The 109,940-nt window shown below is 63.5% G+C and carries 115 protein-coding genes, 1 tRNA gene, 1 other RNA gene and 1 riboswitch (2 of these 118 cut by a window edge); of the genes, 46 read left to right on the forward strand and 71 right to left on the reverse strand.

Translation table 11 applies throughout. From position 1 onward, the window contains the following. Positions 1-938, forward strand: the 3' portion of a protein-coding gene (gene serS / locus BIO17B3_RS00280) for a serine--tRNA ligase (RefSeq protein ID WP_156052533.1). 355 nt of this gene lie to the left of the window's left edge; the window shows 938 of its 1,293 coding nt (coding positions 356-1,293); its start codon lies off the left edge, out of view; the stop codon is at positions 936-938. Positions 939-1,016: 78 nt separating this feature from the next. Further along, positions 1,017-1,106 (forward strand) — tRNA-Ser (locus BIO17B3_RS00285). Between the two features lie 166 nt (positions 1,107-1,272). Here the strand turns inward: BIO17B3_RS00285 and BIO17B3_RS00290 are convergent. Then, on the reverse strand, positions 1,273-1,542 hold the full coding sequence (locus BIO17B3_RS00290) for a hypothetical protein (protein WP_156052534.1): 270 nt from the start codon (positions 1,540-1,542) through the stop codon (positions 1,273-1,275). 306 nt (positions 1,543-1,848) lie between these two features. Here BIO17B3_RS00290 and BIO17B3_RS19315 point away from each other — a divergent pair, with 306 nt between their 5' ends. Continuing rightward, complete coding sequence (locus BIO17B3_RS19315; RefSeq protein ID WP_255421392.1) at positions 1,849-1,977, forward strand: hypothetical protein; 129 nt, start codon at positions 1,849-1,851, stop codon at positions 1,975-1,977. A 7-nt stretch (positions 1,978-1,984) separates the two neighbouring features. Here the strand turns inward: BIO17B3_RS19315 and BIO17B3_RS00295 are convergent, their stop codons facing one another. From BIO17B3_RS00295 to BIO17B3_RS00320, 6 genes are read right to left on the reverse strand one after another with little or no spacing between them, the layout of a single operon-like run. Continuing rightward, positions 1,985-2,254 carry a hypothetical protein gene (locus tag BIO17B3_RS00295; RefSeq protein WP_156052535.1) on the reverse strand — a complete coding sequence of 90 codons (270 nt, stop codon included), beginning with the start codon at positions 2,252-2,254 and terminating at the stop codon, positions 1,985-1,987. Positions 2,255-2,257: 3 nt separating this feature from the next. Then, complete coding sequence (locus tag BIO17B3_RS00300) at positions 2,258-2,455, reverse strand: hypothetical protein (protein WP_156052536.1); 198 nt, start codon at positions 2,453-2,455, stop codon at positions 2,258-2,260. Next, positions 2,452-2,949: a hypothetical protein gene (locus tag BIO17B3_RS00305; protein ID WP_156052537.1), complete on the reverse strand. Its 498-nt coding sequence runs from the start codon at positions 2,947-2,949 to the stop codon at positions 2,452-2,454. The genes BIO17B3_RS00300 and BIO17B3_RS00305 overlap by 4 nt, the downstream gene beginning before the upstream one ends. Then, positions 2,942-3,676 (reverse strand): hypothetical protein, encoded by a 735-nt coding sequence (locus BIO17B3_RS00310; protein ID WP_232054371.1) that lies wholly within the window; start codon positions 3,674-3,676, stop codon positions 2,942-2,944. Before BIO17B3_RS00310 ends, BIO17B3_RS00305 begins: the two co-directional genes overlap by 8 nt. Continuing rightward, the gene (locus BIO17B3_RS00315) at positions 3,591-5,453 is read right to left on the reverse strand and encodes a DUF927 domain-containing protein (RefSeq protein ID WP_156052539.1); all 1,863 of its coding nucleotides are present in this window, start codon (positions 5,451-5,453) and stop codon (positions 3,591-3,593) included. The genes BIO17B3_RS00310 and BIO17B3_RS00315 overlap by 86 nt, the downstream gene beginning before the upstream one ends. Next, positions 5,446-6,348 (reverse strand): toprim domain-containing protein, encoded by a 903-nt coding sequence (locus BIO17B3_RS00320; protein WP_156052540.1) that lies wholly within the window; start codon positions 6,346-6,348, stop codon positions 5,446-5,448. The genes BIO17B3_RS00315 and BIO17B3_RS00320 overlap by 8 nt, the downstream gene beginning before the upstream one ends. A gap of 190 nt (positions 6,349-6,538) precedes the next feature. Here BIO17B3_RS00320 and BIO17B3_RS00325 point away from each other — a divergent pair, with 190 nt between their 5' ends. Further along, positions 6,539-8,242 carry an IS1634-like element ISThsp8 family transposase gene (locus BIO17B3_RS00325; RefSeq protein ID WP_156052541.1) on the forward strand — a complete coding sequence of 568 codons (1,704 nt, stop codon included), beginning with the start codon at positions 6,539-6,541 and terminating at the stop codon, positions 8,240-8,242. An 88-nt stretch (positions 8,243-8,330) separates the two neighbouring features. On the opposite strand, the gene BIO17B3_RS19320 is transcribed toward BIO17B3_RS00325, so the two are convergent. From BIO17B3_RS19320 to nth, 18 genes are all read right to left on the reverse strand, one after another. Continuing rightward, positions 8,331-8,465: a hypothetical protein gene (locus BIO17B3_RS19320; protein WP_255421393.1), complete on the reverse strand. Its 135-nt coding sequence runs from the start codon at positions 8,463-8,465 to the stop codon at positions 8,331-8,333. 3 nt (positions 8,466-8,468) lie between these two features. Beyond that, a complete protein-coding gene (locus tag BIO17B3_RS00330) occupies positions 8,469-8,690 on the reverse strand; it encodes an AlpA family transcriptional regulator (protein WP_156055400.1) in 222 nt (73 codons plus the stop codon). Between the two features lie 412 nt (positions 8,691-9,102). After that, positions 9,103-10,380, reverse strand: a complete 1,278-nt coding sequence (locus tag BIO17B3_RS00335; RefSeq protein WP_156052543.1) for an integrase arm-type DNA-binding domain-containing protein — start codon at positions 10,378-10,380, stop codon at positions 9,103-9,105. Between the two features lie 172 nt (positions 10,381-10,552). After that, positions 10,553-10,912: a transfer-messenger RNA gene (gene ssrA / locus BIO17B3_RS00340) on the reverse strand. A 46-nt stretch (positions 10,913-10,958) separates the two neighbouring features. Continuing rightward, on the reverse strand, positions 10,959-11,627 hold the full coding sequence (locus tag BIO17B3_RS00345) for an HAD family hydrolase (protein WP_156052544.1): 669 nt from the start codon (positions 11,625-11,627) through the stop codon (positions 10,959-10,961). After that, positions 11,627-12,337 carry a bifunctional 2-polyprenyl-6-hydroxyphenol methylase/3-demethylubiquinol 3-O-methyltransferase UbiG gene (gene ubiG, locus BIO17B3_RS00350; RefSeq protein WP_156052545.1) on the reverse strand — a complete coding sequence of 237 codons (711 nt, stop codon included), beginning with the start codon at positions 12,335-12,337 and terminating at the stop codon, positions 11,627-11,629. Before ubiG ends, BIO17B3_RS00345 begins: the two co-directional genes overlap by 1 nt. Positions 12,338-12,359: 22 nt before the next feature. Further along, positions 12,360-13,118: a YdcF family protein gene (locus BIO17B3_RS00355; RefSeq protein ID WP_156052546.1), complete on the reverse strand. Its 759-nt coding sequence runs from the start codon at positions 13,116-13,118 to the stop codon at positions 12,360-12,362. A 5-nt stretch (positions 13,119-13,123) separates the two neighbouring features. After that, positions 13,124-14,287: a glycosyltransferase gene (locus BIO17B3_RS00360; RefSeq protein WP_156052547.1), complete on the reverse strand. Its 1,164-nt coding sequence runs from the start codon at positions 14,285-14,287 to the stop codon at positions 13,124-13,126. Then, positions 14,284-15,132, reverse strand: coding sequence for a polysaccharide deacetylase family protein (locus BIO17B3_RS00365; protein WP_156052548.1), 849 nt, complete (start codon positions 15,130-15,132; stop codon positions 14,284-14,286). Before BIO17B3_RS00365 ends, BIO17B3_RS00360 begins: the two co-directional genes overlap by 4 nt. A 3-nt stretch (positions 15,133-15,135) precedes the next feature. Beyond that, positions 15,136-16,302, reverse strand: a complete 1,167-nt coding sequence (locus tag BIO17B3_RS00370) for a glycosyltransferase (RefSeq protein WP_156052549.1) — start codon at positions 16,300-16,302, stop codon at positions 15,136-15,138. Beyond that, a complete protein-coding gene (locus tag BIO17B3_RS00375) occupies positions 16,295-17,824 on the reverse strand; it encodes an O-antigen ligase (RefSeq protein ID WP_156052550.1) in 1,530 nt (509 codons plus the stop codon). The genes BIO17B3_RS00370 and BIO17B3_RS00375 overlap by 8 nt, the downstream gene beginning before the upstream one ends. Continuing rightward, positions 17,821-18,627 (reverse strand): polysaccharide deacetylase family protein, encoded by an 807-nt coding sequence (locus BIO17B3_RS00380; protein ID WP_156052551.1) that lies wholly within the window; start codon positions 18,625-18,627, stop codon positions 17,821-17,823. Before BIO17B3_RS00380 ends, BIO17B3_RS00375 begins: the two co-directional genes overlap by 4 nt. Further along, positions 18,624-19,754 carry a glycosyltransferase family 2 protein gene (locus BIO17B3_RS00385; RefSeq protein WP_156052552.1) on the reverse strand — a complete coding sequence of 377 codons (1,131 nt, stop codon included), beginning with the start codon at positions 19,752-19,754 and terminating at the stop codon, positions 18,624-18,626. Before BIO17B3_RS00385 ends, BIO17B3_RS00380 begins: the two co-directional genes overlap by 4 nt. Then, positions 19,751-20,677, reverse strand: a complete 927-nt coding sequence (locus BIO17B3_RS00390; protein ID WP_156052553.1) for an alpha/beta fold hydrolase — start codon at positions 20,675-20,677, stop codon at positions 19,751-19,753. Before BIO17B3_RS00390 ends, BIO17B3_RS00385 begins: the two co-directional genes overlap by 4 nt. After that, the gene (locus tag BIO17B3_RS00395; protein WP_232054132.1) at positions 20,670-21,488 is read right to left on the reverse strand and encodes a serine aminopeptidase domain-containing protein; all 819 of its coding nucleotides are present in this window, start codon (positions 21,486-21,488) and stop codon (positions 20,670-20,672) included. The genes BIO17B3_RS00390 and BIO17B3_RS00395 overlap by 8 nt, the downstream gene beginning before the upstream one ends. A 5-nt stretch (positions 21,489-21,493) precedes the next feature. Continuing rightward, positions 21,494-22,375, reverse strand: coding sequence for a 4'-phosphopantetheinyl transferase superfamily protein (locus BIO17B3_RS00400; protein WP_156052555.1), 882 nt, complete (start codon positions 22,373-22,375; stop codon positions 21,494-21,496). A 154-nt stretch (positions 22,376-22,529) separates the two neighbouring features. Further along, complete coding sequence (locus tag BIO17B3_RS00405) at positions 22,530-23,420, reverse strand: cobalamin-binding protein (protein WP_156052556.1); 891 nt, start codon at positions 23,418-23,420, stop codon at positions 22,530-22,532. After that, positions 23,417-24,058 (reverse strand): endonuclease III, encoded by a 642-nt coding sequence (nth, locus tag BIO17B3_RS00410; protein WP_156052557.1) that lies wholly within the window; start codon positions 24,056-24,058, stop codon positions 23,417-23,419. The genes BIO17B3_RS00405 and nth overlap by 4 nt, the downstream gene beginning before the upstream one ends. 133 nt (positions 24,059-24,191) lie before the next feature. Here nth and smc point away from each other — a divergent pair, with 133 nt between their 5' ends. The 6 genes from smc (at position 24,192) to BIO17B3_RS00440 (ending at position 32,889) form a co-directional block, all read left to right on the forward strand. Further along, on the forward strand, positions 24,192-27,725 hold the full coding sequence (smc, locus tag BIO17B3_RS00415; RefSeq protein ID WP_156052558.1) for a chromosome segregation protein SMC: 3,534 nt from the start codon (positions 24,192-24,194) through the stop codon (positions 27,723-27,725). 49 nt (positions 27,726-27,774) lie between these two features. Further along, positions 27,775-28,830, forward strand: a complete 1,056-nt coding sequence (locus tag BIO17B3_RS00420; RefSeq protein WP_156052559.1) for a cell division protein ZipA C-terminal FtsZ-binding domain-containing protein — start codon at positions 27,775-27,777, stop codon at positions 28,828-28,830. A 33-nt stretch (positions 28,831-28,863) separates the two neighbouring features. Next, complete coding sequence (ligA, locus tag BIO17B3_RS00425) at positions 28,864-31,344, forward strand: NAD-dependent DNA ligase LigA (RefSeq protein ID WP_156052560.1); 2,481 nt, start codon at positions 28,864-28,866, stop codon at positions 31,342-31,344. 117 nt (positions 31,345-31,461) lie between these two features. Further along, a complete protein-coding gene (locus BIO17B3_RS00430) occupies positions 31,462-31,668 on the forward strand; it encodes a type II toxin-antitoxin system HicB family antitoxin (RefSeq protein ID WP_156052561.1) in 207 nt (68 codons plus the stop codon). Beyond that, positions 31,661-31,876 (forward strand): type II toxin-antitoxin system HicA family toxin, encoded by a 216-nt coding sequence (locus BIO17B3_RS00435; protein ID WP_156052562.1) that lies wholly within the window; start codon positions 31,661-31,663, stop codon positions 31,874-31,876. The genes BIO17B3_RS00430 and BIO17B3_RS00435 overlap by 8 nt, the downstream gene beginning before the upstream one ends. Positions 31,877-31,902: 26 nt before the next feature. Beyond that, a complete protein-coding gene (locus BIO17B3_RS00440; RefSeq protein WP_232054133.1) occupies positions 31,903-32,889 on the forward strand; it encodes an ROK family protein in 987 nt (328 codons plus the stop codon). Here the strand turns inward: BIO17B3_RS00440 and msrB are convergent. Next, entirely contained in the window at positions 32,841-33,287 is a 447-nt protein-coding gene (gene msrB / locus BIO17B3_RS00445) for a peptide-methionine (R)-S-oxide reductase MsrB (RefSeq protein WP_156052564.1), read from the reverse strand. The two genes, BIO17B3_RS00440 and msrB, sit on opposite strands and share 49 nt — an antisense overlap. Before the next feature lie 12 nt (positions 33,288-33,299). Next, entirely contained in the window at positions 33,300-34,841 is a 1,542-nt protein-coding gene (locus BIO17B3_RS00450; protein ID WP_156052565.1) for a YdiU family protein, read from the reverse strand. 81 nt (positions 34,842-34,922) lie between these two features. On the opposite strand from BIO17B3_RS00450, the gene BIO17B3_RS00455 reads away from it, so the two are divergent. The 6 genes from BIO17B3_RS00455 (at position 34,923) to BIO17B3_RS00480 (ending at position 38,558) form a co-directional block, all read left to right on the forward strand. Next, complete coding sequence (locus tag BIO17B3_RS00455) at positions 34,923-35,435, forward strand: methylated-DNA--[protein]-cysteine S-methyltransferase (protein ID WP_156052566.1); 513 nt, start codon at positions 34,923-34,925, stop codon at positions 35,433-35,435. After that, complete coding sequence (gene xerD / locus BIO17B3_RS00460; RefSeq protein ID WP_156052567.1) at positions 35,428-36,381, forward strand: site-specific tyrosine recombinase XerD; 954 nt, start codon at positions 35,428-35,430, stop codon at positions 36,379-36,381. Before BIO17B3_RS00455 ends, xerD begins: the two co-directional genes overlap by 8 nt. 17 nt (positions 36,382-36,398) lie before the next feature. Next, the gene (locus BIO17B3_RS00465) at positions 36,399-36,995 is read left to right on the forward strand and encodes a MarC family protein (protein ID WP_156052568.1); all 597 of its coding nucleotides are present in this window, start codon (positions 36,399-36,401) and stop codon (positions 36,993-36,995) included. An 81-nt stretch (positions 36,996-37,076) separates the two neighbouring features. Then, complete coding sequence (locus BIO17B3_RS00470) at positions 37,077-37,577, forward strand: Crp/Fnr family transcriptional regulator (protein WP_013105874.1); 501 nt, start codon at positions 37,077-37,079, stop codon at positions 37,575-37,577. A 37-nt stretch (positions 37,578-37,614) separates the two neighbouring features. After that, complete coding sequence (locus BIO17B3_RS00475; RefSeq protein WP_156052569.1) at positions 37,615-38,016, forward strand: DUF488 domain-containing protein; 402 nt, start codon at positions 37,615-37,617, stop codon at positions 38,014-38,016. Beyond that, entirely contained in the window at positions 38,013-38,558 is a 546-nt protein-coding gene (locus tag BIO17B3_RS00480) for a DUF924 family protein (protein WP_156052570.1), read from the forward strand. The genes BIO17B3_RS00475 and BIO17B3_RS00480 overlap by 4 nt, the downstream gene beginning before the upstream one ends. A gap of 10 nt (positions 38,559-38,568) precedes the next feature. Here BIO17B3_RS00480 and BIO17B3_RS00485 read toward each other — a convergent pair whose 3' ends face one another. The 4 genes from BIO17B3_RS00485 to BIO17B3_RS00500 form a co-directional block, all read right to left on the reverse strand. Further along, on the reverse strand, positions 38,569-39,081 hold the full coding sequence (locus BIO17B3_RS00485) for a DUF2237 family protein (protein ID WP_232054134.1): 513 nt from the start codon (positions 39,079-39,081) through the stop codon (positions 38,569-38,571). A gap of 149 nt (positions 39,082-39,230) precedes the next feature. Beyond that, the gene (locus tag BIO17B3_RS00490; protein WP_156052571.1) at positions 39,231-40,055 is read right to left on the reverse strand and encodes a ferritin-like domain-containing protein; all 825 of its coding nucleotides are present in this window, start codon (positions 40,053-40,055) and stop codon (positions 39,231-39,233) included. Then, a complete protein-coding gene (locus BIO17B3_RS00495) occupies positions 40,052-40,957 on the reverse strand; it encodes an SPFH domain-containing protein (RefSeq protein WP_013123129.1) in 906 nt (301 codons plus the stop codon). Before BIO17B3_RS00495 ends, BIO17B3_RS00490 begins: the two co-directional genes overlap by 4 nt. Before the next feature lie 39 nt (positions 40,958-40,996). After that, the gene (locus BIO17B3_RS00500) at positions 40,997-41,473 is read right to left on the reverse strand and encodes an NfeD family protein (RefSeq protein WP_013123128.1); all 477 of its coding nucleotides are present in this window, start codon (positions 41,471-41,473) and stop codon (positions 40,997-40,999) included. Positions 41,474-41,566: 93 nt separating this feature from the next. On the opposite strand from BIO17B3_RS00500, the gene BIO17B3_RS00505 reads away from it, so the two are divergent. Next, entirely contained in the window at positions 41,567-43,831 is a 2,265-nt protein-coding gene (locus BIO17B3_RS00505; RefSeq protein ID WP_156052572.1) for an arginine/lysine/ornithine decarboxylase, read from the forward strand. Between the two features lie 132 nt (positions 43,832-43,963). On the opposite strand, the gene BIO17B3_RS00510 is transcribed toward BIO17B3_RS00505, so the two are convergent. The 6 genes from BIO17B3_RS00510 to mltG form a co-directional block, all read right to left on the reverse strand. Then, a complete protein-coding gene (locus BIO17B3_RS00510; protein WP_231836477.1) occupies positions 43,964-44,599 on the reverse strand; it encodes an ankyrin repeat domain-containing protein in 636 nt (211 codons plus the stop codon). Positions 44,600-44,672: 73 nt separating this feature from the next. Beyond that, on the reverse strand, positions 44,673-45,455 hold the full coding sequence (locus BIO17B3_RS00515; RefSeq protein ID WP_172979068.1) for a TatD family hydrolase: 783 nt from the start codon (positions 45,453-45,455) through the stop codon (positions 44,673-44,675). A gap of 23 nt (positions 45,456-45,478) precedes the next feature. Beyond that, entirely contained in the window at positions 45,479-45,853 is a 375-nt protein-coding gene (locus tag BIO17B3_RS00520; protein WP_013105864.1) for a PilZ domain-containing protein, read from the reverse strand. 3 nt (positions 45,854-45,856) lie between these two features. Next, positions 45,857-46,939 (reverse strand): DNA polymerase III subunit delta', encoded by a 1,083-nt coding sequence (locus tag BIO17B3_RS00525; RefSeq protein ID WP_156052574.1) that lies wholly within the window; start codon positions 46,937-46,939, stop codon positions 45,857-45,859. Next, positions 46,936-47,583 carry a dTMP kinase gene (tmk, locus tag BIO17B3_RS00530; RefSeq protein ID WP_156052575.1) on the reverse strand — a complete coding sequence of 216 codons (648 nt, stop codon included), beginning with the start codon at positions 47,581-47,583 and terminating at the stop codon, positions 46,936-46,938. Before tmk ends, BIO17B3_RS00525 begins: the two co-directional genes overlap by 4 nt. After that, a complete protein-coding gene (gene mltG / locus BIO17B3_RS00535) occupies positions 47,580-48,578 on the reverse strand; it encodes an endolytic transglycosylase MltG (protein WP_156052576.1) in 999 nt (332 codons plus the stop codon). Before mltG ends, tmk begins: the two co-directional genes overlap by 4 nt. Positions 48,579-48,696: 118 nt before the next feature. Between mltG and BIO17B3_RS00540 the strand changes: the two genes are divergently transcribed. After that, positions 48,697-49,641 (forward strand): folate-binding protein YgfZ, encoded by a 945-nt coding sequence (locus BIO17B3_RS00540; RefSeq protein ID WP_156052577.1) that lies wholly within the window; start codon positions 48,697-48,699, stop codon positions 49,639-49,641. On the opposite strand, the gene BIO17B3_RS00545 is transcribed toward BIO17B3_RS00540, so the two are convergent. The 5 genes from BIO17B3_RS00545 to BIO17B3_RS00565 form a co-directional block, all read right to left on the reverse strand. Then, on the reverse strand, positions 49,617-50,612 hold the full coding sequence (locus BIO17B3_RS00545; RefSeq protein WP_156052578.1) for an alpha/beta hydrolase: 996 nt from the start codon (positions 50,610-50,612) through the stop codon (positions 49,617-49,619). The genes BIO17B3_RS00540 and BIO17B3_RS00545 overlap by 25 nt on opposite strands. Continuing rightward, on the reverse strand, positions 50,600-51,466 hold the full coding sequence (locus BIO17B3_RS00550; RefSeq protein ID WP_156052579.1) for a CoA transferase: 867 nt from the start codon (positions 51,464-51,466) through the stop codon (positions 50,600-50,602). The genes BIO17B3_RS00545 and BIO17B3_RS00550 overlap by 13 nt, the downstream gene beginning before the upstream one ends. 11 nt (positions 51,467-51,477) lie before the next feature. Then, entirely contained in the window at positions 51,478-51,906 is a 429-nt protein-coding gene (locus BIO17B3_RS00555; protein ID WP_156052580.1) for an RNA-binding S4 domain-containing protein, read from the reverse strand. Continuing rightward, the gene (locus BIO17B3_RS00560; protein WP_156052581.1) at positions 51,903-52,901 is read right to left on the reverse strand and encodes an LLM class flavin-dependent oxidoreductase; all 999 of its coding nucleotides are present in this window, start codon (positions 52,899-52,901) and stop codon (positions 51,903-51,905) included. The genes BIO17B3_RS00555 and BIO17B3_RS00560 overlap by 4 nt, the downstream gene beginning before the upstream one ends. 114 nt (positions 52,902-53,015) lie before the next feature. Next, complete coding sequence (locus BIO17B3_RS00565; RefSeq protein WP_156052582.1) at positions 53,016-53,483, reverse strand: winged helix-turn-helix transcriptional regulator; 468 nt, start codon at positions 53,481-53,483, stop codon at positions 53,016-53,018. 119 nt (positions 53,484-53,602) lie between these two features. Here BIO17B3_RS00565 and BIO17B3_RS00570 point away from each other — a divergent pair, with 119 nt between their 5' ends. Beyond that, complete coding sequence (locus BIO17B3_RS00570; protein ID WP_370512630.1) at positions 53,603-54,904, forward strand: D-amino acid dehydrogenase; 1,302 nt, start codon at positions 53,603-53,605, stop codon at positions 54,902-54,904. Positions 54,905-54,925: 21 nt separating this feature from the next. Here the strand turns inward: BIO17B3_RS00570 and ftsH are convergent, their stop codons facing one another. Further along, complete coding sequence (gene ftsH, locus BIO17B3_RS00575) at positions 54,926-56,815, reverse strand: ATP-dependent zinc metalloprotease FtsH (RefSeq protein WP_156052584.1); 1,890 nt, start codon at positions 56,813-56,815, stop codon at positions 54,926-54,928. Positions 56,816-57,222: 407 nt separating this feature from the next. Between ftsH and BIO17B3_RS00580 the strand changes: the two genes are divergently transcribed. After that, entirely contained in the window at positions 57,223-58,464 is a 1,242-nt protein-coding gene (locus tag BIO17B3_RS00580; RefSeq protein ID WP_156052585.1) for a molybdopterin-dependent oxidoreductase, read from the forward strand. Between the two features lie 14 nt (positions 58,465-58,478). Beyond that, positions 58,479-58,823: a cytochrome c gene (locus BIO17B3_RS00585; protein ID WP_156052586.1), complete on the forward strand. Its 345-nt coding sequence runs from the start codon at positions 58,479-58,481 to the stop codon at positions 58,821-58,823. Between the two features lie 56 nt (positions 58,824-58,879). On the opposite strand, the gene BIO17B3_RS00590 is transcribed toward BIO17B3_RS00585, so the two are convergent. The 9 genes from BIO17B3_RS00590 to BIO17B3_RS00630 form a co-directional block, all read right to left on the reverse strand. Continuing rightward, a complete protein-coding gene (locus tag BIO17B3_RS00590) occupies positions 58,880-59,245 on the reverse strand; it encodes a c-type cytochrome (RefSeq protein ID WP_156052587.1) in 366 nt (121 codons plus the stop codon). 11 nt (positions 59,246-59,256) lie between these two features. Next, on the reverse strand, positions 59,257-59,604 hold the full coding sequence (locus BIO17B3_RS00595; RefSeq protein ID WP_013105848.1) for a cytochrome c: 348 nt from the start codon (positions 59,602-59,604) through the stop codon (positions 59,257-59,259). Positions 59,605-59,794: 190 nt separating this feature from the next. Continuing rightward, complete coding sequence (locus BIO17B3_RS00600) at positions 59,795-60,421, reverse strand: hypothetical protein (RefSeq protein ID WP_232054135.1); 627 nt, start codon at positions 60,419-60,421, stop codon at positions 59,795-59,797. Positions 60,422-60,430: 9 nt separating this feature from the next. Further along, positions 60,431-61,162 carry a cytochrome c oxidase assembly protein gene (locus tag BIO17B3_RS00605; RefSeq protein ID WP_156052588.1) on the reverse strand — a complete coding sequence of 244 codons (732 nt, stop codon included), beginning with the start codon at positions 61,160-61,162 and terminating at the stop codon, positions 60,431-60,433. Beyond that, positions 61,159-61,824 (reverse strand): SCO family protein, encoded by a 666-nt coding sequence (locus BIO17B3_RS00610; protein WP_232054136.1) that lies wholly within the window; start codon positions 61,822-61,824, stop codon positions 61,159-61,161. The genes BIO17B3_RS00605 and BIO17B3_RS00610 overlap by 4 nt, the downstream gene beginning before the upstream one ends. 4 nt (positions 61,825-61,828) lie before the next feature. Continuing rightward, positions 61,829-63,532 (reverse strand): cbb3-type cytochrome c oxidase subunit I, encoded by a 1,704-nt coding sequence (locus BIO17B3_RS00615; protein WP_013123107.1) that lies wholly within the window; start codon positions 63,530-63,532, stop codon positions 61,829-61,831. Continuing rightward, positions 63,529-64,065: a cytochrome c oxidase subunit II gene (locus BIO17B3_RS00620; protein WP_156052589.1), complete on the reverse strand. Its 537-nt coding sequence runs from the start codon at positions 64,063-64,065 to the stop codon at positions 63,529-63,531. The genes BIO17B3_RS00615 and BIO17B3_RS00620 overlap by 4 nt, the downstream gene beginning before the upstream one ends. Before the next feature lie 8 nt (positions 64,066-64,073). Next, positions 64,074-64,268 carry a hypothetical protein gene (locus BIO17B3_RS00625; protein WP_013123105.1) on the reverse strand — a complete coding sequence of 65 codons (195 nt, stop codon included), beginning with the start codon at positions 64,266-64,268 and terminating at the stop codon, positions 64,074-64,076. A gap of 164 nt (positions 64,269-64,432) precedes the next feature. Further along, positions 64,433-64,891, reverse strand: coding sequence for a group III truncated hemoglobin (locus BIO17B3_RS00630; protein ID WP_232054137.1), 459 nt, complete (start codon positions 64,889-64,891; stop codon positions 64,433-64,435). 97 nt (positions 64,892-64,988) lie between these two features. On the opposite strand from BIO17B3_RS00630, the gene BIO17B3_RS00635 reads away from it, so the two are divergent. Beyond that, positions 64,989-65,453 carry an Rrf2 family transcriptional regulator gene (locus tag BIO17B3_RS00635; protein ID WP_156052591.1) on the forward strand — a complete coding sequence of 155 codons (465 nt, stop codon included), beginning with the start codon at positions 64,989-64,991 and terminating at the stop codon, positions 65,451-65,453. A 6-nt stretch (positions 65,454-65,459) separates the two neighbouring features. After that, entirely contained in the window at positions 65,460-65,912 is a 453-nt protein-coding gene (locus tag BIO17B3_RS00640) for a DUF2214 family protein (protein WP_156052592.1), read from the forward strand. A gap of 17 nt (positions 65,913-65,929) precedes the next feature. Here the strand turns inward: BIO17B3_RS00640 and BIO17B3_RS00645 are convergent, their stop codons facing one another. The 3 genes from BIO17B3_RS00645 to purL all read right to left on the reverse strand — a co-directional run bounded on the left by BIO17B3_RS00645 (position 65,930) and on the right by purL (position 71,197). Then, entirely contained in the window at positions 65,930-66,211 is a 282-nt protein-coding gene (locus BIO17B3_RS00645) for a hypothetical protein (RefSeq protein WP_156052593.1), read from the reverse strand. 3 nt (positions 66,212-66,214) lie between these two features. Next, a complete protein-coding gene (locus tag BIO17B3_RS00650) occupies positions 66,215-66,934 on the reverse strand; it encodes a DUF1624 domain-containing protein (RefSeq protein ID WP_232054138.1) in 720 nt (239 codons plus the stop codon). 255 nt (positions 66,935-67,189) lie between these two features. Then, positions 67,190-71,197 (reverse strand): phosphoribosylformylglycinamidine synthase, encoded by a 4,008-nt coding sequence (gene purL / locus BIO17B3_RS00655; protein ID WP_156052594.1) that lies wholly within the window; start codon positions 71,195-71,197, stop codon positions 67,190-67,192. On the opposite strand from purL, the gene map reads away from it, so the two are divergent. The 8 genes from map (at position 71,140) to mdoH (ending at position 81,202) form a co-directional block, all read left to right on the forward strand. Further along, complete coding sequence (gene map / locus BIO17B3_RS00660; RefSeq protein ID WP_255421394.1) at positions 71,140-72,135, forward strand: type I methionyl aminopeptidase; 996 nt, start codon at positions 71,140-71,142, stop codon at positions 72,133-72,135. The two genes, purL and map, sit on opposite strands and share 58 nt — an antisense overlap. A 46-nt stretch (positions 72,136-72,181) precedes the next feature. Continuing rightward, a complete protein-coding gene (locus tag BIO17B3_RS00665) occupies positions 72,182-74,794 on the forward strand; it encodes a [protein-PII] uridylyltransferase (protein ID WP_156052596.1) in 2,613 nt (870 codons plus the stop codon). A 19-nt stretch (positions 74,795-74,813) separates the two neighbouring features. After that, positions 74,814-75,128 carry a nucleotide pyrophosphohydrolase gene (locus BIO17B3_RS00670; protein ID WP_013105833.1) on the forward strand — a complete coding sequence of 105 codons (315 nt, stop codon included), beginning with the start codon at positions 74,814-74,816 and terminating at the stop codon, positions 75,126-75,128. A 16-nt stretch (positions 75,129-75,144) separates the two neighbouring features. Then, positions 75,145-75,507, forward strand: coding sequence for a hypothetical protein (locus tag BIO17B3_RS00675; RefSeq protein ID WP_197737892.1), 363 nt, complete (start codon positions 75,145-75,147; stop codon positions 75,505-75,507). Between the two features lie 94 nt (positions 75,508-75,601). Beyond that, entirely contained in the window at positions 75,602-76,630 is a 1,029-nt protein-coding gene (locus BIO17B3_RS00680; protein WP_232054139.1) for a type I secretion system protein TolC, read from the forward strand. Next, the gene (locus BIO17B3_RS00685) at positions 76,623-77,858 is read left to right on the forward strand and encodes an efflux RND transporter periplasmic adaptor subunit (RefSeq protein ID WP_156052597.1); all 1,236 of its coding nucleotides are present in this window, start codon (positions 76,623-76,625) and stop codon (positions 77,856-77,858) included. Before BIO17B3_RS00680 ends, BIO17B3_RS00685 begins: the two co-directional genes overlap by 8 nt. After that, positions 77,855-79,384: a glucan biosynthesis protein D gene (locus BIO17B3_RS00690; RefSeq protein ID WP_156052598.1), complete on the forward strand. Its 1,530-nt coding sequence runs from the start codon at positions 77,855-77,857 to the stop codon at positions 79,382-79,384. Before BIO17B3_RS00685 ends, BIO17B3_RS00690 begins: the two co-directional genes overlap by 4 nt. A gap of 21 nt (positions 79,385-79,405) precedes the next feature. Continuing rightward, entirely contained in the window at positions 79,406-81,202 is a 1,797-nt protein-coding gene (gene mdoH / locus BIO17B3_RS00695) for a glucans biosynthesis glucosyltransferase MdoH (protein WP_156052599.1), read from the forward strand. Between the two features lie 47 nt (positions 81,203-81,249). Here the strand turns inward: mdoH and BIO17B3_RS00700 are convergent, their stop codons facing one another. The 3 genes from BIO17B3_RS00700 to BIO17B3_RS00710 form a co-directional block, all read right to left on the reverse strand. Further along, entirely contained in the window at positions 81,250-82,863 is a 1,614-nt protein-coding gene (locus tag BIO17B3_RS00700; RefSeq protein WP_156052600.1) for a glucan biosynthesis protein, read from the reverse strand. 66 nt (positions 82,864-82,929) lie between these two features. Further along, positions 82,930-83,250 (reverse strand): hypothetical protein, encoded by a 321-nt coding sequence (locus BIO17B3_RS00705; protein ID WP_156052601.1) that lies wholly within the window; start codon positions 83,248-83,250, stop codon positions 82,930-82,932. Between the two features lie 73 nt (positions 83,251-83,323). Continuing rightward, a complete protein-coding gene (locus BIO17B3_RS00710) occupies positions 83,324-84,340 on the reverse strand; it encodes a trans-aconitate 2-methyltransferase (RefSeq protein WP_156052602.1) in 1,017 nt (338 codons plus the stop codon). Positions 84,341-84,517: 177 nt separating this feature from the next. Between BIO17B3_RS00710 and BIO17B3_RS00715 the strand changes: the two genes are divergently transcribed. The 7 genes from BIO17B3_RS00715 (at position 84,518) to BIO17B3_RS00745 (ending at position 89,280) form a co-directional block, all read left to right on the forward strand. Further along, positions 84,518-84,712, forward strand: a complete 195-nt coding sequence (locus BIO17B3_RS00715; protein ID WP_013105826.1) for a DUF2892 domain-containing protein — start codon at positions 84,518-84,520, stop codon at positions 84,710-84,712. A gap of 45 nt (positions 84,713-84,757) precedes the next feature. Further along, a complete protein-coding gene (locus BIO17B3_RS00720; protein ID WP_156052603.1) occupies positions 84,758-84,934 on the forward strand; it encodes a hypothetical protein in 177 nt (58 codons plus the stop codon). Further along, a complete protein-coding gene (locus BIO17B3_RS00725; RefSeq protein ID WP_156052604.1) occupies positions 84,931-85,890 on the forward strand; it encodes an LOG family protein in 960 nt (319 codons plus the stop codon). The genes BIO17B3_RS00720 and BIO17B3_RS00725 overlap by 4 nt, the downstream gene beginning before the upstream one ends. A gap of 2 nt (positions 85,891-85,892) precedes the next feature. After that, positions 85,893-87,275 carry an MBL fold metallo-hydrolase RNA specificity domain-containing protein gene (locus tag BIO17B3_RS00730; protein WP_156052605.1) on the forward strand — a complete coding sequence of 461 codons (1,383 nt, stop codon included), beginning with the start codon at positions 85,893-85,895 and terminating at the stop codon, positions 87,273-87,275. A gap of 325 nt (positions 87,276-87,600) precedes the next feature. After that, positions 87,601-88,143, forward strand: a complete 543-nt coding sequence (locus BIO17B3_RS00735; protein ID WP_013123089.1) for a septation protein A — start codon at positions 87,601-87,603, stop codon at positions 88,141-88,143. Further along, positions 88,143-88,439, forward strand: coding sequence for a BolA family transcriptional regulator (locus BIO17B3_RS00740; protein ID WP_156052606.1), 297 nt, complete (start codon positions 88,143-88,145; stop codon positions 88,437-88,439). Before BIO17B3_RS00735 ends, BIO17B3_RS00740 begins: the two co-directional genes overlap by 1 nt. A 52-nt stretch (positions 88,440-88,491) precedes the next feature. Continuing rightward, positions 88,492-89,280, forward strand: coding sequence for a peptidylprolyl isomerase (locus BIO17B3_RS00745; protein WP_013105822.1), 789 nt, complete (start codon positions 88,492-88,494; stop codon positions 89,278-89,280). Between the two features lie 69 nt (positions 89,281-89,349). Here BIO17B3_RS00745 and BIO17B3_RS00750 read toward each other — a convergent pair whose 3' ends face one another. The 4 genes from BIO17B3_RS00750 to BIO17B3_RS00765 are packed head-to-tail and all read right to left on the reverse strand — an operon-like array spanning position 89,350 to position 94,312. Continuing rightward, the gene (locus tag BIO17B3_RS00750; protein WP_156052607.1) at positions 89,350-90,600 is read right to left on the reverse strand and encodes an NAD-binding protein; all 1,251 of its coding nucleotides are present in this window, start codon (positions 90,598-90,600) and stop codon (positions 89,350-89,352) included. Positions 90,601-90,644: 44 nt separating this feature from the next. Beyond that, positions 90,645-91,406: an ABC transporter ATP-binding protein gene (locus tag BIO17B3_RS00755; protein WP_156052608.1), complete on the reverse strand. Its 762-nt coding sequence runs from the start codon at positions 91,404-91,406 to the stop codon at positions 90,645-90,647. After that, positions 91,403-92,371, reverse strand: coding sequence for an iron ABC transporter permease (locus tag BIO17B3_RS00760; protein WP_232054140.1), 969 nt, complete (start codon positions 92,369-92,371; stop codon positions 91,403-91,405). The genes BIO17B3_RS00755 and BIO17B3_RS00760 overlap by 4 nt, the downstream gene beginning before the upstream one ends. A 6-nt stretch (positions 92,372-92,377) precedes the next feature. Continuing rightward, complete coding sequence (locus BIO17B3_RS00765) at positions 92,378-94,312, reverse strand: TonB-dependent receptor domain-containing protein (RefSeq protein ID WP_156052609.1); 1,935 nt, start codon at positions 94,310-94,312, stop codon at positions 92,378-92,380. A 151-nt stretch (positions 94,313-94,463) separates the two neighbouring features. After that, positions 94,464-94,697, reverse strand: a riboswitch (cobalamin riboswitch). A 55-nt stretch (positions 94,698-94,752) separates the two neighbouring features. On the opposite strand from BIO17B3_RS00765, the gene BIO17B3_RS00770 reads away from it, so the two are divergent. The 3 genes from BIO17B3_RS00770 (at position 94,753) to BIO17B3_RS00780 (ending at position 95,995) form a co-directional block, all read left to right on the forward strand. After that, positions 94,753-94,995 (forward strand): hypothetical protein, encoded by a 243-nt coding sequence (locus tag BIO17B3_RS00770; RefSeq protein WP_013105817.1) that lies wholly within the window; start codon positions 94,753-94,755, stop codon positions 94,993-94,995. Then, a complete protein-coding gene (locus BIO17B3_RS00775; protein ID WP_156052610.1) occupies positions 94,992-95,324 on the forward strand; it encodes a cell division protein ZapA in 333 nt (110 codons plus the stop codon). The genes BIO17B3_RS00770 and BIO17B3_RS00775 overlap by 4 nt, the downstream gene beginning before the upstream one ends. A 224-nt stretch (positions 95,325-95,548) precedes the next feature. Then, positions 95,549-95,995, forward strand: coding sequence for a putative toxin-antitoxin system toxin component, PIN family (locus BIO17B3_RS00780; RefSeq protein ID WP_156052611.1), 447 nt, complete (start codon positions 95,549-95,551; stop codon positions 95,993-95,995). An 8-nt stretch (positions 95,996-96,003) separates the two neighbouring features. Here BIO17B3_RS00780 and lgt read toward each other — a convergent pair whose 3' ends face one another. Next, entirely contained in the window at positions 96,004-96,831 is an 828-nt protein-coding gene (gene lgt / locus BIO17B3_RS00785; RefSeq protein WP_156052612.1) for a prolipoprotein diacylglyceryl transferase, read from the reverse strand. A 160-nt stretch (positions 96,832-96,991) separates the two neighbouring features. On the opposite strand from lgt, the gene ilvD reads away from it, so the two are divergent. Continuing rightward, positions 96,992-98,677, forward strand: coding sequence for a dihydroxy-acid dehydratase (gene ilvD, locus BIO17B3_RS00790; protein WP_156052613.1), 1,686 nt, complete (start codon positions 96,992-96,994; stop codon positions 98,675-98,677). 21 nt (positions 98,678-98,698) lie between these two features. Here the strand turns inward: ilvD and BIO17B3_RS00795 are convergent, their stop codons facing one another. From BIO17B3_RS00795 to BIO17B3_RS00805, 3 genes are read right to left on the reverse strand one after another with little or no spacing between them, the layout of a single operon-like run. After that, positions 98,699-99,508: a metal ABC transporter permease gene (locus tag BIO17B3_RS00795; protein WP_156052614.1), complete on the reverse strand. Its 810-nt coding sequence runs from the start codon at positions 99,506-99,508 to the stop codon at positions 98,699-98,701. Continuing rightward, positions 99,505-100,350: a metal ABC transporter ATP-binding protein gene (locus BIO17B3_RS00800; protein WP_156052615.1), complete on the reverse strand. Its 846-nt coding sequence runs from the start codon at positions 100,348-100,350 to the stop codon at positions 99,505-99,507. Before BIO17B3_RS00800 ends, BIO17B3_RS00795 begins: the two co-directional genes overlap by 4 nt. A gap of 23 nt (positions 100,351-100,373) precedes the next feature. Then, positions 100,374-101,261, reverse strand: a complete 888-nt coding sequence (locus tag BIO17B3_RS00805; protein ID WP_156052616.1) for a metal ABC transporter solute-binding protein, Zn/Mn family — start codon at positions 101,259-101,261, stop codon at positions 100,374-100,376. Positions 101,262-101,385: 124 nt separating this feature from the next. Here BIO17B3_RS00805 and xth point away from each other — a divergent pair, with 124 nt between their 5' ends. After that, the gene (gene xth / locus BIO17B3_RS00810; protein ID WP_156052617.1) at positions 101,386-102,147 is read left to right on the forward strand and encodes an exodeoxyribonuclease III; all 762 of its coding nucleotides are present in this window, start codon (positions 101,386-101,388) and stop codon (positions 102,145-102,147) included. A 6-nt stretch (positions 102,148-102,153) separates the two neighbouring features. Here the strand turns inward: xth and ntrC are convergent, their stop codons facing one another. The 5 genes from ntrC to BIO17B3_RS00835 all read right to left on the reverse strand — a co-directional run bounded on the left by ntrC (position 102,154) and on the right by BIO17B3_RS00835 (position 107,877). Next, positions 102,154-103,629 carry a nitrogen regulation protein NR(I) gene (ntrC, locus tag BIO17B3_RS00815; RefSeq protein ID WP_156052618.1) on the reverse strand — a complete coding sequence of 492 codons (1,476 nt, stop codon included), beginning with the start codon at positions 103,627-103,629 and terminating at the stop codon, positions 102,154-102,156. A gap of 31 nt (positions 103,630-103,660) precedes the next feature. Next, positions 103,661-104,746 carry a nitrogen regulation protein NR(II) gene (gene glnL, locus BIO17B3_RS00820; RefSeq protein ID WP_156052619.1) on the reverse strand — a complete coding sequence of 362 codons (1,086 nt, stop codon included), beginning with the start codon at positions 104,744-104,746 and terminating at the stop codon, positions 103,661-103,663. Further along, complete coding sequence (locus BIO17B3_RS00825; RefSeq protein WP_232054141.1) at positions 104,743-105,321, reverse strand: hypothetical protein; 579 nt, start codon at positions 105,319-105,321, stop codon at positions 104,743-104,745. The genes glnL and BIO17B3_RS00825 overlap by 4 nt, the downstream gene beginning before the upstream one ends. A 133-nt stretch (positions 105,322-105,454) precedes the next feature. After that, complete coding sequence (gene glnA, locus BIO17B3_RS00830) at positions 105,455-106,870, reverse strand: type I glutamate--ammonia ligase (protein WP_013123072.1); 1,416 nt, start codon at positions 106,868-106,870, stop codon at positions 105,455-105,457. A gap of 236 nt (positions 106,871-107,106) precedes the next feature. Beyond that, positions 107,107-107,877 (reverse strand): molybdopterin-binding protein, encoded by a 771-nt coding sequence (locus tag BIO17B3_RS00835; protein ID WP_013123071.1) that lies wholly within the window; start codon positions 107,875-107,877, stop codon positions 107,107-107,109. 164 nt (positions 107,878-108,041) lie between these two features. Between BIO17B3_RS00835 and BIO17B3_RS00840 the strand changes: the two genes are divergently transcribed. The 3 genes in view from BIO17B3_RS00840 to nadE are tightly spaced (at most 55 nt apart) and all read left to right on the forward strand, a layout consistent with a single transcriptional unit that may run on beyond the window. Continuing rightward, positions 108,042-109,589 (forward strand): class I adenylate-forming enzyme family protein, encoded by a 1,548-nt coding sequence (locus BIO17B3_RS00840; RefSeq protein ID WP_156052621.1) that lies wholly within the window; start codon positions 108,042-108,044, stop codon positions 109,587-109,589. Positions 109,590-109,644: 55 nt separating this feature from the next. Continuing rightward, on the forward strand, positions 109,645-109,896 hold the full coding sequence (locus BIO17B3_RS00845; RefSeq protein WP_013123069.1) for an acyl carrier protein: 252 nt from the start codon (positions 109,645-109,647) through the stop codon (positions 109,894-109,896). A gap of 3 nt (positions 109,897-109,899) precedes the next feature. Then, on the forward strand, positions 109,900-109,940 hold the start of the coding sequence (gene nadE, locus BIO17B3_RS00850; protein ID WP_156052622.1) for an NAD(+) synthase. The gene runs 958 nt beyond the window's last position; the window shows 41 of its 999 coding nt (coding positions 1-41); its start codon is at positions 109,900-109,902; its stop codon lies off the right edge, out of view.

Here is a 109,940-nt window from a genome sequence, read left to right on the forward strand (position 1 = left end):
ATGAGACGCAGAACGTCGAACTGCGCCGATGGGGCACCCCGCGCACGTTTGAATTCCCGGTGCGCGACCACGTCGATGTCGGGGCAGATCTCGGGCTGGACTTCGAGGCCGCAGCGCGCATCTCCGGTTCGCGTTTTGCCGTGCTGCGCGGGCCGATCGCCCGCCTGCACCGGGCCCTTGCCCAGTTCATGCTCGACGTTCACACCACCGAACATGGCTACACCGAAGCCTATGTGCCTTACATCGTCTCGGCGCAAGCGCTGCGCGGCACGGGGCAGCTCCCTAAATTCGAGGAAGACCTCTTCCCCGTGAAGCACGGAGAGGGCGAGAGCCACTACCTCATTCCCACAGCCGAAGTGCCGCTGACCAATCTGGTGCGCGATCAGATCGTCGATGCCGCCCAACTGCCGCTGCGCTTTGTGGCGCACACGCCGTGCTTTCGCTCCGAGGCCGGGTCAGGCGGGCGAGATGTGCGCGGCCTCATCCGCCAACACCAGTTCGACAAAGTCGAGCTCGTCTGGGTGACGCGGGCAGAAGAGTCGGCCACCGCGCTGGAACAACTCACCGCCCACGCCGAGAGCATCCTGCAACGCCTGCAATTGCCCTATCGCACCATCGTCCTGTGTACCGGCGACATGGGTTTTGGCAGCGCGCGCACCCACGATATCGAGGTCTGGCTCCCGGCGCAAAACACCTACCGCGAAATCTCATCCTGCTCCAATATGGAAGCGTTCCAGGCCCGCCGCATGCAGGCGCGCTATCGCGCCGAGAGCGGCAAGACGGAACTCGCGCACACCCTTAACGGCTCCGGCCTGGCAGTTGGTCGCACGCTCGTGGCGATCCTCGAAAACTACCAACGCGCTGACGGGGGTATCGACATTCCGCAGGCGCTCCAGCCCTACATGGGAGGACTGACCCAGATCGAGCCGCGTGCCTGATATACTTATCAGCTTTTCGCGACCACGACAGCTCGCAAGTTTGAAGCGACCTGTGAAGCGAATAGCAACGAACACCCCGGAAAGGTGGCAGAGTGGTCGAATGTACCTGACTCGAAATCAGGCGTAGGCGCAAGCCTACCGAGGGTTCGAATCCCTCCCTTTCCGCCAATGCCATGAACTAAGCCCATGATTCAATGGGCTTTTTTCTTTTCTGATGTGGCTCGGTCTTACCGTAGGTCTTACCCGCTGACATGGATAGGCGAGTTATCCACAGAACAGCGGCGGCACTGATGCGAATGCGTCGTATCCGCAATGGATCGCCCCTGAGTTTTCACTAGTACGCCTCTCGGTGTCGGTTGCGCCAGACCCTGCGCATCATCCGGCGTCGTATCCGCGTCGCCAGTCGCCTGAGCGCAGCAATACGCGGTGCCTGTAGTCGCATCGCGGCCAGCAGCCCGGCGTCATAGATGCCATGAATGCGGGCGTTCATAGACGACACGGCCTTACCCTCTGGCGTCTTTGGCCCGGTGGACTGCTCCCACGGTCGCCATGTGCGGATCAGCTCGGCTTGCTTGGCGCGGCTCTCTGGCGTCCATCTGGGCATTGAATACTTCCTTCCAACTTTTCAGGTGCCATGTGCAGACGCGCTCTCCAATTCCGCACCGGTGCAGAGTAGGGGAGACTGCTCTCACCCTCTGGTGGCTCAAAATTAAGTCGCCAGATTTCAGGCCACTGCGTACCGCTGGCGTGCAGGCCGTGGGCGTGTCGCCTGCGTCCATCCGTTCGGCCATAACAAAAGTTAACAGCCGGGTCTGCCCAAAACCGGAGTTTTCCGTAGTAACTGGCGGCTCCAGACGCTGCAAACGGGATTCAAGGTTGCGCATGGCTGGTCACGAAAAGTCACGTTGACGTGGAACACGATGCACGGCTGCTCATCCTCCACCCATTCCCCGTCGTCATTGCGGTCAACACCGAAGATGTGTATCTCGGCGGGTGCATCATGCGCGGTCTGGGCTTTGATCTGCTCCAGACGCTCTAGGCGAGATTCAAGACTTCTGCTCATGGGTCATCTCCAGGGCTTCGATGCGTCTTTCGATCACGGCCAGCTCAAACACTTTGACCATCTGGCCGAGCACGTAGGCCAGCTTCGTCCCCTCGCCACTTTCCAGTCGTCCAGATCGCATGTCGTTGTAAACCTTGCCCATCTCTAGGCGCAGATCATCGACGGTGTGCAGTCGGACTTTTTGCCGGGGGATAGGGTCGAGCACCTCGCTTGTGACAGCGCGGAGTGCAGGCGTTTTGCGTTTCGCGGTCATCGCTCAGTTTCTCCCCAGGAATTGCAGTTCCCGCGCAGCTTGAATTTCCGAAGCCCGTAACTCAGCATCGCGTGCAGCTATCTGCGCTTCGGTCAAAATCGGCGCGGCGTACTTGGACGCAACACTGCGCACCCGCTCCATGTGGCGGGTTTGAATGGCTTTGGCGAGTTCGGCGGGGGTGGGCTTGATGTCGGTGGTCATGGTGCAGTCCTTTCGGTGTGGTGAATAGATGAATGGCCTTGCAGCGCCAGCAAAAGAGATTCAGCGCGGCCATCGTCTTTGATGCGGGTCAGGTGCGGTGTCGAGCCAGGCAATACGCGCTTGCATGTGGCGATGCTCACGCCCTTGTCGGCTCCCGGTGGTATCCCTGCGCGGCGTTTCCACACGGCAGGCTGCACCACATCGTGAGCAATCTCCAATGCCGCCAGAACGCCCAGGATCGCGCCGTAGGTGTGCCCAAAGGCGAAAGCGCCTACAGCACCTTCACCGGGTCGAGACCCGACACGCTCCACCAGAACGAAACGCGGTCGATGCTGGCGCAATATCCCGGCCAGAGCAGCGGCGTCGATCTGCCTGCGTCCGGTGGTCGTCGGCAGGGTCGGCATGTCGAGCACGTCGATGAATTGCCGCTCGGTGTCGATGAACCCTATTGCTCCACCAAGGCCGGGGTCGATGCCGCAGAGCGTTTTATTCATGGCGATGGTCTCCGCAGTCCGTGGCGTCAAAGCGCCGTGGGTAGGTGCGCGTCTGTGCCGTCTGCCATCCCACGGTGTGCCTGAGCGCGCAGACAGGCTTGCCCGTGGTGCGCAGGTGTCGGCAGTCCCAGCAGCTTTGCCGGGCCTTGCCGATAGCGGTTTGCGCAGCCTGTGCTGCGGCTGGCGCTGCATCATCGGCAGGTTCGGGGCCGGTGAACCGCGCGGGCCAGGCATTCCGGTAGCTGCGCGGCTTCGGGATCGGGTCAACTGTTGCGAGTGTGGTCAGCAGTCCGTCCGGGCGTTGAACGATCCACAGGGCGGATTTCTCGGCGTCGATCAGCGCCAGCCCTTGCCAGTCGATGCCGTGGTATCCGCCGTGCCGTGCGAGAAGGTCAGCAAGCGCCGCATCAATCCCGCCGTCGAAGTGCTGGATAGCAGCGCGCTCGGATTGCGCTTCGTCCAGATCGCGGGCGTCGTTTGCAGGTTCGCTGCGGGTATTAACAAAAACAGGGGTTTCAGGGGTTGCAAGGGTGCAGGCCAATAACGGCGCGGGTTCCGGCTGCAACCCCATGTTTTTTTCAGGGGTTTCAGGGGTTGCAGATCGCGCCTTGATCCGCTGGGCAATCGCTTGAAGTGACATGTCAGCAGCCCTCCAACTTGGAGCCGTCAACGGGGTAGAGACGCACAGCCCGCCCGTTGACGCGGTGGAACCGGGTGCGCTTGCCATCCGCGCCAGCAGCCGGAATGACGCCTTGCGCCTCCAGACTATCGAGCGCAGCCTTGAAGTCAAAACCCCTGAGCGCCTCGCGCATCCCCTCTGCGGTGAACAGGTAGCTTCTGCCGTCGCCTTCGTCTTTCCACCATCCCGCCCGATCGCGGACAGGTAAATTGTGGGTCGCTGCGATGTCGTTAAAACGGGCGTCGCCATGACGGGAGACGAACGCGGCGAGCTGCTCCACAATCTGCCTGCGCTCTCCGTTGCCGCTTCCGCGTGCCAATCTCCACAGCGTGAATGCTTCGGCTGCGGCCTGCGTCGCTGCGCCTTCACCCCAGGCCGTCAGCCCGTATTCCGTCGCCAGTTCGCCCGCCATCGCAATCATGGCGAACCGCGCCGCAGCGCGCTTGTCTTGACCCTCTCCGCCATCGGGCGAAAATTCCGGCAGGCTTTTGAACACGTCGAGCGCCGCGCCGAAGTCTTGTGGATCGCGTGTCAGTCGCTCCAGGAACTCCCGCCCTGCATGGCCGTAGTGCTGCGATGCCGCCGTTTTGATCGCATCAGAAAAAGCGCGGCCATCGGACAGACCATGCAGATCATCCCAGGCCCCATGCTGGCGCTGAACAGGCACGTCAAGCAATCGCACAGCCTGCCCGGATTTCGCGCGCTGGCCTGCCTCCATCATGGACGTAGCTAGGGTGCGCTCACCCGTCGAGAGCACGATGGTTCGCCATCTGGTGACGGTGCGCGCCGTTCCCGTGCGGCTGGCCCGTTGTTTGCCGGTGCCGTTGCCCAGCATGTAGGCAATCATGCCCACGTCGCGTGGATCAGCCTCGCTGATTTCGTCGAGCACCAGAAGGTTGTCGTTGAACAGCGCCGCAGCACCCTCCAAGCCGTTTGCCGTGGCCTTCCAGGTGCGCTTGTAACGCTCTGGCCCCCAGACCGAACGCGCCGCCTCTGCCGCCGTGGTCTTGCCCGTTGATGAATCTCCGACAAGGTGAACGCCCCCGCCCTCTGCGCTGCACTTCGCCAGCAGCGGCCCGGTGAACGCCACGGACAAGGCGAGCATCAACATGGGATTGTTCCGCGCAGGTGCCGCCACAGTGTTGATCCACGCCTTGAGTGTGCCGCCGGTTGCGTACTCCGCCGTGCCGCCTTCACCCGACTGGAAAATCACGCTTGCCGCACCGGGGCCGATGGACGCATCCGGCAGGACGAACACCTTACCGGCCCAGCCGACTTCCAGCGCACAAGTGACGCGCTGCTTTGGCGCGGGTTGCTGGAGATACTCGCCAAAGGACTGACGATTACGGGGCGAGATTTCCACGCCCATGCCCAGCAATTCACCGCGCAGATCGTCGCCACTGCCGCGCAGCATGGCCTGCGGCATGGCCCAAGTGCGCCAGTGCCCCAGCGTGGTCTTGATCCGCAGCAAGCGGCCAAAGTTACCGCCGTGGGTGTCTGCGGTCACAGCGTCGATGTGAACGGGGCTGCTCACCCATGTATCCAACATCTGCGGCGGGTTGTCGCCCTTCTGTTTAATGCCGAAGTGCCAGACGCCGGGGCGGAATTTGCGGCCATCGGCTTCTTGCCAGTCGTCGAACACGCGCCAGCAGGGGCGCTGCTCCAGCGCTGGAAACCCGGTGTTTGCAACCTCTGCAACCCCATGATTTTCTGCCGGGGTTGCGCTGGAACCCGCGCCACTGCTCGCTTGCACCCCAGAAACCTCTGCAACCTCGGTTTCGGTTGCAACCTCTGCAACATCTTCGATTTCGAGCAAGTCAGACATGGCCGCCCTCCAGATACAGGGCAAGATCGTTGAAGTCGGTGGCCTCAATCGGAATGCCAGGCGGCCAGACAGGGCGAGCCAGCTTGCCGCCTACAGCGCCAGCGGCAGCGCGTGCCTTCGTCAAGCCGGGGTTGCCGGGCGTCAGGCGGTCGTCGTCGGCAACGACCACGATCTGAGCGCCGGGATACTTGGCGCGAATTGCCAGAGCGACAGGCTCCAAATTTCCCGCGTCCACAGCGGCCAGAACTGCCGCGCCGGGAAACTGTGTCGATGCGGTCATGGCCGTGGCGAAGCCCTCAGCAATAACGATCACGCTAGAAGGCAGCGCACCGTCCACACGAATGAAGTGCGCCTTCTTCGCACCTCCAGACAACATGCGCTTCGTGCCGTCCTCACTGACATATTGCAAGCTGCGGGTGTTGCCGTCAGCGTCCTGAATGCGCAGCACCAGCAGGTCGCCAGCCTGTCGAGCATTGCCGGGTGGAATGCGCTTTTGCTTCAGGTAAGGGTGTTCCGGTTTGGCCGGTGTCGCCTTTGCCCAGAGCACTGCTGCGCGCTCGGCTGCGGTTTGCTGCTCGGCCTCCCGCTGCCGCTGGGCTTCGTCCTTGGCTTGCCGGATCAGCCGGAAATGCTCATCCCTTTCTTGGCGCGTCATGCTGGTGGTGGCGTTGCTGCTCCATGTGCAGGACACGCCGGACTTCCAGCTTCCGGCAACTCCGAACCGTTCGCGAAGGACGAACCATCCATTGAGTGAGCGGGGCTTGTCTGTGGCGACTTGGTAACGGCGCAGGGTGCCATCGGCCACGATGTCGCCAGGGTCAGCAGGTGCGATGCCGTGGGCGTGCATGGCGTCGAGTAGGCCGATAACCGGATTTACAGCCGGGGCCATCGCCATCAGCGCGGCTCGACTTTTGGCAGGGGTAACCGGAGTTCGACAGTTTGAGTCAAAAATTGGCTGAAAACGCCGACCCGGCCTTGACGGAACAAAGGGTTAGCCTCGTTTTTGGAAAAGTACGTGTGGTGGCACGTTTTTCCACATTGTGAGGCTGTTGCCATTTGAAGATGGGTTGGTGTATTGTGGCGGCATGTTCATCAAGATCACCACCTCCGGCGGTCGCCGCTACGTCCAGCTCGTGGAGTCCTACCGGGATGAGAGCGGGCGGGTGAAGAAACGCACGGTGGCCACCCTGGGGCGCGCCGACCAAGCTGGCAGCCAGCTTGAGAGCGTGATCCGCGGCCTGCAGCGACTTCGCGGCGACATGCCGCCGGAGGCCGGCGCGGTGGCGACCGTGGCCGACGTGCGGTTCGAGTCCAGCCGCGCCCTGGGCGACGTATGGGCGCTGACCGAGCTGTGGGACGAATTGGGATTTGGCGAGCTGCGCCGGGTTTTTGGTCGCACGCGCAGCCGCATCGACGTCGAGGCGCTGGTGCGCCTGATGGTGCTCAACCGCCTGTGCGACCCGACGTCCAAGCTCGGCGTGCTGCGCTGGTTGCAGACGGTGGCGCTGCCGCGCTTTGCGCCCAAGGAGGTGACGCATCAGCACCTGCTGCGGGCGATGGATGCGCTGGTCGAACACCAGGACTGCGTCCAGGCGGCGTTGGCCGGGCTGCTGCGCCCGCTGATCGACCAGGATCTGTCGGTGGTGTTCTACGACATGACCACCATCGGCGTGGAGGGCCAGACCGAGTTGGCCGGCGACCTGCGCCAGTTCGGCCTGTCCAAGGACGGGGGGATGCGTCGCCAGTTCATGCTCGGCGTGGTGCAGACGGCCGAGGGACTGCCGCTGACGCATCGGGTCTGGGAAGGGAACACGGCCGAGGCACCGACGCTCAGCACCGTGGTTCAAGAGGTTCTGGCGCTGTACCCGGTCAAGCGCGTGGTGCTGGTGGCCGATCGCGGTCTGCTCAGCCTGGACAATCTGGAGTGGCTGCGCGGGCAACGCGTGGGCGGCACCGAGCAGCCCGTGGAGTTCATCCTGGCCGTGCCGGGGCGGCGCTACGCCGAGTTCGCCGAGATCCTGGAGCCGATTCACGCGCTGCGCTGCGCGGCGGCCACCCGCGAGGTCCTCGGCGAGACCCGCTGGCAGGACCTGCGCCTGGTCTGGGCCCACGATCCGCGCCGCGCCCTGGAACAAACCGCAGCGCGCCGCCAGCATATCGGAGAACTCACGCAGGAAGCCCAGCAGCGTGCTGGCAAGCTTGATGCGCAAGAAGGCGGCACCGCCTTCAGAGGCCGGCGCCTGAGCGACTCCGGTGCTAAGGCCTGGCTGTATCGCGCGGTCTCCGAGGCGCATCTGGGCTCGATCATCAAGGTCGACCTGCAATCGGATCTGTTCACCTACGTCATCGACGACAAGGCGCTGGCGCGTGCAGAACTGGGCGACGGCAAGCTGTTGTTGGTGACCAATGTGCCAGAGTTGTCGGCGCTTGAGGTTCTGCGACGCTACAAGAGCCTGGCCGACATCGAGCGCGGCTTCAAGATTCTCAAATCCGAGATCGAGATCGCCCCGGTGTTCCACCGCTTGCCCGACCGCATCCGTGCCCATGCGCTGATCTGCTTCATCGCTCTGGTGCTGTACCGCGTCATGCGCATGCGCCTCAAGGACGCCGGCTCCAAGCTGTCGCCCGAACGTGCACTCGAGCAACTGCGACGCATCCAATACCACCAGGCCCACCTCGGCGGCGAGCGCCGCGACGGCACGTCCTCGCTCAGCGACGCCGACCACGCCATCCTCCAAGGACTCAAGCTTCCGAAACCCGCCATCGACGACCAACTCGCACTCCTGTAGGGGCACGTTTCAACGCTCACCCTAACGATATCGCGTACTTACGACCGTAACTGTCGAACTCCGGGGGTAACGACATTGCGGCGGGGGATCATGGCCTCACCCCACAGAGCAACACCACGTCGGCCACGATTAACGCAGCAAGAGCCAAGGGCAGCAGCGCAGGGATGTAGCGTGCGCAGGCGTGCGCAACCCTCGCCAGGCGGCGATTCAATTGCGTTCTCATGGATCACCCCTCGGCGGTGAGCTTTTCGATTGCGGCGAAAACTTCGGCTGCGGGCCAGAAGGAACTACGCCCGATCTTCTTAGGGGCTGGAAATTTTCCGGCTTGGATCAGCGCGTAGAACGTGGTGTTCTTGATCGGCAGCAGGGGCTGCTGTCCTGCGCCGCCGATAATCTGGCTCTTGCGCAGGAGGGCGCGGGGGTCTGTGTGTGCGGTTTGGTGTTGCATCGAAAGCCCTTCAAAAAGGTTGAAAACTTCCGAAGCCCCCACAAAAAAATTCCCGCCCAAGTCGTTTGGTGTAAAGTTCTGGGGCGGCGATTTAGTTTGCTGCTTCTCAAGGCAAGGACAGGGCTTCGGTTCTGGGCAAAGGCTTCGCAGTTCGTACCTGCGGGGCCTTTGTTTTTTGCGCTGTGATTTCCCACAGCACGGCACATACTAGCGCGTCTTTTGCGTTGTGGATAAGACAGAACACGCTGGCGTTCGTTGATGCACTGCGCACAATATAGCGAGCCAGCCGGATCGTCGGTCGGCTGGCGTAGATGATGCCGTAGCCGTCATGCAGCCAGCTTGATTACGTTGCTCTTGCCGGTGGCGAAGTCCGCCCATGCTCGCATCAACTCCCGGCGTCGGTCGAAACGGGTCAGGCGCGCAGCGGAATGATTTCCGCGCCGGTCTTGAGTTTGTCGAGGTAGTCGGCCCACTGCTGCATCAACTGCTGGCGCTGTTCCATGAATTGCGTGCGGTTGTAGGCGCGGCCTAGGGCGTCAGGCACGGCGTGCGCTAATTGCGCCTCAATCACTTCTGGCGCAATGCCCAGGCGTTCAGCGGCCAAGGTGCGCGCGGTGGCGCGGAAGCCGTGCGCGGTCATTTCGTCGTTCGCATATCCCATGCGGCGCAGGGCAGAACGCACAGTGTTCTCTGACATAGGGCGAAGACTGGAGGTCAGCGCCGGGAAGACGTATCGTGAGGTGTCCGTGTATCTGCGAAGCTCGCGCAGCAGCGCCAGCGACTGAGTCGCCAGGGGCACGATATGCGGCGGCCCGTTCACCTTGTCCTCTTTGTTGCGCTTCATGGCCTCTGCCGGGATGGTGAGGGTTGCCGTGTCCTCGTCGATCCAGCCCCATTCCATATGCCGAAGCTCACCAGGGCGCAGCAGCAGCAGGGCGGATAGCTTGAGCGCTATACGGGTGACAGGCTGGCCTGCATAGCCTTCCATGTCGCGCAGCAGCTTGCCCAGCGCCAGCGGTTCAATGATGGCGGCCAAGTGCCGTGTCTGCACGGGCTTGAGGGCGTCGCGTAGATCAGCAGCCGGGTTGCGCTCGCACAGCCCGTTCGCTACGCCATAGCGGAAGACTTGCCCGGCTGCATCTTTCAGCCGGTGGGCGGTTTCAATCGCTCCACGGTCTTCAACATGGCGAATGACGCTCAGCAGTTCAGGGGCTGTGATTTCATTCAGCGGTCGAGCACCGATCCAGGGGAAAGCGTCTTTCTCAAATCGGATCAGGGTACGTTCAGCATGGCCTGCGCTCACCTTGTCGGCATGAATGCGCTCGATCCACTCACGCGCCACAGCCTCAAAAGTGCCGGGCAGGGGCTTGCCCTCGCTCACCAGTTTGGTGCGCTCATTTTCGGCTTTGTTCTGCGACTTGCGGGCTTGCTTGACTTCTGTCGGGTCAATGGGCGGATCAGCGGCAAGCATTGCACGCGCATCTGCATGGCGCTTGCGGGCTTCGGATAGTGTCACATCGGGATACGCGCCAAGCGCCAGCGTCTTGCGCTTGCCCGCAAAGCGGTAGTCATACCGCCAAAGTTTGCCGCCGGATACCGTCACCAGCAGGTACAGCCCTTTTTCGTCGGGCAGCTTGCGCGGCTTGTCGGTCGGCTTGGCTTGGCGAACGGCGGTATCTGTCAGCGGCATGGCGGTATTTCCTCGGTCGATACCGTCAAAAAGACGGGATACCGTCCAAGATACCGGCAGGAAATACCGGCTGTCAACGAACTCCAGCGCACTGCTACAGACGAAAAAAAGCCCTAGATCGTTGATTTATCTAGGGCTTCTGAACTTCTACGAACTGTAGAAAACGTGTTAATGGTGGAGCCGGGGGGAATTGAACCCCCGTCCGCAAATACTCCACAGCAGGATCTACGTGCTTAGTAACGCCTTTTGGTTTTAACCCCTATGACGCGGGTGTACGCGCTTCATTTGGGGCGATCCACTGAGTTTAGGGCTGAATCGCGTGGCGAAATTCAACTCGAGCCGATGTGTATGACCTCGCAGGTGTTGCCACCCCGGCCCATCGGCCAACCGTTGCGAGGCTCACCGGTGTTAAGCGGCGAGGGCGTACGAAGAATCGTTCGCAGTTACTTTGTTTCCAGTGGTTTATCGAGCGTACTGGGGCTCGGCATGCACCTGTCTGTTTTGCTATCCACGTCGAAACCGGGTCGGCCCCATGGAATACTGATTGTACGGCGAGACCTTGTTTTGTTTCGCCGCTGTCAGGACATGAGGTCGAGCGTGAGCAATTCAAGGGGGTGATGGATGACCGCATCTGCGTCCCAACTTTCTGGTGCGCTGGGGCCACAGTAGCCGTAGGCTGCGGCAATGGCGCGCATTCCAGCGGCTTGGGCGGATTGCATGTCTCGAAGGTCATCGCCGACGTAGATGCAGCTTGCAGGGTCGATGCGAAGCGCTTGGGCGGCGTACAGCAGGGGATCGGGTGCGGGTTTGGGGCGTGCGGCGGTATCGCCGCTGACCACGCATCCGGGAGGGTGCGGCCAGGGGAGTTGGGTGACTAGAGGCTGGGTATAGGTGCTGAGTTTGTTGGTGACAATGCCCCAGGGCAGGGCGAGTTGATGCAGGCGTTCGAGCAATGGGACGACGCCGTCGAACAGGGTAGTGCGCACACGGATCGCCTCGAGGTAATAAGCGAGGAAGGTTTCTTTCAATGCGTCGTACCGAGCCTCTTCGGGCGTGACCTGCATGCCTACGGCGAGCAAGCCGCGCGCGCCATGGGAGGCCATGGGGCGCAGGCGTTCGAGCGGCAATTCCGTCAGGTGATGGTCTCTGCGCACTCGGTTGAGCGCAGCGGCCAGGTCGGGGGCGGTATCCGCCAGCGTGCCGTCGAGGTCGAATAGGCAGGCGCGGACAGGGCGGGCGTGCGACATCAGAGCGGGCGGCGCAAGGCCATGAGATAGTTGACGCTAGGATCGTGAGTGATGCGGAAGCGCTGGGTGAGAGGCTGAAATTCGAGCCCGGCAATGTCGGCGGTTTCAAGACCGCAGCGTCGGCCCATGGCGGAAATTTCGGAAGGCTGAAGAAACTTGGCGTAGTCGTGCGTGCCTTTGGGGAGGAGCCGCAGCAGGTATTCGGCCCCGAGAATGGCGAACAGATAAGCCTTGGCGTTGCGATTGAGAGTCGAGACAAAAACCCATCCGCCGGGGCGCACCAAGGCGGCGCTGGCTTGAATGATGGACGCCGAATCGGGGACGTGCTCGAGCATTTCCATGCAGGTGACGACGTCGAATTGTCCGGCGGCCTCGGTGGCAAGGCGCTCGGCACTGACGAGGCGGTAATCGATATCGAGCTGGGCATCGAGCGCGTGTAGGCGCGCGACTTGCAGCGAGGCATCGGCGAGGTCGATGCCGGTCACCATGGCGCCTGCCGCTGCCATCGACTCCGAGAGAATACCGCCCCCGCAGCCGATGTCCACAACGCTTTTTCCACCCAGGCCGACATGGTCTTGAATCCACCGTAGGCGGTGCGGGTTGAGCAGGTGCAAGGGGCGAAACTCGCCGTGTTCATCCCACCAGCGATGGGCGAGTGCACTGAATTTGTCGATTTCTTCAGCTTCGACGTTGTGGTCTGTCGGGGTCATGGGCGGCACCTGAATCGGCGCGTCATTGAAACTTGATCAGCCTGTAATAAAGCATGCCGAGAAGTTCGTGTACGACGCGTGTGGTCTTGTCCAGCGCGCTGATCTGCGGGGTCAGCATGTCCAGCGCCTGAATCGGAATGGCTTCGTAGTCTACCGGCCAGGCGCAGATTGAAATCTGCTCATGGGCAAAAGCCATCATCGCGCGGGGCATGTGGTCTGCGGAGGTGACCAGGTAGCGGCGGCCGACCGGAAACTGGAGGATGCGCTCGCGCATATTGACGGCCGTCTGAAAGGTCGTTCGAGATGTTGTGTCCAGGATCATTCGGCTGGCTGGGAAGCCGAGTTGCACAGCCAGCGCACCCATCAAGTTGGCCTCGCGTACCGTTCTGCCCCATCCGCCGGAGATGAGCAGCGAGCTGTCGGGGGTGTGCTGCGCCAGTTGCACGGCAGCGAGCAGACGTTTCAAACTCGCGGTTTTCAAGGCCGAGAAGTCTTGCGCGTGCATGGGGTTGCCATCTATGCCGCCCGCGAGCACGACGAATAGCGTCCCCGGTGGGGGCGGGGAGCAGATTTTCTCCTGCGTCGCCTTTCGTTCCAGTGCGCCTAGAGCAAGATTGGCAAAGAGGGGCATGCTGGCCAAGAGGAACAGCACGGTAATGGCATAGGTCAGAAATCGGGTGAAAAACCGGTGCGAGCGCCAGGTGACAAACAGGGAAAGAAAGACCAGGCCGCAAGCGGTCAGCCCGACGGGAGACAGCAGGAGTTCGAGGGTGAGCTTCAACGGCGTCAGGACAGGGCCACAGATGCCGTGGAGGGGGAGGTCAGTCCAGACCAGTCAAGGTAAACCTTTTCGTCGCCGTCCACCCAGACATGGCGTGAAAAAAGACGTTCCGCGCGTTGGCGCCCGGCGCAGCCCATGGCGGCCACCGTGTCACGCTCGCTGAGGGTGAGCATTTTTGCAGCCAGATCGTCGACGTCTGCCGCAGTGAACAGCAAGCCGGTGACGCCGTCTTCGACCACTTCGCCGCAGCCGCCGATGCGCGGCGCAATCACGCAGCGGCCGGCCGCCATGGCTTCACGCGCCGACAGCGGGAATGACTCGCGCGTTGAGGACAGCACAAAGACGTCGAGCAGGGCGAGGTGGGAGGGAATGTCGCGCTGCATGCCGGCGAAAATCACGGTGTTCTGCAAGCCGAGGCGGGCGACCTGCGCCTTGGTTTGACCGAGTAGCGGCCCGTCGCCCACGATCAGCAGGCGGGTTTCAGGTTTGCTCTGCACGACTTTGGCGAAGGCATCAACCAGATAGTTGTGGCCCTTTTCTTCGGACAGGCGGGCCACGATGCCGAAAATCAGATGCTTGCCCGGTTCCAGCCCGTACTGGCGGGCGAAATCGGCGGTACGTGAGGCCGTGGAAAATCGATCGAGATCGATGCCGCTGTGGATGACGGTGGACTGCTCGGGGGGCAGGCCGTTGGCGAGCAGTCGGTTGCGCTCGTAGTTCGACTCGAAAATGATGAAATCTGCACTTTGCCGCAGGATGCGACCTGCCCACTTGAAATTCTTGGGATTGTGAATGTTGTGGATGGTGGTCACGATGGGCACGCGGCGAGACGTGCTCGCGACCCGGTAGCCGTAGGGCATGAGCCGCAGTGCGGCGTAGGCCACCATGGAAGACCGCACCGATTGCGGCGCGACGAGTTCGATGCCCTCGCGCTTGACGACCTCTCGCAGCTGTTTGAGGGCTCGAACGAACTGCGAGGCTGCGCTGAAATGAAAGTCGATATCGACATGAATGGCGCCCTTGCCGATCAGCTCTTTGAGCAGCACGCCGTCTGTGGTGGCCACATACACGATATGGCCCTTGGCGGTGAGGTCTTCCGTCAGGGTCAGCACGTCGGACTGCACGCCGCCGATGCCGAAGGGCTCAGTCATCAAGTACAGGATTTTCATAGCGTTGTGGCCTCGAACGAGGCGCTGGGTTTGAGGTGTTTCTGAGCGAATCGGCGGGTGCGATGCGCATGCAGCAGGCGATGAATCGGATCGAATGCGCCGGCGATTTTCAGGCGGAATTGCGACACATCATCGCGGTCGGTGATTTCGGTGCGTTTGAGCTGGAACAAATCGGCATCACGCCGATTGACCCCCGGCGCCACGCTGACGGCAGCGGCATAACCGGCTTGTCGCACCAGTTGAAGTTCGCGCGGGCTCAAATCGCCCGAGGGGTAACAGAAATACTGAACGGGTTGCTGCAGATGGGCGGCGATTTCGCTTCGGCTGGTAGCGATTTCCTGCTGCGCCAGCGCATCGCTGATGGTTGGCAGGTAGGGGTGGGTGCGGGTGTGCGAACCGATGGTGATACCGGGAGACCGGGCGAGGGCAATCACTTCGTCCCAGTTGAGGTGCAGGCGCTCGGTCGGCTGACTGCCGTAGCGGGGGTGACTGAGCGCCTGATCGCAGAACTGGGTGGTCACAAAAATAGTCGCCGGAATGCGATAGCGCTGCAGGATGGGCAAGGCCTCGGTCAGGTTGTCGAGATAGCCGTCGTCGAAGGTCACGGCGAACAGCGGTTTGCGCAAGGGCCCGGCCTGAATCGCCCGCAACCCGTCTTCGAGGCTGACCACGTTGTGCGCGGACAACTCTTGCATCTGCTGGGCAAAACGCGCGGGCGATACCGTGAGCTGGTCATAGGCGGCCAAATGCGCGACACGGTGATACATCAGCACGCGCAGACCCGGGCTCAGGGTGTTGCGCAGCTTGGCGTAAGGCAGCAAGGCAGTGGCAAGCAGACGACGCATGATTTACTCCGCAGGGGCGACTCGCGCCGGTTGAGGCTCTGACGACAGGCCCAGCGCTTGCTGATGGAGACGGTTGTAGGCCGCGGCGGTTCGCGAAACGTCGAAACGCGCGATCACGGTTTCCCGTGCCCGCTGTCCCAGACGGGCGCGCAAAGCGGGGTCATGCAGCAAGTCGTCCAGGCGTTTGGCAAATTGCGGCACGTCGCGCGGCTCGACCAGCAGGCCATTATCCCCGTCGATGACGACATCGGGAATGCCGCCCACTCGGGTACACAGAACCGCCTTGGAACTCGCCATCGCCTCCAGCAGGGCAATGGGCAAACCCTCCCAATGCGAGGACATCACGAACACATCCATGGCCGCCACCAGGCGGGGCACATCGGTTCGCATGCCGGTGAAAATCACACAGTCTTCCAGCCCGAGAGCCTTGACCTGCTGCTTGAGCGTGTCTTGAAGATCGCCCGTGCCGATCACCAGGCAATTCAATTGTTTGTCACGCACCTGAGGAAGTTCGGTCAGCGCACGGAACAGATCACCGTGTGCCTTTTGTTCGTGCAAGCGGCCCACGATGCCGATCAGGGGGCGATCTTCTGGAAGCGCGAATTCACTTCGGACGCCCGCTCCCGAAAAGCTGAAGAATTTCTTGAGGTCAATGCCATTTGGAATCGAGACCAACTTGCTGGCGGGTATTTTGTCGCGCGTGGCCAGCGTTTGCGTGACCTCTTCACTGCACCCCACCACGGCGGTACTCAGTCGCGCGAACAAACGGTCGATCAGTTTGCGGCCCGACCCTTTCCACGGGTTGACGATGTTGTGCACCGTCGAAAACACCGCCGGAACGCCAGCCAAGCGCGCAGACAGACGGCCATAAGTATCGGCGGTGAACAGATGTGTATGCACGACCGCAGCACGCTCGCGCTTAAGCCACGAAGCCACGCGGAAGACCAAGCCAAAATCCAGCTTGCCTTTGCGGCCAAAGATCACGACTGGAACGCCGAGTTTTTCAAACTCCTGTTCTAGCGGGCCGCCCTTGATCAGGCAGACGATGGTGTAACGGTAGCCCGGTATGCGCAGGCGCATCAAATCGACCAGCAGCATTTCCGCACCGTCGCGCGGCAGCTCGTCGATCATGTGGACGATGTGCGGAGAGGTTTTATCGCGGTTATCCATTTCTGTTTTTGGCGCTGATAAGTTGTTTCGGATCAAACAGATGAGCGGCGATGGCAATATAAATCCATATAAACACATCGACCGAGGTATCTATAATATGCGTCCCGAACATATTTACCGCAACCAATCCTGCTACCAGCGTTACCGCACCCAAACCAATGATGCGGTCGATATCTACGGTGCTCTTTTTATAAATAGACCAACCACGAAAAGCGAGTGCTCCAATAATCAGAAGGAGCGTGATCAGGCTGGGCACGCCCATATTGGAGGCCGCATACAAAAACATATTCTGATTGTCCGTAGCATCTCCGGTCGAGCCTTCATAGAATCCTGGAACGTAGTTTGGCACCAAGCTATGAAACTGATCGAACCCCTTGCCGAAAATTGGGTCTTCCTTCGCCATCTGAATGGCTGCATCCCAAAGTAAAAATCGTGAGTCTGCACTCTTGTCGATTTTTGAATCAACTTCGTGATCCTGATAGGTTTGAGCTACTCGGGCCTTCATCGAATTGGGCACCAAGGCAGGAATGAAAAAGTAAATTGTTCCAATGACGAGCAAGACCAAAACAAAGAACTTTTTGCTTTTGACGAATGAAAGCGTGGCAAGCTCCATCGCAAAAGCCAGATAAGCACCGCGAGAAAAGGCCGCCAGCAATACTTTCAGACCAATCAAGACGATGGGCGCCAAGCGCCACGATTTCCAGCGCGGGAAATAATAGGCCCCATAGGCTAGCAAAGGCGCAAGAGAATAGATAATTTGCGCTGCGAATTCGTTCGGCTGCCCAATGGGGCCTAGCAGCCGCGATTTTTCGATGCTGCTTGCACCGCGGGTAAGCCACCATTCGTGTATGCCGTAAAGAAAAATGACAGCTGCGGAAAACATCATATAGACGATGAGTCGTCTAGCCATATTCTTATCTTGGATCAGGTTGACGACCAGAAAGAAAATAATAAACTGGTCGAAAAATCCCCGAGCCGACAAAAGATAGTTCCAGATGAATGGATGCAGCCCAATATGATAAATTGCCGTAAAAACAGAAATAACGCTCAGGAAAAACCAGATGCCTACCAATCGCGTGAACGGCAAGGGGTTGAACATCTTCCTTTGATTTTTATAGGCATGCATGACCCAGAATGAAATCAAAAACAATTCCAGCAAATTGGTGCCGTTGATGCCGGGTGCAATCAGAACTGGGTAGAGTTTGCTTAAAGGGTAATAAATGATGACCAGTGCAAGCAGGGGCTCTGGACCTTTACGCAATTGAACCAGCAGGAGCAGGCCAAAGATCAAGACAAAACCGTAGAGGCCAATTTTCCCTGGATGGATTTTGAAAACGATGATGCTGAGAACAAATAAAGCGGGTACGGCGAGCAGTCGAAGTATGGAGTACAGATCCTTGCCAGCCCAGTTCGCATTTTCAACCGGGTTTTCAGCCGGATTTTCAACCGATGGGACTGAAGCGGGCCGCCTGTTGTTCAATCCCCCAGGTTTTTGGCGTGGGTGTGGGGTGGTCACGCTCATGGCTGCTGGTGCGGCACGCCTTTGACGCGTGCATAGAGTTGGTGGTAACGCGCGTTGCCAATGAGGCGTTTCGCCCCTGTTTTCGCGAGCGAAATGGTCTGGGCGCGAAGCAAGGTCGCCGCGTCGGCCCGGGCATAGGCCATGAAAGTGGCGTCTGTCGTTCCGGCGCGGATGGCCAGGCGGGGCAGGGGTTGCCTTGAGGCAATCGGCCCAGCGCTCAGGGTGCCAATGGCCGATCCGTGAAGGACGGTGTAGCCCACGTCTTGCGCCAACCGCAGGCAGCGATCGTCGTAGCGACCGCCAGGGAACGACATTTGCCGAACTTTCATCTGCAACTCATTTTCGAGGCGGTCATGCGATTGCTGCAGCTCGCTTTTGAGCGTGTCGTCTGGCAGGTCGCTGAGAAAGCGGTGGGTTTGTCCATGCCCGCCGACCAACATGCCTTGTTGCGCGAGCTGGCGAACCTGATCCCAGGTGCAAAAACCCGCTCGCTGACCGATGAAGTCGGTGGTGACAAAAAACAGCGCGCTCAGACCGCGTTGCTTGAGCAAGGGCAGGGCGAGTTCAGCATTGCTGGCGTGGCCGTCGTCGAAGGTGAGTAGCACGCCGCCGGGGATGGGCGAGCCGGTTTGCTCGAGAGCGTGCGGGGGGATGACTGGAATGTGGGCTGCGGCCAGCAGATCGAGCTGTCTGGCAAACGTCTCTGTGGACAGGGCATAGGGCCGGTCGATCGGGTCGATGGCCAGACGCTGCGCCTCGGTGGCGTAAAGCCCGTGGTACATCAGAATGCTCAGGCGCTTCATGTTTTTTCCCACTTGGCGTCGGCGCGGCCCTGGGCGAATTTCAGCAGGGCCAGCATGGCGGCGGCATTCATGTCGAAAAACACATGGGCGAAGCTGACGAATTTGTTTTTGCGCAGCGCGGGCGCCCAGTGTCCGGCGGCGGCCAGCAGGTAAAACGCAAGCTGCGCCAGCAGCGCAAGGCGGTAAAACGCCGACGGGATGAAGGCGCTGGTGAACAGGGTGATGATGAGGGCGTAGGGCACGAAGAGCCGGAAAACCTTGTGGGACAGGAACTGGAACCATACCGGGTTCTGCATGGGGCTGAACAGCCAAAAATTTCTCGAAAAGGTCTGGAAATTGCCTGTGAGGGTTCGAATCTTGCGTTTTTGTTCCGCGGCGGACTCGGTTTGCAGGGTGTCGTAGACGTGGGCCTGGGGTTCCATCAGGGTTCGTTTGCCCGCGCGGGTGATCTGCATGGGAATCTCGAAGTCGTCGAGGATGGTGTCCGGCGGGATGGGGGAGAAGTCGCGGGTGCGAATGGCGTAGAGTGCTCCGGTTGCGCCCACGGTCGAGTGAAAGTGGCTTTCGGATTTGCGGATGGCTTTTTCGTAGCGCCAGTACAGGCCGATGTTCTGCCCGGTCTGGGTGCTGCTGGGACGATGAACCAGTTCGCCGCTCACGGCTCCGACGGCGGGGTCGCAGAAATCGGAAATCAGCCGACGCACCGATCCGGCTTCGAGATCCTGGCGCACGTCGCAGAACACGACGAATTCAGTCCGCACCTGAGCGAGCGCCAGGTTGAGCGCATACGCCTTGCCTTGCCGCTGGGCATAAGAGAGGGTGCGCACGCCGGGGGCGCCCTGCAGCACGGTGGCGGTGGCGTCGGTCGATCCGTCGGAGACCACCAGAATGTCGATCTTGTCCTGCGGGTAGTCGAGCGCGCGCAGATTGGCGACCTTGCCGGGCAGGCGCGCCGCCTCGTTATAGCCCGCCATGACCACGGTGAGGCGGGGAAGTGACTCGTTGTCGAGCAGGGGGCAGGCAAGCTGCGGGCGCCGCCTGGCCAGCAAGCCGATCAAAACGGGATAGCCGACGTAGGTGTAGAGGATGAACAGGGCCGCGGCCCAGAACAGAACAAGCAGGATCATGGCGGGGACGAGGACGGGGGCGAGGCCGCCTGCGCTCTGAGCGGGGCGAGTTGCCGCAGGCCGCGTTGGACGGTGTCGATCCACTGCTGCTGGGCGACGCGGGTGGTGACGGCATGATCGATGTCATGCAGATGGGTAAAAAGCAGACGGGGGTTGCGGGCTTGACGCAGGCCGAGAGCGTCGCGCAACTGATCGGCGTAATTCACCGCGCTGAAATCGGTGCCCGCGCTGAAGACCATCACCCCGACGCCGCGTTCGGCCAGCGCGAGCAGGCCTCGGCCCAGGGTGCGGCGGTCGACCTTTTCTTCGTCAACCGATGCTGCGCTGCTGGCCTGCATCGTGGTGAAGCGGGCGCCCTTGGTGAAAATTCGCGCAGCCTGGGCGCCCACTGCGGCCACGCCACGCAGTCCCACGCGCGTCCACACCGCCCAGGCCTTCGGCCCGTAGCCGTGGCGCATCAGCCGCACGCCCAGGTAGCGCACCACGCTCAGCGGGGTGATGAAATTCAGCGCGTCGTACATCACGATGGCACTCACTCGCGGGTCGACCTGCGCCGTCCAGTAGCTGGGCATGGCGCCGCTGCAAAACCCGACGAGAGCGAAGTGCTGTGCGCCCGTGGTGCTTTGCAGCACGTCCATGGCGGCGCGCAGATCGGCCACCACCTGATCTTTGTAGGACAGCCTGCCGTCGGCACGCAGGCTGTCGCCCATGCCGTGCAAGTCGCAACGCAAGGTGGCGACGCCGTCAGCGGCGAGGGCGCGGGCGAGTTTGACGTTCACACGGTGCGCACCGACCCGGTGGATGACCCCGGCGTTGAACAGCAGCACGCCGAAAGGAGGCGGCGACGCGGCGGCGTTGGCTGCAAAGGTCACGGTACCCAGCAAATCGGCCTGCGGGCCGAAGATCAGTGTGGTTTCACGCATGGGCGCCCTCGGCAAGATGGTCGAGCAGATCGCGTATCCAGTGCATGGGGACGATGGACGTTGCGGCAGCGCTGTCGGTGGCCCAGTCGATCCGGGCGTCGCTATCGACGAACTCCACGGCAGGCGGCAGGGTCACGCCAGCGTGTTGCAGAAACTGTCGAGTCGCCTGCGAATCGGGCGAGAGCAGACGCAGCGTGCTGGCCGGAACGGTTTCCACACAGGCCGGGGTGATGGCTTCGATCTGGCTGCGGGTTGCAGGGCTGAGGTAAAAACCGAGGGCCTCGCTCTCTGGGGTTGGCAGCATGGTGTCGCGTAGGCGGGCGCTCAGCGGCCAGCGCACGCCATAGCCCCGGTGCAGCGATTCGAGACTGGAGTCGGCCAGGCTGCGCAGATAGGCGCTGCCATCGAGCACCGGCTCGATGAGCATCAACAGCTGCGCCGGTGTGGGCGCCAGGCGCGCCACTTCCAGGGCGATGGCGCCGCCCAGACGCAGGCCGACGGCCGACCAGCGAGGCGCACGACTGCGACGAAGCAACTCCGCCAGCGCCGCCAGCGAATCGGCAATGCTGCCCTGGACATCCCACTCCTCGTCGCTTCCGGCCGAGTCGCCGCTGCCGTAATAGTCGAATCGCAGCACGTGATAACCGGCCGCAGCAAGGCGTTCGCCCATCACCCGGTAGAGCCGGTGCGCGCGTATGCCTTCTTGCCCGAAGGGGTTGCACAGCAATACGGCATGCTGCTGTGGCTGTGCATCCTCAGCCGGTTCGAGATACAGGCCAACCAACTCGCGGCTGCCGTTGAAAAGACGCACGGGAGTCAATGGGTTCTCCCTGAAGCGAGTGCCTGTCGATACAGCACTTTGCCAAAACCGCCCAGCACGGCCAGCGCGGCGGCATGGCCGGGCGGGCTCTGAAGGGCGGAAAGGTCGATGAAATCGGCGGCGGCGATTTGAGGGTCCGCTGGACTGAGCAGGTCTTTGAGGACGACCCGCTGCCGCGCCACGGCCATTCCGATATGCAGGGTTTTGGGTTCGAGGGCCAGACCGAGGCCCAGCGCTTTTATGCAGGCCTCCTTGCGGGCCCAGCAGGCGAAAAACACCCCGGTCTGTTGCCTCGGCGGCAGTTGCACGAGTTCTGCAAATTCGTCTGCGGTCAACACGCCGGAGGCCAATGCGGCGTCGGGCAGATCGGGGCGGATGGCTTCGATGTCCACCCCCAGCGGCACGCCGTTGCTCACGGCCAGCAGCGCCTTGTCCAAGCTGTGGCTCAGGTTGAAGCACAGCGTCGCATCGCCGGAATGCCCGGTCAGCGCCGGTTTGCCGTAAGGGCCGAGGGCAAACTGCAGGTCTTGCGGCGCGCGTCTCAGGTAGCGCCCGAGAATCTGCCGGGTCCAGCCATGCGCGGCGATGAAACGGGTCTGGTCTACGGCAAAGACGAAGCGCCGGGCCCGCTCCTGTTCGGCGGCGTCGAGCAGATCGAGGGCGCATGCCGGCGGGTGGCGCAGATCGAGTTCCCAGACGTGTACGTCGCGCTGTTGCGGTCGCGACAGCGGCGCGGCCGGGTCGTGCGCGCGGGCGGCGGAGCCCAGGCGCAGGGCGCTTCGCACTTGTTGTGACAATGGGGTGGACAAGGTTTTCACGCGGCCGGATGAAGCAGGTTGCGCATCAGAAAAATCGTTTTCGAGATCATCGACCGGCATGATGCAGGCGTCGCCGTCTTGCTGACAATCCCGTCAAGCGGGGGCAAACAAGAGCCTCAGGGAATACGGATCAGAGGCCGTTCTGGCCGGATCATAGGCAAGAGCCGTCGTTGTTCCGTGACAACTTCTGCACAGTTTTCGCAGGAAACTGGGCTCACTCGTGCAACGCCCGGCGGGTCGTTGCGATGGCGGTGCAAAGCTGCTGCACCCCGTCGAGCACATCCACGCCCATGCGCGGCAGGGTGTTGAGGGAGAGGGCGACCAACTGGTCGTGCCGTACCGCGCTCAATCGCGGAAACTGCTTCCACGACTTGAGCCACTGCGCGCCTTGGGGGCTGGAGGTCACGATGAGTTGCGGGTCGGCCTGCAGCACGGCTTCGGCACTGATGGTGGGCGCCAGAACCGCCAACGAGCCAAACACGTTCTGCCCGCCGCACAGGGTAATGGCCTGGCTGATGAGCTGTTTGTGGCCCACGGTGATCAGCGGCTGGTTCCACACCTCGTAAAACACCCGTACAGCCGGTTTTTGGGCGGCGTAACGCTGCCGGATGGCCGCCAGACGCGTGTTGAAATCGCGCACCCAGCGCCCGGCTTGCCGCTCGGTGCCTGCCAGTTCGCCGATGCGGCTGACTGTGGACGCCAGCGACTCGAAGGTGTTGGCCTGGCTCCAGTACACCGCAATGCCCAGCGCCTTGAGCCTTGCCACTTCGCGCGGGGGCGTGCCCGATTGCCAGGCCAGAATCAGATCGGGCTTGAGGCGGACGATGGCTTCCAGATTGAGGGCGAACGCATCGCCCACGACCGGCAGTTTGCGTGCCCAGAACACATTGCCCGCGCCCTGAATCTGGCCGACGACGAATTTGCTGGCCCCGGCCGCTGCGCTGAGCTCGAGCAATTGCGGCGATAGCGCGATGATGCGCCGTGCCGGTGCGGGCAGGGAAACCACCTGGCCGGTGTCGTCGGTCACCCGCACCGGGGCTGCCCAGGCGGCGCTGGGCAGCAGGGCAAAGGCGAGAAGCGCCCCAAGCCATCGAGAAAGGGTCATGTCGGTGCGGGGGTTTTGGGTTTGAAGGCGCACAGATCGGCCACCCCGCAGCGCCAGCATTCCGGCTTGCGCGCCTTGCAGACGTAGCGGCCGTGCAGAATCAGCCAGTGGTGGGCATGCAGGCGGAACTGCAGCGGAATTACCTTCTCCAGCTGGGTCTCCACCGCCAGCGGGGTTTTGCCCTTGGCCAGCCCGAGGCGATTGGCCACGCGGAAAATGTGCGTGTCCACCGCGATGGTGTCTTGCCCGAAGGCCACGTTGAGCACCACATTGGCGGTTTTGCGGCCCACGCCCGGCAGCGATTCCAGCGCCTCGCGGCTACGCGGCACTTCGCCGCCGTATTGGTCGATCAGGATGCGGCAGGTGGCGATGATGTTTTTCGCCTTGGTTTTGTACAGCCCGATGGTGCGGATCGCCTCACGCAGCCGGTCTTCGCCGAGGTCGAGCAGCGCCTGCGGGGTGTTGGCCACGGCGAACAGCGGCCGGGTGGCCTTGTTCACGCTGACATCGGTGGCCTGAGCCGAAAGCGCCACCGCGACCAGCAGCTCGAAGGGCGTGCGGTATTCCAGCTCGGTGCGCGGCTCGGGGTTGGCGGCGGCGAAGCGCTCGAACAGGGTCTGGATCTGGGCGGGTTTCATGCGGCGCGATGATAGACGCGGCGAGTTTTCGCCCTCTGGCGGCCATGCCAGCGGGTAGAGGGGCGATGGTATGATTTCCCTCCGTTGTGAGATTCACAATTTCTTTTGTAAATCATAGAGTTAGAACATATCGATGCGTTTGACCTCACTCCGTCTGGCCGGATTCAAGTCGTTTGCCGAACCTGTGACGCTGCCCTTTCCCGGCCGCATCAGCGGAATCGTCGGGCCCAACGGCTGCGGCAAATCGAACGTGATCGATGCGGTGCGTTGGGTGCTGGGCGAGAGCAAGGCCAGCGAGTTGCGCGGCGAGTCCATGCAGGACGTCATTTTCAACGGCAGCGGGCAGCGCAAGCAGGCCAGCCGCTGCAGCGTGGAAATGGTGTTCGACAACAGCGATCACCGCATCGCCGGGCAGTGGGGACAGTTCACCGAAATCGCCATCAAACGCGTGCTCACCCGCGACGGCACGTCGAGCTATTTCATCAATAACCAGGCGGTGCGTCGCCGCGACGTGCAGGATATTTTTCTCGGCACCGGCCTGGGGCCGCGCTCCTACGCCATCATCGGCCAGGGCACCATCACCCGCATCCTGGAGTCGCGCCCCGAAGACCTGCGCATGATGCTCGAAGAGGCCGCCGGCGTGTCCAAATACAAGGAGCGCCGCCGCGAAACCGAGAACCGCCTGCAGGACACCCGCGAGAACCTCACCCGCGTGCAGGACATCCTGCGCGAACTCGGCAGCAATCTCGGGCGGCTCGAACAACAGGCCGAAGTCGCCACCCGTTACCAGGGCCTGCAGGCCAGTGCGACTCTGGTGCAGCAGCAGCTCTGGCTGCTGCGTCAAGAAGAAGCGCAGGCCAAACGCCAGCAAATCACCCTGGCTGGCGGTGAGGCGATGAATGCGCTCGAAGCCCGCATCGCCGAGCAGCGCGCAATCGAGGCCGAAATCGAAACCTTGCGTCAGGCACAGTTCGCCAGCAGCGATACGCTCAACCGGGCGCAGGCCGCTTTCTACGCCGCCCAGTCGCGCGTCAGCCAGCTCGAGGCGGAAATCCGCTTCGTCGTTGAGGGCCGTCAACGCGCTCAGGCCGCGCTGCAGGCCATCGACGCGCAAACGCAGGACTGGCAACAACGACACGACACCGCCGTGGCGCAGGCCGCCGACACTGCCGAGCGCCTGGCCGATGCCGAGGTGCAGGCCGAGGTGGCGCAGGCCCGCGTGCAGGAGCAAAGCGAACGCCTGCCCGCGCTGGAAGCCGCCCTGAGCGATGCGCAGCTGCGCGCCGCCGACGAACGCGCGCAGGCCGCCGCTGCCCAGCAGGCGCTGCAGGCCGAGGCGGCACGGCAGCGCGGCCTGGGGCAGCAAATCCAGCAGTTGCAGCAGCGCGCCGAGCGGCTGCGCGCCGAGCAACGCGCCGTGGTCGCGCCCGACAGTCTGCGTCTGGCCGATCTGCAGCGGCAGCAAGAAACCCTCACCGACGCGCTCGACACCACCCGCGCGCAGCGCGAACAACTCGAAGACACCTTGCCCGAGCTGCAACAGGCGCGGCAGCAGGCGCAGCAGTCGCAGCAGGCCGCCGCCGCGCAGCTTGCCGCGACCAGCGCGCGCCTGGCTGCGCTCAAAGCGCTGCAGGAACGGGTGCTCACCGAAGGCAAGCTGCGGCCCTGGCTGGCCAAGCACGGGCTCGACGGCCTGTCGCAACTCTGGTCGCGCCTGCAGGTGGAAAACGGTCTGGAAACCGCGCTCGAAGCCGTGTTGCGCGAGCGCCTCTCCGCGCTGGAACTACGCCAGCTCGACATGGCCGCAGGGTTTGCCGCCGATGCGCCGCCGGCCAAGCTGGCGTTCTATTCAGCAGCGGTGCAGCCCCCGGCCACCGAAGCGCGGGCGATTTCCACCCCGCCCGCAGGCTGTCGGCCCTTGCGCGAAGGCGTGCGCAGCGGTGATGCCGCCTTGTCCTGCCTGCTCGACGACTGGCTGACCGCCGTCTTCATCGCACCGTCACTGCAGCAGGCGCTGGCGCTGCGCGCCCTGCTACCCGCGCAGACCGTGCTGCTCACGCGCGAAGGCCATGCGGTGTCGCGCCAGAGCGTGAGTTTTTACGCCCCGGATTCCGAGCAGTCCGGCGTGCTCGCGCGCCAGCAGGAAATCGACAATCTGGAGCGCCAGATCAAGGCCGAGCAACTCATCGCCGAGCAAAGCCGCGCCCAGCTTCATCAGGCCGAACACGATCTGGGGCAGGCGCAGGAGCAGCTCGCCGCGCTGCAACGCCGCCAGCAACAAGACACCCAGCAACTGCACACCGTGCAGGTGGAACTGCTCAAACTCACCCAGCAGGCCGAGCAAAGCGCCGCGCGCAATCAGCAGATCGCCACCGATCTTGGCGACATCGACGCCCAGCTCAGTGAATTGCTGGCGCAGCAGGCCGAGAGCGAAGCGCGATTCGAGGAGCTAGACGCGCGTCTGGCCGACCAGCAGCAGCTGCAGGCCGATCTCGAAACCGAGGTGATGGCCGCGCAGCAGGCGCTCGCCGATGCGCGGACGCAGCAGCGCCAGCTCGAATCGCAAGCGGCCGAGAGCGGCTATGCGGTGCGCAGCCTGCAACAAAAGCGGGCCGATCTGCAACGCGAGGCGCAGATGGCGGTCGAACAGATCGCGCGACAGGCCAGCGCGCGCGAAGCGGCGCAGGCCGAACTCGCGCGGCTGAGTGAACAAGGCGCCCAAACCGGTCTGCAATCGGCGCTGGCCGAGCAGCAAAGCGCGCAAGCCGTGCTGGGCGCCCGCCGCAGCGAAGCCGACGACATCGCCCAGCAACTGCGAAAGCAGGAGGAGGCTCGGCTGACGCTCGACCGCGACCTCGATCCGCTGCGCCAGCGCATCACCGAATTGCAGCTCAAGGAGCAGGAGTTCCGGCTGCAGGCCGAGCAGTTCGCGCAGCAGCTCGCCGAGGCGCAGGCCGATATCGAAGCGGTGCGCGCCAGTTTGCCGACCGATGTCCAGGCCCCGGCGCTGGCGCGCGAGCATGAACGGCTGCAGCGCGACATCGCCGCGCTGGGGGCGGTGAATCTGGCCGCGCTCGACGAGCTGGGTCAGGCGCGCGAACGCAAACAGTTTCTCGACGCCCAGCTCGAAGACCTGCAGACCGCCATCACCACTCTCGAAGACGCCATCCGCAAGATCGACGCCGAAACCCGCGACATGCTGGCCACGACTTTCGAGCAGATCAACGACCACTTCGGACGCATGTTCCCGCTGCTGTTCGGCGGCGGTAATGCGCGGCTCATCATCACCGGCGAGGAAATTCTCGACGCCGGGGTGCAGGTCATGGCGCAGCCGCCGGGCAAGAAGAACAGCTCGATTCACCTGCTCTCCGGCGGCGAAAAAGCGCTGGTGGCCATTGCGCTGGTGTTTGCCATCTTTCAGCTCAACCCGGCGCCGTTCTGTCTACTCGACGAAGTGGACGCGCCGCTAGACGACGCCAATACCGAGCGCTACGCCCGGCTGGTCAAAGATATGTCGGCCAGCACGCAGTTCCTGTTCATCTCGCACAACAAAATCGCCATGGAAATGGCCGATCAGCTCATCGGCGTGACCATGCAGGAGCAGGGCGTCTCACGCACCGTTGCCGTGGAAATGGACGCGGCGCTACGCTTTGCCCAGGCTGCTTGATCCACACACTAAGCCGCGCACACACTCACACACTCCCGAGGATTCCTGGATGGGACAGTTGCAAATCGCCTTGATCGTCATCGGCGCCATCATCATCGCCGCCGTCATTGCCTACAACACCTGGCAGTCCGGCAAATTCAAGCGCCAGCGCGCCGCCGTCGAAGACGATGTGCAGACCGCGATCGAGCCAGCCGGGCTCGACACTCTGACCTCCGACGCCCACGGCCACACGCTCGAACCCGTTGCGCTCAGCCCCGAAGTCGCCCCTAGGCCGCGGCTGATGCCCTTGCAGATCGACCCGCTGATCGACGCCATCGCCAGCTACCTGCTCGAACCCGTGCGTTCGGGCGAGGTGCTGCTGCCGCGCCTGCCCAAAACCGCGCGCGCCGGGGCCAAGCGCATGTTGTTCGAGGGCCGCAACGCCGAAACCGGGCAATGGGAGCCGCTGCAGCCGCAGCACCCCTACGCCGAACTGCAGGCTGCGGTGCAACTGAGCAACCGGGCCGGGCCGATCAATGCCATCGAGTTTTCCGAATTCATCGCCAAGTGCCACGAACTCGGCGAGGCGCTGAGTGTGGCGCCCGATCTGCCCGATATGGCCGAGGCCCTCGAGCAGGCCCGGTCGCTCGACGCCTTCGCCAACGACAACGACGCGCAGCTCTCCATCACCCTGCGCGCCCGCAGCGTGCCCTGGGGCATCGACTTCCTGCGTCAGCGCGCCCAGGCCGCCGGTTTCGTTCCCGGCGCCGAGGCCGGGCGCATGGTGCTGCTCTATCAAGACGTGGAGCAGGCGCCCACGCCGCTGGTGCATCTGCAATTCGACGCCCGCGCCGATCTTTCAGACAGCGCTGCCGCCGTCAGCCATGCCACCTTGCTGCTGGAAGTGCCGCAGGCTCCGGCCGCGCAAAAGCCCTTTGGCCGCATGCGCCAGGCCGCCCGCGAACTGGCGACCGCACTCGACGCCGCCGTGGTGGACGACAACAACGCCCCCTTGCCCGACGCCGCGCTCGACCACATCGAAAAACAGCTCGATCTGCTGTACGAAGTGCTGGAACAACGCGGCCTGCCCGCAGGCTCCGCCGCCGCGCAGCGGCTGTTTTCTTAACGCGCAGGCTTTGACGGCCCGTATGCTTTCCTGATGACCCAGCCCGATCTTTTCGCGCAGCCCGCCGAGCGCGCGGCGCAATTGCGCGCCGAAATCGCCCGCCTCGATCACGCCTACTACGTGCTCGACGCCCCACTGGCGCCCGATGCGGACTACGACGCGCTGTTTCGGGAGTTACAGCAAATCGAGGCCGATCATCCCGAGCTGCGCACCCCCGACTCGCCGACCCAGCGCGTGGGTGGCGCGCCCCTGCCCGAGTTCGCCCCGGTGCGGCACGCCGTGCCCATGCTGTCCATCCAGACCGAAACCGACACCACGCCCGAAGGCGCGGCGGCTTTCGACCAGCGGGTGCGCAACCGCCTCGGCCTGAACGCCGACGATCCGCCCGTGAACTACTGCGCCGAACTGAAGTTCGACGGCCTGGCCATCAGCCTGCGCTACGAGCACGGCCAGCTGGTGCAGGCGGCCACCCGCGGCGACGGCGAAACCGGCGAAGACGTCACGCAGAACGTGCGCACCATACGCAGCGTGCCGCTGCAATTGCGCGGCAACCCACCGGCGGTTCTCGAAGTGCGCGGCGAAGCCCTGATGAAACGCGCCGACTTCGAGCGCTACAACGCCCGCCAGCGCGACAAAGGCCTGCCCACCCTGGTCAACCCGCGCAACGGCGCGGCGGGCAGCATTCGCCAGCTCGACCCGGCCATCGCCGCACAACGCCCGCTGGCCTTCTACGCCTACGGCTGGGGCGAGATTGTCGGCTGGGCGCAGCAGCCCGAAACGCACCACGCCATGCTCGATGCCTTCGAGACCTTCGGCCTGCCCGTCGCCCCGCAGCGGGTGCATGGCCCCGGCGCGCAAACCCTCATCGACTTCCACGCCCGCATCGCCGCCGCGCGCGACAGCCTGCCATTCGACATCGACGGCGTGGTCTACAAGGTCGATAGTCTCGCTCTGCAGCGCGAACTAGGCTTTCGCAACCGCGAGCCGGTGTGGGCCGTGGCGCACAAATACCCCGCGCAGGAACGCAGCACCAAGGTCATCGGCATCGACATTCAGGTCGGGCGCACCGGCAAGCTCACCCCGGTCGCCAAGCTCGAGCCGGTGTTCGTCGGCGGCGTGACCGTGACCAACGCCACCCTGCACAACGAAGATGAAGTGCGCCGCAAAGACGTGCGCGTGGGCGACACCGTGATCGTGCGCCGCGCGGGCGACGTGATTCCCGAAGTCGTCAGCGTCCAACTCGACCGGCGTCCGACGGATGTGGGCGCACCGTTCGATCTTTACAAGGTGCTGGATGGCCGCTGTCCGGTTTGTGGAGGGTCAATCGAGCGTCGACCGGGGGAGGCTGATTGGCGTTGTGTGGCTGGATTGGCATGCCCAGCACAATTAAAAAGGGCGGTACAGCATTTCTGCAGTCGGCTAGCTCTCGATATTGAAGGATTTGGTGAGGAAATCGTCGATGTCTTAGTTGATCAGGGATTGATTAAGAATCTCGCTGACGTGTACAAACTAAAAAAACAAAATCTTATCGGATTGCATCTTGGCGGTAACTCCTCAATCCAGGAGCTTATGGCCTCTAATTTGGTTGAATCAATTGAAAGATCGCGGAAAGTGCCGTTGCACCGCTTCATATATGCTTTGGGTATCGATGGCGTGGGCGAGGTGACAGCGCGTGACATCGCTATTTTTTACGGCGATCTGGATCCATTCCTGAAGGCATCTCGCTGTACTCACATGCTCATTGATGGAATTGGCTTATCTATCGCGGCAGGTATTGAAGATTTTTTTGCAGACAAAAAAAATCTTGAAGTCATTTCATCTTTGCGTAATGATTTGACAATAGAAAAAAGCAAAAAAAACATACCGGACGATCTTTTTAAAAGATTTCTTTTGAATTTAAAGGAAATTGATTTTAGTAAGGGGAAAAGTGAGCGAACTCTCACTGGAATCGGCAAGACTTCTATTATTGAAATATCAGAAAAATATTTAACAATAGATAATTTTATTAAGTCTGACGTGAATAATTCAACAGAGATTCGTTTGAAGAATTTTATGTCAGAAAGCATAATTTGTGCTAGTTCCATTGATTTTATTCGATTAGCTGAGATGGATCTCAACTCAAAAAAAACAACAGCGCGAACGAAAATTTCTGAAAAGTTGGAGCGAATTTTATATTCTAAATTCGGCTTAACTGAAGAGCAAATTAAAACAATCTCAGAGTCTGAGGGTTGGGCTCTAGTCTATGCTGCGTCAGGCAATAATAAGAGAAACAAACGCTTAACGCTGTCTGTATGTTTTACCGGATTTTCTTCGGTTGAAAAGGAAAATTTGGAAAATGTTGCGCGCCAGAATGGGGTCGAAGTAAAATCATCAGTAGTAAATAATTTAACTTTTCTAGTTGTCGGAGAAAAGCCTGGCCCCGCGAAATTGAACAAGGCCCACGAAATGAAAATACCTGTGATTGACCGGGAAGGCTTTAATCAATTTATTGAAACAGGTGAAATCCCAAGTTGATGAGAGCTTTGCACTCGGCCTCGCCCTCAGCGGTACCAAAATCGAATGTTTGGTGCCGCCACCCGGATTAAGCTACGCATTCAATAGCAACTTTATTTTCTCCCCTGGAGACAAGTCATGGAACTAACCGCCGTACTAACCCCCGCCGAAGAAGGCGGTTACGTTGCTTTGAATCCAGAAACAGGCACAACGACGCAAGGTGAAACCATCGAGAAAGCCATCGCCAACCTCCAAGAGGCGACGACGCTCTATCTGTCCGAGTTTCCTGTCGCCACGTCAGGACACCCGCTGATTACTACATTCAGCGTTCCTGCACATGCCTAAGTTGCCTCACGTTTCGGGGGCTGCGGTAGTACGAGCCTTGGAGCGTCTAGGGTTCCAGAAGATTCGCCAATCCGGAAGCCATGTCATCATGCGTCGCGGCACCAAAGGCTGTGTGGTTCCACTGCATGATGAAGTCAAAGCGGGCACATTGGCAGGCATTTTGCGTCAGGCCGAGGTATCGCCTGACGAATTCATCGCAGCTTTGTAAACGTGATGCCCAACCCACCCAGCAACGTGGACCGGTCTAAGCCGACGGCCTATCTCGGCCTCGACTTGGGTGGCACCAAGATCGAGGTGGCTGCGCTCGATGGAGAAGGGCGGTTTTTGCTGCGCGAGCGGTGCGATACGCCGCAGGGCGACTATGACGCGACCATCGAGGCCATCGCCGCGCTGGTGGCGGCGGCCGATGGGCAACTCGGCTGCAGGCTGCCGCTGGGCGCGGCGATCCCCGGCTCGGTGTCGCCGGTTTCCGGGCTGATCCGCAACGCCAATTCCACCGTGCTCAATGGTCGCCCGCTGCTGCAAGACCTGCAACGGCGGCTGGATCGACCGGTGCGCTTGCACAACGATGCCAACTGTCTGGCGATCAGCGAGGCGGTGGACGGCGCGGGGCAGGGCGCCCGCGTGGTGTTTGCGGTGATTCTGGGCACTGGCGTGGGCGCGGGTATCGCCATCGACGGCGCGGATTGGCTGGGCTGCAATGCGGTGGCGGGGGAGTGGGGCCACAACCCGCTGCCCTGGCCGCGCCTGCCATCTGCCTGGCGCGAACTGCCGGGGCCGCGCTGTTGGTGTGGTTTGCAGGGCTGCATCGAAACCTGGCTGAGCGGGCCGGGGTTCGCCGCCGATCATTTCGCGCGGATTGGGCAAACGAGGGGCCAGCAACGCAGCGCCAAGGAGCTGATCGCAGCCATGCACGCGGGTGATCGCGCTGCGCGGGCGAGTTTCATCCGCTATGCCGACCGGCTGGCTCGGGCGCTAGCGCAGGTCATCAATCTGCTCGACCCGGACGTCATCGTGCTGGGCGGGGGCATGAGCAATGTGGCCGAGCTGTACGACGAAGTGCCGCGCCGCTGGGGCGCCTGGGTGTTTTCTGATGCGGTGCGCACCCGGCTGCTGCCCGCGCAGCATGGCGATTCTTCCGGGGTGCGCGGGGCGGCCTGGTTGTGGCGCGATCAGCTTCGCTCGGCAGCGCCTTCTTCTTCCCCTTCGCCTCCCGCCTGACGCTCTGAAAAATCGAGCGCGGCCGAGTTGATGCAGTAGCGCAGGCCGGTGGGGTTGGGGCCGTCTGGGAAGACGTGGCCGAGATGCGCACCGCATTGCCCGCACTGCACTTCGGTGCGCACCATGCCGTGACTGATGTCGCGTACTTCGCGGATGACGGCTTGCGCGGTGGGCTGCCAGAAGCTGGGCCAGCCGCTGCCCGATTCGAACTTGGTGCGCGAGTCGAACAGCGGCGTGCCGCAGCACACGCAGCGATAGACGCCGTCGCCGTGATGGTCCCAATACAGGCCGGTGAACGGCGGCTCGGTGGCGCTGCAACGCGTCACGCGGTATTGCTCCTCGCTCAGTTTGCTGCGCCAGAGGGCGTCATTCGTGTCTTCGGGGGTGGGCTTGGACATGATGCTTTCCTTTCAAGAGGAGCAGGACAGGCAGGCGGGCGGCGCGTGTTCCGGCGGGGGTTCAGCGTAATGCGGCGGCGCGGTGTGCGCGTCGAAAGGCCGCGTGAGCGCGTGCAGCAGGCGGCGCACTTCGCTGAAGTCGCCGACCTCGGCCTGGGCGATGGCGGCTTGCGCCAGATGGTGGCGCAGCACCACGAGCGGATTGACGGCATTCATCGCCACGGCGCGCGCTGCGTCGTCGCGGCCTTCCGCCCGCAGGCGCTCGCGGTAGCGGGCCACCCAGTCGCCAAAGCGTTGCGGCTCGCACGCGAATTGCGCTGCGAGGGCGGGGGGGATGGGCGCGTGTGCGTCGGCGGCAAGTTGCGCGAGATGGCGAAAGCTCAGAGTCCAGTCGCTGCGGTTGGCCGCCATCGTGTCAAGCAGATCCTGAAACAGATCGCCGTCGTCCGGATGCGGCTCGGTCAGCCCGAGCTTGGCGGCGAGTTGTTGCTGCATGGCTTGCACATACTGCGGGCGAAATTGATCGACCGCGGCCAGCGCCGATTCGGGCTTGTCGATCAACGGCAGCAGCGCCTGGGCCAACGCCAGCAGATTCCAATGCGCCACGGCGGGCTGACGGCCGTAGGCGTAGCGCCCGCCGCGGTCGGTGGTGTTGGGGGTGTGCAGCGGGTCGTAGGCGTCGAGAAAGGCGAAAGGGCCGTAATCGATGGTCCAGCCCAGGATGGACATATTGTCGGTATTCATCACCCCGTGAATAAAGCCGACCGCCTGCCACCGGGCGATGAGCCGCGCGGTGCGGGCCACCACCCATTGCAATAGCGCCAGCGCAGGCTGCGGGGCATTGGCGCAGTCGGGGCGGTATTGAGCGATCACCCAGTCGGTCAGCGCGCGCAACTGCTCGGTCTGGCCGCTGTAGCTGAAGTGCTCGAAATGCCCGAAGCGCACGAAACTCGGACTCAGCCGGGTGACCATCGCCGCGGTTTCGATACGCTCGCGCCGCACCGGGCGGCTCGACCCCACCAGGCACAGCGCCCGCGTGGTCGGGATGCCCAGCGCCGCCATGGCTTCCGAGCACAAAAATTCGCGGATGGAAGAACGCAGCACCGCCCAGCCGTCGCCCATGCGCGAAAACGGCGTGCGGCCGCTGCCCTTGAATTGCACTTCCCAGCGGGCATAGCCGCCGCTGTGCCGCCCGCCGCTGGCATCTGGCCAGTCGCCCAGCAGCAGCGCGCGGCCGTCGCCAAGTTGCCCTGCCCAGTTGCCGAACTGATGCCCGGCGTACACCGTGGCGCGACTGCCGCCGCTGATCGCCGCGACATGGCCGCCCAAGGCCAGCGCCCAGTCCTGCTCGTCTTGCGGGGTGGTGGGCGCAGTCAGGCCGACCAGCGCCGCGGCGTCGGCGCTGGCGGCCACCAGCACGGGGTCGGGCAGGGGACTAACCGCGACGGGCACGCTGAATGCGTCGCCCAGGGCGGCAAACTGCTGCGCTAGCGGCGGCCAAGAACGGCTCGCGGGCGGAGCAGAGGCGGGAAAATCCAGAGCAGCGGAAGTCATGCCTGCATTCTCGGAGAAAGCCGCGGCCCCGGTGGGTATCGGGGTATCCTGTGCGTCTGCTTTTTGCCTGATGTTCAAGCCATGCCGCTCACACAAAATCCGGCCCATCCAGATGCGGTCATCGCGCTGCCTTTCGGTCGCATGGGCCTGTTCTGCACCGACGATGCCGTGCTGCGCCTGGAGTATCTCCCGCCGGACGCACCTGTGATCGCGCCGGTCACGCCGCTGTGCCGCGCCGTGGCCGCGCAGCTCCTCGCCTACGCCGACAATGCGGCGTATCGCTTCGATCTCCCGCTGGCGGCGGCGGGCACGGAGTTTCAGCGCCGGGTCTGGGCGCTGTTGCAGCAAATTCCGCCAGGTCAGACGCGCACTTATGGCGATGCCGCGCTGGAGTTACACAGCGCCCCCCGGGCCGTGGGGCAGGCTTGCGCCGCCAATCCCTTCGCCCCCGTAGTGCCATGTCACCGCATGGTCGCGCAAGGCGGGTTGGGCGGATTTGCCCATTCCACCGCACAAGACGGGTATCTGCTGGGCATCAAACGCTGGCTGCTGCAGCATGAAGCCAGCTTGCGATCGGCTCGTCCCCATGCCTGAAGCCCCGCTTTACCTCGAATGGCCGCCCGCGCCCGAAGCCTGCGCCACCACGATCGACCGTTTCTGCGACGCCCTCTGGCTGGAAGACGGCCTCTCGCCCAACACCCTCGCCGCTTACCGCCGCGACCTCACGCTGATGGCGCGCTGGCTGACTTTTTCGCAGCGCCCGCCCTTGATCGAGGCGACGCTGCGCGATGTGCAGGCGTATATCGCGGCCCGCTTTGTGCAGAGCAAAGCCACCTCGTCCAACCGGCGACTGGTGGTGTTGCGCCGCTTTTACCGCTGGGCCTTGCGTGAGCACTTGCGCACCGACGACCCCACGCTGCAACTCGACACCGCCCGCCAGCCGCCGCGCCGCCCCAAGACCCTGAGCGAAGCGCAGGTGGAAGTGCTGCTCGCCGCACCCGAGGTGGACACGCCGCTGGGCCTGCGCGACCGCGCCATGCTCGAACTGCTCTACGCCAGTGGCCTGCGGGTGAGTGAACTGGTGGCGCTGCCAGTGGTGCGCGTGTCGCTCGATCAGGGCGTGGTGCAGATTGCGGGCAAAGGCGGCAAAGAGCGACTGGTGCCGTTCGGCAGCGCCGCGCAAGACTGGCTACAGAAGTACCTGCGCACTGCGCGCCATGAGTTGCTGCAGGGGCGCGACAGCCCCTTTGTGTTCGTCACCGCGCGCAGCGGGCAAAGCGCCCGCGAAGCCACCGGCATGACACGGCAGATGTTCTGGATGCGCATCAAGGCCTATGCGCGCAAGGCCGGCATCGACGTGCCGCTGTCGCCCCACACCCTGCGCCACGCTTTCGCCACCCATCTGCTCAACCACGGCGCCGACCTGCGTGTGGTGCAATTGCTGCTCGGTCATGCCGATATTTCCACCACGCAGATCTACACCCACATCGCGCGCGAACGGCTCAAGACGCTGCACGCCCGCCACCACCCCCGCGCCTGATCGCGCTTTTCCCCGTTATGGCCCAAGACAATTTCTGGTCCGCCTTCGTACTGCTGCTACTGATCCTCGACCCCTTTGGCAATCTGCCGTTTTTCATCGCGGTCATGCGCAAGCTGCCGATTCAGCGTCGCCTACCCGTGGCGCTGCGCGAAATCGGCATCGCCTACGCCGTGCTGCTGGCTTTCATGTTCGGCGGACACGGCTTTCTGAAACTGATGAACCTCAGCCAGCCTTCCATCGAAGTGGCCGGCGGGGTCATTCTGCTGCTGGTGGCGATCAAGATGATTTTCTCCACCACGTCTGAAATTTTCGGCGGCGAGGGCGGACGCGAACCCTTGATCTTTCCCCTGGCCGTGCCGCTGCTGGCCGGACCGTCCGCTCTCGCCACAGTCTTGCTGCTGGCCTCGCGCCAGCCCGGCGAAATCTGGACCTGGGTGGGCGCGCTCAGCTCGGCGGTGGCCGTCACCGGCGGGTTGCTGTTGATGAGCGAAACCCTGCTCAAGTGGCTGGGCGACTCGGTGATGAACGCCGCCGAAAAACTCATGGGCCTCATCCTGACGGCCATTGCCGTGAATATGCTGCTGTCGGGTATTCGCAGCTATTTCGGGCTATGAATTCGACAGTGCTGCCGATAGCATGCCTTTGTGCAACGCTTTGAAGCGATTTCCCTCCAACCTACTCAGCAATCAATCACCATGGAACGCCTGACTTTCACCCCGGAAGACCGCGAAGCCCTGGCCCATTTTCTGGGTCAGCTCGTGGACACCACCATCCTCACTCGCCGAGAAATTCATGACTTTCTCGACTACTGCGATCTCATGGCGCCGAAAAAAGGCGAAGTCATCGCCGATATCGGCCAGGTCGGCGAGAGCCTGTTTTTCGTACTCGAAGGGCAGGGCTGCCTGATGGCGCAGTTGCCCGAAAGCGAAATGGAAATCGGCAAGATCATGCCCGGAGAAATGCTCGGCGAGATGAGCTTTTTCGACCGCAAGCCGCGCGAAATCCGCCTGCGCGCAGGCGAAGACACCCGCCTGCTGCGCATCAGCCGCGCCATGTACAACCGTCTGCGTCTTGAGCGCCCGCTGCTCGCCGTGCTGCTGCTCGAAGTGGCCATCATCAGCCTCGATCACCTCTACCGCCGCACCTCCTCGGAGATGGCGCAGATCAACCGTTATATGTACCGCACCGGGCGGTAAACGCCGTACTGCCCGCCGTTTCGCCCGCCGTTTCGTCATGTCCGCGCCACGACTCGATCTGCAGATCCGGCGGGCCTACGACCCGCCGAGTTCTGACGACGGCACGCGCATCCTCATCGACCGCCTCTGGCCGCGCGGTCTGCGCAAAGACGGCGCCCACATCGACCATTGGTTGAAAGACCTCGCCCCCAGCCCGGCGCTGCGCGTCTGGTTCGGCCATGAGCCGGAGCGTTTTGCCGAGTTTTCAAAGCGCTACACGGCCGAACTCGATGCCTTGGCGGATGACTCTGCGGCCCTAAAAACCCTGGGCGAAGCGCTGCGGGCAGGGCGCGTCACGCTGCTGTTCGCTGCGCACGACCCGCAAATCAACCACGCCCGGGTGCTCGAAGACTGGTTGCGTCGGCCGCACGGCTGGCTCTCGGCAAGAAAAGCCGAATGAACTTCGCGCCCGATGCCGTCCTCGATTTCTGGTTCCGCGAAATCGAGCCCGAGCAGTGGTTCAAGGCCGACCCGGCTTTCGACGCGCTGCTGCGCACGCGTTTCGGTGCACTTCATAGCCAGGCGGTGCGCTGTGAGTTGTTTACGTGGAGATCTACGCCGCAGGGTCGGCTGGCGGAAATCATCGTGCTCGACCAGTTTTCGCGCAATCTGTTCCGGGGCGATCCGCGCGCCTTCGCCGCCGATGCGCAGGCGCTCACCCTCGCGCAGGAGGCGGTGGCCTGCGGCGCCGATCAGGCGCTGACGCAGCAACAGCGCACTTTTGCGTACATGCCCTATATGCACAGCGAATCGGCCGCGATTCATGTCGTGGCGGAAACCCTGTTCCGCGCCAACGGGCTGGCGAACAACCTCGACTTCGAGCTGCGCCACAAAGCCATCATCGACCGCTTTGGCCGCTACCCGCACCGCAACGCCATCCTCGGTCGGGAATCGACGGACGAGGAAATTGAATTTTTGAAGCTGCCGGGCTCCAGTTTCTGAGTGCCATGCCCTACGGAAGCTGTGGGGGCGGCAAATGGGCGGGCGGGTCTACCGCATGCTTGGCCAGATCGTCCAGAAATAAGGAGTCCAGCACGTCCTTGCTCGTCGCAGCAAGAACAACCTTGGGCGCCACACCGGCGTCAAGTGCTTGCTGCCAGCGCCCAGCACAGACGCACCAGTGGTCGCCGGGTTTCAAGCCAGGGAAGCGCAGTTTTGGGTTGGGTGTGGACAGATCATTGCCTTGCGATTTTGTGTAAGCAAGGAACTGCGCGTCCATCAAAGCGCACACGCCATGCACTCCAGCGTCCTGTGCTGTCACGGCGCAGTAGCCGTTGCGCAAATATCCCGTCTGTGGAGCCTGGCTGCAAGATTGCAAAGGCTGATTCAGGACATTGAGCAAGGCCGGATCGGCTTCAGACTTATTGGGCGTTTGCGCAAGCGCGGAGGTTGAAATCAAGACCGTACCAAGGCATGCAATGCTGGACGCAAAAAAACGACGGTAGTGCGCGGTGATGGTTGCCAAAACTCTTCTCCGAACCCATACGAGACTCAAGAATATGGCGCTGTGAGTGCCCTCATCCGTTGTGAGGGGGATTTGACGTCGCGTACCCAATTGGCCAGGGCCGTGCACGGAGCGTTTTTGCGCCCGTCAGCAGGCGAAGCGAGCAGGCGCTAGATCGCGCGCTCAAGCTGGGCTAGCTCTTCAGCGCTGAACCCCGCCTGCAGCCGTGCGTCGCGATTGAACGGAGGTTTGATCCGCGGGGCGTCGAAAGCGGCGGCCAGTTCGTCGTGTGCGGTGAGGGGGTTGCGGCCTGTCTGGGCACAGGCCCAGTGATACCAGCGGTTGCCAATGGCGACGTGGCCGATTTCGTCGGCCAGAATGTGGTCGAGAATTTCCGCGCCGCGCGCATCGCCAGCGGCGGCCAGCTTGGCGCGAATGCTGGGGTTCACGTCCAGCCCCCGGGCTTCGAGGGTGCGCGGCACCAGCGCCATGCGGGCCAGAACATCGCCAGCGGTTTTTTCGGCCATGTCCCACAGGCCGTTGTGGGCGGGAAAGTCGCCGTATTCAGCGCCGATGCTGCGCAGGTGATTGCGCAGCAGAGTGAAGTGCTCGGCTTCTTCGGCGGCCACGCGAATCCAGTCGCGGTAAAAATCTTCGGGCAAGTCCTGAAAGCGCCAAACAACATCGAGCGCGAGGTTGATGGCGTTGAACTCGATGTGCGCAATGGAGTGCAGCAGGGCGGCGTGACCCTTGGGGTCGCGCGGGTTGCGGCGGGGCATCTGTTGCGCGGGGATCAGTTCAGGCTTTTCCGGGCGGCCGGGGAGGGCGGCGTTTGGCGGTGTCTGCACACAGGTGGTCGGGTCGATGCTCACGCGCCCTTGGTGCAGATCGTCGCGCAGGGCCAGCGCCAGCTTAACCTTGTGCGCCGGGTCGGGCTCGATCAGTGCGGCCAATGCGGCCTGGCGCGCTGAGCTGGAAGAGATGGGCGCACTCACTGCGTTTTCTTCAGCACGGTCATGGCCGAGGCAATGAGGCCGGCGGCCTGGCTCATGTCTCCAGGCACGATGAGGGTGGTGCTCGATTTGGCGAGATTTGCATAAGTGTCCAGACCTTGCTGGGCAACCTTGAGCTGCACGGCTTCGGCGCCGCCGGGTTTTTGAATGGCATTAGCCACGACTTCCAGCGCGTGCGCGGTGGCGTCGGCCACGGCCTCGATGGCGGCGGCTTCGCCTTGCGCATTGTTGATGGCCGCCTGCTTCTGCCCCTCAGATCGCGCGATGAAGGCCTGGCGCTCGCCTTCGGCGACGTTGATGGCCTGCTGACGCGCACCTTCCGAGGTGGCGATCACGGCGCGCTTTTCACGCTCGGCGGTGATCTGGCGCTGCATGGCGTGCAGGATTTCGTTGGGCGGTGTGAGATCCTTGATTTCGTAGCGCAACACCTTCACGCCCCAGGTGGCGGCGGCATCGTCGAGAGAATTCACCACGCTGTGATTGATGAATTCGCGTTCTTCGAAAGTCTTGTCGAGTTCGAGCTTGCCGACCACCGAGCGCAGCGTGGTCTGAGCCAGTTGGGTGATGGCGACGATGTAGTTCGACGAGCCGTAGCTGGCACGCATGGCGTCGGTCACCTGGAAATACAGCACGCCGTCCACGGTGAGCTGGGTGTTGTCTTTGGTGATGCAGATCTGGCTGGGCACGTCGAGCGGAATTTCTTTCAGCGAGTGTTTGTAGGCCACGCTGTCGATGAAGGGAATGATGATGTTCAGTCCCGGTTGCAGGGTGGCGTGGTAGCGGCCGAGACGCTCCAGAATCCAGGCGTTTTGCTGCGGCACGATCTTGATGCCGCGGCTGACGAACAACACGGCGATGACAGCCAGGATGATTGCGATTTCCATGAAAGACTCCCTTGGGTTGATCAAAGCGGGCTACGCGCGTCAGCCCGGATTATGTTGTGCATTCGTGTCGAGCGATGGCGCGGCTTGTGCGGCGGGCAGCGGTTCGATCAGCAGCACATTGCCGTCTTGCCCGGCGATGCGGTGCGGGCCGGTTTGCAGCGGGCCACGCCGCAGCAGCCGCGCAGACCAGTCCGAACCCCGGTAATGCACCCGCGCCACGCCATCTGCCGACCAGGCGGACACATCGACCGTGGCGCCAAGATCGAGGTTGTCGTGCCGCACATCGGCGGCGGTGCGTTTACCGAAAATACGCCGAGTCAGATACAACGCGATCACCGCGCCGCCGCCCACCACGGTGAACGCCACCCAATGCCAGGGCATGGGCAGCCCGGCATGCGCCGCCAGAGCGCCGGCCACGGCGCCCACGGCCAGCATGAGCAAATAGAAGGTGCCGCTGACCAGTTCCATCGCGACAAAGAAACCGGCCAGAATCCACCAGGCGGTCGGGTTGTCCATCTCGGGTGCTCCCAATATTGATGGCGCGAAGCAGGGCGCTTCACACAGATTTCCTACACTCTCGCACTTTATCCCTTCCGCGTCGGAGCCGTCATGCACTTTCGTTTTCCCATTGTCATCATCGATGAAGACTTCCGCTCGGAAAACTCGTCCGGCCTCGGCATTCGTGCGCTGGCGCAGGCCATCGAGAAGGAGGGCATGGAGGTGCTGGGCGTGACCAGCTACGGCGATCTCTCCAGCTTCGCGCAGCAGCAAAGCCGGGTGAGCGCGTTCATTCTCTCTATCGACGATGAGGAATTCGCCACCGCGGAGGAGGGCGTGGAACCGAAGGCTTTGCACAACCTGCGCGCCTTCATCGAGGAGATTCGCTTTCGCAACGCCGAGATTCCCATCTACCTCTACGGCGAAACGCGCACCTCGGGGCATATTCCGAACGACATCCTGCGCGAACTGCACGGCTTCATCCACATGTTCGAGGACACGCCGGAGTTCGTGGCGCGGCACATCATCCGCGAGGCACGCTCGTACATGGATTCGCTGGCGCCGCCATTCTTTCGCGCCCTGGTCGGCTACGCCGCCGATGGTTCCTACTCCTGGCATTGCCCCGGACATTCCGGCGGCGTCGCCTTCCTGAAGAGCCCGGTGGGGCAGATGTTCCACCAGTTCTTTGGCGAAAACCTGCTGCGCGCGGACGTGTGCAACTCGGTGGATGAGCTTGGCCAGTTGCTCGACCACACCGGCCCGGTGGCGGCGAGCGAGCGCAACGCGGCGCGCATTTTCCACGCCGATCACCTGTTTTTCGTCACCAACGGCACCTCCACCTCGAACAAGATGGTTTGGCACAGCACGGTAGCGCCGGGCGATGTGGTGGTGGTGGACCGCAATTGCCACAAATCCATCCTGCACGCCATCATCATGACTGGTGCGCTGCCGGTGTTCCTCACGCCGACGCGCAATCATTACGGCATCATCGGGCCGATTCCGCTGGCCGAGTTCCACCCGGACAACATCGCCCGCAAGATTGCCGAGAATCCGCTCACGCGGCATCTCGTCGGCAAAATCAAGCCGCGGGTGCTCACCATCACCCAGTCCACCTACGACGGCGTGCTCTACAACGTCGATGCCATCAAGCAGATGCTCGATGGCCACATCGACACCCTGCATTTCGACGAAGCCTGGCTGCCGCACGCCTGTTTTCACGACTTCTATCGCGGCATGCATGCCATCGGCCCCGATCGCGAGCGCACCAAAGAGACCATGGTGTTCGCCACCCAGTCCACCCACAAGCTGCTTGCGGGTCTGAGCCAAGCCTCGCAGATTTTGGTGCAGAACGCGCAAAACCAGCAGCTCGATTTCCATCGCTTCAACGAGGCGTATCTGATGCACAGCTCCACCTCGCCGCAGTACGCCATCATCGCCTCGTGCGATGTAGCCGCCGCCATGATGGAGCCTCCGGGCGGCACTGCGCTGGTTGAAGAAAGCATTCTGGAGGCCATGAACTTCCGCCGCGCCATGCGCAAGGTCGACGCCGATTACGGACAGGACTGGTGGTTCAAGGTGTGGGGGCCGAACGGCTTGGCGGAGGAGGGCACCGGCGAGCGCGACGACTGGCTGCTGCACGCCACCGACGACTGGCACGGCTTCGGCGCCGTGGCCGATGGCTTCAATATGCTCGACCCGATCAAGTCCACCATCGTCACGCCGGGGCTGAACATCAACGGCGATTTCGACGCCACTGGCATCCCGGCCGCCATCGTCACCCGCTTTCTGGCCGAGCATGGGGTGATTGTCGAAAAGACCGGGCTCTACAGCTTTTTCATCATGTTCACCATCGGCATCACCAAGGGCCGATGGAACACCCTAGTCACGGCGCTGCAGCAGTTCAAGGACGACTACGACCGCAATCAGCCGCTATGGCGCATTCTGCCCGAATTCGTGGCGCAGAATCCGCGCTACGAGCGCATCGGTCTGCGCGATCTGTGTCAGCAGATCCACGAAGCCTATCGTGAGCAGGACGTTGCCCGTCTGACCACCGAGATGTATCTCTCCGATTTGCAGCCGGCCATGACGCCGACTGACGCCTACGCCAAGATGGCGCACCGTGACATCGAGCGGGTGGAGATCGACCAGCTCGAAGGCCGCATCACCGCAGCGCTGGTCACGCCGTACCCGCCGGGCATTCCGCTGCTCATTCCGGGCGAGCGCTTCAACGCGCCCATCATGCGCTACCTGAAGTTCGCCCGCGACTTCAATCTGCGCTTCCCGGGATTTGCCACCGACGTGCATGGACTGGTGACCGAAACCGACGCCAGCGGAAACAAGCGCTATTTCGTGGACTGCGTGCGCAACGCGGACTGAAACAGTTTTCTACCGGCGGCGGCTTCGAGAGGGGCCGCCGTCAATCTCTCGATATGAGGTCGTGTCGTTTACTTAACATAATGCACATATGTTCTCCAATTGATGCCCAGCCACGAGGCTGGAATGGCGCTCTTACCAGGAGCCCTGCGGTCTATCCTTGCCCAGCGCCTTGGCGATCATGTTGGCGATGTCCTTGTGGTTCATTTGGGTTGCCAAGGTCAGCGCGGTGTAGCCCATGGCATTTTTGAGCTTCGGATCTGCGCCTTCTTCCAGCAGCAGCTTCACCGTGCTGTCATAGCCAAAATACGCCGCCATCATCAGCGGCGTGGAGCCGTTGGGCGCGGCGGCGTCTATGTAGGCGGAATGTTCGAGCAGATACTTGACGACTTCGGTGCGACCCCGGGTGGCGGCATAGGACAACGGCGTCCAACCCGGTTTGTTGATTTCCGCGCCTTTTTCGACCATAAGCTTGACGATGCCAAGATCGCCCTGGAGGCAGGCGATCATCAGCGCATTTTCGTCGGACGGGTTCAGGTAATTGAGATGAATATGCGGATCATCGATCAATACCTTGGCGACCTTGAGTGAGTTGTAGCGCAGCGCCAGATACAGCGCCGAATTACCTTTGCTGTCCACCGCGTTCGGGTCGAAACCCTGCGCCAGCAGACTGCGCACGGCGCCCACGTCGTCGATATTGACGGCGCGGAAAAAGTCGGTGTAAGCCCCGGCGTAAGCCCAACCACCCGAGCCCGCGAGCAGCGCGGCCACGGCGGTAGATTGGAGAAATTGGCGCCGAACTCTATTCATAAAACACCTTAGTTATTATTCTTAAAACTATGATTTATTGTAGAAATAGCCGAGTGAAATTGTCGCTGGTCTGTTCTGCCAGCGCCTCCCGATCCACGCCGCGCAATTCGGCCAGATAGTCGGCGACGTAACTCACGTAGGCCGGTTCATTGGTCTTGCCGCGGTGCGGCATGGGGGCTAGATAGGGGCTGTCGGTTTCGATCAGTAAGCGGTCGGCAGGAATTTGCACCGCCACATCGCGCAGCGCCTGGGCGTTCTTGAAAGTAACGATGCCCGCGATGGATATGTAGAAGCCCAGATCGAGGGCGCGCTGCGCGACATCCCAGTTTTCGGTGAAGCAATGCATCACGCCCCGCGCACGTCCCTGCCCTTCCTCGGCCAGAATGGCGAGGGTGTCTTCGGCGCTGGCGCGGGTGTGAATGATCAGCGGTTTGTCGAGCTGCAAGGCAGCGCGAATATGCACCCGAAAGCGCTCGCGCTGCCATTCCATCTCAGCCACGGTGCGCTCGCCCAGACGGAAATAGTCGAGCCCGGTTTCACCGATGCCGACCACGCGCGGCAATTGGGCCAGGCGTGTGAGGTCTTCAACCGTGGGCTCGCGCACGCCTTCGTTGTCGGGATGCACCCCCACCGAGGCCCACACCCCGGGGTAACGCAGCGCTATGGCGTGCACCGCGTCGAATTCTTCGAGCGTGGTGCAGATGTTGAGCGCCCGCGTCACGCCTTTGTCGTGCATGTGCGCCAGCACGTCGTCGAGGCGTTCTTCCAGGCCCGGATAGGCTAGGTGGCAGTGGGAATCGGTCAGTGCGGCGGTCATTTCAAGCGGAATTTCGGGCGGCATCAAATTGTGTTGGTCGGCTTGCCGCTGGCCTCGGCGGCGCCCAGCGCTTCTTCGATTTTCACCTTCAGGTGCCGCGCCTTGTCGTCGGCGGGAAAACGCACGCCGATGCCCTGCGGGCGGTGGTTGGCGGCATTGGCCGGATTGATCCAGGCGACTTTGCCTTCGACCGGATAGCGCTGCGGATCGTCCACAATGGTGAGCAGTAGATAGACACCCTCCCCCAGCCGATACTCATGCGGCGTGGGCACAAAAATGCCGCCCTCGGGGAAGAAGGAAATGTAAGAGGCATACAGCGCCGGTTTTTCCTTGATGGCCAACTGAAGGACGCGGGGCTTGTTGGCGGCAACGCTTGCGGCGCGGGGTGCGGTAGCCATGAATCAATCTCCTCGGGAGAAAATCTGGGCAAATTCTAGGAGCAGTGCGTCGCTGGCGAGTGCCTGGTTCAAGGGAAAACCGGCCAGCCGTTGTTTCTGGCGCCAGCCGTCCAGGGCATCAGCCAGTTTCAGCGGTGCGATGCGCTGGGCGAGTGCGGTCAGAGCTGGCAATTTTTGCGGCAGATAAAGCGGGGGTGCGCCAACCTGCACGCGCTGCAGATCGCTGCCGATTTTCAGCAGGCTTGCGACGCCAGCCGCCTGATCGGGCGGCGGAGGCAGGGTGGACGACTGCGGACGGGCGGCTTGGCGCGACAAGGCGTCCAACAGGCTTTCGGCCCATTCCAGCCCCAGCGCCGGGTTGGCCTGATAGACCGCACCCTGGCTCCAGGCCAGCACGGCCTGCTGCGCCCCCGCCGCCTCCGTCTTCCCGCCGAGTTGTTGCTGCGCCTCGGCGGCCCCCGGGCGCGGCAGTGCCGCCAGGCGACAGCGGCTGCGAATCGTGGGCAGCAAGGCGTCGAGCCGGTGGGCGCCGAGCAGAAACTGCACGTCTTCCGGCGGCTCTTCGAGGGTCTTGAGCAGCGCGTTGGCCGCGGCTGCATTGAGCGCATCGACTGGATAGATCAGCGCCACCTTGGCGCGGCCGCGGTGGCTGGTGCTCACCGACCAATCGTTGAGGCGGCGGATCTGCTCGATGCGGATCTCCAGGCTCGTCGTCTTGGTTTCGGAGCGCGGCGCGGCCTCTTCAGACGGGTTCAGGCCGAGTTCGGGCCACATCGCCTCGGGCGCTGCGATCAGTAAATCGGGGTGCGTGCCCGCCGCCAGTAGTGCGCAACTGGCGCAGTGCCCGCAGGCCTTGTAGGTTGACAGGGCAGCGGGGAGCCGAGCCGCCTCAGGCTCTGAGAGCCCCCAGGGTCGGCTCGCCGACCCGCCCCCCGTGGGGGTTAAGGAAACTTGGGGCGGCCCGGCGTTTCCTTGAGAAGCCGCGAGCGACTGGGGCGATTCGCACAGCAGCGCGTTGGCCGTGCGCTGCAGCAGAGGCCATTTGCCATAACCCTGCGGTGCGTGAATCAGCCAGGCAGAATTCATTTTGAATCAAACTCTTGTAAAACTTTGTTCAAGTAATCTGTGATGGTTTTTTGTACCGCTTCCGGGGTTTGCGTGCCATCGATCACACGCCATTTTTCAGGCGCGCTGGCGGCCTGTTGCAGGTAGTTGGCGCGCACCCGGGCAAAAAAATCAACGCTTTCCTGCTCGAAACGGTCGCGCTGCCGCGTCTGCGCCAGACGCAGCGCGGCCACCTCGGGCGGCACATCGATCAGGATGATGCAGTCCGGGCACAGCCCCGGATGCACCCAGCGGGCCAGGGCTTCGAGCCGCTCGGTGGGAATGCCCTTGCCGCCGCCCTGATAGGCGAGCGTCGCCGCGGTGAAGCGGTCGCAGACCACGTCGGTGCCGCCCAGCAAGGCCGGCTCGATGACTCGCAGCACATGCTCCTGCCTTGCCGCGAACATCAGCAGGGCTTCGGTTGCCGGGCGCATGGTCTGGTGCAGCAGCAGTTCGCGGATTTTTTCGCCGATTTCGGTGCCGCCCGGTTCGCGGGTGAGCATGACCTGGCGGTTGGCTGCGCGCAGCACATCGACCACGGTCTGCAACTGGGTCGATTTGCCGGCGCCGTCGATGCCCTCGAGAGAGACAAACAGGCCAGGACGGTAGGGATTGAGTGCGCTCATGGAGTCTTGAGAATGTAACGCGCCACAGCCGCATTGTGCTGCGCAAGCGTGTCGGAAAACTGGCTGGCGCCGTTGCCACGAGCCACGAAATACAGCGCCTTGATCGGCGCGGGATGCAATGCCGCCTGCAGCGAAGCCTCGCCCGGAAGCGCGATGGGCGTGGGCGGCAGGCCGTTGATGATGTAGGTGTTGTAGGGCGTGAGCGTTTGCAGGTCACGTTTGGTGATATTGCCGTTGTAGCTCGCGCCCATGCCGTAGATCACAGTGGGATCGCTCTGCAACGGCATGCCCGCGCGCAGACGGTTGATGAACACCGCGGCGATTTTTTCTCGATCAGACGGCTTGCCGGTTTCTTTCTCGATGATCGAAGCCAGAATGAGCGCCTGCTGCGGCGTTTTCAGCGGCAGATCGGGCGCGCGCTGCGCCCACGCGGCGGCCAGGCGTTTTTGCATCGCCTGATAGGCGCGGCGCAACACGTCCAGCTCTGACGAGCCTCGCGCATACAGATAGGTATCGGGGAAAAACTCACCCTCGGGCGGCGTCTGCGCCGGAGCGCCGATGCGCTGCATGATCTGCTCAGGGGTGAGGTCGCCCAGGTCATGCTGCAGACCGGGCGCCTTCGCCAGCGACTGCAGCATCTGCTCAAAAGTCCAGCCCTCGGGAATGGTGACCGAGAGCAGCGTCTGATCGCCGCGCGCCATGCGTTCGAGCAACACCCACGGCGTCATGCCGGTGCTGATTTCGTAGCTGCCGGCCTTGAGTTCCGTACCGCGTCCGCTCAGACGGGCCAGCCAATAAAACAGACGCGGCTGCAGATCGGCACCCTGCGCCCTGATCTGTTGCGCCGCCGACAGGGCGGAACTCCCGGGGCGCACCGAAAAGTCGAGCGGGCTCTCGCGCAGGGCGATGGGCTGGTTGGCCCACCAGACAAACGCCCCGGCCGCCAAGGCCAGAGCGATTAAACCGAGAAGAAGGAGTTTTCGCAGAAAACGCACGTTGCAAGTGGAGGGAAGTTGCCGCCGGGGCGCGGACCGCCTCGCGCCGGTGGCGGGTAAGCTTCCTATACTAGCCTAGCCGAACCCCCATTCCAGGGGGCTTAACCATCAGCCGCTCATGCCTCTGCTCTCCTGTCCTCTCGATCAACTCTCTCTCTTGCGTGTCTCGGGGCCGCAGGGCGCCGATTTGCTTCATGCCCAGCTCAGCCAGGATTTTCAGCATTGGCCGGACGAGCAGGCGCGACTGGCCGCGCTGCTCAACCCGCAGGGGCGGATGCTGGCCGACTTCATCGCGGTGCGCCTGGCGCCCGAGCAGATCGGTTTGCTGCTCGACGCCTCGATTGCCGCCGCCGCACTGCAACGCCTGCGCATGTTTGTGCTGCGCCTGAAATGCACCCTCGACGACGCCAGCGCGCAGTGGGCACGATACGGACTGTTGGGCGATACCGCCGACGACTACCCGGCCTTGCTCGCTCCCCCCGCCCAACCCTGGGGCGTGCGGCGGCTGGAAAGCGGCGCGCTTTTGCTGCGCCTGCCGCAAGCGGGCTCAGCGGTGCGCTGCGTGCTGCTGACCGAGCGGGATCAAGCTGCGCAGGCTGCACTGCGGGCAGAGCTTGCCGTATTGCCCGCGCTGTCGCCGTCTGAGTGGGCGCTGCAGGACATTCGCGCGGGGCTGCCGCACCTCACCGCCGCGACGCAGCAGTTATTTGTGCCGCAAATGCTCAACTTTGAATTGATCGGCGGGGTGAATTTCAAAAAGGGCTGCTATCCGGGGCAGGAAGTGGTGGCGCGCAGCCAGTACCGCGGCACCCTCAAGCGGCGCATGTACGTGGTGAGCGGCCCGGCCGCCATGCAGCCGGGGCAGGAATTGGTGCACGCGGCCGATCCCGGTCAGCCCTGTGGCGTGGTGGTGAATGCTGCGGCCGATGCCGCTGGCGTGTGGTGGGCGCTGGCCGAGCTGAAAATCGCCCTCGCCGAACAGCCGGGCCTGCATCTGGGCAGCGCCGAAGGCCCCGAACTGAAGCTGGGCGCCCTGCCCTACGCGCTCACCGCGCCAGATTGATCCTGCGCCTTCCGTAGCGCGAGCGCGGCGGCTTCCACCGCCTGCACCGCCTCGGGCAAGGCCCGGCTCATTTTGATGAAATTGTGAGTGACACCCGGCCATTGCGTCAGCTCGACCTTCACCCCGGCGCGGCGCAACAACGCGCCGTAGGCCAGGCCCTCATCGCGTAGTGGATCGCAGCCGGCAACTGCGATCCACGCCGCAGCTACGCCCTGATGCTGAGCCGCCAGTTGCGGGGCGAAACGCCAGTCGACGCCATCACTCGGGTCGCGCAGGTAGTGGCCGAAAAACCAGTCGATCTGTTCTTGGTCGAGCAAAAAACCGTGCCCATAGCGCTGTTGCGACAGTGTTTCATGCCCGCAACCCATGCCGGGATAGAACAGCAGTTGCAAGGCCAGCGGCAGCGCGGCGTCGCGTGCCGCCAGGGCGCAGGCCGCAGCCAGCGTGCCCCCGGCGCTGTCTCCGCCGACGGCGAGGCAGTGCGTGTCCACGCCGAGCATCTCGCCGTGGGCGTGCAGCCATTGCAGCGCATCCCAGCTGTCGTTGAATGCGGTGGGAAAGCGGTGTTCCGGGGCGAGCCGGTAATCGAGCGACAGCACCATCCAGCCTGAGCGAAGGGCGAGTTGGCGGCACAGCGCATCGTGCGTGGCCGCGCTGCCGATGACAAAGCCGCCGCCATGCAAGTAGAGCAAGGCGGGTTGCGGCGCCTGCCAGTCAGCCAGCCGGGGGGCGTAGCGGCGCAGCGTGAGGCGCTCGCCATCGCGGCTCGGGCAATCGAGCGTGTCGCACAGCGGCAGGTCGGCCGGGGGAAAGTCGAGCACTTCGGCCATGCGCGCATAGACCGCGCGGGCGGCTGCCGGGGTGAGTTGCTCAAACGCAGGCTGCCCCGCACGAGCAATGCGCTGCAGCAGTTCGCGCATGCGCGGCGTGAGGTCGGCCTCGGGCGGGCCTTGGGGCTTCAGGTCGTCCATGCCCACAGCGGCACATCGTGTTGCTGCGCCAGCGCGGTGAGCTGCGCGGCGGTGTGCGATTTGCACCAGCGGGCGATGGCGCGGTGCGTCGCCCCTTGCGCCGCCAGCGCCAGCGCCTGTTTGAAGTGGGGCTTCAACGCCGCAATCGCCACCAGCCCGTCGGCACAGGCATAGACGCCATATTCGGGCAAGGCGCCGCCGAGCAGTTGCCCCGGCGCGGTCATGCCCAGCGCGCGGGGCACGGCGACAAAACCGGCCGCGTCGGACAGCGCAATGTCCAGCATCGCGCCCCTGCCCTGCGCGCGTTGGTGCAGCAGCGCGCCCAGGGCGGCCTCGCTCACCAGCAGCGCACCCGTCATGTCGGCCAGCAGCGTGGCGGGCGGCTTCGCGGCATCGATCAGCCCTGCCTCGGCCTGGAAGGTGAGATCATGCCCCGGCAGCTGCCCCTGCGCCCCCGGATAACCGACGACGAACACGGCGCTGAGGTGGGGATGGCGCGCGGCCAGACTGCGCCGGTCCAGCCCCAGCCGCTTGAGCGCTGCGGGGCGGAACGCTGTGAGCAGCAGATCGCTTTGTTGCAGCTGTTCGTGCAGCGCCGTCTGGCCTTCGGCGGTTTTCAGATCGAGCTTGCGCACCGGCACTGCCATGTGCATGGCGCGGTAGAGCGCGGGCGACATCTGCGCCATCGGATCGCCGCCGGGCGGCTCGATTTTCAGCACCTTGGCGCCCAGCGCGCGCAGGCGGGCAGCGGCGGCCGGGCCCGGCAGGTTGAGCGCCAGAGTGACGATGCGTACGCCACTCAGCGGCTTGTAATTTCGGGGATGACGGGGGTAGAGACGTGCGGTGTCCGGCATGGGCTGGGGGCTCAATCGAGATGACTGTCGAGCATACGCTGCAACTCTCGCCGGTCGAGTTTGCTCGGCCGCCCCTGACGCACCGCTTCCGGCTCCGGGCTCAAGCGCCGCAACTCGGCCTGCCTTTCGCGCTGCAAGCGGCTGGTGTCGGTCTCGCGGTACAAGGCTTGCGCCAGCGGTGCGGACTGCCGCTGCAGGCCGACCTGCAGCACCTCCACTTCCCGGCGCTCTCGCTCCTGCTGAATCACCAGCACATCGCCGATGCGCACCTCTTTGGCCGGTTTCGCCGGAGCGCCGTTCACCCACACGCGGCCTAGTTCACATTGCGAAGCCGCGAGCGCGCGCGTCTTGCACCAGCGCGCCGCCCAAAGCCATTTGTCGAGACGCTGCGATGCGGCGGCTGCCGACGTGGCGGGTGTGGAACGTGCCTTGGCGCTCATGTCATCGCTTGCGCGGCGATGTCGAGCGCGCGCAGCCGCAGCGGTGCATCAAACACATCGCAGACCAGCATGAATTCGTCCGCCTGCGTGGATTCGGCCAGCGCGGCAAAGCCCTGCCGTACCGTCTCGGGGCTGCCGATGACGGCGGCAGCGAGAAAGTCTTGAATCGCGGCACGCTCCTGCGGGTGAAGCTGTTCCAGATAGTGCGCCACCGGCGGCGGCAGTCGGCCACGCTGCCCGGTGAGAATGCCCAGCACGCGCTGATAGGTGCTGCTGGCGAGAAATTGCGCCTCTTCGTCGGTTGGCGCGGCGATCAGGGGCACGCCGATGATGACGTAGGGCTGCGCCAGCGCGGGCGAAGGCCGGAACTCTTGCCGATACAACTCCAGCGCCTGATGCAGCAAGCGCGGCGCGAAGTGCGAGGCGAAGGCATAAGGCAGCCCCCGCTGCGCCGCTAGCCGCGCAGAAAACAGGCTGGAGCCCAGCAGCCAGATGGGCACCTGCGTTCCCGCACCGGGCATGGCGACCAGGCGCTGACCGGGCTCGGCCGGAGCGAGCAGATGCTGCAGCTCGGCCACATCGCGCGGAAAGTCTTCTTCGCGCTCGATGCGGTCGCGGCGCAGAGCGCGCATGGTCAGCGGATCGGTGCCCGGCGCGCGTCCAAGACCCAGGTCGATGCGCCCCGGATACAGCTCGGCGAGGGTGCCAAAGGCTTCGGCCACGACCAGCGGCGCGTGATTGGGCAGCATGACGCCCCCCGACCCCACGCGGATGCGTTGCGTGCCGCCGGCCACATAGCCCACCAGCACCGCCGTGGCCGAACTGGCCACGCCAGCCAGATTGTGATGTTCGGCTAACCAGTACCGTTTGAAGCCCAGTGCTTCGGCATGTTGCGCGGTGCGCAGGGCGATCTGCAGCGCCTCGGCTACCGTGCCGTTTTCGCGCACGGCGACCAGATCGAGCAGAGATAAAGCGATGTTTTTCAGAGCGTGCATGAATGCATTTTGCGGCGGATGCGCGCGTCTTGCAGGCCGGGGCTTATGACGCTGATGGCTGCGCGATCTGTCTTGCCACCACCACGATCTCGATGCGTCACTCCGGCGGGCGCGCTATCGGTCAGTCGGCAAATACAGACTTTCCTTGATCTCTTCCATCACCACATAGCTGTGCGATTCGGCCGAGACCGGCAGCCGTTTGAGAATGTCTCCCAGCAAATGGCGGTATTCCTTCATGCCGCGCAGGCGGAACTTCACCAGATAGTCGAAGCTGCCCGAAACGAGGTGACATTCCAGCACGTCGGGCATGTGCAGCAACTCCTGGCGCACGCGGTCGAACACATCGCCCGACTTCGACGCCAGCTTGATTTCCACAAAAACCAGCAGGGTCTTGCCCAGCGCCTCCGGGTTGATGCGAGCGTTGTAGCCGGTGATCACCCCAGCACGCTCCATGCGCTTGACCCGCTCGGTACACGGCGAGGCCGACAGCCCGACTTCGCTGGCCAGATCGGTCATGGCGATGCGGCCGTTGCGCTGCAGGAGATCCAGAATGCGGCGGTCGATGCGATCGAGTTCGTACATGGCGGCTGGCGCATCAAAAGAGGAAGCGGTTTCAGTGATTTTCACTGTGAAGTGCCCTAAAAACAAGGAATTTTTTTGCAGGTGACCGACTAAATTTCGCCCATCTAGTTATTAAACAGGTGTTTGCCATGAAAGTCATTGTTCTCGGCGCCGGCGTGATCGGAACCACCACGGCGTACTACCTCGCCAAGGCCGGCGCGGAGGTGACGGTGATCGACCGCCAAAACGCCTGCGCAATGGAAACCAGCTTCGCCAATGCCGGCCAGGTATCGCCGGGCTACTCCACGCCCTGGGCAGCGCCCGGTATTCCGCTCAAGGCGGTGAAGTGGATGTTTCAGCGCCATGCGCCGCTGGCGATTCGCCCAGACGGCGCGCTGTGGCAATTGCGCTGGATGGCGCAAATGTTGCGCAACTGCAGCGCTGAACGCTATGCGGTGAATAAAGAGCGCATGATGCGTCTGGCCGAGTACAGCCGCGCCAGCCTGCAAGCGCTGCGCACCGAAACCGGCATCGCCTACGAGCAGCGCACCGGCGGCACGCTGCAGGTGTTTCGCAGCCAGGCGCAACTCGATGCGGTGCAGCGCGACGTGACCGTGCTCGAAGAATGCGGCGTGCCCTACGAACTGCTCGACCGCGACCAGCTCACCCAGGTCGAGCCCGGTCTGGCGCACGCCCGCGACCGGCTTGTCGGCGGCCTGCGCCTGCCGCACGACGAAACCGGCGATTGCCAGATGTTCACCACCCGCCTGGGCGAGATGGCACGCGAATTGGGCGTGAAATTCGAGTTCGGCCAGACGATCCGCGGACTGTCGAGCGATGGTCAGCGCATCACCGGCGTGCAGGTGGGAGACGCCGTCCTCACCGCGGATCGCTATGTGCTGGCGCTGGGCAGTTACACCCGTGACTTTCTGGCGCCGCTGGGCCTCGATCTGCCGGTCTATCCGGTCAAGGGTTACTCGCTCACCGTGCCGCTGACCGACGAATCGCTCGCACCGCGTTCCACCGTGCTGGACGAAACCTACAAAATCGCCCTCACCCGCTTCGATCATCGCATCCGCGTGGGCGGCATGGCGGAGCTGGGCGGATTCGATCTGCGGCTCAACCCGCGTCGGCGCGAAACGCTGGAAATGGTCACCCGCGACCTGTTCCCCGGCGGCGACCTCGCCGCTGCCACCTTCTGGACTGGCCTGCGCCCGATGACGCCCGACAGCACGCCCATCGTCGGCGCCACGCGCTATCCCAACCTCTACCTCAATACCGGCCACGGCACCCTGGGGTGGACCATGGCCTGCGGCTCAGGGCGGGTCGTGAGTGATCTGGTGCTCAACCGCAAGCCGGAGATCAGCATCGCCGGGCTGGGTATCGAGCGCTACGACCGCCCGGCCACGCCGCCCAAAGTGCTGCATTCCAGCCACGCCTAAGCAAGCCGGGGCTTCAACGCCCTAAGCCTGGGTCTGCGCAGCGGCCAGCGGTGCGAACAGCGCCTTGAGATCGGCTTCGCTCAGGGTTTCCTTCGCCAGCAGTTGCCGCGCGCCCTCCTCCAGCACGGCGCGTTCGCGTTGCAGAATGTCTTGCGCACGGTTGAAGGCGTCATTCACCAGATCGCGCACAGCGCAATCAATCTCCCGCGCGGTCTGTTCGCTGTATTCATGCTGCGGCGGCAGGCCCGGCATGCCCGGCACGGGTTGCTGAGTTTCTTCCAGACTGACGCCGCCGAGCTTTTCGGCCATGCCGTAGCGCGTCACCATGCTGCGGGCGATGTCGGTGACTTTCGCCAGATCGTCCGCCGCGCCGGTTGACCAATGGCCGTACACCAGATGCTCGGCAGCCCGCCCGCCCATGAGCACGGTCATCTTGTTTTTCAACTCTTCCCGGGTCATCAGATAGCGGTCTTCGGTGGGGCGCTGAATGGTGTAACCCAGCGAACCGATGCCGCGCGGAATGATGGACACCTTGTGCACCGCATCGCTGCCCGGCAACGACATGGCCACCAGCGTATGCCCCATTTCGTGATGCGCCACGATGTCGCGCTCTTTCGGGTTGAGCAGTCGGTTTCGCTTTTCCAGCCCGGCGACGATGCGCTCGACCGCGCGGGTGAAGTGCGACAAGGTGACGGTGCGCGCGTTTTCCCGCGTGGCCAGCAAGGCCGCCTCGTTCACCAGATTGGCCAGATCGGCGCCGGAGAACCCGGGCGTGAGCGCTGCCACCTGCTCCAGATCCACACTCGGATCGAGCCGGATCTTGACCGCATGCACCTTGAGAATCTGCACCCGCCCTACCTTGTCGGGTCGCTCCACCAGCACCTGTCGGTCAAATCGCCCGGCGCGCAGCAGGGCGGGATCGAGAATTTCCGGCCGGTTGGTGGCTGCGAGAATCACAATGGACGAAGTGGAGTCGAAGCCGTCGAGTTCGACCAGCAACTGATTGAGCGTCTGCTCTTTTTCATCGTGTCCGCCGCCAAACGGCGCGGCGCTGCGGGCGCGGCCCAGCGCGTCGAGCTCGTCGATGAAAATGATGGCGGGCGATTTTTCCCGTGCCTGCTCGAATAGGTCGCGCACCCGGGCCGCGCCCACGCCGACGAACATTTCCACAAACTCCGAGCCGCTGATGGAGAAAAACGGCACCCCCGCTTCCCCGGCCACGGCGCGCGCCAGCAGCGTCTTGCCCACGCCGGGCGGCCCCACCAGTAGCACGCCCTTAGGCGCGCGGGCGCCGAGGCGGCTGTGCTCGCCGGGGTTCTTCAGAAAATCGACCACTTCTTCCAGCTCGGCCTTGGCTTCGTCCACCCCGGCGACGTCGGCAAAAGTCACCCCGGTGCGGTTTTCCATGTAGACCTTCGCCCGGCTCTTGCCGATGGACATGAAGCCGCCCATGCCCATGCCCCCGGCCTTGTCGGCAAACTTGCGCACCAGAAAAAACCATAGCCCGACGAAGATCAGCGCGGGCAACACCCACGACAGAATGTCGGACAGCCAGGTGTCGGTGTATTGCTGCGAATACGTCACCCCGTACTTCTGCAACTCACTGGCGAGCTGCGGCTCCACGCGCACCGCGACCACCAGGCTCTTGCCATTGGCATCGGGCGATTTCAGGGTGCCGGTGATGGTCTGGCCGCCGATCACCACGTCCTTGATCCGGCCGTCTTTGAGATAAGTCTGGAACTCGCTGTACGGCACCGTCTGCACATTGCTGTAAGACGACCACAGACTTTGCACCATGAACATCAAGGCAATGGCCAGCAGCCAATAGCCCAGATGCACCTGCGTCTTGGGATTGATCTTGGGCCGGTTTTTCCCGCCACTGGACGGCGGCGGGTTCTGTTCGTCTGTCATGGAGCTCTCCTCGCGCATGTTGCGACAAGCATAGCCTGTTGATAGGGGCGCGCACGCTGGCGGTCTCGATCTTCAGGTTCTATTTTTATGAAAGACAAAGTGTAATAAAAACGACAAAGTGCGACACTTTTTTGCGCTGGAACGCAACGCTGTATAAAAATCTATTTTATTTCATTCGAATATTGCAAAATACTCTCCACGTCTGTGAAATTTCCCCTGGATATTCAATATGTTAGAAATTTAATATGTTCGAAAGAATATATCGAAACTCTGCTCGTCGTTCATCAAAAAAATTGCTTTGATCAACTGATTAAATCCATTTTTCAGGCCTTGCTCGCTTGGTTATAAATCACAACATGACGCGACGAAATGCGACGCGTCTGTCCATAACACCGAGGAGGAATGGCATGAAACAGACCGACTACAACCCTGACACGCAGGCGCGGCGGCATTTTTTGCAAACTGCCGCCGCTGGACTGGGCGCTTTGACGCTCGCCCGCACCAGCTTGGCCGCGGAGATGACCAGACTGCCGCTTCCGGGCGGCCCCGATGAGCGCCAGCTCACGACGGCATTCCCTGGCAAAGGCGAGATGATTCTGCAGCGGACCCGCCCGCCGTTGCTGGAAACACCCTGGTCAGTGTTCGACAAGGGGGTCTTCACGCCGGTCAATCAGTTCTATGTGCGCTGGCATTGGGCGGACATTCCCACGACCATGAACCCGCACACCCACAAGGTGCGGATCAGCGGCCATGTGGACAAGGTGCTGGAGTTCACCGTGTTCGACCTGATGAAGCATTTCAAGCATGTCGAACTGGCCGCGGTCAATCAGTGCTCGGGCAATTCCCGCGGCTATTTCCAGCCCCGCGTGCCCGGTGGCGAATGGAGCAATGGCGCGATGGGCAATGCGCGCTGGGTCGGCGTGCGGCTCAAGGACGTGCTCGATGCCGCGGGCGTCAAGGCCGGTGCGGTGCAAGTGCAGTTCGAGGGTTCCGAGCGTCCGGTCGTGGCGACGGCGCCGAATCTGAAAAAGTCGCTGTCTGTGGATCACGCGCGGGATGGCGACGTGATGATCGCTTGGGAGATGAACGGCCAGGCGCTGCCGCTGCTCAACGGCTTCCCCTTCCGTCTCGTGGTGCCGGGCTGGTATGCGACCTACTGGACCAAGATGCTGCAGCACGTGCGCGTGCTCAACGAGGAAGACACCAATTTCTGGATGAAGCCGGCCTACACCATTCCCGACAACTGGCCGCAGGCCAATATGACTCCGGGGGAGCAGGGTGTGAAGTTCGTACCCATCAACCGAATGGTACCGCGATCCTTCATCACCAATCTTAAGGACGGCGCGTCAGTCGGTGCCGGTCGTCCGGAACTGGTGCGCGGTATCGCTTTCGGCGGCGATACCGGCGTCAAGGCGGTCGACGTCTCGATCGACGGTGGCAAGACCTGGACGGCGACCGAACTCGGACGTGACTACGGCAAGTTCAGCTTCCGTCAATGGAACGCGCATCTCAAGTTTGCCAAGGGCGACCAGACCGTGATGGTTCGCTGCACCAATACGGACGGCCTGCAGCAGCCCATGACGCCCAACTGGAACCCCGGTGGTTTCATGCGCAACGTCGTCGAGTCCACCCGGCTGATCGCCGTTTGAAAGGGAGAACACACATGATTAAGAGCACGACCGGCGCCACGCTGCGCGCCCTGGGCGCCGCACTGATTGTCGGCGCATGCGCCGCAGCACCCGCGCATGCACTCACCCTCAAGACCCAGACCATTGCGCTGCCCAGCAGCACCCGCGTATTTCCGGGTGATGGTCCTGGTGCCAAGGCCGCCAATACCTATTGCCTGATGTGCCACTCGGTGGGCATGGTGATGAATCAACCCGATCTGCCCAAAGCCGCCTGGCTGGTCGAGGTCAACAAAATGAAAAATGCGTTCAAGGCGCCGATTCCCGAGGATCAGGTGCCGGTGATCGCCGATTATCTCGATAGCATCAAAGGCAAGAAATAGAGCATGTGCGCAGCGGGCTCAGGTCAACGGGTCCGCCGCACGCAGATCACTGAATTTCAATGCATTTCGTCGCGGATGTAGAGATCGCCCTTCAGGCTGGCGATATAGGCCGCGATGTCTTCCAGGTCTTGCGTGTTGTACTGCGCCACCATGCCGCTCATGATGGCGTTGTTGCGGCCATACAGCGGGGTCTGGTGCTTGGCTTGGTATTGCTGCAGGGCATGGAACAGATAGCTTTGGTATTGCCCGGCCAGCTTGGGATAGTTAGGGGCGATGGGCTTGTCGAGACCGGCCCCGTGGCAGGCAATACAGCCGCCTTTGTTCACCAGTTCTTCCCCCTTTTTGAGGTCGGCGGCATGGGCCGCGCCAGCAAAAGCCAGGGCTGTGGCTGCCGCAGCCAGCGATGCAGTCAGTCGTTTCATATGTGTGCTCCTCACTTGACGCTTTGATTTTTGGGAACGGCGTAATACGCCGACAGGTTGGCGATCTGCTGCGGAGTCAGGATGTCGGCCACGGCTTTCATCGTCGGGTTGCGGCGCGCACCGCTGCGGTAATCCTCCAGGCACTGCGCGATGTAGGCGGCGCTTTGCCCGTTGAGTTTGGGCGCGCGGTACACCTCGGGGAAATCGGTTTTGAAGCCGCCGTGAGCGGCGTTATGGCAGCCTTCGCACATGGAGGATTCATACTTGCCTGCGGCGGCGTTGCCCGCAGGCGTTTGCGCTTGCGCGCTGGCGGCGAGAAAAAAAGTCATCAAAATCAGACCAATTGAATGATGTTTCATGAGTAGTCCTGAATGGGTGTGCATGAGGGACAGTGTGGAGTTGCGCTGCGGCAACTCCTGTGACAAAGATGGGGGCATGAACGGCGCGCGGAACACCGCTCCCGCGCGACTGCGGGCAGTGCGTGCAGGGTGGGTGCGGCGCGGGGATCGGGCTGCAGCCAGCGAAAGGGCTGCGTTACTCTGGGCTGCGTTACTCTGCCGTGAGCTTTGCCATGACGGCCAATGGCTCGGGCGACTGGATTCTGGCCTTGAGATCCTGGGGCCAGCTCTGAGTCCAGAGTTCGGGCGGGCAGAGTCTGAAAAATCCGTCGATCTCGGCAGTGAGGAACCCCCTGCCACTGCGCAAAACCGCGATGCGATAGCGATCCGCCGCGGGATTGACCCGGCAGACGGCGTAGACCACGCGGCAGATCTTGCTGTCGTCGCACAAGCGCAGGCTTTGGTAGATCGTCAGCGAGCGATACAACGCGTAGGCGGCGCCCAGGAGCAGCGCGATGATCCCAAGATCTTTGACGATCGCCAGCAGGCTGCCGACGCCCAGCGCAGCGGGCGTGCTGCGCATGTGCGACTGACCCAGCGCAATCAGGCTGCGGGCGATGAAATAGGCAAGAACCGCGTAGGACGCGGCGATGCAAAGTTTCATCTTGCGGCAGGCGCTGCGTACAGACGCAAGGGACGGCGGCTGGCCTGAGGCAATATTGATGGTCGGAATCGCGAGCATGTGCGGGTCTCCACGGGGAATACCGGGGAGAGCATAGACAGCTCGGCCGCATGTGCCGATCGGGAATTGCCCGATGGCGGCGATGGGCTGCAGCACAGGGGCGCATCAGCTTGGCTCCTCCTCGCCCGGCATGATGAGCAGCCATGCCGCGCGCAGTTGCAGCGGCAATCCGGCAATGAACATCACCAGCCCGGCGTAGTGTTGGTCGTCCAGCGGACTGAGGTTCCACAGGCACAGCACGTCGAGGTAAGGGGTGTAGAGCACATGGCCGCTCCACACCCAGACTGCTGCGATGATCATCATCGGCAGACTGCCCAGCCAGCCGTAGATGCCGGCAATCCAGCGATGGGCAATGCTGGTGCAACCCGGCAGCAACTGCGCCCAGAACATCAACCCGGAGAGCAGCAGAAACAGGCCGATCGGGCCGGAAAAGAAGGCGTTGGCGAGCGCGGTGTTGAACACGCCGGGCAGATTCACTCCCAGGGTCAGAATGATGAACACGGCCGCTGCGACCCAGGCGTCGAGCACCCAGAGGCTCCACCAACTCTGCCTTGGTGCGCGCCATTGCGCGCGTACCTGCGGAGGAAATCCAATCAGGAGCAGCGGCGACACGATCTGGCCCAGGGTCATCAATGCGATGGTGTAGCCCGTCATCGAGGCCAGCGGGTTGTTCAATCCCCAGGTGCAAAGCAGCGTCAGCGCGCAGCCGACCGTAAAGACCATCACCCGCCACCATGGCCAGCGCCCGCGCCAAGCGGCCAGGCTGTAACCCGCCAGCGCCAGGCCGGCCAATACGAACCATCCCGCCCATGCCGCGAGCGGCCACGTGCTTGTCATCCGCGCTCCAGGACGGTGCGCAAGTCGTCTGCAAGCCAGGAGGGATCCGTGAGTTGTCCGTAGCCATATCGCGCGACCAATCGCCCGTCTGGTCCAACCAGGGTGACCGCCGCGGTGTGATCGATCCAGTAGGCGCCGTCCGCCGTATCGACGCGCCGCCAGGTAATGCCCCATTGCCGCGCAGAGACGCGCACCGCAGGCATAGCAGCTCGCAAGCCGATGGTGTCCGGCAGGAAGGCATCGAGATAGGCGCGCAGCACCGGTGCCGTGTCGCGCGCTGGATCGAGGGTGACGAACACCACGCGCACCTGTTTGCGCAGCGGCCCGAGTCGTTCCAGGCTTTGCGCCAATGCGGCCAGGGTGAGCGGGCAGACATCGGGACAGTGCGTGTAGCCGAAAAACACCAGCACCGCCCGGCCGCGTTCACGCGTCCAGGAGAACGCCCTGCCCTGGGTGTCCGTGAATCCAGACAGCGAAGGCGCCGGGACGGGTTTGAGCGGAGATCCATGGAGAGCCGCGGAGTGTTGTTGGAAATGTGACCAGGCCCAGACCGCAGCCAACAGCAGGGTGGAGACCAGCGCCGCCCGCCGCGCCGAATCCTTCCAGCCGCCTCGCTGCGGTTGCAGCGGGGTGGCTGGGGATGCAATGCCGACTCCCTTCATCCGATCACCAGAGCACGAAGCCCGGCGCGTGGATCGGATGGGTGAGCATGGGCCAGAACACGGGGATATAGACCGCCAGAGTGATGACAAAGGTGATCAGCGTCCAAAGGCCCAGCGGTTCGGCGACGCGCGCCAGCAAGGAGCCCTCGCTGCTGGTGATGTACTCGGTGAACGGGATCTCGACCATCGCCTTGGAATCTTTCTGGCCGAACAAGGTGCCGAAGAACACGATGTAGTAGAGAACCGCACCGAGGGCCGCAATGACACCGCCTATGCCCACGATGATGAGCGCCGGATGCACTGCGCCATAAAGTTGCATGTATTGATCATGCGGCAAGGACGAGACCCAGGCGCGTCGCGGTACGCCGTCCATGCCAGCCCAGTGTCCGGCGAAGCCCCAGGTCATCAGGCCGAGGAACCACAGCCACACGCTCCAGAGGGCAAGTTTCGAGCTGTAGAGTTTGCGGCCGGTCAGGTGCGGCAGCAGCCAGAAACTCACGCCCATGAAGACAAGGGTGGTCATGGTGCCCACGGTGAGGTGAAAGTGCGCCGGAATCCAAAGGGTGTTGTGCACCACGTTGTCGAGCTGCCAACTGGCGTTGACGATGCCCCCTGCTCCGCCGAAGATGAAACTCACCAGCGCCAGAACCTGCGCCGCCACCGAGGGATCTTTCCAGGGCAAGGCCGTCCACCAGCCCATCAGCCCTTTGCCGCCGCGACGACGACCGCCGTATTCCAGGCTGAGCGCGATGGTGAAGGCGGTGATCAGGCTGGGAATCGCAACCGACAGCGTCAGCGCCGTCACGATCCCTTTGATCACCGGGGAGATGCCCGGATCGGTGTACTGATGGTGGGTGCCCACCGGCAAGGAGAACACGAACAGCAGCAAAAAAGCCAGACGGGCCAGCGGGTCCGAAATCAGTTTCCCTCCTGCCTGCCGTGGCAGCAACGCATAGATGGAGACGTAGCCCGGCATCAGCCAGAAATACACGATGGGGTGGCCGGTCCACCAGAACAAGGTGCGGGCCAGCAACGGATCGATGGTCTGCGTCATCCCGAGCGCCCAGGGATCGAGCAGGAACACGGCCTCGGTGCCCGCGCCGAGCGCGGCGAGCAGCCACATCAGCAGCGTGGTGGCGCTCATATAGGTGACCAGCGGCGTGAGCTGACCGGGATTGGCGCGCTTCCAGCGAGCCCGCATCTCCAGCACGACGAACAGCGGGAGAATGCTCGCCACCACGACTAGCGTGATGCCCAGGTAAAACCAAGCACTGCCCTTGAGCGGCGCGTACATGGTGTAGAGCACGCTCGACGAGTTGTCGAACATGCCGTAAGCCGCCATCAACGTGCCGATGAGCATCAGCGCGTAAGTAAACCAGGCCAGCCCCATATTGGGCTTGAGTTTGAGTTCACGCGCCGGCAGGTACATCAGCCAGCCGGAAATGGTGAAAAAGGTGAACACGTAGGCGTTGAGCACGCCGTGCATGGTCAGCCCTTGGTAGTACGACTTGAGGAAAGGCTGGAGATAAGGATAGAGATTGATTCCGGCATAGTTGCTGCTCTGGAGCACGCCAATGGCGATGCCCACGGCGAGTGCCAGAAAACCCGTGACCCAGAAGGCCAGCAGCATGGTTTTTTCACCGGCAATCTCACCGGCAGTCGGCGTCGCCAGAATGCGCGGGGCGTTGTTGCTCAGGGTTGCGCTCATGATTGTTTTGCTCCGGTGATGATGATCCTGCCGATCATGGCCTGATGGCCGGCACCGCAATACTCGTTGCAGATGATGTAGAACGTGCCAGGTTTGTTGAAGATGTAGCTGACATGCCCCACCACGCCGGGAATGGCGGTGAGGTTGATGCTCGTGCCCTGAACTTCGAAGCCATGGATCACATCGCCGCTGGTGACGTTGAACGTGACGTGAGCGCCCACCGGGAGGGTCAGCGGCGTGGCGGTGCCCGGCGTCCAGCTCCAGGCGCGGCCGACTTCATAGACCTCATAGCTGTTCGGCCCGGTTTGCTTCACGCCGGAACCCTGGTAGTTGGCCGTTTCGGCCGGCGTGTTGGGGTTGGAGTAGAACTGCGAGGTCTTGGCCACCAGGCCGTAGTCGTGCACCACGAACCACACCGCCACGATGAACAGTACGGCGATCAGGGACAGGGCGATGAAAATCCAGATGCGCTCATGCCGCAGCGCGACATGATGGAACCGATCTTCAAAGGCGTCGGGAGTTGAAGTTGACATGACGTGCCTCAGGCATGGATGGAGAAATAGGCCGCAACCGTCGCCCACAAGCCGACAACGACGATGAAGAGCGCGGCTACGATGACCCATGCCCCCATTGGCCGGGCGTATTGCATGTCAGGCAGCGGCATGTCCGATTGCGCATGCGTTCGACCCGCAGGGTCTGTAACCGGCATCGGCAGGTAAGGCATCTCGTCAGGCATTGGTTTTTCTCCTCAGAGTGATGCGACAGAATGTCGCACATGTATGGTTGGCAGAATAAGCAGGAACTTATGCAGCCGCTTGCGATGGATCAAGCTGTGCAGATAGGTCGTGTATCTTTTGTCACTGCATGTAAAAATCGCACGGGTAAACCCTGACATTGCCGTCAACGCGAACACAGGCGGCTGTTCAGAGTTGCCGCTATGCGCTGCGCAATGGTCATCAGGTGCGCGCGTGCCGCAGGTGAGACTTCTTCCTGCAGCGTCTGGTCGAACAGATCCAGCCAGCGGGCGAAGTGCGCGGGGTGCAGAGGCAAGGGGCGATGCGCCTGCAAGGCATTGCGGTGATAGCGTCCAGCAAGCAGGCCGACCGAGGCCCAGAAATCCACCATCCGGGCGTAATGCGCCTCCCAGTCGGCCACATGCGCCTCAAACATCGGACCGAGATCTGGATCAAGCCGGGCATGTGCATAAAACCGACGCACCAAGCGATCGAGGGCGCGCTCGTCAAGCCCCGTCTGTGTGCGGAGCTGTTCGGCCAGAGCACTGCGGCGATCCTCAGGCGCAATCTCGGCTGGCGTTGCGTCCAGCACTTGCCTGAACAAGCTTTGCTGGCTTTCTGGCATTGTGATTCGACTCGCGGTAGGATGCGTCATGACAACCCCATATGTGGACTATTGAATTCCACTATAGCTTCACACAACAAGACAGGCAAGCCACGAATTGAAACTGACCCAGTTCACTGATTTTGGACTGCGCGCCTTGATGGTGCTGGCAGAAAACCCAGATCAATCATTAAATAGCAAAGAATTAGCGAGGATTCTTGATATCTCGCGTGAGCATCTTGTCAAGGTGCTCCAGCGTCTTGCTGCCGGTGGCTACGTGCAGAATCAACGCGGCGCCAATGGTGGCGTTCGTCTTGATAAAGACGCTTCAGAAATACTTCTTGGGAATGTCGTGCGCTGGCTGGAAGACGGTCAGGGCCTGGTGGAATGCCTTCGCCCCGACGGCGGCCATTGCAATCTCACTCCGTTGTGCCTGCTGCGCCCCTTGCTGAGCGACGCCGCAGAGGCGTTTTACGCGCGTCTCAATACCTCGACTCTGGCGGATTGCCTGCACCCGCCGCTGCAGCACTTCATCACCCTGCAGACGAGAAAAGCCGAGATGATCCATCTCAAACCGGACTGATCCGCCATGTTGACCGATGCCCTGCTGCTTTACCTTCATCTCTCCGCCATGCTGGGGCTGGCCGTTTTTCTCACCGCCAAGACCAGCCTGACACGGGTGGGCGCCGTCGATGCCCAGGTGCTGGCTCGCCTTCGCAGGCTGGATGTGTGGGTCTGGGGCAGCTTTGCCGCGGTGCTGGCCAGCGGGCTGGCCCTGGTGTTCTGGGGCATCAAAGGTCCGCAGTGGCTGCTGCACAACCCCTTGTTGTGGGCCAAGGTGGTTTTGCTGGCGCTGATGGCGGTGATGTCCTGGCCGTCCACGCAGCGACTGGGGCGCTGGGGCCTTCAGGCACGGGCAATGGCAGCGTGGCAGCCCGCCGTAGAAGAAGTGAAAAAAGAGCGCCGCTGGCTGATGGCGCAATCGCATGTGATGGTCATCATCCCCTTGCTGGCGACGCTGATGAGCCACGGTTTCGGCTGAATCGCTGCGCGGGCGCCTCAAAGTCCCTCTTCTGCTTCTCGGCGTGCACGAATGTCCCGTCGCAGACGCTCGACTCGGCGCTCGATGGCGTCGCGATCCTGCAGATATTGCTGCAGCGGCACGAGCAGGCAGAACTCGCGCTGCAGGGTGCCGAACTGGCGGCTCTGGCCGTAGCCTTCAATGCAGAAAAAGTAGCGCAGCGCGTCTTCTTCATCCTTCGCCTGCGGAATGAAAAACCAGTGATCGCTGTCGCCGTAATGCAGCAGATAGTCGATGGAGGCGTCGACAAGTTCTTCCACGAATCACCCCCGCAGATGTGCAGCCAGCCAGACCAGGCCGACGAAAACGGGTTGATGCAGCAGGTAAATGGTCAAGGGCCAGCGCCCGAGGAAAGACAGCGGACGAATTTCGGGCAGATGGCGCAAGGGCCGGAATTGCACCCGCGCCAGCAGCCAGCCTGTGCCGGCGCCGATCCACAGCACACCAATCCACGGCAGCAGTGGCGCGTAGTCTTCGGTGATGGGTTTTTGCGTGATCAGCCCGGTCCAGTTCCACCACGGTGGATTGAAAAAAGCGTGCCCCCAAAGTTGAGGCGCGGCAATGGCAATGGGGGCGAGCAGCAGCACCCAGGCGCCTAAGTGGCGGAACACCAGTCGGTGCAACAGCAACATGGCCGCAATGCCCTGAAGAATGCCGAAGTAGATGAAGCTGTGCGGAAACGCGGCGTAGCTGCCTGCCGTGACCAGTAGCGAAGCGCCCACGATTTGCGCCCAGCGCTTCCAGAAATGCCGCGCCGGGCGGCCGCTCGCGTCGGTGAAGGTCTGCGTCAGTCCGACGGTGAAAACAAACAGGCTGACGATGGCAATACGCTGATCGAGCCACCAGGGGCTGGTGTAGAAGTCGGTGTGGATGAAGCCGAACCAGTTCAGGTCGAAACTGAAATGAAACGACATCATCCACAGCACGGCCAAGCCGCGCAGGGTATCGACGCCGCCGTAACGGCTGATTCGGTTTCCCGCCATGATCAACGCGCCCACCCCGCCGCCGGGCCGCCCCAAGGCGGGGTGCGCCCCCTCGAGGGGCAGCGACCGCGCAGCGGGGGCGTGGGGGCCACCCACCCCGCCGCCGGGCCGCCCCAAGGCGGGGTGCGCCCCCTCGGGGGGCTGCGACCGCGCAGCGGGGGCGTGGGGGCCACCCACCCCGCCGCCGGGCCGCCCCAAGGCGGGGTGCGCCCCCTCGGGGGGCTGCGACCGCGCAGCGGGAGCGTGGGGGCCACTTCACTCACACCAGACCCGCGCATTGCGGAACATGCGCATCCACGGGCTGTCTTCGCCCTGGTCTTCGGCGGTCCAGCTCATCTGCACGCTGCGGAACACCCGCTCCGGGTGCGGCATCAGCGCGGTGAAGCGGCCATCGGGCGTGGTCACGGCGGTGATGCCCTCGGGGCTGCCGTTGGGGTTGTAGGGATAACGCTCCGTGGGTTGGCCCTGATGATCGACAAAGCGCATGGCCACTTGCAGCAGCTTCGCGTCGCCCTGCTGCGAAAAATCGGCCCGCCCTTCGCCATGCGCCACGGCGATGGGCGCGCGGCTGCCAGCCATGCCCTGAAAAAAGAGGGACGGCGACTCGGCGACTTCCACCAGCGACAACCGCGCCTCGAACTGCTCCGAGCGGTTGCGGGTGAAGCGCGGCCAGGCGCGGGCGCCAGGAATCATGGGGGCGAGCGCAGCCAGCATCTGGCAGCCGTTGCACACGCCCAGCGCGAAGGTATCGGTACGGCCGAAAAAGCGTGCGAATTGATCGGCGAGCTCGGGGTTGAACAGAATGGAACGCGCCCAGCCCTCGCCCGCGCCGAGCACGTCGCCGTAGCTGAACCCGCCGCAGGCGACAAAGCCGCGGAAATCGCCCAGCCGGGCGCGGCCTGCCATCAGGTCGCTCATGTGCACGTCCACCGCGTCGAACCCAGCGCGGTGCATGGCGTAGGCCATTTCCACCTGCGAGTTGACGCCCTGCTCGCGCAGGATGGCGACCTGCGGCCGCGCCCCGCTAGCGATGAAAGGCGCTGCGATGTCTTGCTGGGCGTCGAAAGTCAGGTGCAGGTGCAGCCCTGGATCGGCGGCGTCGGCCAGTGCGTCGTGCTCGGCCTGGGCGCACTCGGGGTTGTCGCGCAACATCGCCACGCGCCACGACACGCTGTCCCACACCTGCTGCAGTTGGGTGCGAGGTGCGGTGTAGATGCGCTGCGTATCGCGCCAGATCTCGATGACGTCGCCGTCGTTGACCGTGCCGATGGCGTGGCTGTGCGCCGACAGGCCATGCTGCCGCAGGGTCTGCAACACGGCGTCGCGCTGCGTTGCCGGCACTTGCAGCAGCACGCCGGGCTCTTCGTTGAACAGCGCGCGCAAGGTTTGAATGTGACGGCGCGGGCCGACCTGTTTGGCCCAGTCTTTGGCGTCGCCCCAGTCGTCGGCTTCGCTGCCTTCGAGCGTGAGCACGTCCACATTCAGGCTGAGGCCGCAATGCCCGGCGAAGGCCATTTCGCAAGCAGCCGCCCAAAGGCCGCCATCGGATCGGTCGTGATAGGCCCAGACTAGGCCAGCGGTGCGCAATTCAGCCAGCGCCGCGGCAAACGATTTCAGCAAGTCCGGGCTGTTGAGATCGGGGGTGATGTCGCCGATCTGCCCGAGCGTCTGCGCCAGGATGCTCGCGCCCATGCGCCTTTTGCCCTGGCCCAGATCGACCAGAATCAGGCTGCTCGGCGCATCGGTGCGCAGTTGCGGCGTAAGCGTGCCGCGCACGTCGGGCAGCGTGGCGAAGGCAGAGACCACCAGCGAGACCGGCGAAGTCACGCTCTTGGCCTGACCCGCTTCTTCCCAGCGCGTATGCATCGACAGCGAATCCTTGCCCACGGGCACCGAAATACCCAGAGCGGGACAGAGTTCCATGCCGATGGCGTGCACGGTGTCGTAAAGCGCGGCGTCCTGCCCAGGCTGGCCGCAGGCGGCCATCCAGTTACACGACAGCTTGATGTCGGCCAGACGTTGCACCGGGGCGGCCAGCAGGTTGAGCACCGCCTCGCTCACCGCCAGCCGACCCGACGCGGCGGGGTTGAGCACCGCAACGGGCGCGCGCTCGGCCACGCTCATCGCCTCGCCCCGAAAACCGGCGTAGTCGGCGAGCGTGACGGCACAGTCGGCCACCGGCACCTGCCACGGGCCGACCATGGGATCGCGGTGGCTCATGCCGCCTACCGTGCGGTCGCCAATGGTGATGAGAAAGCGCTTGCTCGCCACCGTGGGGTGGCGCAGCACCGCTTCGCAGGCCTGCGCCAGATCGACCTCAGCCAGATCGAGCGCCTCGCCTTGCGGCAACTGCCGCTGCGCCTGACGATGCACGCGCGGCGGCTTGCCAAGCAGCACGTCCAGCGGCAGATCGACCGGACGGGCCAGATCGGGCTGGTCGGCGTGCAGGCTGTCATTCACGATCAACGTTTGCTCTTGCGTGGCGACGCCCACCACCGCAAAGGGGCAGCGCTCGCGGGCGCACAGCGCGGCGAAAGCCTCTTGCTGATCAGGAGCAATGGCCAAAACATAGCGCTCCTGGCTTTCGTTACTCCATATTTCTCTTGGACTTAGGCCAGACTCTTCAAGTGGAACATCGCGCAACTGGAACACCGCGCCACGGCCCGCGCCCTCCACCAACTCAGGAAAGGCGTTGGACAGTCCGCCAGCGCCCACATCGTGAATCGACAGAATGGGATTGGCCTCGCCCAGCGCGCAGCAGGCGTTGATGACTTCTTGCGCCCGGCGCTGAATTTCCGGGTTGCCGCGCTGCACCGAATCGAAATCGAGATGGGTGGCATTGCTGCCAGTCGCCAGACTCGACGCTGCACCGCCGCCCAAGCCGATGCGCATGCCCGGCCCGCCAAGCTGGATCAGCAGCGTGCCTGCGGGAAATGCCTTTTTGTGCGTCAGGCGGGCATCGATGGAGCCCAAGCCACCGGCGAGCATGATGGGTTTGTGATAACCCCAGACCTTGCCGTCCACCGGCTGTTCGAACACGCGGAAGTAACCGGCCAGATTGGGACGGCCGAACTCGTTGTTGAACGCCGCGCCGCCCAGCGGCCCGTCGAACATGATCTGCAGCGGGCTGGCGGTATGGCCGGGCTTGCCGACTGTCTCTGTGGCCGCCTCCCACGGTTCGCCAGCGCCCGGCAGCCGCAGATTGGAGACCGAGAATCCGGTCAGCCCCGCCTTGGGGCGCGAGCCACGGCCGGTGGCGCCCTCGTCGCGAATCTCTCCGCCGGCTCCGGTGGCCGCACCGGGAAACGGCGAAATGGCGGTGGGGTGATTGTGTGTTTCCACCTTCATCAGCACATGTTTGAGTGCTTCTTGTGCGCCATAGCGGTGCGTGACGGGATCGGGCTGCCAGGCCTGCACCGTGCCGCCTTCCATCACCGAGGCGTTGTCGGAGTAGGCCACTACCGTGCCCTGCGGCGACACAGCGTGGGTGTTGCGGATCATCTGGAACAGGGTGTGCGGCTGATCGACGCCATCGATGGTGAAGCGGGCATTGAAAATTTTGTGGCGGCAATGTTCGCTGTTGGCTTGGGCGAACATCATCAGCTCGACATCGGTGGGGTTGCGGCCGAGCTTGCGGTAGGCGTCGAGCAGATAGTCGATCTCGTCATCCGACAGCGCCAGTCCCTGCTCCACATTGGCGCGGGCGAGCGCCGCGCGGCCGGCGTCAAGCGTGCCGGAGAGCACGTCCACGTGCTGCAGCGGCTGGGGGGGCAGTTCGGAAAAAAGACGCTCCAGCTCGCTGCGCTGCAGCGCCACGGTTTCGGTCATGCGGTCGTGCACCAGGGCGGCGAGCTGAAGCAGTTCGGCCTCGGTCAGCGGTTTGGCGGCGCGCAGCAGCCCGCTCTCCGCCTCAAGGCGGTATTGCACCGTGCGTTCCACCCGGTGCACTTCGGCGCCGCACAAGCGAGCGATGTCGGTGGCCTTGGAAGCCCAGGGCGAAAGGGTGCCCAGGCGCGGCATGACATACAGGCTCTGACCCTGCGTGGGACCGGCGTAAGGGTCGCCATAGCGCAGCAGGCCTTCGAGTTTGTCGTGAAGCGCGGGAGTCGGGGCGGCGTCGAGCGCCACCGCATGCACATAGCGGGCATGGATACGGCGCACGCGATCGGCGATCTCCGGCGCGGTCTGGCGCAGGCGGGCCTGCAATGCGTCCTGGCGAAAGGCGGACAAGGCGCTGGCGCCTTCAAAGAAAAGGATGTGCATGCGGGAAGCCTGAACGGGCTGGGCGGGGTGGGGGATGGCGGTCAGCGGCAGATTATAGAAATCGCCATGACGCGCACAGGCGGCTCACGAACACATGTCAGGAGTGTGATAATTGCGCCATGAGCATCACCATCAAAACCCCTGAAGAAATCGAGAAAATGCGCGTGGCCGGGCGACTGGCCTCCGAATTGCTCGATTACCTGACCCCGCATGTGCAGCCTGGCGTCACCACCAAGGCGATCGACAAGCTGGCGTATGACTACATCACCCAGGTGCAGCAGGCCATTCCGGCCCCGCTGAATTACGCGCCGCCGGGCTACACGCCCTACCCCGCGTCGATCTGCACCTCGGTCAACAACGTCATCTGCCACGGCATTCCGAATGACAAACCGCTGAAGAGCGGCGATGTGATCAACATCGACGTCACCGTGATCAAGGACGGGTTCCACGGCGACAGCAGCCGCATGTTCAGCATCGGCACCGTGCCCAAGCATGTGCAGCGGCTGGTGGACATCACCTTCGAGGCCATGTGGCATGGCATCGCGCTGGTCAAACCGGGTGCGCGGCTGGGCGATATCGGCCACGTCATCCAGACCTTCGCCGAGAGCGCGGGCTATAGCATCGTGCGCGAATTCTGCGGCCATGGCATCGGCCGCAACTTCCACGAAGACCCGCAAGTACTGCACTACGGCAAGGTGGGCACGGGAGAAGTGCTGCGCGAAGGCATGACCTTCACCATCGAGCCCATGATCAACGCCGGGCGGCGCGACATCCGCGAAATGGCCGACGGCTGGACCATCGTCACCAAAGACCGCTCGCTGTCTGCACAGTGGGAGCACACGGTGCTGGTCACCCCCACCGGCTTTGAAGTGCTGACCACTTCGGCCGGTTGCCAGCCCGCGCCCGCCTTCGTTCGCCAGCCTGCCCTAGCCGCTTGAGCGGCGCTGCGCTGGCCGTCATCGTGACTTCGCGCACGTCAGGCCCATGACCGCATCTGCCGCCTCCCATCCGGCTGAGGTTGCGCTGAGCGATATTCGCCTGAGCTGGAAACAGGGACGTGCCGCGCTGCTCGACCATTTCGGGCAGCACCCGCAGCAGGTCACGCCGCTGCTGCACGGACTCACCCGCCTTGCCGATCAGACGCTGCAGACCCTGTGGACGACAAGCGGCATGCCGCCCGATGCGGCGCTGATCGCCGTAGGCGGCTATGGACGCGGCGAGCTGTTTCCGTTCTCCGACATCGATCTGCTTCTGCTGCTTGAGCAGACCCAGGGCAGCAACGCCGCCATCGATGCGGCCGCCTCAGGTTTCATCACCGCCTGCTGGGATATCGGCCTGGAAATCGGTCCGAGCGTGCGCACCATCGAGGCCTGCATCGACGAAGCCGACAAGGACATCACGGTGCAGACGGCCCTGCTGGAATCGCGCTTTCTGTGCGGCAACCGCGCCTTGGCTGATTCGCTGAACCGCGCGTTTTTCGCTCATCTCGATGCACGCGCCTTCTTTCAGGCCAAGATGCGCGAGCAGCAGCAGCGCCATCTCAAATTCGAGGACACCCCCTACGCGCTCGAGCCCAATTGCAAGGAAAGCCCCGGCGGTTTGCGCGATCTGCAGGTCGTGCTCTGGGTGGCGCAGGCCAGCGGTCTGGGGCGCAGCTGGAAGGAATTGGCGGCGCATGGAATCATCCATGTCAATACCGTGCGCCAGATTCAGCGCAACGAGACCGTGATCAAACGCATCCGCGCGCACCTGCATGTGCTGGCTGGACGGCGCGAAGACCGTCTGGTGTTCGACCAGCAATCGGCCGTTGCCAAGGTGCTCGGCTTTGCGCCCACGCCGACCAAGCGGGCTGGCGAACGTCTGATGCAGCGCTACTACTGGGCGGCGAAAGCCGTCGAGCAGATCAACCAGATCGTGCTGCTCGATATCGAGGGGCGGCTCTGGCCGCAGTCGGTGGCCGTGGCGCAGCCCGTCGTCGGGCTCAAGGACGTGGAGGACGGGCGCTATGTGCTGCGCGACGGCATGATCGAGCCCGCCGATCTCCAGCTTTTCGAACAAGAGCCTTGGACGCTGCTGGAGATTTTTGCGGTGTTCCAGCGCGCGCCCGGCGCTCGGGGGCTTTCGCCCGCTGCACTACGCGCCATCTACCTGGCGCGCCACCGGATGGACAGCGCCTTCCGCCACGATCCGCGCAGCCGGGAGCAGTTCGTGCGCATCCTGCAAGCGCCGCAAGGCATCGTTCACGCCCTGCGGCTGATGAACCGCACCAGCGTGCTCGGGCGCTACCTGTGGGCGTTTCGCCGTATCGTAGGGCAGATGCAGCACGACCTGTTTCACGTCTACACCGTCGATCAGCACATTCTGATGGTCGTGCGCAATGTGCGGCGTTTTTTTATGCCCGAACATGCCCACGAATATCCGCTGTGCTCGGAGCTGGCGGCACACTTCGATCCGCCGTGGGTGCTCATCCTCGCGGCACTGTTCCACGACATCGCCAAGGGCCGCGGCGGCGATCACTCCGAGCTGGGCGCCGTCGAAACCCGCAAGTTCTGCAAGGCGCACGGCATCAGCGCCGAACACACCGAGCTGGCCGTGTTCCTCGTGCGCGAACACCTGCAGATGTCGCGCGTGGCGCAGAAAGAAGACTTGAGCGACCCCGAGGTCATCGCCGCCTTCGCCCGGCGCGTGGGCGATGAGCGTCACCTCGTCGCCCTATACCTGCTGACCGTGGCCGACATTCGCGGTACCAGCCCGAAAGTTTGGAACGCCTGGAAAGGCAAGCTGCTCGAAAACCTCTACCGCGCCACCCTGCGCGCACTCGGCGGCCAGACGCCGCAACCCGAGGCCGAACTGCAACTGCGTCAGCGCGAGGCGCAGCGCATTCTTAACCTTTACGCGCTGCCCCAGGGCGCACAAAAGCCGCTCTGGGAGACCTTGGACATGGGCTATTTCCTGCGCAACGATCCGCAAGACATTGCCTGGCACACCCGCAAGCTCTACGCCCGCGTGGCTAGCCGGTCGCCCGTGATCAGCGCGCGACTGGCCCCCGAAGGCGAGGGGCTGGAAGTGCTGGTGTACGCGCCCGACCAACCCGATCTGTTCGCGCGCATCTGCGGCTACTTCGATCATCAGAACTTCAACATTCTCGACGCCAAGATCCACACCGCCAACAACGGCTGGGCGCTCGACAGCTTCGTCGTGGTGTCACCCCACACCAAAGTGCACGACCGGGCGATGACCGGCGTGATCGAAACCTCGCTGCTCGCCGAACTGGGCCGCGCCGCGCCACTGCCGCCCCCGCATCACGGGCGACTGTCGCGGCGGGTGCGCAACTTCCCCGTTAGCCCCCGCGTCGGTCTGCGCCCCGATGAGCGCGGGCAGCGCTGGATTCTCAACGTGACCGCGCACGACCGGGCTGGGCTGCTGTTCGGCATTGCGCAGGTGCTGGCCAAACACCACATCGACCTGCAACTGGCCAAGATCACCACCCTCGGCGAGCGGGTGGAAGATACGTTTCTGGTTTCCGGCCCCGGTCTGGGTGACGCCCGGATTCAGAACACACTCGAAAACGAACTACTGCAGGCGATTACGGATTAGCGTCAGAGGAGCACACCGCTTGGACATTCCCGCCCTGCAAGCCCGCTTGCGACAGTTTTCCGCCGACCGCAATTGGGCGCCCTATCAAACGCCGAAAAACCTGGCGATGGCAATGATCGTCGAGGCTGGCGAACTGGTGGAAATCTTCCAGTGGATGACGCCCGAGCAATCGCAGCAGGCCGGACAAGACCCTGAAATTCAACAGCACCTCGCCGACGAAATCGCCGACGTGCTGATCTATCTCGTGCAGATCGCCGATCACACCGGTGTGGATCTGCAACAGGCGGTGGAACAGAAAATCGGCAAAAACGCCCTGAAATATCCAGCAAGCTGAGCGCTGCGCACTTCCAGTGGGTCGTGATCATCATGCTGGTGTGTTTGCACAGCAGGCTGGTGGCGATGCGCCCGGCCTTGCCTTGGGCCTGGTATGGGTCGCCGTGATCGACCCGCACAGCGCCCGACGGACAGCAAAGCACGACTTGGCGCACGGCTCCCGCGGCAATCTGTTGGTGCGTGGCAGCGACAAAGCGGTCGCCGCCAGTTTCAAGGCAGTTGCATTACTGCTCAATCCCGTTTCGGACAAGATTCTGAGGGCTTTCAATCAGGTCGGCGGCTTCGACGAAGTCTGGTTCGACTCCGCCAGAGGCGACTTTGTGCTCGCGGCGGTAGGTACACTGATGCCCTACCGTGAGCGCGTTCCGGTTGGCACATGAAAGCGTCGTCGGCGCGGGTGCAGACCGCGACACTTCGTACCATTCCCCCATCACGGCATCGATTTTTGCCTCCTGTTTCGGATTCCGACGTCCCTTGTTCAGAACATTCCAAGCCCTTTGGATCGGGTTACTCGTGCTGTGCACGTTGGGCGGTTGCGCCTCGCTGCAAAGCCCCGCCGGTGCACAGATATCCGAAGCCGCAGTGAGCGCCGACTCGGCTCCGAGTATGCCGTGGTGGACAGAGGTCGACGACCCCTTGCTGGCTCGGCTGATCGACCATGGGCTGGCGGCGGACCCGCTCCTGGTCCGCGAAGCCCGCGTCCTGGCCGACCTACAGGCGCGCTCGCAGCAGTGGCGCTTCCGCCTCGCCCGCTGGGTCGGCCGCATGCTGCAGCAGATGCCCGATTCCCCCGAAGTGCAGGCCGTACGGCTGGCCGACGCGCGCCAGCGCAAAGCCGCGCGCATCGCGCGCGGCTACGTCGAGGTGCGCCGCCTGCAATGGAACCTCGCCTTGCGCCAGGCGTTCCAGGATCGGTTCCACGACGATGCCGATTTCGCGCGCTGGCGCTACGAGGCCGGGCTGGTCTCGGGGGTTGACAGCGGACTGGCGGCGTCGCTGATCGGCACCAATGCGAGCGCGCTTGCCGACACGCGCGCTCGCCTGGCCGCGGCCGAAGCGACGCTGGCGCGGCGTGCGGCGGTCGCGCCATGGCAACTGGGATTGTGGATCGCCGACGGCGCTCAAGTGCCTTGGCTCGACGCCGACGGCGCGGCCGCGGCGGCATGCGACGATGCGCAAGCGGCTGGCCTGCGCGCCGCGCTGGCCGAGGCGCGGGCGCGCGAAGCCGCACTGCCCGAGCTCGAGCGCGACGCTGAGCGCACCGCGGACGATGCGCGCGCTGCCTACCGTCTGGGAACCGGCGATTTCGCCACTCTGTACGTGGCGCAAACCGCGCAACTGTCGGTGCGCGAGGCGCGCATCGACACCCGGGCGCGGCTGGCGCGCGCGGCGATCGATCTGTGGACCGACGTCGGTCTGCGCAGGAACCAGGCCAGGCTGCGCGAGCCGACGCTCAGCTCGGTCGGAGACATGCCGTTGGCAGCCGGAGCCTGCCGTGACTGAGCCGAACGACGCCTCGCAGGTCGATGTGCTGCTCGACGCGCGCCCACGCAGTCGCGCGCGGCGCTGGATCAGCATCACGCTGCTGCTGCTGGCGCTGGGGGTGGCGGGCAGCTTGCTGCTGCGTTTTCTCGAGGGCAATACGACCCCGTACTACATGGCGCCGATCATTCGCGGCGACCTGCGTCCGCAGCTGTCCATCAAAGGCCGGGCCTACCTGGTCGGCGAAATTACGGTGCGCGCGCCGCGAGATGCCTTGATCACCGCAGTACCGGTGGCTCCGGGCGACACGGTGGCGCCCGGCCAGGCGCTGGCCGTGGTGGATACCAGCGCTTTTGCACAGGCTATCGATGCCGACCGCCTAGCGCTGGCCGCCGCGCGCGACCAACTGGCGCGTGCCTTCGTAGAGTCCAGGCTGGCCGATGCTCGGATCGCGCGGTACGACAAGGTGTGGCGCGAGTCGGCCCACCGCGTGCCCTCGCTGGACGAGATGGACACCGCGCGCGCGGCGGTGCGCAGCGCGGCACTCGCGGTGCGGCGGGATCGTGTGTTGCTCGCTGCGGCCCAGCGCCGCCTCGACGACGACATGGCCAATCTGCAGACCACGCTGCCGCGCGCTCCCATCGCCGGGGTGGTGGTCCGGCCGCTGGTGGCGCCGGGCAGTCAGGTCCGGGCCGGACAGCCGCTGCTCGAACTGGCACCGCTGGACGCCCCCGCGCGCGTAATCGTGCCGCTGCCCCCTGGTATCGGGACGCTGCCCGCGGGGCAGTCGGCACAGGTGGTCATCTCCGACACCGATGGCGCAGAGCGCGCTGCCACTTTGCTGCGTACCACCACCGACCCGGCGGGTGTGCGCCAGGCCGAGTTCGCGCTGGCGCCCGATCCGCGCATTCCGCCGGCCGCCGCGGCCATGCTCAAAATGACCCTGCCGGTTCGCCACCATGTGCTGCTGGCGCCGAACACGGCGCTGTCCTTCGCCCCCCATTGCTCGACGCAACCCGAACTCGAACGCAGCAGCCTCTGCCTGCTCGATCGCGACGGCACGGCGCGCAGCGTGTCCATCATCGCCGGTCCCAGCGACGGCCATCGCACGCAGATCCTCGGCGGGCCGGTGCGTCCGGGACAACTGGCGATCATTGGCTGGCGCGCGGCGCCGGGCGCGTCAGGCCCGAAACCCGGTCTTCCGATCCGTGACCCAGCCATCGCGCCATCGACCCCCACGGCACCATGACCCCCTCCGCTCCCAAGTTCACCCGCCGCCAGGCCGGCGGCGCGCTTGCTTCGCTGGCCGCCGGGCTGCTGCAACCCGGCATGGCCTTCGCCGCAGGCGGCGGCCGCTGGGGCCCGCCGCGGCCGTTTTCCTGGGATCTGCTGGTCGAGCGCGCGCGCCGACTCGCGGGCCGTCCCTACGTGGCGCCCCGCCCGTCGGCGCACGCGGCATTGGACTCCGACGCCTTCGTGCGCCTGGCCTACGGCGCCGCCGAAGCGGTGACGGGCACGGTGCGCCTGTTCCCGCCGCGCCGCGGCGTGGCGCCGCTGGCCGTATCGATCCATGTCGTCGACCACGGCGTGGCCAGGAGACTGATCGACACGCACGGGCTGTTCGGCGGCGGACAGACCGCCGATCCGGCTGGCTGGCGCGTGCTGGCGCCCGACGCGCGCACCGACTGGATGGCTTTTCTCGGGGCCTCGTACTTTCGCTGCTCGGGGACATCCAACCGCTACGGCCTCTCGGCACGGGCCATCTCGGTGGACACCGGCCTGCCGGGGCCGGAGGAGTTCCCAGTATTCACCGACTTCTGGATCGAGCAGCCGTCGGACGACCACGTGATCACCCACGCCCTACTCGACGGCCCTTCGCTGGCCGGGGCCTACGCCATCGACACCTGGCGTCACGAGGGCGTGGACGTGGTGCAGGACGTGCGTTGTGCACTCTTCCTGCGACGCGATGTGCAGCGCCTGGGCATCGCCCCGCAGACCAGCATGTTCCTCTACGACCAGACGCGCGCCGACGGCATGCCCCACCCCCATCCGATCGGCGATTGGCACCCGCAGGTGCACGACTCGGGGGGCCTGGCCATCCGCACCGGAGCCGGCGAGCGCATCTGGCGCCCGCTCCACAACCCGGCTCAGGCGCGCGTGAACGCCTTCCGCGCCGATCACCCGGGCGGCTTCGGCCTCATGCAGCGCGATCGCGATTTCACCAACTACGAGGACGACGAATTGTTCTACGAACTGCGGCCTTCGCTGTGGGTGCAGCCCCAGGGCGACTGGGGCACGGGCAGCGTGATGCTCTACGAGATGGCGTCGATCTCGGAGACTGTGGACAACATCGGCGCATTCTGGGTTGCCGACGAACCGGCGCGTGCCGGACAGCGCCGCGACGTGGCGTACCGGTTGACGTGGACGTCCGCCGATCCCAGCACCGACGCCAACGCTCACTGCTGCAATCTGTTGATCGGGCCGGCCGGTCCGGCCGACACCCCGCCCGATCCGTCCACGCGCAAGTACGTGTTCGACTTCCGAGGCGATGTGCTGGCCGGGCTGGATGATGCCAGCGGCGTGCAGGCGCTGACCAACCTGCCGGCTTCCGCGGTCATGGGCCTGCGCGCCCATCGCCTGTACGGCCGCAAAAACTCCTGGCGCGTCGTGCTGGACCTGCGCCTGACGGGGCTGGCGCAAAAGGAGTTCCGCTTGTTCCTGCGCCGCGGGACGCAGGCGCTCAGTGAGACCGTCGTGGTCACGCTCGAGGATTGAGTCACCGCGCACGCATACGCCATGTCCGCTAATCACGCGATAAACCCCGCGCCCCCGATGCTGCCTCCCGAGGCCGCGCTCGACATGCCTATCCAGCGCCTGGACGGCCCGCCTCCGGGGGCGATTGAGGTGAAGACCCAGCCGCACGGCCTGCTTATCAAGCGCCTGCTGCTCATCGCGCTGACGGCCGTGCTCGCGCTGGCGGCGTCCACGCAACTGCGCATGGTGCTCGCGCGCGAGCAGGTCAACGCGCTCGACATCGTGCTGCTGGTGATGTTCGTGCCGCTGTTCGGGTGGATCTCCTTCGGTTTCGTGAATTCGGCCATCGGCTTCTACAAGCTGATCAGCGGGGATCATCCGGGCTTCACGCCGGTGCCCAGCCCGGCGCAGCCGCTGCGCCATCGCGTCGCGGTACTGATGCCGATCTATAACGAGGATGTCGACTCCACCTTCGGCCGCGTGCGCACCATGGCGTGCTCCATCGCTGCGGCAGGTGGAGCCGCCTGGATCGACTTTTTCGTGCTGAGCGACTCGAGCGAGGACAACGGCGAGCGCGAGCAGGCGGCGTGGCTCGCGTTGGCGCGCGAGGCCCCCATCGCGGTGTACTACCGCCGACGCGAGCACAACACCGCGCGCAAGCCGGGCAACATCGCCGATTGGGTGCGCCGGTTCGGCGCCGCCTACGAGTGCATGCTGGTGCTCGACGCCGACAGCCTGATGAGCGGTGACGCCATCGTGGGCATGGCGTCGATCATGGAGGAGCGGCCGTCGATCGGGTTGCTGCAGACGGTGCCGATGATCACCAACGCGCACACCCTGTTCCAGCGCTGGATGCAGTTCGCCAGCGAAGCCTACGGCCCCATCGCCACAGCGGGCCTGCTGTGGTGGTCGGGCTCGGAAGCCAATTTCTGGGGCCACAACGCGATCGTGCGCACGCGCGCGTTCGCGCAGAGCTGCGGCCTGCCCGAGTTGCCGGGCAAGCATCCGTTAGGCGGCCATATTCAGAGCCACGACATGTTCGAGTCGGCTCTGCTGCGCCGACGTGGCTGGGCGGTTCACATGGTGATGATCGACGGCAGTTACGAGGAATTCCCGCCGTCGATCATCGACTACGCCAAGCGCGACAGGCGCTGGATGCAGGGTAATCTTCAACACCTGCGGCTGCTCGGCACCTCGGGGCTGCACTGGGCCAGTCGGCTGCACCTGCTGCTCGGCGCCTCGGCCTACCTGACCTCGCCGGGTTGGCTGTTGCTGCTGCTGACCAGCGCCTTGCAGGTGATCTTTTCCCGCGAGGCCACGCTGATGGGGATCTCGACTTCCTGGGTGCTGTGGCTCACGCTGCTGCTGCTGTTCGGCCCCAAGCTAATGGGACTGACCTGGATGCTGTCGTCCGCCGCCCGCAGACGCAGCTTCGGCGGCGCTGCGCGCATCGTGCGATCCGTGGCGCTGGATATTCCCCTGGCGATGCTGATGGCGCCGGTGATCATGATGACCCAGACCAAGAGCTTGCTGGCAATGGCGTTGGGAATTCCCTCCGGCTGGTCGGCCCAGGTGCGCGAGGCTCGCCGCATCCCAGTGCTGTCGACCCTTGCCGACCTGCGCGAGCACCTCGTGCTCGGCCTGGCCTTCGCCGCGCTAGCCTGGTTCGACCCGGTGGTCGGCCTGTGGTTCTCGCCGATCACGCTCGGGCTGCTCAGTTCGCCCTGGCTGATCAGCTGGACCTCCAGCGAGCGCCTGGGAAGCCTGGCCCATGCCTTGGGCTTTTTCTGGGTGCCAGCTCCGCAACTGGGGGAAGAGACGCCGGAGCCGGATTCCTGAGCGCCCCCAGACCAGCCGCTGCGCGTCAGGCCCCCGAGGCGCCATGGTCAGGTCTGGACGTAACTGCGCTGCACGGCGAGCGGCGGCGGCGTGTATTGGTAGATCCAGGTTTCGGTGAGCGCCTGGCCGTCGAGCTGCAGGAACAGCCTGAGGTTGATTGGCTCTACGGCTTCACCGGGTACCAGGTCGAACATCGCGCGCCAGCCCTTGAGGGGCAGCAACGGGCGGGCCGACACGAGTTGTACCTGGCCCTGCGAGGTGCTGACCACGGCGCGGACTTTGTCGCTGGCGACCAGCATCGGCAGATCGCCGCCGACGAAATCGATCACGAAGCGCCAGGAGAACTCACTGCGCTTCTGACCGACGATTCCGCCGATGCCGTCGCGGGTCGCTTGGACGTGTCCGAGTCGGGATGCGAAGGGATTCTCGCGGCACCAGTACAGGCGGTAGCCGTAGCTGTAGTCGCGGCCGGGAACGATTTCCTCGGCCGGATTCCAGAACGCCACGATGTTGTCCATCGTCTCATCGATGGTGGGGATTTCCACCAGCATGACCGCGCCCTTGCCCCAGGCACCCTTCGGGGCGACCCAGCAACTCGGCCGCCGGTCGTACCAGACCCCGTCGTCCTGGTAGTCGGCGAAGTTATGGTCGCGCTGCATCAGGCCGAAACCGCGCGGATTGTCGTCGAGGTAGGAATTGACCTGGAGATGCGCCGGGTTGGTGAGCGGCCGCCAGATCCACTCACCGACGCCGGTGTGCATCTGCAGGCCGTCCGAGTCGTGGATCTGCGGGCGCCAGTCGTCGGCCACCCGGTGGTCGTTTTCCCCGACCAGATACATGCTGGTGCCCGGCGCGATGCCCAGCCGCTCGATCCGACGGCGCGGGTAGAGCGTGAAGTCCACGTCCATCACCAGGGTGCTCGCCACATCGATGATGAAACGATAAGCGCCGGTGACGCTCGGGGAGTCGAGCAGGGCATACACGGTGAGCAGCGTCGATTCGGGTGCGGGCTTCTGCAGGTAGAAGGCGACGAAGTCGGGGAATTCCTCCGGCCGGGCCATGCCAGTGTCGATCGCCAGTCCACGCTGTGACATGCCGTACTGGCCGCTGGCGTCGACGGCGCGGAAGTAGGAGGCGCCCTGGAACACCGCCCGGTCGTCCGTCCAGTTGGTGTGAAACAGCACGTTGAATCCGGAAAAGCCTAATTGCTTCGGAATCTCACCCGGCTTCAGTCCCGAGCGGCTGTAGTCGAACAGTGTCGGATCGAACAGGATCTGGCGCGCGGTATTGCGCTCCACGGCGTACATGCGCACCGAGCGCTTCATGGTGTAGCCGAGGTGATCGAAGCGGATGCGAAAGAAGAGATCGTCCTCACACCACAGCGTCCGCTCGGGACGGTAGCTGATCGACTGCCACTGGTCCCAGGAGAGCTTCTGCACCGCAGCCGGCAGCGGCGCGACCGGTTCGCTGTAGGCGGTGAGCGACTTCGCTTGCGCCAGCCCCTTCAGCCAGTCGAAGGAGAACTGCTGCGGCTCTCCGAAGTGGGCGATGCCGCGCGCCGGCGCCGGTGGCGGCCGATTTTCTTGCTTGAATTCCATTGGCCAGGGCGCCAGCGCGGCGAAATTCGCCGCACTGCCGCGCAGAAAATCGCGTCGATGCATCAATGTGTCCTCAGTTCTTGCGCCAGGGGATCGGCCTGCGCCATCGGTGCGCAGCGATGGCGCCCTTCAGGGGCGGGGTCTGCAGTACGGCGAGCTTGCTGGCGGATCGGTCTCTTCCGGGGTCAGCAGCAACCGAAGCCGCCGCAGCCAGTGCGCCGGGGCGATGCGACTTGTGAACATGGTAAGCGGCGCCGAGAATGCCACACCGCGGATCACCGGCAACAGCCAGCCGATGTCGTGCGGGGCAAACTCTAGGATCAGCGCCCCCACATCAGCCCGATCAGCGCAGGCCAGGCGTGCCGGCGTGCCGGCGTGCCGGCTGACGCACAAAACCGCCGCGCCGACGTCCTCATCTCGGACGAAGCGGGCATTGGCCGCGGCCCGCACCAACCGTTCAACTTGAGAGCCCTCGCGGCTGGGCCGGCGAGCAAAGGATCAACGCCGCAGGTTCGCTACGGCTTTATCTCTGTGCGACGACCACGGCCTCGTTGCCCTGTGCGAAGAGGTGCACCTGCGACTGCAGACCCGCCTGGGCAAAAGCCGCCTGGATTTCTTCCGGCCGCAGAAAATGGTTGCCCTGCACATGTTCGCTGAGATTCTGGAACGCCAGCCCCTTACGGCTGGGTTCGCGCAAGGCGGTGCGGTCTGCCGGCCAGGCCGGTTCCCAGATCACCACATAACCGCCCGGCTTGAGATTGCCGCGCAGCCAGGTGAACAGCGTGTGGGTGTCTTTCTCCCATACATGATGCAGGGCGCGGTTCATCGCAATCAGGTCGGCAGGTTCTTCCAGCGTGAGCGCGTGGATGTCACCCTGGATAAAACGCAGCCTGTCGGCCAAGCCCTGCTGCCGCGCAATGTCTTCGGCTTGGGCGATGTTCTCCTGGAAACCGTCGATGCCCAACCCCCGCAGCTTGCCACAGCGCCGCGCCAGTGCGCGCAAATACCAGCCATTGCCGCAGCCCAGGTCGACGGCAAGACCTCCACGGGCGTCCACATCGGCGAAAGCGGGTACTGCCGGACAAATCGTTTGTTCGAACATCGAGGCGAAATTCGCCTCTAGCATCGGCCCGAACCAGGGCAACACGGTGTCGCGCTCAGCCAAAACCTGCTCGCCTGGGCGTTCCCCAGTGCGCATCAGCGCCGCCGCGCGCTCGGCCATGTGCGCCGACAGGACGGATTGCACGGCCATCGGCATAAGCGTGCCCGGCGCATCGGGGCGCATGGCTTCGCCTGTCGTCGTAAGACGGAAGACGTCGCCCTGTGCCTCCAGATAACCGAAGGCGTAGGCGGCGTCGCACCAGCGCAGCACATAGGCAGAATCGAGCCCGGCCGCATCGGCCAAGGTGGCGGCAGACGCCGTGCCCAGGCGATGCAGGGTGCTGAAGAGGCCGTTGACGACGCCGATGTAAGCGATGTTCAGGCTAAGCGCGGCCTGGGATTGCTGGCGAAATTGGGTTTTAAGGTCGTCTACAGTCATGGGAAAATGGGGAGTGATGAAAAAGTCGGGGCGCAATACCTGTCATGCCCTGCAGCATGCTTCAGTACGGATGCACAGCGTACGGATTTCCGATAAGCCCTGATGTATCAGGATGCTGCTAGAGTCAAAACCGTTCAACTTGGCCTATTCGTTCAATACATCCGGAGAAACACACTCATGTCAGTCAATGAAGGAACCTTGGATCGCGCTTTGCGCGTGATAGTGGGTCTGGTGCTTATCGCCCTGACGCTGACCCATGTGATTGGACTCTGGGGCTGGATTGGCGTTGTGCCTTTGGTCGCGGGGGCGGTGGGCATTTGTCCGCTCTACATGGTGCTCGGCATTCGCACCTGCCCGATGCGCAAGAAGTGATTTGCGGGGCTGCTTCGACCGGCTCCCCCCCGCGCAGCATCACAGTTGCGTCGCATCCTCGGTGAAGACCTGGCCCATGCCGAGGGTTTTGACCTGAAGTGTCTGGCGATGAAACAGGTGCGCGAGGAGATGGGGCTGAGCAACGTCATTCTGATGCTGCCCTTCGTGCGCCGCATCAAGCAGGCCGATGACAAACCCAGCGCCGAGGTGGCCCAGCGATGAGTGATTCAACCCGCATCCCGCAACCGCCCCATCGAACGAAGCGCACCCAACCGCTGCCTTGGGAACGTCCCAAACCGGTCGAAGAAGAGGCACAGGCGCAGGCCCGGCTGCGCGCCATCATGGAGCATCCGTCGTATGTCGAGGCCGACCGCGATGTGGCCTTTCTCCATACCGACGCGCACCGCGGCCTGCGATTGCAGCTCGACTATGAAAAAGCCGAGCAGGCGTTGCAGGCGCACGGCATCACTCGCACCATCGTGGTCTTCGGCAGCACGCGGCTGCGCGAGCCGCAGACGGCGCGAAGCGAGCTCGAACAAGCCCGGCGTCAGGCTGCCGAGCAACCGCACGACGCGGCCGTCGCCCGGGCGCTGCGTCTGGCCGAGCGCCGCATGGCGCTGTCGCGCTATTACCAAATCGGCTTCGAACTCGGCCAGATGATCGGCGCAGCGCGGATTCCAGGGCTCGCGGTGATGACCGGCGGCGGCCCTGGCGGCATGGAGGCAGCCAATCGCGGCGCGTTCGAGGCGGGGGCTGAAACCCTGGGTTTGAACATCTCCCTGCCGCGCGAGCAATACCCCAACCCCTACCTGACGCCGGGGCTGTGTTTTCAGTTCCATTACTTCGCGCTGCGCAAGCTGCACTTCATGCAGCGCGCCGCAGCCATCGTCGCGCTGCCGGGCGGCTTCGGCACGCTCGATGAACTGTTCGGCGCACTCACGCTGATCCAGACCCGCAAATCCGCTCCCATTCCCATCGTGCTGATCGGCGAGTCGTACTGGCGCGGCGTGTTCAACGTCGACTTTCTGCTCGAAGCCGGCAGCATCGACGAAGAAGATGCCCGGCTGTTCTGGTTTGCCGAAGACGCGCGGGAGGCCTGGGAGGGCATTTGCACCTGGCATGACCGCAACGGCTCGCCGCTGGAAGGCTCCGCAACCGAGTCACCACAAGGACAATAACCATGAAACTCTCCTTCCACGGCGCCGATCGCAATGTCACCGGCTCCTGCCATCTGCTGCATGCGCAGGGCATGCGAGTGCTCATCGACTGCGGCATGTTCCAGGGCAGCCATGAACTCGACGAGGAAAACGCCGAGGACTTCGGCTTCGACCCCAAGTCGATCGACCTGTTGCTGCTCACCCATGCGCACCTCGATCACTGCGGCCGCATTCCGCTGTTGGTCAAGCGCGGGTTTCGCGGCGAGATCATCACCACGGCGGCCACGCGTGAACTCACCCGTGTAGTGCTGCTCGACGCCGCCCATCTGCAGGAAGAGGAGGCCGAGCGCAACACGCGTCACGCCCACCGTCGCGGCGACGCCCAGGCACAGCCGCTCTACACCACGCTCGATGCGCTCAATGCCCTGGAGTTTTTCGGCCGCACCGCGGTCTATGGGCAGACGCTGGAACTCGCACCGGGCCTGAGCGCCACCTTTTTCGATGCCGGACACATTCTGGGCTCAGCCAGCATCCGCATTGAACAGACCGCATCGGGGGCGCACCGCTCGGTGATTTTTTCTGGCGACCTGGGCAATGGCGGCCACGCCGTGCTGCGCGACCCGCAACTGCCGCCCCGCGCCGACTCGGTGGTGATGGAGACGACCTACGGCGACCGTTTGCACAAACCCATCGAGCCCTCGATCGCCGAACTGTTCGCGGCCATCAGCGAGACCCTCAAGCGCGGGGGAAATGTCGTCATTCCGACATTTGCACTCGAGCGCGCGCAGGAGATTCTCTTTTACCTGCGCGAAGGCATCGAGGCGGGCAAACTGCCTCGCACCTTGCCGGTCTTTCTCGATTCCCCGATGGCGATTTCCGCCACCGAAATCTTCCGCCACCACCCCGAGTGCTACGGCAACGCCATTGACGCTTTGTTTCGCGCAGGCAGCGACCCGTTTTCCTTGCCGGGGCTGCGCTTCACCCGCGAAGCCGCCGATTCCATCGCCCTTAACCGTCTGGTGGGCGGCGCGGTCATCATGGCCGGCTCGGGCATGGCCACCGGCGGGCGGGTGCGGCATCACCTGCGTCACAACCTGGGGCGGCACGAGTCCAGTGTGGTGTTTGTCGGATACGCCGCGCGCGGCACGCTTGCGCGGCTGCTGATCGATGGCGCCAAGAAGGTCAAGCTGTTTGGTGAAGAGATTCCGGTGCACGCGCGGCTCTACACCATCAACGGCTTCTCGGCGCACGCCGATCAGCGCGAACTGCTCGCCTGGCAGCAAGCACTCAAACCCGAGCAGACCATCCTGGTTCACGGCGATCCGGACAGCATGGACGCGTTTGCCGCACGGCTCAAAAACACCCGGGTACAACGCCCGAAACAAGGCGATGTGATCGATCTCTGATCCCGCTTTACCACGAACTGGAAACTGCCATGCGCTCATCGCTGAACAAGACAGCCGCTTTGCCGCAGCGGGGGCCGAGATCGCCGCATCCGCCCGCAAACTACCGGTCCAGGCTGACATGGAGAACGCCTCATGACCCGGACCGCGGGCAACAATCCCGCTAAACAGATGATGGGGGCGGCCACCGCCAGGTGTAGGGGCGCAGGTAGGAGTACCTTCGGTAAGCCGATACCATCGACCAATTGCTATTCCGCTGGCGCCAGCAGCCCATTCAATCTTTGAGGCAACTTTCTGCGGCCCAAAAAATCTATTTTTTATTTTTCATATGCCTAAACTGATTTTTGATTTCTTCCCCATCATCCTGTTTTTCATCGTATTCAAGGTGGCTGGCATTTACGCCGCCACGGCGGTGACCATCGCCGCGACCTTTGCGCAAATCGGCTGGGTCTGGTTCAAGCACCGCAAGGTCGAGCCGATGCTGTGGATGAGCCTGGCCGTGGTCGTCGTCTTCGGCGGCGCGACCTTGCTGTTCCACAACGACACCTTCATCAAGTGGAAGCCCACCGTGCTGTACTGGCTGTTCGCCCTCATCCTCGCCGGGGCGCAACTGTTTCAGGGCAAGAATCTGATGCGCGCCCTTATGGGCAAGCAGATGCAACTCCCCGATCCGATCTGGAACCGCGTCAACTGGTCGTGGGTGGCTTTTTTCGCGCTGATGGGCGTGCTCAACATCGTGATCGCCTACAACTTCTCCACCAACCTCTGGGTGGACTTCAAGCTGTTCGGTAGTCTGGCGCTGACGCTGGTGTTCGTGCTCGGGCAGTCGCTGCTGCTGGCCAAGCATATGAAGCTGGACGAGAACGCTTGATGTCCGGGCCGATTTCCCGCCGAGATCGCATCGAGACCCTGTTGCAGCAGGCGCTCAAGCCCGAAACACTGCAGGTGACCGACGACTCCGCCGCTCATGCCGGGCATGGCGGATTCGATGCGCTGGGCAGTCATTTCCGCGTGCGCATCGTCAGCGCGCGGTTCGCTGGCGCCTCGCGTCTCGCGCGGCACCGCCTCGTGTATGATGCATTGGCTTCGATGATGCACCATGAGATTCATGCGTTGGTGCTCGATTGCCAGGCCCCCGGAGACCCTCCCGAGGTCAGCGCACACTGAAAACTTGACCGTGCGCCCTGGTCGTTTGTTCCCTCCCCTTCTGGATGACTTCATGTTGAAACTCTCACGCATTCTGGCCGTTGCCGCATTGAGCTGCGCGTTTGCCGCCCCCGTCTGGGCACAGAACATCGCCACTGTGAATGGCAAACCCATTCCGCAGTCCCTGGCCGACTCCGTCGCCAACAGCATGGCCAAGCAACAGGGCCAGGCCGTCACGCCCCAACTCAAAGAGATGGTGAAAAACGAGCTGATCAGCCGTGAAGTGATGGTGCAGGAAGCCGACAAGCTCGGCCTGGACAAAGAAACCGCAGTGCAAGACGAGATTCGCATCGCGCGTCAGAACATCCTCATCCGCGCGCTGTTTAACGCCTATCTGCAAAAGCATCCCATCACCGATGCCCAGATCAAGGCCGAATACGACAAATTCGTCAAGAGCTTCGGCTCCACCGAATACAAGGCGCAGCACATCCTGGTGCCGAGCGAAAAAGAAGCTCAGGACATCATCGCCCAGCTGAAAAAGGGCGCCAAGTTCTCCGAGCTGGCGAAGAAATACTCCAAGGACACCGGCAGCGCAGCCAATGGCGGCGATCTGGGTTGGTCCACCCCCAACAACTATGTGCCGCCGTTCGCCAAGGCGCTTGAAGCCCTCAAGCCCGGCCAGTACACCCAGACGCCGGTGCAGAGCCAGTTCGGCTGGCATGTGATCAAGCTCGACGCCACCCGCCCGGCCAAGGCCCCGACGCTCGATCAACTCAAGCCGCAAATCCAGGCCGAACTGCAGCGCCAGGAAGTCACCAAGTATCAGGACGAACTGCGCGCCAAAGCCAAGATTACCGAGTGATCCGGCTTCGGCACTGCAACAAAACGCCCGCATCTGCGGGCGTTTTTCATGGCTTGATCAGTTCATGCCTCAAGTCTCTGGAAACAACAGTTTGTGAACGGTGCTGTTGTCGATGGGCTCGTCGAACAGATCGCGCGCGAGCAACTGACTGCCGAGTAGCTGCGGGGCGAACAGCACGTCGGGTTGCACACGCCGGATTTTGTTGACGTGCCGCACGTCGTTGACCCCGGCGATGGTCTTCACGCCCGGGGCCAATTCCTTCACCGCGAGCACGGCGAAGGCGTTTTCGGCATCGTCGTCGCGCAGGGTGAGCACGGCCTTGGCCTTGGGCACACCGGCGAGTTCGAGCGTTTCGCTGCGCGTGGCGTCGGCGGTGATGACGTCGGCGGTTTCGGGAAACGGCGAGGGGTGGCCGCTGGGAGCGATGATGGTGACCGGCACGCCCCGGCTGCTCAGCTCCTTCCACATGGCATAAGCCAGGCTCGACGCGCCGATGATGACGTAATGGTTTTTGCGCTGTTCACGTTGCATTTTTCCCTCCAGAGTCCGTTTGAGACTGCCCCCGATCAGCGGCCCGATCACGACCGACAGCGTGGTGGCAAACACCGAAATGCCCACCACGATCATCGATACGGTGAACATTCGTGCCTGCACAGTGTGCGGCACGATGTCGCCATAGCCGACCGTGGACATGGTCTCGATGGTGTAATAAAACGCTGTGGGCAGGCTGCGAATCGGCGGCGTGTATCCCGCGCCGAACCACAGGCTGCCCAGCGTGCCGTAGATCAGCAAGCTGCCTACACCCAGCAGGGCAAACAGAGAGCTGGCGGCCAGGCTGCTGCGGGCAAAGCGGCTGGTGTAAAGCAGCAGCGCCAGCAGCAACAGGCCCGAGAGCGCAACGGTGGCGTTGATCCCACCATGAGCGGCCCACAGTGCCAGCCCGGCCGACAGGGCGCTGAGCAGCACCCCGAGCACCCAGGCCACCCGCGCCCGCAGCAGCAAGCCCGGCACCATGAGAATGAGCCCGATGCCGATGATCACATGCGGAAACGCGGCCAGATCGGCCAAACCGGAGATGCCGTCAGCACCCTGCGCCAGGATGTTGAGCACGGCCTGGCGCATCTGCACGAATTGCGGGCCGATTTGCACCACGCCTGTTGCCAGCGCCAGAAAGGCGATCAGCCACTGTGGTCCGTTTTGCCCCAGCTTGCTCAGCAACAGCCGCGTTGCCGTGCTCACCCTGGCCTTGAGCACACGCCAGCGGCTGGCCTTGGGGAGCGGGGGTTTGGGGGTATCCTGGGGCGAGGTCGTTGTTGCCATGGCGTAAGTATCGGCGATCCGCAGCTGCAGCCTTGAGTCGAGCGCTACAGGGCCACCCAGGCGCGGAGTCCGTTGGCGTCGCGCAACTGCGTCCAGCGGCAGTCGTACAGATGATGCAGCCGCTCGGCTTGCAGAGCAGCCTCGCAGGTGTCGAAGAACCAGCCTTGCGCCTGCTGCTGCAAGCCGAGGCCCAGCACATGGGTGGCACAACGCGCGACCCAGTTCACATCGTGCGCACAAAACACCACCACGCGGTCGCTCAGGTTGGACAGCACCGCACCCACGAGGGACTGATGCCCAGGATCTTGAAACGCCACCGGCTCGTCGAGCAACAACAGGGTTGCGCCTTGTACCAGCGCCTGCGCCAGGCTCACCCGTTGCCGCTCACCGGCGGACAGGTCGAGCACCGGGCGATCACGCAGCGCCCACGCATCCACTCGGCGCAGTGCCTCATGGGCGGAGGGTCCGTCTGGTTCCGGCTGCGAGAGTTCGAGCAGGGCGAGCGCCGACAGGTTGAAGCGGTCGCGCGGCTGGGCTGGCATGAGGGTGCGCAGCGCTGCCAGACGCTCCGGGCCCAGTTCAGACAAGGGCTGCCCGGCCAGCCGAACCGCGGCGCGCTCGCCATGCAAAGGAAGTAGCCCGGCCAGTTGACGCAGCAAGGTGGACTTGCCCGCGCCATTGCGACCAATCAGCCCCAGCCGCTGCCCCGGCTGCAGGCGAAACGACAGATTGCGGGCCAAGGCCGGCTGATGCGCTGCGGCCACGACATCGAGCGCATCGACCTGCAGCCAGGCGTCCGACTTCATCGCGCCCGCCGCAGCATGAGAATGAACACCGGCGCGCCAACCAGTGCCGTGACCGCACCGACCGGCAGCTCATAGGGCATGACAACCCCGCGAGCCAGCGTGTCGGCGGCCACAACCAGAGCCGCCCCGGCCAGGGGAGCGGCCCAGGCCTGATCGCGCATGCGCTGCAGACCGACCAGCCGCAAGGCCTGCGGCACGACCAGCCCGACAAACCCCACTGCCCCGGCTACCGCCACCGAAGCACCTGTGGCCAAAGCGGCCAAGAGCACGAGTTCCAACCGCGCCCGCGTCACTGGCTCGCCGAGCAGCCACGCGGCCTCGCTGCCGAGCAACAGCCGGTCATAGCGGCGCTGACGCCACAGCAGCCACACGGCGCCCAACACAGCCAGCCCGCACAGCCACAGGCCATGCGTGGCCCCCGAAAGATTACCCACCAGCCAGAACATCGCCCCGCGCAATTGTTGATCGGGCACCAGGGTCAGCAGCAGGGTGGACAGCGCCCCGGCCATTGCGGCCAGCATGGCGCCAATCAGAATGAGCTGGGCCGAGGCTTCGTCGTCGCGGCTCGCCATGATGCGCCGCCCCATGAGCAGCAGCGCAAGCAGCGCTGCGCCCGCCCCGATCACGCTGCCCAGCCACAAGGCCGCGCCCAGCAGCAGCGCCACGATGGCGCCCAAGCCGGCGCCGCCGGATGCCCCGAGCACATAAGGATCGGCCAGCGGATTGCGCAGCAGAATCTGCATGACCAGCCCCGCCTGCGCCAGCAACGCGCCCACCCCCATGCCGGCCAGCACCCGCGGCAGGCGCAACTGCCAGACGATGTCTGCATTCCAGCCACCCTCCCCGACCGACAGCGCCACCGCGACGACCGCGGCGAGCAGCAGCGGCAAGCCCCAACGCCACAGCGACAAACTGCGTGCACCGGGGCTTACTGAGCGTTCAAAGCGCATGGCGGATTTGTTCACGCCCTCTCAGAACGCGGGCCGCCAGGTCAGACCGACGAACACGCCCAGCGGTTCGCGGTTGTAGCCGTAAACCGTCTGATACTTCTTGTTGAACAGGTTCTGCACCCGCGCATTCCAGCTCCAGTCTTTCGACACCGCGCCGCTGGCGGTGAGGTCGACCGTGGTGTAGCTCCCTAGCGTGACCCGGCCGGTCGAACCATTATCCCAACGGGGGCCGCTGTAATGCACCGCAGCGCCATAAAGCACTGAGGCGAACTCGTGGATGACCGAGACATTGGCCAGACTGCGGGCGCGGCGCTGCAGCGTGGGGTCGCCGGGCTTGCTTGTATCGGCCGGCTGCTGCAGCGTGAGGTTGGCGTCATACGCCCAGCCCTTCCACGCGCCGCGCCCGGTCAACTCCAACCCCCGCGTGCGGCTGCTGGCGATGTTCTGGAAGGTGCTGGTCGTGAAGTCATACTGCCACTGGTCAGTCGCCTTGGTCTGAAACAGCGTGGCCCGCAGCACGTTCGCCCCTTGCGACCACTGCAAACCGGCCTCGACAGAGTGCGCCTTCTCCGCCTTTAGATTGGCGTTGCCGTAGTAAGGCGCGTACAGATAGCCCAGCGGCGCGGCATTGAAAGCGGTGGAATAGCTGGCAATCGCTTTGAAACCGCTGCCCAGTTCTCGTCCGTAGCCGAAATAGCCGGTGTTCTGGCCCGAGTAGCCGTCGATCGCGTCATGGCGCAGATTCAATTGAAGCTCGTTGCCGTTGACGCTGCCGTCCAGTCCGACGAAGGCCGCCTTGGCATGGCGATCCCTGGAGGGAATCGAACCGGTAATTGAACTGATAGCCTGGCTCTGCCATTCCAGCCCACCCGTGGCCGTCCAGCCGCTGCCGAGTTGCACCACATTGCGCCACAGCAGTTGCTGAACCCGGGTGCGATAAGTACCGCTGTAGGGGTAGGCGCTGAAGTTCTCGGTCGTGTTGGTGGTGCTCTGCTGCGAGACGCTCAGATGAGACTTCCAAGCGGCGGTCAATTGGTTGTCGCTGAACAGCTGATACAGATCCTGCGAGGTGCTGCTCAGATTGGTATCGGTTGGCCTGGCGTAGGCGCCATAGCTGTCGTAGCTGGCGCGGCCCTTGCTACTGAATACTCGCAGGCCCAGCGACTGCCCCGGTGCCAGGGTCTGCACGATCGAGCCGTTCATCGTCGTGTTGCCGTAGCCGTTGCTGTTCGGGTTGGCATTGCTGAGCTGGGCGGGGTTGATTGCACTGACGCCCTGCGTCGTATAACGGCTGACCCCTGCCTGCAAGGCCGTGTTGCCGACCTGTCCGCTGGCGTTGGCCGACACCGTGGCCGTGTTGCGGCTGCCCGCGGTGACCGAGATCGAGGCCTGTGGCTTTTTGCTGCCCGCGCGCGTGGTGATCAGCACCACTCCGCCGATCGCGCCCGAGCCGTAAATGGCCGACACATTGCCGCGGATGATCTCGATGCGCTGAATCTGATCGGCGGTGAAGTTGTTGAGATACGCGACGCCCGTGGTGTCTTGTGCGTTCATGGGCACGCCGTCGAGCAGCACCAGCACATCCGGCCCGCCAAAACCGCGCACATACACATTGCCCGACTGCCCAGGGCCACCATTGCTCGTCACCTGCACGCCGGCCACCTGCTGCAGCAAGGTCGTGAGGTTTTGCGCACCGCTTTGCCCGATCTGCTCGCGAGTGATCACGCTGACGCTCGGCAAGGCATTGGCCAGCGGCTGCGGATAGCCCGTGGCCGACACCACGATCGGCGGCAGCGTGGTGGCGTCGGCCGGAGCGGTCTGCGCCTGCGCGTTCAGCCCGACCAGACTGATGGCCGCGGCCAGCGCGGTGCGAAAGAAAATCGGTTGAGATGAGTGGACCACGCGAGGCCCAGACGGGGCTGGAGCAACGCCGTTTGAAGGGAACTGCTGAGACATGACTGAATTTCCGGATGAATGAGCGCTGCCGTGTTCCCCCGCACGGCTGGCGCGGCTGAAGTGCGCCGCGGCAGGGCCCAGAGCGCATCTCAACCTTCGCAGGCGCTGCGCGCACCCGGCTGGCCTTGATGCGCCCCTTCGCCCCGAAGCTGCGCGTCTTCTCGTCGTTGGCCGGTATCCGGGCTGGCGACGCGATCCGAACCTCCTTCCCAAATCCGAAAATTCAGTGGAGAGCTTGTCCGAACGGAAGGCTTGCGCCTTCGGTCGCTGACCGTTGCGGGGGCAGCACAGGCCGGAGCATCTGCCGGGGGCATGGCTCTTCCTGTTTCCCGTTTAACTGCGCAGCGTGAACCACCGCGCGAGCACCAACGACCGTCATGTTAGCCGGGAGACAGCGTCGTTTTGCCGACTCTCGGGTGGCCGACTTTAGAATGCCTCGCATGGACGAACGACAGCCCTCCCCCGCCATCGCTCAGTTGCAATCGCGCGTTGAGCGGCTGCTGCTGCGTCACAACGAGTTGCTGCGCACCAACGCCTTGCTGGCCGAGCGGGTGCAATCGCTCGAAGCCGAGCGCGACCAGATGCGTCAGCGCCTGCACGACGCCACCCAGCGCATCGACCGCTTGCTGGCACGGCTGGATCAGACCCCTTCCATTTCGGGCGAGCCCGACCCACACGCATGAGCACGACCACGCTGGATGTGAACATCATGGGCCAGACCTACACCCTGGCCTGCCCCGCCGACGAGCAAGTCGCGCTGCTGGCCGCCGTGCGCGAAGTGGACACCGAGATGTGCGCCATTCGCGATATGGGCAAGGTGCGCGCCCGCGAGCGGATCGCCGTGCTTGCCGCGCTCAATCTGGCGCACAGCCTGATCGAGTCGCGCAATGCGAACAAGGCCGCGGGCGATTCGGCGCAGGCGTCGCTGGCGTTTGAAGAAGATGCGCAGGCCGTGGCCCAACTCACCCGTCAGCTCGACGATGCCCTGGGCGCCGAGGGCAAATTGCTCTGATTCTTCCCCGGCCACGATTCATCGCCCTACAATCAGTCTCGTCTGTCGGGTTTGGTTGGGTCGGCATTTCCTGAACCGATAAATTTGTGCCTCGGGCTTGGAAATTCTGTGTGTGCGCGTGACGTCTCGCGCAGACGTCCCCAAAGCGCAGTGACCTTGCCCACCTGTCCCAGTAGGGTTCAGGGATCAACGCTCAATCAGGTTCCGGCAGACACCTCCCCCGCATGACCTCCCCTTTGCTTCGCCCTGCCCTGTGCGTTCTCGACACCCAGGTGCTGCTCGACTGGGCGCTGTTCGACGACCCGCGCGTGCGTCCTTGGGCCGAGGCCATACAGCGCGGCCGCGTGCGCTGGATTTACTGTGCCGCCATGCAGGTCGAGGCCTTGCGCGTGCTGCACTATCCGGCGCTGGCCAGGCGGTTCGACCCCCAGGCATCAGCCGATAAGTTGGCCGATTGTTTTGCGCGTTGGGGGCAGTGCTGCACCACACCGCCAGCGCAGCACTGCTTGGTGTGTGCCGATCCTGACGACCAAATGTTTCTCGACCTCGCCTTGGCGCAGCATGCAGCAAACCTGTTGAGCCGCGACCGCGCTGTGCTGCAATTGGCGCGGCGCGCCAGGCCGCTCGGCCTGCACATCGGTCCGCCCGAGAGCGCGTCGGCGCCAGGCTGAAACCGATGTCAAGAAGCCGACTGCCCCAGCGCCAGCAGACGGTTTTTGCGCCGCAGCGACCACCAGATCATGCCGCTGCCCAGAATGATCAACGGGATCGACAGCAACTGCCCCATGGTGAGGTGAAACCAGAGATAGCCGAGAAACGCATCGGGCTGGCGGAAAAATTCATCGGTGAAACGCGCCAGCCCATAGCCGAGCGAGAAACACCCGGCAATGAAACCGCGCGGCCGCTCTTTGCGCGACAGCCACCACAGCACCACAAACAACACAATGCCTTCGAGGAACATTTCGTACAGCTCGGAGGGAAAGCGCGGCACCATGCTGCCGGACTTGGGGTAGATCATCGCGCCCGGCCACCAAGCGGGCGCTGGCCGTCCCCACAACTCGCCGTTGATGAAGTTGCCGATGCGCCCGAACGCCAGGCCTGGCGGAATGAGCGGAGCGACAAAGTCCATGATCTGCAGCCACGAGTAGCGCCGGGTGCGCGCAAACCAGTAGGCCGCCACCATCACGCCGAGCAGCCCGCCGTGGAAGGACATGCCGCCGTCCCACACCGCGACGATCTGCGCCGGATGAGAGAAGTAATAGTCAGGCTGATAGAACAGCACGTAGCCGGTGCGCCCCCCCAGAATCACGCCCAACACACCGGCAAACAGCAAGTCTTCGATATCGCGCGAGGTCCAGCCTTGGCGCGCATAAGGCTGGTCTTTGAGGCGCTTTTGCGCCAGCAGCCAAAAAGTGATGAAGCCCAGCAGGTACATGATGCCGTACCAATGCACCTTGATCGGGCCAAGTTGCAGGGCGATGGGATTGAAGTCGGGGTGGATCAGCATGGGCGTGAAGTGTACGGGCTTGCCTTGAGCAATCCTTTCAAGCGGCGCGCGGGCAAACCAATATTTACCTTTGGATACTACTGCGCCGCTTCCATGACGGTGCACGCCGCCGCTTGCCGCGCGACAATGACTTTTTGTCGACCTGCTCCCACTGCCTGCCATGCCCCAGAAACTGCGTTCCGAAAACATCACCGTGGGCGCATCGCGCGCGCCCAATCGCTCCATGTTCTATGCCATGGGCTACAAGAAGTCGGACTTCAGCAATCCGATGATCGGCATTGCCAACGCGCACTCCACCATCACCCCGTGCAACTCCGGCCTGCAGCGCCTGGCCGACGCCGCCATCGAGGGCGTGCGCGCCGCTGGCGGCAATCCGCAGATGTTCGGCACGCCGACCATTGCCGACGGCATGTCCATGGGCACCGAGGGCATGAAGTACTCGCTGGTCTCGCGCGAAGTCATTGCCGACTGCGTCGAGACCTGCGTGCAGGGCCAGTGGATGGACGGCGTGGTCACCGTGGGCGGCTGCGACAAAAACATGCCCGGCGCCATGATCGGCATGCTGCGCTGCAATGTGCCGGGCATTTTCGTCTATGGCGGCACCATTCTGCCGGGCCATTACAAGGGCAAGGATCTGAACATCGTCTCGGTCTTCGAGGCCGTGGGCGAACACGCCGCCGGGCGTATGAGCGATGCCGATTTCGACGCCATCGAGCAATGCTCTGTGCCCACCAGCGGCTCCTGCGGCGGCATGTACACCGCCAACACCATGTCCAGCGCCATCGAGGCCATGGGCATGTCGCTGCCTTACTCGTCCACCATGGCGAATGTGCATGAGGAAAAAGTGCAGTCCGCGCGCGATTCCGGCCAGGCGCTGCTCGCCGCGGTGCGCGCCGGGCTGAAGCCGCGCGACATCGTCACCCGCAAGGCGCTGGAAAACGCTGCTGCCGTGGTCATGGCCACGGGCGGCTCGACCAACGCGGTGCTGCATCTGCTGGCCATTGCGCATGCCGCCGAAGTGCCGTTTGCCATTGAAGACTTCGAGGTGATTCGCAAGCGCACCCCGGTGCTCTGCGACATGAAGCCCTCGGGCCGATATGTCGCCACCGATCTGCACCGCGCTGGCGGCATTCCGCAAGTGATGAAAATTCTGCTCGAAGCCGGTGTACTGCATGGCGAGTGCATCACCATCAACGGCAAGACCGTGGCTGAGAATCTCAAGGACGTTCCCGCCCAGCCCAGCGCGGAGCAAGACGTGATTCGCCCCATCGACAAGCCGATGTACGCCCACGGCCACCTGGCCATTCTCAAGGGCAATCTGGCCGAAGACGGCTGCGTGGCCAAGATCACCGGGCTGAAAAAGCCCAGCATGACCGGCCCCGCGCGCGTCTTCGACGACGAGCAAAGCGCGCTCGAAGCCATTCTGGCCGGCAAGATCAAGGCCGGCGACATCATGGTGCTGCGCTATCTCGGGCCCAAGGGCGGCCCCGGCATGCCCGAGATGCTCGCGCCCACGTCGGCGCTGGTGGGCGCGGGGTTGGGTGAGTCGGTTGGGCTTATCACCGATGGCCGGTTCTCCGGCGGCACCTGGGGCATGGTCGTCGGCCACGTCGCGCCCGAAGCCATGGTGGGCGGCTCCATCGCCCTGGTGCAGGAAGGTGACCGCATCACCATCGACGCGCCTTCCCTGAGCCTGACCCTGCACGTCAGCGATGAAGAACTCGCTCGGCGTCGCGCCGCCTGGACGCCGCCCGCCAGACGCTACACCCGCGGCGTGATGGCCAAGTTCGCGGCGCTAGTCGGCAGTTCGCATCGCGGCGCGGTGCTCGATGCCGATCTGGGCTGACGCAGCCGGGGCGCGCTCGGCTCAACCCGAGCCGCCCTGCCAAGCGCGCCAGGCATGGCCGAGCAAATACAGGCCAAAGCTCAGCGAGGCAATCCAGGTGCTGGCCGGATAACCGATGTAATACGCCGCCGCCAGCCCGCCCCAGGTCACCGCCAGCCCAAGCGCCATCGACAGGCCGACGCCGCCCGCAATGCTGCGGCTCACGGTCTGCGCCGTGGCCGCGGGGCCGATGAGCAAAGCGAAAATCAGCAAGGCTCCGATCACCGGCACGGCAATCGCCACCGTGGCCGCCACCAGCAAGATGAACAGCAGGTCGAGTAGCCGGGTATTTACCCCGCGCGCCTGAGCGCCTTCAGGGTTGAAACTGGCGAAGCACAGCGGGCGATACAGCACGGCCAGCCCCGCCAGACCGGCCACACACACTAGCAACGACAAACCCGCCTGCGCCGCGGTGATGCCCACAATACTGCCGAACAGAATGCTCATCGCCGACTGCGCGTTGGCGGTGTAGAGATTGAGAAACAGCACGCCCAGCCCCAGGGCGAACATGAGCACCATGCCGATGCCGATATCGCGCTGGCGGATGCGCCCGCCCGTCAGCGCCAGGGCAACGCCGCTGGTCAGCGTAAAAGCAAAAAGGCCGAGATAAGGGCTCAGGCCCAGCAGAATGGCCCCCGCCGCGCCGGTGAAGCCGACATGCGACAGCGCATGCGCGGCAAACGCCTGCCGCCGCAGTGTGATGAAATAGCCCACGGCGGCGCTCAACACCGCAATCGCGCTGCCCGCCAGCAATGCATGCCGCATGAAGCCATATTCCAGACCGAGGATCATGCGCCCTCTCCTTCGCCGGCATGACCGTGATCGTGACCGCAATGTGCGGCCTCTTCGGGCATGAAGCCACCGGCGGGATGAATGAACAGATAGCCGCCTTCGCGCGCCACGGCCATCGGCAGACCATACAGCGCCGACAGCGCCGGTGCGTTGACCACCTCATCCACCGTGCCCAGCCGCCCCCGGCCGCCCGCGAGGTAGAGCACCTGATCCATATGCGGCAGCAGCGGATTGATATCGTGCGCGGTCATCAACACCGTCATGCCCTGCTCGGTACACAACCGGCGCGCCGTTTGCAAAATGAGCTGCTGCGCCTGCGGGTCGAGATTGGAGAGCGGTTCATCCAGCAGCAACATGCGCACCGGGTTGACCAGCGCCTGGGCGATGCGCGCCCGCTGGCGCTGCCCGCCGGAGAGTGCGTCCATGCCGCGTTCGGCAAGCGACCCCATTTCCATCGCCTTCAGCGCCGCATCGACGGCCTGCGCACGCGGCTGCGCACCTCCGAGCCCCAGCCCCCAGCGTTCGCCCTGCCAGGCCGTGGCGACGAAGCTGCGCACCCGCAGAAAACTGTCGGCGCCAACCGGGTCGCGCTGTGAGACATAGCCGACGTGAGCCCGCGCGGACACACCTTCCTGCCCCAGCAAACGCAAGCGCCCCGACTCCAGCGGCTGCAAACCCAGCATGGCGCGCAGCAAGGTGGTTTTGCCCGCACCGTTGGCGCCGAACACGCCGACAAACTGCCCAGGGCGGATATGCAGATCCAGTCCTTCGAGCACGGTGCGCCCCCCGAGTGCGCAGCGCAGGCCCTGTGCTTGCACCGCCCACTCGGTCGGAAGGTTCATCGCGGAAGGTTCCGCCGACATGGTCAATGCGATTTGCCCAGCGCACGCTCGATCGCGGCGAGGGTTTGCAGTTGCCACTGCACATAGCTGGTCTTGGGCGGCACGAATTCATCCACCCCCACCACGGGCACCCCGGAATCCAGCGCGACCCTGCGCAGGCGATCCGTCAGCGGATCGGTCACCTGGCGGTTGTAGAACAGCAGCGCCACTTTGTGCTGGCGCAGATGGTCTTCGTAGCGCGCCACTCCGGCGGGAGAGGGCTCGGTGTCGTTCATCACGTCGAATTGAAATTTCTCGCCCAGACTGGTCCAGCCCAGTTGCCGCAGCAGATAACCGACCACCGGCTCGGTGGCCGTGACTTTGAGCTGCGGATATTGCTTTTTCAGCGCGGCCTGCGCCTCGTTCAGCCGACTCAGCTGCGCCTTGAAACCCTGCAGATTCGCGGCAAAGACTTGGCGATGCGCCGGATCGGCTCGCTGCAGCAGTTGCGTGAGTTTTTCCGCCACCTTAAGCGCCATCAGCGGATCGTAGAACACATGGGGATTGCGATCGGCCATGATCAGCGCAGGGTCGAGTTCGGCGGCCACGATCACCTGCCGCTGCGGGGCGGGATTGGCCGCCAGCATTTTGCTCATCCACTCGTCGTAGCCGATGCCGTTGAGAATGGCGATCTGCGCCTTCGCCACCTTGCGCGCTACGGCCGGCGTCGCCTCGAAGCTGTGCGGATCGACGTTCGGATTGCTGATGATGCTGTCCACCTTCACCGCATCGCCGCCGATGGCCTGCGCAATGACGCCATAGGTACTTTCTGCCGCCACGATGGAAATCGGCGCCGCCTGCGCCCCGCTGGCGAACAGCAGCGAGAGCGGCGACAAAAGAGCGAGGTAAAGCAGGAAGGATCGGGCTTTCATGGGAAATCTCTGAGGACAAAACAGGAGTTACTTTATAACATCTCAAATAAAGCGAATGTATCCAGATGCAAGTTTTCCGCTGGTGCGTCGCAGGCAGAATAGGACGTTTGAAAAAGCGACGACCATGAAAATTGCCACCTGGAATGTGAACTCCCTCTCCGTGCGCCTGCCGCAGGTGCTCGACTGGCTGCAGGCCCAGTCGCCCGACGTGCTGGCGCTGCAGGAAACCAAGCTGACCGATGATCGGTTTCCGCATGCCGAGCTGCTGAACGCGGGTTATCACAGCGTGTGCCTCGGTCAGCCGACCTACAACGGCGTGGCCCTGCTCAGTCGCCGCGAAGCGGCGGAGGTGCAGCGCGGCATTCCCGGCTTCGAGGATGCGCAGGCGCGCGTGATCGCCGCGACGTTTGGCGATCTGCGGGTGATCGGCGCCTATTTTCCCAATGGGCAAGCGCCGGATAGCGACAAGTTCGCCTACAAAATGCGCTGGCTCGATGCGCTGCAGGCATGGGTCGCTACAGAACTACAGCGCCATGCCAAAGTGGCGCTGATGGGCGACTTCAACATTGCCCCGGAAGATCGTGATGTGTTCGATCCGGTCGCCTGGGCCGGGCAGATTCACTGCACGCCCGAAGAGCGCGGGCATTTCAAGGCGCTGCTCGGGCTCGGACTGATCGACGCCTTCCGCGCCTTTGACCAGCCGCCCAAGAGCTGGAGCTGGTGGGATTACCGCAATCTGGCCTTCCGCAAAAATCAGGGCCTGCGCATCGACCACATTCTGGTGAGCGAGGGCTTGCGCGGTTCGCTGCAGAGCTGCGTCATCGACAAGGCACCGCGCAAGAACGAGCGCCCCAGCGATCACGCGCCGGTGATTGCCGTCGTGTGACCCAGCTCATTCTTCCATCCCCAGTTCCTGAATTTTTCGGGTGATCGTGTTGCGACCGATGCCGAGTTTTTGCGCCGCTTCGATGCGCCGACCGTGGGTTTGCGCCAGCGCGGCGGCGATCACCGCGCGTTCGAATCGCTGGGTCAGATGGTGCATGACATCAGGCTCGCCCCTGCGGATCAAGCCCTGGGCCACCTGTTCGACGCGGTGCTCCCAGTCCTCGTTCGACGGCTGAATCGGCGTTGAATCGGGGTTTGAAGCCGCAATAAAAGGGATATCGGCCGACGCTGCTGCCGCCACAGCAGGCATCGGCGCTTGCTCAGAGCGAACTTCCGTTTTTACATCGTCTGGCAGGTCTTTGACCTGAATGGTCTGCGCCGGCGCCATGACGGTCAGCCACTGACACAGGTTCTCCAACTGCCGCACATTGCCGGGAAAGGGGAACTGCTGCAGCACGCGCAGGGCCTCGGCGGAGATGCGCTTGGCCTCGACGCCGAGCTCCTGCGCGCTGCGCTGCAGGAAATGTTTAGTGAGCGGAGCAATGTCTTCGCTGCGCTCGCGCAGGGCTGGAAGGCGCAGGCGAATGACGTTGAGGCGGTGAAACAGATCCTCGCGGAACTGGCCTTGGGCCACACGTTGTTCGAGGTTCTGGTGCGTGGCGGCAATGACCCGCACATGCGACTTGATCGCGCTGTGCCCGCCCACTCGGTAATAGTGTCCATCGGATAGCACGCGCAGCAGGCGGGTCTGCAGTTCAAGCGGCATGTCGCCGATTTCGTCGAGGAATAACGTGCCGCCTTCTGCCTGCTCGAAGCGGCCGCGCCGCAGGGTCTGCGCGCCGGTGAAGGCGCCGCGCTCGTGGCCGAACAGCTCGCTTTCCAGCAGATCCTTCGGAATAGCCGCGGTGTTGATGGCGACAAACGGCCCGCCCGAGCGCGGGCTGTGCTTGTGCAGAGCGCGGGCGACGAGCTCCTTGCCCGAACCTGACTCTCCCGTGATCAGCACGGTCACCTGCGAATGCGCCAGGCGGCCGATGGCGCGGAACACATCCTGCATGGCCGGGGCCTGACCGAGCAGCTCGGGAGCTTCGTTGTGCGCTTCATCGGCCTGCTCTTCGCGCAGGCTTTCATCGACGGCCCGCTGAATCAGTTCGACCGCTTTGTCCACATCGAAGGGCTTGCTCAGATAGTCGAACGCGCCGCCCTGCAGCGAGGCCACCGCGCTATCGAGATCGGAGTAGGCCGTCATGATGATGACGGGCAGGCCTGGATGCGATTGGCGGATTTGTTGCAGCAAGTCGATACCGTTGCCGCCGGGCATGCGGATGTCGCTGATAAGTACTTGCGGGCAGCCTTCGGCAAAGGCGCTGAGCACGTCGCGCGGATTGGAAAAACTGCGCACTTCCATGCCCGACTTCTGCAGCGCCTTTTCCAGCACGAAGCGGATCGAGGCGTCGTCGTCAACCACCCAGATCGGTTTCATCGCGCGCTCCCTTGCGACGAAAACCCTGCCTTCAAGGCAGAGGAAGGGTGATGCGGAATTCTGTGTGGCCGGGCTGGCTGTCGCATTCGATGGTTCCCTGATGTTGCTGGACGAAGGTCTGGGCCAGGGTGAGCCCCAGTCCACTCCCTCCTTCTCGGCCCGAGATCAGCGGAAAAAAGATGCGATCTTTCAGTTCCGCTGGCACCCCGGGGCCGTTGTCCACGATATGCAAGACCAGTGCCAGCTTGTAGCGCTGACGGGCCACCGTCATCTGCCGCGCCACCCGGGTACGGAACACGATGTGCGCATCGCCCTGCACGATACGCTGTTGCAAGGCCTGCGCCGCGTTGTGGGCGATGTTGAGCACCGCCTGGATGAGCTGTTCCTTGTCGCCGCGGAATTCGGGCAGGCTGGCGTCGTAGTCCTGCTCGATGGTCAGCCCTTGCGGAAACTCGGCCTGCAGCAGGGTGCGCACATGCTCACACACTTCGTGGATGTTCACATCGCCCACCACATGCGGCTTGCGATGCGGCGCCAGCAGGCGGTCCACCAGGGTTTGCAGCCGGTCGGCCTCGGCGATGATGACCTGGGTGTACTCCTGCAATTCCGCAGACGGCAGCTCGGCGTGCAGCAACTGCGCTGCACCGCGTAGGCCGCCCAGCGGGTTTTTGATCTCGTGCGCCAGATTGCGAATCAGCTCCTTGTTGGCCTGCGCCTGGTTGTGCCACTGCTCCTCGCGCTCCAGCCGAGACTGCTGGCTGATCTCCACCACCTCGGCGAGCAGCAGGCCCTGAGGATGATCGGTGCGCGCCACGATCAGCTGCACTTGCACCGCCTCGCGCAAGTCGCGCAGCCGCATCATGCAGTCGAAGCGCTTGCTGCTGAATTCGTTGCTGCGCACCTGGAGCAAAGACTCCTGCCAGAGGGCGGGGCAGTCCATCCAGTGGCTCAGGTTTTGCCCGTTCAAAAGACGGCGAGAGACGCCCAGCCCATTTTCCAGCGCCGGATTGGCGTATTCAATCGCGCCTTCGGCATCCACCAGGGCGGCCATCGAGGCCAGCCACTCCAGGCCGGGATACTCGGTCGCGCCCGGCTGGCCGACCGCTGCGACGTTCATTGCGGATACTTTTGCAACTCGCGTTGCAAGGCGGCAATATTGGCCTGCGTCATGGCGATCTGGTCTTTCATCTGCGCCACGCGCTGGGCGTATTCGCCGCCCTTGACCCCGCCGCCCACCAGCCGTTCGCTGGGCAGGTAATCGGGCTGGCCGTTGTTGTAGGCCTTGAGTTGCTGCTCGAGCCGCGCCTGCTGTTGCTGCAATTCCTGCTCCAGAATGCGCCGCGCCTCGAGATCGCGCTCTTTTTGCGTGGAGGGCGCAACCCGCGCGGCCTGGTTGCCGCTCGGCTCTGCATTTTGCGCGCTGGGTTTGCTGCCCGATCCGATGACCTTGGGCGTCATGCCCGGACTGGAGAGGATGCTCACATTGGCGTTGTCGATCAGCTTGCAGTTCTTCGCCTTCACCTCGGAAAGATCGTTGGTGTAGGAGTTGTCCGGGCAGCGGTAAACGCGCTGCGGGTCGGTCTGCGCCACAGCGGCAGAGGCGCCCGCCAGGGACGCGAACAAAGCAAACGCGGCGTAACGAACGCTTGATCGGGAAGTCAATCGGGAGGTCAATTGGGCAAACAAGGTCATGATGGCGCGCATTCAAAAAATCAGCGGTCAGTGTAAGTCTGGCAACGCGCGTGCCGCACACCCGGCCGACAGGACGTGGCGGAATTGCGAAAAAAAAAGCGGCCCGAAGGCCGCATTTGAAAACCCTCCCACCTTACAGCGAGTAGTACATATCGAACTCGACCGGGTGCGTGGTCATGCGGAAGCGGGTGACTTCTTCCATCTTCAGCTCGATGTAGGCGCTGATGAAGTCGTCGCTGAACACGCCGCCCTTGGTCAGGAAGGCGCGATCCTTGTCCAGATAGTCCAGTGCCTGGTCGAGGCTGGAGCACACGGTCGGGATCTTGGCCTCTTCTTCCGGCGGCAGGTCGTATAGGTTCTTGCTCGCGGCTTCGCCTGGGTGGATCTTGTTTTCCACGCCGTCCAGGCCGGCCATCATCATGGCGGAGAAGGCCAGATAAGGGTTGGCGGTCGGATCGGGGAAACGCACTTCGATGCGGCGGGCTTTGTCGCTCTGCACGAACGGCACGCGGATCGAAGCCGAACGGTTGCGCGCCGAGTAAGCCAGCATCACCGGGGCCTCGAAGCCGGGCACCAGACGCTTGTAGGAATTGGTGCCAGGGTTGGTGATGGCGTTGAGCGCGCGGGCATGTTTGATGATGCCGCCGATGTAATACAGCGCAAAGTCGCTCAGACCGGCGTAGCCATTGCCCGCGAACAGGTTCTTGCCGTCTTTCCAGATGGACTGGTGCACATGCATGCCCGAGCCGTTGTCGCCGACGATGGGCTTGGGCATGAAGGTCGCGGTCTTGCCGTAGGCGTGGGCGACGTTTTGGATCACATATTTCATGATCTGCGTCCAGTCGGCACGCTGCACCAGGGTGGAGAATTTGGTGCCGATTTCGCACTGGCCGGCGTTGGCCACTTCGTGGTGATGCACTTCGACCGGCACGCCCATTTGTTCGAGCAGCAGGCACATTTCCGAGCGGATGTCCTGCAGACTGTCCACCGGGGGCACCGGGAAATAGCCGCCCTTTACCGACGGGCGGTGGCCCATATTGCCGCCTTCCATCTTGTCGCCGGTGGCCCAGGCGGCTTCGTTGGAGTCGATCTTGACGAAGCAGCCCGACATGTCCACATTCCAGCGGACCTGGTCGAAAATGAAAAACTCGGGTTCCGGACCGAAATAGGCGGTATCGCCGATGCCCGATGCTTTCAGATAAGCCTCGGCCTTTTTGGCGATGGAGCGCGGATCGCGGTCGTAGGGTTTGCCGTCACCGGGTTCGAGCACATCGCAGCTCAGCAGCAGCGTGGTTTCTTCGTAGAACGGGTCGATATTGGCGGTGTTCGGGTCGGGCATGAGCAGCATGTCCGAGGCTTCGATGCCCTTCCAGCCAGCGATGGACGAGCCGTCGAAGGCGTGACCATCGGAGAACTTGCCTTCATCGAAATGCGAGACAGGCACCGTGACGTGCTGCTCTTTGCCGCGGGTGTCGGTGAAACGGAAATCCACGAATTTGACATCGTGCTCTTTCACCAGGCCCATCACGTCGGCGACTGTTTTGCTCATGAAAATCTCCTGTCAGGTTGAAATGCGTTGGGGGTGGTCATCGGCCGTGCTGAAGACGCCACTTGACATCGTTTGCTGCAATGCTCCGCGCAGTGCAGGGAATCTAGCAGAAAGCGTGCCCAGATCGTTTGAAACCCAGCTCCTCCCACCAGGAGAAGAGACGGGGTTTGCAGACGGCGAAAAACGCACCAAAAACGTGCCGAAAACTCTCATGCACTTTTTCGGTGCGATTCAGCTCATTTTGGTGCATCTTCCCAACTGCCTTCCGGGAGGTGGGCTCGCAAATAGTCGAAAGCCTCACTTACGGCCGCCGAGTCGCCTTTCACGCCGAGTTCAATGTGCCGTCCCCAAACCGGGTGATCCACGCTGGGGAGGCTGAAAACCTTGACGCCCGCAAACCGCTGCTCGATGTCTTCCATCAAGGGCGTGAGGTCGGACTCCATTGCGTGGCGCACAATCACGGCCCGTTCAACCTGATGACCCTGGCCGTGCAGATGCGCCAGCGGACCATCCAGCGCCCATTCGAGCATCGGCCACGCCATGACCGGAAAGCCCGGGACGAAGTAGTGCTGCCGGATGGAAAAGCCCGGAATGCGGTTGTAAGGGTTGGGAATGATGGCGCTGCCCTGCGGAAACATGCCCATGTTCAAGCGCTGCTGGTTGGCGGGGCTGTCCACATCGCCCAGCCCGGCTTCGATGACCCGCTGCTGAATCAGCGCCTTGGCCTCGGGGTGTAACTCCAGCGGCAGGCCCAGCGCGGCTGCGGCGCTCTGCCGGGTGTGATCGTCTGGCGTGGCACCGATGCCGCCACAGCTCAGCGCCACATCGCCGCGCCGGAAACTGGCGGCAAATGCCTCGGTCAGCCGGGCGGGATCGTCGCCCAGATAGCTCACCCAATCCAGCCGCATCTCTCGCGCCTTGAGCAGAGCCAGGATCTGAGGGAAATGTTTGTCCTGCCGCTTTCCCGACAGGATTTCGTCGCCGATGATGTAAAGCCCCAGTCCCATGCTTGTGCTCTGAATTGAAAATCCAAGCATAGCGGGGCGCCGTCGCTTTCGCGCCACCAAGCCCCCCAAAAAAATCACACTCTGGGGCTTTCCGTGCGATTGCGGGGTGACGCTTCAGCACACTCCGCCCTTATGCTGAGTTACCTCGTTTTTAATGGACGCTCATGCTGCTTCACCACACTTTCGAGACCACCGCCGCCGAGTTTTCCGAACATCGCGCCATCGTGCGCGAAGGCGTGACGACCCGCTATGGCGAATTGGCCGACCAGGTGGAGGGCATCGCCGCGGCACTGCGAGCTCATGGGGTGCAGCGCGGTGAGCGGGTGGCGCTGTTTCTCGACAACTGCGTGGAAATGATCGCGGCCATGTACGCCGTGCTCAAGATCGGTGCGGTGTTCATGCCGGTCAACACCCTCACCAAGGCTGACAAGCTGGCTTATATCCTCAACGATTCCGAAGCCTGCGCTCTGTTCAGCCAGCAGGAACTGGCCGAAACCAGCCGTGCGGCCCTGGCGCTGAACCCCAGCGTGCGTCATTGCTACATGCTCACGGCCTACGCGCAGGGCAAGCCGGACGTCGGCACACCCGATCCACGCGAATGCGCCTTTCCTGCCGCCCTGCCCGGCGCGGCCTGCTCGCCTACGCAACCCGATCTGATCGACCAGGATCTGGCCGCCATCATTTACACCTCGGGATCCACCGGCGATGCCAAAGGGGTGATGCTCACGCATCTCAACATGCTCACCGCGCTGCGCTCGGTGCGCGGCTACCTCGGGCTGCGGCAGGACGACGTCATCGTCTGCGCCCTGCCTCTGGCCTTCGACTATGGGCTGTATCAGGTTCTCATGGCCTTCAGCCTGGGCGCCACCGTGCTGCTGGAGCGCTCGTTCACCTTTCCGGTCAAGGTGCTGGCCAATATGGCGCAGGAGCGGGTGACGGTATTCCCCGGCGTGCCCACCATGTTCACCCTGCTGACCAACCTCAAGGCGCTGCATGAGTTCGACCTCTCGGCGCTGCGGTTGATCACCAACACCGCGGCGGCCTTGCCGCAGACCCAGATCGCGCAGATTCGCGCGCTGTTCCCGCAGGCCACGCTGTTTTCCATGTACGGGCTGACCGAGTGCAAGCGGGTGACCTACCTGCCGCCGGAACAGCTCGATGTGCGCCCCGGCAGCGTCGGGCGCGGCATGCCCAATGAAGAAGTCTGGCTGGCGGACGACGAAGGCCGTCGCCTGCCCAACGGCAACACCGGCGAGCTGGTCATCCGCGGCAGCCATGTGATGCGTGGCTACTGGCGCAAGCCCGAGCAAACCGCGCAGCGTCTGCGTCCGGGGCCGATTCCCGGCGAAATGGTGCTGTATTCGGGCGACCTGTTCCGCACCGACGAAGAAGGCTGGCTGTATTTCGTGGCAAGGCGAGACGACATCATCAAAAGCCGGGGCGAAAAAGTCAGCCCGCGTGAAGTCGAAAACGTGCTGCATTCGCTGGATGGCGTGTTTGAGGCCGCCGTCATCGGCGTGGACGACGCCCTGCTCGGCCAGGCGGTCAAAGCCTTTGTGGTCTGCAAGCCGGGCTACACGCTCACCGAGCGCGAAGTGATCAAGCACTGCCTGGCGCACATCGAAAACTTCATGGCGCCGAAATACGTTGAATTTGTCGATGCACTGCCGCGCACCGACACGGGAAAAATCAAAAAAACCGGCTTGCGCTGAGCCCGCCCCTTCTGCTGTCCTTCCTCATCTTTGCTCTTACCGAGGCTTCATTCCCATGTCTGACATTCAGAAAAAAATTCGCGACTACATCGACAGCAACTTTTTGCTCGGCGCGCGCGACACCAGCTATAGCGACACCGACTCGCTGCTCGATCTGCACATTCTCGACTCCACCGGCGTGCTCGAACTCATCCTCTTCCTCGAAGAGAACTGGGGCATTCAGGTGGCCGACATCGAAATGGTGCCCGACAACCTCGACAGCGTGGCCGCCATCGCCGCCTATGTGCAACGCAAGCAGGCGGCCTGAAAAATGGCCCGCCCTGCGCTGACCTCCGATGTGCTCGCCATCGA

This window comes from Thiomonas sp. OC7 (genome assembly GCF_900634595.1).
GTDB lineage: Bacteria > Pseudomonadota > Gammaproteobacteria > Burkholderiales > Burkholderiaceae_C > Thiomonas > Thiomonas arsenitoxydans.

What these genes read in the sequence shown, in the direction of transcription:
- glnL (WP_156052619.1), bottom strand. Translation starts at nt 104,746, where the DNA reads ATGAACGTCGCAGCGGTCGGCCAGCCGGGCGCGACCGAGTATCCCGGC.
- BIO17B3_RS00405 (WP_156052556.1), bottom strand. Translation starts at nt 23,420, where the DNA reads ATGACCCTTTCTCGATGGCTTGGGGCGCTTCTCGCCTTTGCCCTGCTG.
- BIO17B3_RS00630 (WP_232054137.1), bottom strand. Translation starts at nt 64,891, where the DNA reads ATGCCAGAAAGCCAGCAAAGCTTGTTCAGGCAAGTGCTGGACGCAACG.
- BIO17B3_RS00765 (WP_156052609.1), bottom strand. Translation starts at nt 94,312, where the DNA reads ATGTCTCAGCAGTTCCCTTCAAACGGCGTTGCTCCAGCCCCGTCTGGG.
- mdoH (WP_156052599.1), top strand. Translation starts at nt 79,406, where the DNA reads ATGTCCGCTAATCACGCGATAAACCCCGCGCCCCCGATGCTGCCTCCC.
- BIO17B3_RS00465 (WP_156052568.1), top strand. Translation starts at nt 36,399, where the DNA reads ATGGCCCAAGACAATTTCTGGTCCGCCTTCGTACTGCTGCTACTGATC.
- BIO17B3_RS00495 (WP_013123129.1), bottom strand. Translation starts at nt 40,957, where the DNA reads ATGGAAATCGCAATCATCCTGGCTGTCATCGCCGTGTTGTTCGTCAGC.
- BIO17B3_RS00370 (WP_156052549.1), bottom strand. Translation starts at nt 16,302, where the DNA reads ATGGATAACCGCGATAAAACCTCTCCGCACATCGTCCACATGATCGAC.
- BIO17B3_RS00545 (WP_156052578.1), bottom strand. Translation starts at nt 50,612, where the DNA reads ATGGACGACCTGAAGCCCCAAGGCCCGCCCGAGGCCGACCTCACGCCG.
- glnA (WP_013123072.1), bottom strand. Translation starts at nt 106,870, where the DNA reads ATGAGCAAAACAGTCGCCGACGTGATGGGCCTGGTGAAAGAGCACGAT.
- BIO17B3_RS00330 (WP_156055400.1), bottom strand. Translation starts at nt 8,690, where the DNA reads ATGCAACACCAAACCGCACACACAGACCCCCGCGCCCTCCTGCGCAAG.
- BIO17B3_RS00470 (WP_013105874.1), top strand. Translation starts at nt 37,077, where the DNA reads ATGGAACGCCTGACTTTCACCCCGGAAGACCGCGAAGCCCTGGCCCAT.
- BIO17B3_RS00320 (WP_156052540.1), bottom strand. Translation starts at nt 6,348, where the DNA reads ATGGCGATGGCCCCGGCTGTAAATCCGGTTATCGGCCTACTCGACGCC.
- smc (WP_156052558.1), top strand. Translation starts at nt 24,192, where the DNA reads ATGCGTTTGACCTCACTCCGTCTGGCCGGATTCAAGTCGTTTGCCGAA.
- BIO17B3_RS00515 (WP_172979068.1), bottom strand. Translation starts at nt 45,455, where the DNA reads ATGACCGCCGCACTGACCGATTCCCACTGCCACCTAGCCTATCCGGGC.
- BIO17B3_RS00775 (WP_156052610.1), top strand. Translation starts at nt 94,992, where the DNA reads ATGAGCACGACCACGCTGGATGTGAACATCATGGGCCAGACCTACACC.
- BIO17B3_RS00595 (WP_013105848.1), bottom strand. Translation starts at nt 59,604, where the DNA reads ATGAAACATCATTCAATTGGTCTGATTTTGATGACTTTTTTTCTCGCC.
- BIO17B3_RS00420 (WP_156052559.1), top strand. Translation starts at nt 27,775, where the DNA reads ATGGGACAGTTGCAAATCGCCTTGATCGTCATCGGCGCCATCATCATC.
- BIO17B3_RS00550 (WP_156052579.1), bottom strand. Translation starts at nt 51,466, where the DNA reads ATGCCGGACACCGCACGTCTCTACCCCCGTCATCCCCGAAATTACAAG.
- ftsH (WP_156052584.1), bottom strand. Translation starts at nt 56,815, where the DNA reads ATGACAGACGAACAGAACCCGCCGCCGTCCAGTGGCGGGAAAAACCGG.
- BIO17B3_RS00540 (WP_156052577.1), top strand. Translation starts at nt 48,697, where the DNA reads ATGCCTCTGCTCTCCTGTCCTCTCGATCAACTCTCTCTCTTGCGTGTC.
- BIO17B3_RS00825 (WP_232054141.1), bottom strand. Translation starts at nt 105,321, where the DNA reads ATGACCTTGTTTGCCCAATTGACCTCCCGATTGACTTCCCGATCAAGC.
- BIO17B3_RS00650 (WP_232054138.1), bottom strand. Translation starts at nt 66,934, where the DNA reads ATGGCGGGAAACCGAATCAGCCGTTACGGCGGCGTCGATACCCTGCGC.
- BIO17B3_RS00755 (WP_156052608.1), bottom strand. Translation starts at nt 91,406, where the DNA reads ATGAAGTCGGACGCCTGGCTGCAGGTCGATGCGCTCGATGTCGTGGCC.
- BIO17B3_RS00500 (WP_013123128.1), bottom strand. Translation starts at nt 41,473, where the DNA reads ATGGACAACCCGACCGCCTGGTGGATTCTGGCCGGTTTCTTTGTCGCG.
- BIO17B3_RS00475 (WP_156052569.1), top strand. Translation starts at nt 37,615, where the DNA reads ATGTCCGCGCCACGACTCGATCTGCAGATCCGGCGGGCCTACGACCCG.
- BIO17B3_RS00795 (WP_156052614.1), bottom strand. Translation starts at nt 99,508, where the DNA reads ATGATCCTCGGTCTGGAATATGGCTTCATGCGGCATGCATTGCTGGCG.
- xerD (WP_156052567.1), top strand. Translation starts at nt 35,428, where the DNA reads ATGCCTGAAGCCCCGCTTTACCTCGAATGGCCGCCCGCGCCCGAAGCC.
- BIO17B3_RS00745 (WP_013105822.1), top strand. Translation starts at nt 88,492, where the DNA reads ATGTTGAAACTCTCACGCATTCTGGCCGTTGCCGCATTGAGCTGCGCG.
- BIO17B3_RS00625 (WP_013123105.1), bottom strand. Translation starts at nt 64,268, where the DNA reads ATGCCTGACGAGATGCCTTACCTGCCGATGCCGGTTACAGACCCTGCG.
- BIO17B3_RS00585 (WP_156052586.1), top strand. Translation starts at nt 58,479, where the DNA reads ATGATTAAGAGCACGACCGGCGCCACGCTGCGCGCCCTGGGCGCCGCA.
- BIO17B3_RS00620 (WP_156052589.1), bottom strand. Translation starts at nt 64,065, where the DNA reads ATGTCAACTTCAACTCCCGACGCCTTTGAAGATCGGTTCCATCATGTC.
- ubiG (WP_156052545.1), bottom strand. Translation starts at nt 12,337, where the DNA reads ATGACCCCGACAGACCACAACGTCGAAGCTGAAGAAATCGACAAATTC.
- BIO17B3_RS00610 (WP_232054136.1), bottom strand. Translation starts at nt 61,824, where the DNA reads ATGAAGGGAGTCGGCATTGCATCCCCAGCCACCCCGCTGCAACCGCAG.
- BIO17B3_RS00710 (WP_156052602.1), bottom strand. Translation starts at nt 84,340, where the DNA reads ATGACTGTAGACGACCTTAAAACCCAATTTCGCCAGCAATCCCAGGCC.
- BIO17B3_RS00365 (WP_156052548.1), bottom strand. Translation starts at nt 15,132, where the DNA reads ATGCGTCGTCTGCTTGCCACTGCCTTGCTGCCTTACGCCAAGCTGCGC.
- BIO17B3_RS00430 (WP_156052561.1), top strand. Translation starts at nt 31,462, where the DNA reads ATGGAACTAACCGCCGTACTAACCCCCGCCGAAGAAGGCGGTTACGTT.
- BIO17B3_RS00840 (WP_156052621.1), top strand. Translation starts at nt 108,042, where the DNA reads ATGCTGCTTCACCACACTTTCGAGACCACCGCCGCCGAGTTTTCCGAA.
- BIO17B3_RS00740 (WP_156052606.1), top strand. Translation starts at nt 88,143, where the DNA reads ATGTCCGGGCCGATTTCCCGCCGAGATCGCATCGAGACCCTGTTGCAG.
- BIO17B3_RS00750 (WP_156052607.1), bottom strand. Translation starts at nt 90,600, where the DNA reads ATGGCAACAACGACCTCGCCCCAGGATACCCCCAAACCCCCGCTCCCC.
- BIO17B3_RS00480 (WP_156052570.1), top strand. Translation starts at nt 38,013, where the DNA reads ATGAACTTCGCGCCCGATGCCGTCCTCGATTTCTGGTTCCGCGAAATC.
- xth (WP_156052617.1), top strand. Translation starts at nt 101,386, where the DNA reads ATGAAAATTGCCACCTGGAATGTGAACTCCCTCTCCGTGCGCCTGCCG.
- BIO17B3_RS00735 (WP_013123089.1), top strand. Translation starts at nt 87,601, where the DNA reads ATGCCTAAACTGATTTTTGATTTCTTCCCCATCATCCTGTTTTTCATC.
- BIO17B3_RS00455 (WP_156052566.1), top strand. Translation starts at nt 34,923, where the DNA reads ATGCCGCTCACACAAAATCCGGCCCATCCAGATGCGGTCATCGCGCTG.
- BIO17B3_RS00590 (WP_156052587.1), bottom strand. Translation starts at nt 59,245, where the DNA reads ATGAAACGACTGACTGCATCGCTGGCTGCGGCAGCCACAGCCCTGGCT.
- BIO17B3_RS00725 (WP_156052604.1), top strand. Translation starts at nt 84,931, where the DNA reads ATGAGTGATTCAACCCGCATCCCGCAACCGCCCCATCGAACGAAGCGC.
- BIO17B3_RS00360 (WP_156052547.1), bottom strand. Translation starts at nt 14,287, where the DNA reads ATGAAAATCCTGTACTTGATGACTGAGCCCTTCGGCATCGGCGGCGTG.
- BIO17B3_RS00305 (WP_156052537.1), bottom strand. Translation starts at nt 2,949, where the DNA reads ATGAATAAAACGCTCTGCGGCATCGACCCCGGCCTTGGTGGAGCAATA.
- BIO17B3_RS00390 (WP_156052553.1), bottom strand. Translation starts at nt 20,677, where the DNA reads ATGCGTGAAACCACACTGATCTTCGGCCCGCAGGCCGATTTGCTGGGT.
- BIO17B3_RS00615 (WP_013123107.1), bottom strand. Translation starts at nt 63,532, where the DNA reads ATGAGCGCAACCCTGAGCAACAACGCCCCGCGCATTCTGGCGACGCCG.
- BIO17B3_RS00780 (WP_156052611.1), top strand. Translation starts at nt 95,549, where the DNA reads ATGACCTCCCCTTTGCTTCGCCCTGCCCTGTGCGTTCTCGACACCCAG.
- BIO17B3_RS00690 (WP_156052598.1), top strand. Translation starts at nt 77,855, where the DNA reads ATGACCCCCTCCGCTCCCAAGTTCACCCGCCGCCAGGCCGGCGGCGCG.
- msrB (WP_156052564.1), bottom strand. Translation starts at nt 33,287, where the DNA reads ATGTCCAAGCCCACCCCCGAAGACACGAATGACGCCCTCTGGCGCAGC.
- BIO17B3_RS00345 (WP_156052544.1), bottom strand. Translation starts at nt 11,627, where the DNA reads ATGTCGCACGCCCGCCCTGTCCGCGCCTGCCTATTCGACCTCGACGGC.
- map (WP_255421394.1), top strand. Translation starts at nt 71,140, where the DNA reads ATGCGTCCTGGCGAAAGGCGGACAAGGCGCTGGCGCCTTCAAAGAAAA.
- tmk (WP_156052575.1), bottom strand. Translation starts at nt 47,583, where the DNA reads ATGAGCGCACTCAATCCCTACCGTCCTGGCCTGTTTGTCTCTCTCGAG.
- BIO17B3_RS00505 (WP_156052572.1), top strand. Translation starts at nt 41,567, where the DNA reads ATGCACTTTCGTTTTCCCATTGTCATCATCGATGAAGACTTCCGCTCG.
- BIO17B3_RS00730 (WP_156052605.1), top strand. Translation starts at nt 85,893, where the DNA reads ATGAAACTCTCCTTCCACGGCGCCGATCGCAATGTCACCGGCTCCTGC.
- BIO17B3_RS00715 (WP_013105826.1), top strand. Translation starts at nt 84,518, where the DNA reads ATGTCAGTCAATGAAGGAACCTTGGATCGCGCTTTGCGCGTGATAGTG.
- BIO17B3_RS00565 (WP_156052582.1), bottom strand. Translation starts at nt 53,483, where the DNA reads ATGTACGAACTCGATCGCATCGACCGCCGCATTCTGGATCTCCTGCAG.
- BIO17B3_RS00560 (WP_156052581.1), bottom strand. Translation starts at nt 52,901, where the DNA reads ATGCACGCTCTGAAAAACATCGCTTTATCTCTGCTCGATCTGGTCGCC.
- BIO17B3_RS00580 (WP_156052585.1), top strand. Translation starts at nt 57,223, where the DNA reads ATGAAACAGACCGACTACAACCCTGACACGCAGGCGCGGCGGCATTTT.
- BIO17B3_RS00310 (WP_232054371.1), bottom strand. Translation starts at nt 3,676, where the DNA reads ATGGCAAGCGCACCCGGTTCCACCGCGTCAACGGGCGGGCTGTGCGTC.
- BIO17B3_RS19320 (WP_255421393.1), bottom strand. Translation starts at nt 8,465, where the DNA reads ATGAGAACGCAATTGAATCGCCGCCTGGCGAGGGTTGCGCACGCCTGC.
- BIO17B3_RS00520 (WP_013105864.1), bottom strand. Translation starts at nt 45,853, where the DNA reads ATGGCTACCGCACCCCGCGCCGCAAGCGTTGCCGCCAACAAGCCCCGC.
- BIO17B3_RS00800 (WP_156052615.1), bottom strand. Translation starts at nt 100,350, where the DNA reads ATGAACCTTCCGACCGAGTGGGCGGTGCAAGCACAGGGCCTGCGCTGC.
- BIO17B3_RS00805 (WP_156052616.1), bottom strand. Translation starts at nt 101,261, where the DNA reads ATGAAAGCCCGATCCTTCCTGCTTTACCTCGCTCTTTTGTCGCCGCTC.
- BIO17B3_RS00335 (WP_156052543.1), bottom strand. Translation starts at nt 10,380, where the DNA reads ATGCCGCTGACAGATACCGCCGTTCGCCAAGCCAAGCCGACCGACAAG.
- BIO17B3_RS00700 (WP_156052600.1), bottom strand. Translation starts at nt 82,863, where the DNA reads ATGCATCGACGCGATTTTCTGCGCGGCAGTGCGGCGAATTTCGCCGCG.
- BIO17B3_RS00380 (WP_156052551.1), bottom strand. Translation starts at nt 18,627, where the DNA reads ATGAAGCGCCTGAGCATTCTGATGTACCACGGGCTTTACGCCACCGAG.
- nth (WP_156052557.1), bottom strand. Translation starts at nt 24,058, where the DNA reads ATGAAACCCGCCCAGATCCAGACCCTGTTCGAGCGCTTCGCCGCCGCC.
- BIO17B3_RS00375 (WP_156052550.1), bottom strand. Translation starts at nt 17,824, where the DNA reads ATGAGCGTGACCACCCCACACCCACGCCAAAAACCTGGGGGATTGAAC.
- ntrC (WP_156052618.1), bottom strand. Translation starts at nt 103,629, where the DNA reads ATGAAACCGATCTGGGTGGTTGACGACGACGCCTCGATCCGCTTCGTG.
- BIO17B3_RS00400 (WP_156052555.1), bottom strand. Translation starts at nt 22,375, where the DNA reads ATGCCGGTCGATGATCTCGAAAACGATTTTTCTGATGCGCAACCTGCT.
- BIO17B3_RS00435 (WP_156052562.1), top strand. Translation starts at nt 31,661, where the DNA reads ATGCCTAAGTTGCCTCACGTTTCGGGGGCTGCGGTAGTACGAGCCTTG.
- BIO17B3_RS00450 (WP_156052565.1), bottom strand. Translation starts at nt 34,841, where the DNA reads ATGACTTCCGCTGCTCTGGATTTTCCCGCCTCTGCTCCGCCCGCGAGC.
- BIO17B3_RS00525 (WP_156052574.1), bottom strand. Translation starts at nt 46,939, where the DNA reads ATGAATTCTGCCTGGCTGATTCACGCACCGCAGGGTTATGGCAAATGG.
- BIO17B3_RS00325 (WP_156052541.1), top strand. Translation starts at nt 6,539, where the DNA reads ATGTTCATCAAGATCACCACCTCCGGCGGTCGCCGCTACGTCCAGCTC.
- BIO17B3_RS00295 (WP_156052535.1), bottom strand. Translation starts at nt 2,254, where the DNA reads ATGACCGCGAAACGCAAAACGCCTGCACTCCGCGCTGTCACAAGCGAG.
- purL (WP_156052594.1), bottom strand. Translation starts at nt 71,197, where the DNA reads ATGCACATCCTTTTCTTTGAAGGCGCCAGCGCCTTGTCCGCCTTTCGC.
- BIO17B3_RS00385 (WP_156052552.1), bottom strand. Translation starts at nt 19,754, where the DNA reads ATGATCCTGCTTGTTCTGTTCTGGGCCGCGGCCCTGTTCATCCTCTAC.
- BIO17B3_RS00770 (WP_013105817.1), top strand. Translation starts at nt 94,753, where the DNA reads ATGGACGAACGACAGCCCTCCCCCGCCATCGCTCAGTTGCAATCGCGC.
- BIO17B3_RS00290 (WP_156052534.1), bottom strand. Translation starts at nt 1,542, where the DNA reads ATGCCCAGATGGACGCCAGAGAGCCGCGCCAAGCAAGCCGAGCTGATC.
- BIO17B3_RS00555 (WP_156052580.1), bottom strand. Translation starts at nt 51,906, where the DNA reads ATGAGCGCCAAGGCACGTTCCACACCCGCCACGTCGGCAGCCGCCGCA.
- BIO17B3_RS00300 (WP_156052536.1), bottom strand. Translation starts at nt 2,455, where the DNA reads ATGACCACCGACATCAAGCCCACCCCCGCCGAACTCGCCAAAGCCATT.
- BIO17B3_RS00665 (WP_156052596.1), top strand. Translation starts at nt 72,182, where the DNA reads ATGACCGCATCTGCCGCCTCCCATCCGGCTGAGGTTGCGCTGAGCGAT.
- BIO17B3_RS00845 (WP_013123069.1), top strand. Translation starts at nt 109,645, where the DNA reads ATGTCTGACATTCAGAAAAAAATTCGCGACTACATCGACAGCAACTTT.
- ligA (WP_156052560.1), top strand. Translation starts at nt 28,864, where the DNA reads ATGACCCAGCCCGATCTTTTCGCGCAGCCCGCCGAGCGCGCGGCGCAA.
- BIO17B3_RS00835 (WP_013123071.1), bottom strand. Translation starts at nt 107,877, where the DNA reads ATGGGACTGGGGCTTTACATCATCGGCGACGAAATCCTGTCGGGAAAG.
- BIO17B3_RS00640 (WP_156052592.1), top strand. Translation starts at nt 65,460, where the DNA reads ATGTTGACCGATGCCCTGCTGCTTTACCTTCATCTCTCCGCCATGCTG.
- BIO17B3_RS00605 (WP_156052588.1), bottom strand. Translation starts at nt 61,162, where the DNA reads ATGACAAGCACGTGGCCGCTCGCGGCATGGGCGGGATGGTTCGTATTG.
- ilvD (WP_156052613.1), top strand. Translation starts at nt 96,992, where the DNA reads ATGCCCCAGAAACTGCGTTCCGAAAACATCACCGTGGGCGCATCGCGC.
- lgt (WP_156052612.1), bottom strand. Translation starts at nt 96,831, where the DNA reads ATGCTGATCCACCCCGACTTCAATCCCATCGCCCTGCAACTTGGCCCG.
- BIO17B3_RS00315 (WP_156052539.1), bottom strand. Translation starts at nt 5,453, where the DNA reads ATGTCTGACTTGCTCGAAATCGAAGATGTTGCAGAGGTTGCAACCGAA.